General features: G+C 35.6%; 105 protein-coding genes (1 of these 105 running past the window's edge). 87 read left to right on the forward strand and 18 right to left on the reverse strand.

Translation table 11 applies throughout. The annotated features are described in order from the left end of the window. Nucleotides 1–677 precede the first annotated feature (677 nt). Entirely contained in the window at nt 678–1151 is a 474-nt protein-coding gene (locus IV36_RS01065; RefSeq protein ID WP_056990328.1) for a GNAT family N-acetyltransferase, read from the reverse strand. A 472-nt stretch (nt 1152–1623) separates the two neighbouring features. Then, a complete protein-coding gene (gene pnuC, locus IV36_RS01070; RefSeq protein WP_056990329.1) occupies nt 1624–2433 on the reverse strand; it encodes a nicotinamide riboside transporter PnuC in 810 nt (269 codons plus the stop codon). Nucleotides 2434–2631: 198 nt separating this feature from the next. Here pnuC and IV36_RS01075 point away from each other — a divergent pair, with 198 nt between their 5' ends. Then, nucleotides 2632–2898, forward strand: coding sequence for a SemiSWEET family transporter (locus IV36_RS01075; protein WP_056990330.1), 267 nt, complete (start codon nt 2632–2634; stop codon nt 2896–2898). Between the two features lie 435 nt (nt 2899–3333). Here IV36_RS01075 and IV36_RS01080 read toward each other — a convergent pair whose 3' ends face one another. From IV36_RS01080 to IV36_RS01095, 4 genes are all read right to left on the reverse strand, one after another. Continuing rightward, a complete protein-coding gene (locus IV36_RS01080) occupies nt 3334–3762 on the reverse strand; it encodes a hypothetical protein (RefSeq protein ID WP_056990331.1) in 429 nt (142 codons plus the stop codon). Between the two features lie 156 nt (nt 3763–3918). Next, nucleotides 3919–4500, reverse strand: a complete 582-nt coding sequence (locus IV36_RS01085; RefSeq protein ID WP_056990332.1) for a YiiX/YebB-like N1pC/P60 family cysteine hydrolase — start codon at nt 4498–4500, stop codon at nt 3919–3921. A 24-nt stretch (nt 4501–4524) separates the two neighbouring features. Beyond that, nucleotides 4525–5202 carry a GIY-YIG nuclease family protein gene (locus IV36_RS01090; protein WP_056990535.1) on the reverse strand — a complete coding sequence of 226 codons (678 nt, stop codon included), beginning with the start codon at nt 5200–5202 and terminating at the stop codon, nt 4525–4527. Nucleotides 5203–5259: 57 nt separating this feature from the next. Continuing rightward, nucleotides 5260–5670 (reverse strand): 8-oxo-dGTP diphosphatase, encoded by a 411-nt coding sequence (locus tag IV36_RS01095; RefSeq protein WP_056990536.1) that lies wholly within the window; start codon nt 5668–5670, stop codon nt 5260–5262. Nucleotides 5671–5827: 157 nt separating this feature from the next. Here IV36_RS01095 and IV36_RS01100 point away from each other — a divergent pair, with 157 nt between their 5' ends. Further along, nucleotides 5828–6625: a GNAT family N-acetyltransferase gene (locus IV36_RS01100; protein ID WP_056990333.1), complete on the forward strand. Its 798-nt coding sequence runs from the start codon at nt 5828–5830 to the stop codon at nt 6623–6625. A 72-nt stretch (nt 6626–6697) separates the two neighbouring features. On the opposite strand, the gene IV36_RS01105 is transcribed toward IV36_RS01100, so the two are convergent. The 3 genes from IV36_RS01105 to IV36_RS01115 are packed head-to-tail and all read right to left on the reverse strand — an operon-like array spanning nt 6698 to nt 9790. Beyond that, the gene (locus IV36_RS01105; protein ID WP_056990334.1) at nt 6698–7840 is read right to left on the reverse strand and encodes a trans-sulfuration enzyme family protein; all 1143 of its coding nucleotides are present in this window, start codon (nt 7838–7840) and stop codon (nt 6698–6700) included. 14 nt (nt 7841–7854) lie between these two features. Further along, the gene (locus IV36_RS01110) at nt 7855–8982 is read right to left on the reverse strand and encodes a trans-sulfuration enzyme family protein (RefSeq protein ID WP_056990537.1); all 1128 of its coding nucleotides are present in this window, start codon (nt 8980–8982) and stop codon (nt 7855–7857) included. Continuing rightward, entirely contained in the window at nt 8978–9790 is an 813-nt protein-coding gene (locus IV36_RS01115) for a homoserine O-acetyltransferase/O-succinyltransferase family protein (RefSeq protein WP_056990335.1), read from the reverse strand. The genes IV36_RS01110 and IV36_RS01115 overlap by 5 nt, the downstream gene beginning before the upstream one ends. Nucleotides 9791–10620: 830 nt before the next feature. On the opposite strand from IV36_RS01115, the gene lspA reads away from it, so the two are divergent. The 28 genes from lspA to pflA all read left to right on the forward strand — a co-directional run bounded on the left by lspA (nt 10621) and on the right by pflA (nt 40952). Then, nucleotides 10621–11067: a signal peptidase II gene (gene lspA, locus IV36_RS01120; RefSeq protein ID WP_056990336.1), complete on the forward strand. Its 447-nt coding sequence runs from the start codon at nt 10621–10623 to the stop codon at nt 11065–11067. Further along, the gene (locus IV36_RS01125; protein WP_396442947.1) at nt 11051–11965 is read left to right on the forward strand and encodes an RluA family pseudouridine synthase; all 915 of its coding nucleotides are present in this window, start codon (nt 11051–11053) and stop codon (nt 11963–11965) included. The genes lspA and IV36_RS01125 overlap by 17 nt, the downstream gene beginning before the upstream one ends. Nucleotides 11966–12122: 157 nt before the next feature. Continuing rightward, on the forward strand, nt 12123–12659 hold the full coding sequence (gene pyrR, locus IV36_RS01130; RefSeq protein ID WP_056990338.1) for a bifunctional pyr operon transcriptional regulator/uracil phosphoribosyltransferase PyrR: 537 nt from the start codon (nt 12123–12125) through the stop codon (nt 12657–12659). A 148-nt stretch (nt 12660–12807) separates the two neighbouring features. Next, entirely contained in the window at nt 12808–14094 is a 1287-nt protein-coding gene (locus IV36_RS01135; RefSeq protein WP_056990339.1) for a solute carrier family 23 protein, read from the forward strand. 10 nt (nt 14095–14104) lie between these two features. Further along, nucleotides 14105–15052 carry an aspartate carbamoyltransferase catalytic subunit gene (locus IV36_RS01140; protein ID WP_056990340.1) on the forward strand — a complete coding sequence of 316 codons (948 nt, stop codon included), beginning with the start codon at nt 14105–14107 and terminating at the stop codon, nt 15050–15052. A 3-nt stretch (nt 15053–15055) separates the two neighbouring features. Further along, nucleotides 15056–16339, forward strand: coding sequence for a dihydroorotase (locus tag IV36_RS01145; RefSeq protein WP_056990341.1), 1284 nt, complete (start codon nt 15056–15058; stop codon nt 16337–16339). Between the two features lie 2 nt (nt 16340–16341). Then, the gene (locus IV36_RS01150; protein WP_056990342.1) at nt 16342–17427 is read left to right on the forward strand and encodes a carbamoyl phosphate synthase small subunit; all 1086 of its coding nucleotides are present in this window, start codon (nt 16342–16344) and stop codon (nt 17425–17427) included. Next, on the forward strand, nt 17420–20608 hold the full coding sequence (gene carB / locus IV36_RS01155) for a carbamoyl-phosphate synthase large subunit (RefSeq protein ID WP_056990343.1): 3189 nt from the start codon (nt 17420–17422) through the stop codon (nt 20606–20608). Before IV36_RS01150 ends, carB begins: the two co-directional genes overlap by 8 nt. A 34-nt stretch (nt 20609–20642) precedes the next feature. Continuing rightward, on the forward strand, nt 20643–21575 hold the full coding sequence (locus tag IV36_RS01160) for a dihydroorotate dehydrogenase (protein WP_003688014.1): 933 nt from the start codon (nt 20643–20645) through the stop codon (nt 21573–21575). After that, nucleotides 21575–22291, forward strand: coding sequence for an orotidine-5'-phosphate decarboxylase (gene pyrF, locus IV36_RS01165; RefSeq protein WP_056990344.1), 717 nt, complete (start codon nt 21575–21577; stop codon nt 22289–22291). Before IV36_RS01160 ends, pyrF begins: the two co-directional genes overlap by 1 nt. Next, on the forward strand, nt 22291–22911 hold the full coding sequence (gene pyrE, locus IV36_RS01170) for an orotate phosphoribosyltransferase (protein ID WP_056990345.1): 621 nt from the start codon (nt 22291–22293) through the stop codon (nt 22909–22911). The genes pyrF and pyrE overlap by 1 nt, the downstream gene beginning before the upstream one ends. A gap of 159 nt (nt 22912–23070) precedes the next feature. Then, nucleotides 23071–24057, forward strand: coding sequence for a glycosyltransferase (locus IV36_RS01175; protein ID WP_003688010.1), 987 nt, complete (start codon nt 23071–23073; stop codon nt 24055–24057). Between the two features lie 85 nt (nt 24058–24142). Then, nucleotides 24143–24775: a GH25 family lysozyme gene (locus IV36_RS01180; RefSeq protein WP_056990346.1), complete on the forward strand. Its 633-nt coding sequence runs from the start codon at nt 24143–24145 to the stop codon at nt 24773–24775. Next, complete coding sequence (locus IV36_RS12575; RefSeq protein ID WP_081484417.1) at nt 24730–24843, forward strand: hypothetical protein; 114 nt, start codon at nt 24730–24732, stop codon at nt 24841–24843. Before IV36_RS01180 ends, IV36_RS12575 begins: the two co-directional genes overlap by 46 nt. A gap of 809 nt (nt 24844–25652) precedes the next feature. Beyond that, entirely contained in the window at nt 25653–27068 is a 1416-nt protein-coding gene (locus IV36_RS01185) for an oligosaccharide flippase family protein (protein ID WP_056990347.1), read from the forward strand. 35 nt (nt 27069–27103) lie between these two features. Then, nucleotides 27104–28102 (forward strand): glycosyltransferase, encoded by a 999-nt coding sequence (locus IV36_RS01190; protein WP_056990348.1) that lies wholly within the window; start codon nt 27104–27106, stop codon nt 28100–28102. Nucleotides 28103–28118: 16 nt separating this feature from the next. Further along, complete coding sequence (rfbA, locus tag IV36_RS01195; protein ID WP_003689636.1) at nt 28119–28988, forward strand: glucose-1-phosphate thymidylyltransferase RfbA; 870 nt, start codon at nt 28119–28121, stop codon at nt 28986–28988. Between the two features lie 2 nt (nt 28989–28990). Continuing rightward, nucleotides 28991–29572, forward strand: a complete 582-nt coding sequence (gene rfbC, locus IV36_RS01200; protein WP_056990349.1) for a dTDP-4-dehydrorhamnose 3,5-epimerase — start codon at nt 28991–28993, stop codon at nt 29570–29572. 11 nt (nt 29573–29583) lie between these two features. Then, a complete protein-coding gene (gene rfbB / locus IV36_RS01205; RefSeq protein ID WP_056990350.1) occupies nt 29584–30612 on the forward strand; it encodes a dTDP-glucose 4,6-dehydratase in 1029 nt (342 codons plus the stop codon). A 24-nt stretch (nt 30613–30636) separates the two neighbouring features. Next, nucleotides 30637–31473 carry a dTDP-4-dehydrorhamnose reductase gene (rfbD, locus tag IV36_RS01210; RefSeq protein ID WP_056990351.1) on the forward strand — a complete coding sequence of 279 codons (837 nt, stop codon included), beginning with the start codon at nt 30637–30639 and terminating at the stop codon, nt 31471–31473. A 35-nt stretch (nt 31474–31508) separates the two neighbouring features. Continuing rightward, complete coding sequence (locus IV36_RS01215; RefSeq protein ID WP_056990352.1) at nt 31509–32405, forward strand: glycosyltransferase; 897 nt, start codon at nt 31509–31511, stop codon at nt 32403–32405. A gap of 111 nt (nt 32406–32516) precedes the next feature. Next, nucleotides 32517–33710 carry an MFS transporter gene (locus tag IV36_RS01220; protein WP_056990353.1) on the forward strand — a complete coding sequence of 398 codons (1194 nt, stop codon included), beginning with the start codon at nt 32517–32519 and terminating at the stop codon, nt 33708–33710. 340 nt (nt 33711–34050) lie between these two features. Continuing rightward, nucleotides 34051–34884, forward strand: a complete 834-nt coding sequence (locus IV36_RS01225) for a transporter substrate-binding domain-containing protein (RefSeq protein ID WP_056990354.1) — start codon at nt 34051–34053, stop codon at nt 34882–34884. Between the two features lie 48 nt (nt 34885–34932). Continuing rightward, on the forward strand, nt 34933–35901 hold the full coding sequence (locus IV36_RS01230) for an SIS domain-containing protein (RefSeq protein ID WP_056990355.1): 969 nt from the start codon (nt 34933–34935) through the stop codon (nt 35899–35901). 17 nt (nt 35902–35918) lie between these two features. Further along, complete coding sequence (locus IV36_RS01235) at nt 35919–36737, forward strand: PfkB family carbohydrate kinase (protein ID WP_056990356.1); 819 nt, start codon at nt 35919–35921, stop codon at nt 36735–36737. 25 nt (nt 36738–36762) lie between these two features. Continuing rightward, nucleotides 36763–37476 (forward strand): GntR family transcriptional regulator, encoded by a 714-nt coding sequence (locus IV36_RS01240; RefSeq protein ID WP_056990357.1) that lies wholly within the window; start codon nt 36763–36765, stop codon nt 37474–37476. Nucleotides 37477–37776: 300 nt separating this feature from the next. Further along, the gene (pflB, locus tag IV36_RS01245; RefSeq protein WP_056990538.1) at nt 37777–40035 is read left to right on the forward strand and encodes a formate C-acetyltransferase; all 2259 of its coding nucleotides are present in this window, start codon (nt 37777–37779) and stop codon (nt 40033–40035) included. A gap of 119 nt (nt 40036–40154) precedes the next feature. Further along, nucleotides 40155–40952, forward strand: a complete 798-nt coding sequence (gene pflA, locus IV36_RS01250; protein ID WP_056990358.1) for a pyruvate formate-lyase-activating protein — start codon at nt 40155–40157, stop codon at nt 40950–40952. A gap of 107 nt (nt 40953–41059) precedes the next feature. On the opposite strand, the gene IV36_RS01255 is transcribed toward pflA, so the two are convergent. Then, nucleotides 41060–41644 carry a DJ-1/PfpI family protein gene (locus tag IV36_RS01255; protein WP_056990359.1) on the reverse strand — a complete coding sequence of 195 codons (585 nt, stop codon included), beginning with the start codon at nt 41642–41644 and terminating at the stop codon, nt 41060–41062. 480 nt (nt 41645–42124) lie between these two features. Here IV36_RS01255 and agaB point away from each other — a divergent pair, with 480 nt between their 5' ends. From agaB to IV36_RS01315, 12 genes are all read left to right on the forward strand, one after another. Next, nucleotides 42125–42607: a PTS galactosamine transporter subunit IIB gene (agaB, locus tag IV36_RS01260; protein WP_056990360.1), complete on the forward strand. Its 483-nt coding sequence runs from the start codon at nt 42125–42127 to the stop codon at nt 42605–42607. Continuing rightward, nucleotides 42608–43417 (forward strand): PTS galactosamine transporter subunit IIC, encoded by an 810-nt coding sequence (gene agaC, locus IV36_RS01265; RefSeq protein WP_056990361.1) that lies wholly within the window; start codon nt 42608–42610, stop codon nt 43415–43417. Continuing rightward, nucleotides 43407–44216: a PTS galactosamine transporter subunit IID gene (agaD, locus tag IV36_RS01270; RefSeq protein WP_056990362.1), complete on the forward strand. Its 810-nt coding sequence runs from the start codon at nt 43407–43409 to the stop codon at nt 44214–44216. The genes agaC and agaD overlap by 11 nt, the downstream gene beginning before the upstream one ends. 2 nt (nt 44217–44218) lie before the next feature. Continuing rightward, entirely contained in the window at nt 44219–44644 is a 426-nt protein-coding gene (locus IV36_RS01275) for a PTS sugar transporter subunit IIA (protein WP_056990363.1), read from the forward strand. 454 nt (nt 44645–45098) lie between these two features. Next, nucleotides 45099–45674: a beta/alpha barrel domain-containing protein gene (locus tag IV36_RS01280; RefSeq protein ID WP_056990539.1), complete on the forward strand. Its 576-nt coding sequence runs from the start codon at nt 45099–45101 to the stop codon at nt 45672–45674. Nucleotides 45675–45861: 187 nt separating this feature from the next. Then, nucleotides 45862–46830, forward strand: coding sequence for a LysR family transcriptional regulator (locus IV36_RS01285; RefSeq protein WP_056990364.1), 969 nt, complete (start codon nt 45862–45864; stop codon nt 46828–46830). A gap of 43 nt (nt 46831–46873) precedes the next feature. Next, nucleotides 46874–47794 carry a manganese-dependent inorganic pyrophosphatase gene (locus IV36_RS01290; protein WP_003687382.1) on the forward strand — a complete coding sequence of 307 codons (921 nt, stop codon included), beginning with the start codon at nt 46874–46876 and terminating at the stop codon, nt 47792–47794. A gap of 109 nt (nt 47795–47903) precedes the next feature. After that, nucleotides 47904–48770, forward strand: a complete 867-nt coding sequence (locus IV36_RS01295) for an AraC family transcriptional regulator (protein WP_056990365.1) — start codon at nt 47904–47906, stop codon at nt 48768–48770. Between the two features lie 81 nt (nt 48771–48851). Beyond that, nucleotides 48852–49742 (forward strand): alpha/beta hydrolase, encoded by an 891-nt coding sequence (locus tag IV36_RS01300; RefSeq protein WP_056990366.1) that lies wholly within the window; start codon nt 48852–48854, stop codon nt 49740–49742. A gap of 22 nt (nt 49743–49764) precedes the next feature. Continuing rightward, nucleotides 49765–50958 carry an MFS transporter gene (locus IV36_RS01305; RefSeq protein ID WP_056990367.1) on the forward strand — a complete coding sequence of 398 codons (1194 nt, stop codon included), beginning with the start codon at nt 49765–49767 and terminating at the stop codon, nt 50956–50958. Between the two features lie 268 nt (nt 50959–51226). Further along, a complete protein-coding gene (locus IV36_RS01310) occupies nt 51227–52135 on the forward strand; it encodes an ROK family protein (protein ID WP_003687388.1) in 909 nt (302 codons plus the stop codon). 140 nt (nt 52136–52275) lie between these two features. Further along, entirely contained in the window at nt 52276–53727 is a 1452-nt protein-coding gene (locus IV36_RS01315; protein ID WP_056990368.1) for a glycoside hydrolase family 1 protein, read from the forward strand. A gap of 154 nt (nt 53728–53881) precedes the next feature. On the opposite strand, the gene IV36_RS01320 is transcribed toward IV36_RS01315, so the two are convergent. Next, the gene (locus IV36_RS01320; protein WP_003687391.1) at nt 53882–54727 is read right to left on the reverse strand and encodes an AraC family transcriptional regulator; all 846 of its coding nucleotides are present in this window, start codon (nt 54725–54727) and stop codon (nt 53882–53884) included. 148 nt (nt 54728–54875) lie between these two features. On the opposite strand from IV36_RS01320, the gene IV36_RS01325 reads away from it, so the two are divergent. From IV36_RS01325 to IV36_RS01345, 5 genes are all read left to right on the forward strand, one after another. Next, nucleotides 54876–56141, forward strand: a complete 1266-nt coding sequence (locus IV36_RS01325) for a PTS sugar transporter subunit IIC (protein WP_003687393.1) — start codon at nt 54876–54878, stop codon at nt 56139–56141. A 43-nt stretch (nt 56142–56184) separates the two neighbouring features. After that, entirely contained in the window at nt 56185–58407 is a 2223-nt protein-coding gene (gene bglX / locus IV36_RS01330; protein WP_056990370.1) for a beta-glucosidase BglX, read from the forward strand. 182 nt (nt 58408–58589) lie between these two features. After that, nucleotides 58590–59351: a DeoR/GlpR family DNA-binding transcription regulator gene (locus IV36_RS01335; RefSeq protein WP_003687398.1), complete on the forward strand. Its 762-nt coding sequence runs from the start codon at nt 58590–58592 to the stop codon at nt 59349–59351. A gap of 189 nt (nt 59352–59540) precedes the next feature. Next, nucleotides 59541–59870 (forward strand): ASCH domain-containing protein, encoded by a 330-nt coding sequence (locus IV36_RS01340; protein ID WP_056990371.1) that lies wholly within the window; start codon nt 59541–59543, stop codon nt 59868–59870. A 225-nt stretch (nt 59871–60095) separates the two neighbouring features. Next, entirely contained in the window at nt 60096–60326 is a 231-nt protein-coding gene (locus IV36_RS01345) for an endoglucanase (protein WP_235810214.1), read from the forward strand. A 191-nt stretch (nt 60327–60517) separates the two neighbouring features. On the opposite strand, the gene IV36_RS01350 is transcribed toward IV36_RS01345, so the two are convergent. Beyond that, nucleotides 60518–61093 carry a TetR/AcrR family transcriptional regulator gene (locus tag IV36_RS01350; protein WP_056990375.1) on the reverse strand — a complete coding sequence of 192 codons (576 nt, stop codon included), beginning with the start codon at nt 61091–61093 and terminating at the stop codon, nt 60518–60520. 108 nt (nt 61094–61201) lie between these two features. Between IV36_RS01350 and IV36_RS01355 the strand changes: the two genes are divergently transcribed. After that, nucleotides 61202–63049 (forward strand): zinc-binding metallopeptidase family protein, encoded by a 1848-nt coding sequence (locus IV36_RS01355; RefSeq protein WP_235810215.1) that lies wholly within the window; start codon nt 61202–61204, stop codon nt 63047–63049. A gap of 123 nt (nt 63050–63172) precedes the next feature. Further along, nucleotides 63173–64222, forward strand: a complete 1050-nt coding sequence (locus tag IV36_RS01360) for a tagatose 1,6-diphosphate aldolase (protein ID WP_056990378.1) — start codon at nt 63173–63175, stop codon at nt 64220–64222. Nucleotides 64223–64471: 249 nt separating this feature from the next. Here the strand turns inward: IV36_RS01360 and IV36_RS01365 are convergent, their stop codons facing one another. Then, nucleotides 64472–65839, reverse strand: a complete 1368-nt coding sequence (locus IV36_RS01365) for an FAD-binding oxidoreductase (RefSeq protein ID WP_056990380.1) — start codon at nt 65837–65839, stop codon at nt 64472–64474. Nucleotides 65840–66134: 295 nt separating this feature from the next. Between IV36_RS01365 and IV36_RS01370 the strand changes: the two genes are divergently transcribed. Further along, a complete protein-coding gene (locus IV36_RS01370) occupies nt 66135–68330 on the forward strand; it encodes a dynamin family protein (protein ID WP_056990382.1) in 2196 nt (731 codons plus the stop codon). Nucleotides 68331–68653: 323 nt separating this feature from the next. On the opposite strand, the gene IV36_RS01375 is transcribed toward IV36_RS01370, so the two are convergent. The 3 genes from IV36_RS01375 to IV36_RS01385 are packed head-to-tail and all read right to left on the reverse strand — an operon-like array spanning nt 68654 to nt 71223. After that, nucleotides 68654–69949: an FAD-binding oxidoreductase gene (locus tag IV36_RS01375; RefSeq protein WP_056990385.1), complete on the reverse strand. Its 1296-nt coding sequence runs from the start codon at nt 69947–69949 to the stop codon at nt 68654–68656. Further along, entirely contained in the window at nt 69927–70727 is an 801-nt protein-coding gene (locus IV36_RS01380; protein WP_235810216.1) for an FAD:protein FMN transferase, read from the reverse strand. The genes IV36_RS01375 and IV36_RS01380 overlap by 23 nt, the downstream gene beginning before the upstream one ends. 28 nt (nt 70728–70755) lie before the next feature. Next, nucleotides 70756–71223 carry an FMN-binding protein gene (locus IV36_RS01385; protein WP_003687420.1) on the reverse strand — a complete coding sequence of 156 codons (468 nt, stop codon included), beginning with the start codon at nt 71221–71223 and terminating at the stop codon, nt 70756–70758. Between the two features lie 227 nt (nt 71224–71450). On the opposite strand from IV36_RS01385, the gene IV36_RS01390 reads away from it, so the two are divergent. The 13 genes from IV36_RS01390 (at nt 71451) to murI (ending at nt 88410) form a co-directional block, all read left to right on the forward strand. Next, nucleotides 71451–72140 carry a response regulator transcription factor gene (locus IV36_RS01390; protein WP_003687422.1) on the forward strand — a complete coding sequence of 230 codons (690 nt, stop codon included), beginning with the start codon at nt 71451–71453 and terminating at the stop codon, nt 72138–72140. A 16-nt stretch (nt 72141–72156) separates the two neighbouring features. Continuing rightward, nucleotides 72157–73524, forward strand: coding sequence for a HAMP domain-containing sensor histidine kinase (locus IV36_RS01395; RefSeq protein ID WP_056990386.1), 1368 nt, complete (start codon nt 72157–72159; stop codon nt 73522–73524). A gap of 301 nt (nt 73525–73825) precedes the next feature. Then, entirely contained in the window at nt 73826–74311 is a 486-nt protein-coding gene (locus IV36_RS01400) for a hypothetical protein (RefSeq protein ID WP_003687426.1), read from the forward strand. Between the two features lie 28 nt (nt 74312–74339). Then, complete coding sequence (locus tag IV36_RS01405; protein WP_003687427.1) at nt 74340–75281, forward strand: glycosyltransferase family 2 protein; 942 nt, start codon at nt 74340–74342, stop codon at nt 75279–75281. Between the two features lie 58 nt (nt 75282–75339). After that, a complete protein-coding gene (locus tag IV36_RS01410; RefSeq protein WP_003687430.1) occupies nt 75340–76002 on the forward strand; it encodes a VTT domain-containing protein in 663 nt (220 codons plus the stop codon). Further along, complete coding sequence (locus IV36_RS01415; RefSeq protein WP_010077697.1) at nt 75989–76630, forward strand: phosphatase PAP2 family protein; 642 nt, start codon at nt 75989–75991, stop codon at nt 76628–76630. Before IV36_RS01410 ends, IV36_RS01415 begins: the two co-directional genes overlap by 14 nt. An 81-nt stretch (nt 76631–76711) precedes the next feature. Then, on the forward strand, nt 76712–78691 hold the full coding sequence (locus tag IV36_RS01420) for a hypothetical protein (RefSeq protein WP_056990387.1): 1980 nt from the start codon (nt 76712–76714) through the stop codon (nt 78689–78691). A 106-nt stretch (nt 78692–78797) separates the two neighbouring features. Further along, nucleotides 78798–80609: a heavy metal translocating P-type ATPase gene (locus tag IV36_RS01425; protein ID WP_003687446.1), complete on the forward strand. Its 1812-nt coding sequence runs from the start codon at nt 78798–78800 to the stop codon at nt 80607–80609. Nucleotides 80610–80633: 24 nt separating this feature from the next. Next, nucleotides 80634–81038 carry an arsenate reductase (thioredoxin) gene (arsC, locus tag IV36_RS01430; protein WP_003687448.1) on the forward strand — a complete coding sequence of 135 codons (405 nt, stop codon included), beginning with the start codon at nt 80634–80636 and terminating at the stop codon, nt 81036–81038. 322 nt (nt 81039–81360) lie between these two features. Next, a complete protein-coding gene (locus tag IV36_RS01435) occupies nt 81361–81900 on the forward strand; it encodes a biotin transporter BioY (RefSeq protein WP_056990388.1) in 540 nt (179 codons plus the stop codon). A gap of 93 nt (nt 81901–81993) precedes the next feature. Beyond that, on the forward strand, nt 81994–83160 hold the full coding sequence (locus tag IV36_RS01440) for a pyridoxal phosphate-dependent aminotransferase (RefSeq protein ID WP_056990389.1): 1167 nt from the start codon (nt 81994–81996) through the stop codon (nt 83158–83160). Nucleotides 83161–83530: 370 nt separating this feature from the next. Beyond that, entirely contained in the window at nt 83531–87406 is a 3876-nt protein-coding gene (locus IV36_RS01445; protein WP_056990391.1) for a lectin-like domain-containing protein, read from the forward strand. Nucleotides 87407–87633: 227 nt separating this feature from the next. Then, nucleotides 87634–88410 carry a glutamate racemase gene (gene murI / locus IV36_RS01450; RefSeq protein WP_056990393.1) on the forward strand — a complete coding sequence of 259 codons (777 nt, stop codon included), beginning with the start codon at nt 87634–87636 and terminating at the stop codon, nt 88408–88410. Nucleotides 88411–88534: 124 nt separating this feature from the next. On the opposite strand, the gene IV36_RS01455 is transcribed toward murI, so the two are convergent. Continuing rightward, on the reverse strand, nt 88535–89089 hold the full coding sequence (locus tag IV36_RS01455; RefSeq protein WP_056990394.1) for a sigma-70 family RNA polymerase sigma factor: 555 nt from the start codon (nt 89087–89089) through the stop codon (nt 88535–88537). Nucleotides 89090–89295: 206 nt separating this feature from the next. On the opposite strand from IV36_RS01455, the gene IV36_RS01460 reads away from it, so the two are divergent. The 20 genes from IV36_RS01460 to IV36_RS01555 all read left to right on the forward strand — a co-directional run bounded on the left by IV36_RS01460 (nt 89296) and on the right by IV36_RS01555 (nt 107658). Continuing rightward, a complete protein-coding gene (locus tag IV36_RS01460) occupies nt 89296–90048 on the forward strand; it encodes a hypothetical protein (protein WP_056990396.1) in 753 nt (250 codons plus the stop codon). A 252-nt stretch (nt 90049–90300) separates the two neighbouring features. Then, nucleotides 90301–90978, forward strand: a complete 678-nt coding sequence (locus tag IV36_RS01465) for a sugar transferase (RefSeq protein ID WP_056990398.1) — start codon at nt 90301–90303, stop codon at nt 90976–90978. A 22-nt stretch (nt 90979–91000) separates the two neighbouring features. Continuing rightward, nucleotides 91001–91450, forward strand: coding sequence for a PssD/Cps14F family polysaccharide biosynthesis glycosyltransferase (gene pssD, locus IV36_RS01470; RefSeq protein WP_056990541.1), 450 nt, complete (start codon nt 91001–91003; stop codon nt 91448–91450). 112 nt (nt 91451–91562) lie between these two features. Next, on the forward strand, nt 91563–91964 hold the full coding sequence (locus IV36_RS01475) for a glycosyltransferase (protein ID WP_338086405.1): 402 nt from the start codon (nt 91563–91565) through the stop codon (nt 91962–91964). Between the two features lie 21 nt (nt 91965–91985). Next, nucleotides 91986–92699 (forward strand): glycosyltransferase family 32 protein, encoded by a 714-nt coding sequence (locus IV36_RS01480; protein WP_056990400.1) that lies wholly within the window; start codon nt 91986–91988, stop codon nt 92697–92699. Beyond that, nucleotides 92692–93606, forward strand: a complete 915-nt coding sequence (locus IV36_RS01485) for a glycosyltransferase family A protein (RefSeq protein WP_056990403.1) — start codon at nt 92692–92694, stop codon at nt 93604–93606. Before IV36_RS01480 ends, IV36_RS01485 begins: the two co-directional genes overlap by 8 nt. Nucleotides 93607–93620: 14 nt before the next feature. After that, nucleotides 93621–94649, forward strand: coding sequence for a glycosyltransferase family 2 protein (locus IV36_RS01490; protein WP_056990404.1), 1029 nt, complete (start codon nt 93621–93623; stop codon nt 94647–94649). A gap of 26 nt (nt 94650–94675) precedes the next feature. Beyond that, entirely contained in the window at nt 94676–95779 is a 1104-nt protein-coding gene (locus IV36_RS01495) for a glycosyltransferase family 4 protein (RefSeq protein ID WP_056990406.1), read from the forward strand. Further along, a complete protein-coding gene (locus tag IV36_RS01500; RefSeq protein ID WP_056990408.1) occupies nt 95757–96767 on the forward strand; it encodes a glycosyltransferase family 2 protein in 1011 nt (336 codons plus the stop codon). Before IV36_RS01495 ends, IV36_RS01500 begins: the two co-directional genes overlap by 23 nt. An 8-nt stretch (nt 96768–96775) precedes the next feature. Next, nucleotides 96776–97993: an O-antigen ligase family protein gene (locus tag IV36_RS01505; RefSeq protein ID WP_082623684.1), complete on the forward strand. Its 1218-nt coding sequence runs from the start codon at nt 96776–96778 to the stop codon at nt 97991–97993. Between the two features lies 1 nt (nt 97994). Further along, on the forward strand, nt 97995–98861 hold the full coding sequence (locus tag IV36_RS01510; protein WP_056990411.1) for a polysaccharide pyruvyl transferase family protein: 867 nt from the start codon (nt 97995–97997) through the stop codon (nt 98859–98861). Further along, complete coding sequence (locus IV36_RS01515) at nt 98848–100320, forward strand: lipopolysaccharide biosynthesis protein (protein WP_056990412.1); 1473 nt, start codon at nt 98848–98850, stop codon at nt 100318–100320. The genes IV36_RS01510 and IV36_RS01515 overlap by 14 nt, the downstream gene beginning before the upstream one ends. A gap of 85 nt (nt 100321–100405) precedes the next feature. Further along, the gene (locus tag IV36_RS01520) at nt 100406–101356 is read left to right on the forward strand and encodes an LCP family glycopolymer transferase (RefSeq protein WP_056990414.1); all 951 of its coding nucleotides are present in this window, start codon (nt 100406–100408) and stop codon (nt 101354–101356) included. 15 nt (nt 101357–101371) lie between these two features. Further along, on the forward strand, nt 101372–102145 hold the full coding sequence (locus IV36_RS01525; protein WP_010077715.1) for a YveK family protein: 774 nt from the start codon (nt 101372–101374) through the stop codon (nt 102143–102145). Nucleotides 102146–102162: 17 nt separating this feature from the next. After that, complete coding sequence (locus IV36_RS01530; RefSeq protein WP_056990416.1) at nt 102163–102930, forward strand: CpsD/CapB family tyrosine-protein kinase; 768 nt, start codon at nt 102163–102165, stop codon at nt 102928–102930. Further along, nucleotides 102872–103684, forward strand: coding sequence for a tyrosine-protein phosphatase (locus IV36_RS01535; protein WP_056990418.1), 813 nt, complete (start codon nt 102872–102874; stop codon nt 103682–103684). Before IV36_RS01530 ends, IV36_RS01535 begins: the two co-directional genes overlap by 59 nt. Nucleotides 103685–104036: 352 nt before the next feature. After that, nucleotides 104037–105317: a Firmicu-CTERM sorting domain-containing protein gene (locus tag IV36_RS01540; protein ID WP_056990420.1), complete on the forward strand. Its 1281-nt coding sequence runs from the start codon at nt 104037–104039 to the stop codon at nt 105315–105317. Continuing rightward, nucleotides 105314–105934, forward strand: a complete 621-nt coding sequence (gene xrtG, locus IV36_RS01545) for an exosortase family protein XrtG (RefSeq protein ID WP_010077719.1) — start codon at nt 105314–105316, stop codon at nt 105932–105934. Before IV36_RS01540 ends, xrtG begins: the two co-directional genes overlap by 4 nt. After that, nucleotides 105927–107276 (forward strand): TIGR03111 family XrtG-associated glycosyltransferase, encoded by a 1350-nt coding sequence (locus IV36_RS01550; protein WP_056990422.1) that lies wholly within the window; start codon nt 105927–105929, stop codon nt 107274–107276. The genes xrtG and IV36_RS01550 overlap by 8 nt, the downstream gene beginning before the upstream one ends. Next, a complete protein-coding gene (locus tag IV36_RS01555; protein ID WP_056990423.1) occupies nt 107269–107658 on the forward strand; it encodes a 6-carboxytetrahydropterin synthase in 390 nt (129 codons plus the stop codon). Before IV36_RS01550 ends, IV36_RS01555 begins: the two co-directional genes overlap by 8 nt. 120 nt (nt 107659–107778) lie before the next feature. Here the strand turns inward: IV36_RS01555 and IV36_RS01560 are convergent, their stop codons facing one another. Beyond that, nucleotides 107779–109326, reverse strand: a complete 1548-nt coding sequence (locus IV36_RS01560) for a TIGR03766 family XrtG-associated glycosyltransferase (RefSeq protein WP_056990424.1) — start codon at nt 109324–109326, stop codon at nt 107779–107781. Between the two features lie 232 nt (nt 109327–109558). On the opposite strand from IV36_RS01560, the gene IV36_RS01565 reads away from it, so the two are divergent. From IV36_RS01565 to IV36_RS01580, 4 genes are all read left to right on the forward strand, one after another. Continuing rightward, nucleotides 109559–110671, forward strand: a complete 1113-nt coding sequence (locus IV36_RS01565; protein WP_056990425.1) for a GGDEF domain-containing protein — start codon at nt 109559–109561, stop codon at nt 110669–110671. A gap of 132 nt (nt 110672–110803) precedes the next feature. Continuing rightward, entirely contained in the window at nt 110804–113110 is a 2307-nt protein-coding gene (locus tag IV36_RS01570) for a carboxypeptidase-like regulatory domain-containing protein (protein ID WP_056990427.1), read from the forward strand. 265 nt (nt 113111–113375) lie between these two features. Further along, nucleotides 113376–114494, forward strand: a complete 1119-nt coding sequence (locus IV36_RS01575) for a GGDEF domain-containing protein (RefSeq protein WP_056990429.1) — start codon at nt 113376–113378, stop codon at nt 114492–114494. A 99-nt stretch (nt 114495–114593) separates the two neighbouring features. Next, nucleotides 114594–115343, forward strand: partial view of a sulfite exporter TauE/SafE family protein gene (locus IV36_RS01580; RefSeq protein WP_010077727.1) — the 5' portion only. 24 nt of this gene lie beyond the right edge of the window; the window shows 750 of its 774 coding nt (coding positions 1–750); the start codon lies at nt 114594–114596; its stop codon lies beyond the right edge, outside the window.

Raw genomic sequence — 115343 nt, forward strand, 5'->3', positions numbered from 1 at the left:
GGATTCCCTTTTCAATAGGATTTTTATTCATTTACACAAACTATTTTATACTCTCATGAATATTAACGATTTTTCTGAAAATATTGATGGAACAACATATTTTCATCTTCCGCGAAAAAAATATCAGGCCTTGTTATTAACTAAAGTAGAATGAAATTCTTTTAATTGAAGAAAATAATCAGCATTAATAAGTGACTAGACCAAAATGAATTTTTGGTTCAGTCACTTTCTTCTTGTACGTTAAATAAACTGCAAGCTTTACTTGTGGGAGGCAAAGGACCTTAGCGAGAAAAACTTTCTTTCGATATAATAGGTTTCGGCTACCAATCGAAACATTTACGAAAGGAAGTTTTTGCATTGTCAAAAGACAAAAATAGCTTAGAATATACGAGAGGAGATTGTAAATATCACATAGTATTTATACCTGAGTACCCAAAAAAGTTATATGTGATAAAAGAAGTACAAATAATAGACCTCATTACATCCTAATAAAACTTGGTTCTACCACGGCCGCTTAACAAATGCCAGCAGCAAGACAAGAACATCAACAAACCAACCCAATACTTTAAGAATAGCGATACAAATTTTCTTGAGCAAATTAATCAATTCCTTTTACCAAAAGATTACTCTCACTTTTAATATTTGTATAGTAAATTTAAGATATTTTTAAAAGAATACTAATTAATTATTTTGAAATATTTGTAATTATCAACGTACTTATCATTTATAAAAAATCTGTTGCGCTCTGTAACAAAACGTGTGAATCCCAAATTTTCATAGAATTTTATGGCTGTAGGATTGGTTGAGAGTACGTCGAGATTTATTTGCTTAATATTGTGTGTCTGGGCTTTATTGATCATTTGTATAATTAATTTTTGACCAATCCCTAATCTTTGATATCTTTTTGAGATAAAAACTTCAAATTCGATCACATCTTTTGAGTTATACGAAGGGTAATAAATTAATGCCCCAACAACCAGATTTTTCAAGGTTGCAACTATAGCTGTACCGTGACTGACTTTTTCGACAAATTTATCATAGTCTGTGCTGGAGTAAGGATAAGGGTCTTCAGTTAATGTCATTACTTCACGGCTGATTTGCCAAACGGCTCGAATATTTTGGCTAGTTAACTTCTGAAAAAGTAGCTTCATTTTAAATACCTCCTACATAACATAACCTTTTTTTATAGTATAACTTATAAATTCTTAAACTCTTGTTGATATCATGAAGAAAAATGAGGGTGATAATATGGAACTTTTTAGAGCTGTCAAAAATGCTTTTTTACCATCTGCATTATTTTGGATGGGCGTGTACTTGGTAATAAAAATATTAGTAGTATTAATAAAGTAACTAGAGTGTCAAAAATTAAGTGGTAGGGATTATTGTCTGCTTTTTAGTTGTAAGAAGTTCTATTAGAAATAATGAGTTTGAGTTAGGGATAGAAATATCATCATTTACGCTATAAAATCATTAAAAAATGAATTGGCCCCCAAAATCAGCTTTTTTAGTTTGCTGAGTTTGGAGGCCAATTCAATAATAGCCGTATGCATTATATTAGTGAGTAATTATATGATAGTACTGCTTTAATTCACGGTTGTTTTTGTGCTGATCAGAATAGATGAGCTAACTGACTTTTTTCTGTTGACCGTAGTACCAGAGGTAGAGTCCGTATAACGAATTTATAAACATAATGACTTGAAGAACGAACATTGATGTGGATGCAGGGCTAACAATTTTCAATTGATTGTACCAAATAATTATATTGACTATATCCAATGTGATCCATGCGATCCATTGTGAGCGGTAGCCATGCGTCATTAGTACTTGTCCTACAATGCCAAGAGGCAAGAGGGTGGCATCTAAGTAAACTTGAGTTCCATTTAGTCTCTTGCTGAAAAAGAGTACCACAAAATAGATGACGAAGGTCACAATCAACCAGAATAATCCGTTCAACCAAGTGAAACTGCGGGAAGTTAATTCATCTTTACTGGACTGTTTATTGATTTGATTATGCCAAACGTACAAACCGACAAATTGCATTACCAAATAGAATGATTGTGATGCAATGTCGCCAATCAGACGATTGTTAATTGCAATTATCAGCCAAACAACACAACCGAGTACCCCCCAGCTATAGTTAGTCAAGCGTCCTTGATCAACGAGAATCAAGTTTAGTACAACTGCAATTCCCGTTACCAAGCCAATCCAACCGGAAAAAGTATAATCATTGCCGAAAGCAAAAGAAGCAACCGTTGCAATTAGCATTACACTCATCATAATTTTTGTAGTTCTGCGCAAAGTTTTTATTTCTGAAATATTTCTTTGAAGATTAAAAACCTGTGTAAGTGCTGCAAAGAAGTTAGTGATAAATTGTGAAAAAGTTGGCAATGATTCTTTAGTGGGTTCTTTATAAGTCTTTGAAATATTTTTCATACTGAAGATCTCCTTAGTTGTTTTTAGACAGCCGTGGTCGGACGCAACGCTGTTAATCATATAAACTCTTAATGAATTCTACCCCTGTCTTGACACCTAGTCAATCACTTTCTCGTTTGTATGATTTTATTTAATAGTCTACAATAGACTTTGAACTTATTGTACATAGGCAATGTAGTTCACTTGAGGAGGGTTTTTTTGAAAGAAGAAACAAGATTTATCCAAATTTTAGGACGTATCGCAACTGTTCTTTCAGTTTTAATGTATGTTTCTTATGTTCCACAGATTATCAGTAATTTGAATGGTCAGTATGGTAATCCGATTCAACCACTGGTTGCGGCAATTAATTGCCTGTTTTGGTGTGTTTATGCCTATTTCAAGATGAATCGCGATTGGCCGGTCTTTTTAGCAAATCTGCCAGGTATTTTCTTAGGAATCATTACTTTTGCTACATCGTTACATTAGAAAGTACGCAATAGCGATGCAAAGCTTGTGAATTTTTTCATTTTACACAACTTTTTTTATTTAATAAATAAGATAAAATGAATATATAAAGCAGATTGGTAAATTGTCGTTACAGATTAATTTGTTCACAACTAATTTGCTTTTTAAATAGGCCTATAACATTCCCTATAGGTCTATTTTTTGGGAGCTGACTCGAAAGTTGAATTTTGGGCCGGCTCCTATATTTATTTCTTATAAAAAGACAAATTTTTTTTTAAGTTTTACAAACCATAGCGAAGTACTCTCCATGTTCATAGTTTCGTGTCAGCACTTAAATTTTATCAACTTTTGTCATACTCCTTATTCTTGTAAAAAAAGAACCTGCCAAAATGCAGGTCCTAATTTACACTTATCTTTAAATATGATATACACTCTCACACCAAAAAATTCCCCATTTTATTTTGAGTCCTTGAGCTTGTAACTTACGATCAAAAGGTCCTTTTGTTTTTTTGGATGATTAACTTTACCTGTTTTACGCTGTGCTTTGTGAAAACCTAGAGGTGACACTGAATTACGAGCGTTCGTATTGCTTAGCATATTTACTTTTGGCGGTTTATTAGTAGTTTTTTGAGAAGTACTGTTCTTTTTTTTGAGTTTCACTGTCTGTAAAGTTTCTAGTTGACGAATTTCCTTTTTAGTATGGTGCTGAGCATCAATAGAAGATAAGTTGGAAGTCAGTGGAACACTTAAAATGACAAAGGGGAGAGCAATGATACAAACAACTAGTGGACCCCACGAAGTCTTTTTTAAATAGGCAGTGACTAAGAAAATGACGATACAAATAGAAATCGTAACGGCAAATGTAAGTAATAATAGAGATAACATATTATCCTCCTGTTGAAATAGTTCTTTGATTCAAAGATAACGATATTGCGTAAGTATGGCTAACCTATGAAGAAGATGCCTCGATAAAAGTCATAACTTTTACAATACACCCTAATCTTACGACAAAATATAATTAAGTTACAGGGCAAATCGTAACTATTTTTTTGATAAAGTTGTAATAAAGTCAGTTATACCTTGATTAAGTAATGAATTTGGACTTGAACCTGGTAATCCATTAGGGATGGGCAGGTTTATTTTTTTATAATAGGAATGCCATTCAGGTAATATTGAACCGTTAGGCCCAAATGACATGGGTGTTTGGGCAAAGATATCCTTGTACAAGGCACAGACAAATTCAGAGCAATAATAACCCGGCTGTTCAGCTATAAAACTACTATTATATGGCTCCCCCAGTAATGTTTTACCATGCTGGATTGCAGATTCGTGATCAATATTACTATTTTTAAGTCGATATACATCAATGCTTTGCTGGTTATTTAAAAAGTCGGTCAGTGACTCTCTAATGCATCCCTTTGTCGGTGTTGCATGTAAGACAAATAGTCCTTCCAAACCATGTTCTAACACACCCACGTGGGTATAATTTTTACGAGGCTGAGGGCGTGTTACAGCCTTGACGACTGTACTTTTGGCAATTATTTGCGATAATTTTTCATTTGTATCTGGGACAAAAAGTAAATCACCGCTTTTTAGCGATGCAAATGGTTGTTGCAATTTCATTTTATGTAATTCCTTAATAAAGTATTATTCTAGTTCTTGATTTACCATTGGCTTGATGTCGGAGACAAGAATTCCATTATACTTGAACCAGTCAAAGCCATTACGGTCTTTACCTTTTTCTTCATTCGGTAATGCATGATAGAAATCATAACAGCATATTGCTGCTCTCGAAAGAGTGTGTGCTTTTCCACAGCAACACAAAACATGATTTTTTTCATCGATTACAGTAACGACTAGCTTAGGATTTTCTTTAAAAGTCAGTCTTGCTCCAGTAGGGATACTGAGATATTTAAAATTACGATTTGGGCGTGTCCCTATTCGTCTTTGCACTACCTTAAACGTTTTTCCAGTTATTTTTGCATTATATTCTTCTGGCCTAATCCATAAAGCGTTTGTATCATTGAAAGTCAGTAATTCAAAGATGTTTTTTACCTGATTGTAAGTAGCTTTGAAAAATTCCTTTGAGGAGCTCTCACGTTTGTCAGCAAGTGCCTTATGTAAGATACGTTCGGCTTTTTTATAGTTTTCAAGGTATACCGCAAAGAGCAATAACGTAGGTTTACCTTCTGGGATTCCAGTATCATTGAATTGTGCCAATCTATGTTCAAGATTTTTTGTTTGACCAATTTTGATATATCCAGGAAATGCCTTATTTTCTAAGGCGTAGACAAATCCATGATTTTCACGTTCATCACTATTCATTTTATCACAATCCCTTGAATCAAATTTATCAATTTGGTGTAATATCATTTCGCAATTTTATTTAATCTCTGTATGCCAGTCCCCATTATCTTCAAAATAGTATAATTCACTGTTTTGACTCGTGAAAACCTCATACAGTTCTTCAAATCCGGCAGCTAGATTGGCTGAGAGAAGATTTTTCTGGTTAACCCAGAGAATTTCGCCTTCGGAAGAAGATTTGATTTGTCCTGTAAACTTAGAAGCCTTGTAAAGAAGTACAATGTAGCGTCCATCTTCATCAGTTGTAAATTGCTTTATCCCGCAAAGTATTGGGTCTTGAATTGTCAGTCCCGTTTCTTCGTATACTTCACGGATAACTGAATCGACGAAAGATTCCTTGGGTTCAACATGTCCTCCCGGGAAAGTGACTCCCGACCAATTTTTGTTTTTGCGCTTTTCAATAAGAACCTTGTCTTGATGGGTAAGCATACAAAGGTTTGTTAGAGTTGCTTTTTCTGCTCGCAAATTGTTTCACCTCATTTTTTGCAATTATAACACAGTAAATTGGAGTGAGATTAAACTTGTGTAATGTTTATGCTAGAATATTGCTATGAGTTGACATTTACTGAGAGGCAGATAAAAACAGATGGAATATGCAAAATCTAAAAATCTTACTGACAGGCAAAGATTAGAAGTAAAACAATTAGTTGGCTTTGCAATGCTTTATGCAGATGGGGACACTACTGAATCCGTTGATGTATTTATGATAGTTGCACCACAAAGCAGACGCCAAAAGATAGGGACGAAGCTTTGGCAGAATGCATACCGCGTTTTACGAGAGTTCGGTTATCAGAAGTGGGAATTCATTTCTGAGAAGAGTTTCTTGGATAGAAATCCAGATTTTTTGAGTAACCTCAGTTTGGAAGCAGATGCCGACCCAGAATATCAGATGAGGCTTAGTAAAAATGAGCAAGAATTCATGGTTACAAGAGCAGACTTAGAAATCCGCTTGCTTGAGTCAAAAGACATTCCTACGCTCGTACCAATTTATAAAGAATCTTTCCCCGAGTCATCAACAAAAGAGGCAGCCACATATTTAACAAAAGGGTTAGCGGATGCTGCTAACAAAAACTTTGTCTTGGTATATGACAAAAAGATTGTCGGATATTGTTCTGTTGACGTTAGTACTGAGGTTGAATACTATCTGTATGGTGTTTTTGTTGCCAAAAAATATCGTAATCAAGGATTTGCACGCAATCTTATTGTTAAAGTAATCAACTGGTTTCCAGCAAATAACTTGCAAAGAAGAGATTGTGTGCTTGCAGTTGACGGCTCAAATCCGATAGCACTGCATTTATACAAGAGTATCGGTTTTAAGGCAGAAGCCGAGGTTTATTATTTATATGGGGAAACAATAAACTGGCCGAGTTTTATAGAATTTTGAACAGCATAAGATGGTGAAAAATGAAAACCGTTAAGTGGACAACACAGCTTTTCACTAATAAATAAAATTAGCTTAATGTGCTACAGCTAATGCCTGTTCTAGGTCTGCAATCAAATCATCTGCATCTTCAATGCCAATAGCTAGACGAACAAGATTTGGTGAAATACCGCAAGCAAGAAGTTCTTTGTCTGATAATTCTGCATGGGACATCTTGGATGGCAATTCAGCAAGACTCTCAACAGCGCCCAAACTTACTGCTAATTGAAATAATTTCAAACTATTAACAAATTTGACAACATCAATGTTTTGAACTTCAAATGATAGGACTGCTCCGAAATCCTTACATTCTTTTTTGGCAATCTCGTGTTCAGCAGTTCCTTCAATTCCCGGATAATTAATTTTTTTAATATCGGTTCTTTTTTGAAGAAAAGCGACAATTTTTTGCGTATTTAATAATTGTCTATCTAAACGCACACTGAGAGTTTGAATTCCTCTACGAATCAAATTAGAATCTTCAGGGGAGAGAACGCCTCCAATGGCATTCTGAGAGAAATACAACCTATCTGATAATTCTTTACTTTTAGTGACCACGATTCCGGCGATTACGTCTGAATGGCCACCAAGATATTTGGTGGCGGAATGAATAACTATGTCTGCACCCAAATTCAGTGGCTGCTGAAGGTAAGGGGTCAAAAAAGTATTATCCACGATAACTAACAAGTCATTTTCTTGCGCAATTTCTGCAATACTGCGCACACTTGTGACATGAAGAAGCGGATTTGTGAAGGGCTCGAAGTAAATAGCTTTGGTATTAGGCTTGATTGCGGCTTTTACCGCAGCGGAATCTCTCGTATCAACAGCTGTAAATTCGATATTCCAGCGCTTGAAGAACTGATTAAATAGGCGAAATGTTCCACCATAGATTTGGTCTCCAATAATTAAATGATCCCCAGGTGAGAAGATTGAAAGTACTGCGTGAATGGCTGCCATCCCAGATGAAAATGCAAAGCCTCTATCCCCATTTTCAAGTTGTGCAACCAGTTTTTCTAAAAATTCGCGCGTTGGATTTCCAGAACGAGCGTAGTCCCAGCGTACTTTAGATTCTGAATCGGGATAGGCATATGTAGTTGAATTATAAATAGGTGGATTAACTGCTCCGGTCTTATTTTCGTTACAGGGTAATCCGTGGACAAGGTTAGTATTGAATTTACTCATTTAAAAAAGCTCCTTTATTCTAATGCATTTTTTAGTTCGGCAATCAAATCCTTACTACTTTCGAGACCGACTGAAAGACGCAGTAAGTTATCAGTGATGCCTAATTTTTCTCTCTGTTCAACTGGCATATCATGGTGCGTCTGCTTTGCAGGCAAGGTAACTAATGACTCAATTCCGCCAAGACTTTCTGCAAATGAAATTATTTTTAATCTGTCAAAGAAAGCAGCCAATTTAGTCTTATCTTTCAGATAAAAACTAATCATTCCACCTTTGCCAGGATAAAGGACTTTTGAAACAGCGGACGAATTTGATAAAAACTTAACGATATTCTGTGCATTTTCTGTATGTTGATGCATTCTGAGTGGAAGTGTTTTGAGACTCCGTAAAAGCAGCCATGAATCAAAAGGATCGAGGACTGCGCCTGTGGTATTAAAATTAAAAGTCAAACTGTCGGCTGTTTTTGTATCCTTGCAAATAACTGCACCACCAAGGAGATCATTGTGACCAGAGAGATATTTAGTGGCGCTGTGAACTACGATGTCGGCTCCAAGGTCAAGTGGCTTCTGATAAATAGGAGTATAGAACGTATTGTCCACAATGACTTTTATATTAGAATTGATTCCATGAACTAGTGCGGCTATTTCTGCAATATCAGTTTTTTTCATAGTGGGATTTGAAGGTGTCTCAATCCATAGGGCAACAGTTTTAGAAGTGACTCTTTTAATAAGTTCGTCATTGTTTGTTCCGTCCCACTGTGTAAATTTAAGGCCATAATGTTCGCTGAGATGATCAAAGTAGCGAAATGTTCCACCATATAGATCATCTGTTGAGATGATTTCGTCACCACTTTTAAAGAGGGAGAAAACCAATTCGATTGCAGCCATTCCGGAACTTAATGCGAATCCTTTTGTTCCTTCTTCCAGTAACGTGAGAGTTTGCTCTAATGTTTTTCTTGTTGGATTAGCCATCCTTGAATAGGCATACTGTTTTTCGTAGTCAAAATGATCTACATCAGATAGTTTGCCATGACGAAAGGTTGATGAGAGATAGATAGGTGTTGCAACTGTTCCGTATGGATCTTCTTGACTGTGATTTCCGGCTTGGGCTAAAAGTGTTTCAATTTCATATTTTTTCAAGTTAATTATTCCTTCCAAGAGCAATTGATTTTTTTATTTCAGTAATATCATCTAACCACTGGCGATAGAAGCTACTAGCAGTCGCTGACCAGGTATCAGTGGGCTTGTTGTTTTCATCAAAGTAATTACTTGGTTTATGCGGTGCAAGCCCCGCAAGTGAATCACGCTTATATTCTTGTGCCAGAGTATCGATTTGATATTCTAGATGACCTGTCAAGTAGGTTGAGTGTAGTCGTTTGTTTTGAATTAAGACGGCTCCAATCTCACGACTTCCAGCCACAATTGTTCCATCAATAGAATTCTGTAATGGGATTGTGAAGTAGCGTGAATGCGGGATGGTCAATTCATTGGTCGTATAGACCCCTGAAATTTTCTTAGTAAGCTGATGACCTTTGAAAATTCCTTCGATTTCTCCAGCGGCATACGCACTCCAGCAAACAAAAAGGCTCTGTTGCGTATGAGTTTTACGCCATTCTACTATCTCTGAAAATTCATCCCAATAATCAACTGCAGCAAAATCCAAACGATCTAACGGTGCTCCGGTAACAATCAGGGCATCATAGTAGTTTGAACTAATTTCATCGAAAGTTGCATATTTTTCTAATGATTCACGTGCATTGTTTTTCAAAGTATGGGTTTTGGGCAAGCAAAAGGTTAATGTGATATCTCTTCTTGAGTTTTTCAACAAAGAGACAAACTGGTGCTCGGTTTCCGCACGGTTAGGCATGAGATTTAACAGCAGTACTTTTAATGTTTCTGGATGTTCAATATTTGTATTTTGAGTAAATCCATTAGTAATGTAAATTACAGCCATTTTAATGCGCCTCCTTTAGATATTTGTCACTTTTATAACTGGATTCTGTTTCTATAACTACAGACAAGCCAGTATTAATGGCGACGTGATTTGTTTCTGAATAAAAAAAGCCCGCAGTCTAAAAATAGACTGCGGGACGACTCATCGTGGTACCACCCGGTTTTCAGCTTAAAAAGCCCTCATACGCACAAACTGGATTCTATGCGCGAACACTGTAACGGGTGTACCCGTGTAAGATTTACTTTAGCTACTATGTTTAGCTACTAAGCTCACCTTGCCTAAACTCCAAGACCATCTTCATACCTTCACGATAACCGAATCTCAGCATAATCGGCTTTCTGTAATATCGCTCCAAATACTACTTATCTTTTCAACGTTAATTATTACTAATTAGATTAAGACTAATTTAAAAAAAGGTCAAGCATTTTCATGGCTAAGAGCTGAAAATAATTTTTTTTTGCTTATCAAACTTTTTTGACATAATTAGCGTATATTAAAAAGGTGAGAAGTGGTAATAGGAAGTAAGCTAGAAAATGTGTAAAATGTGAATTTTGAACCAATTTCTTTGTTGGCTCGGTACAAAGGTTTTTCATAAGTCAAAATTTTCTGTTTAACTTCGAATTATTCATAACATAGAGCACGACATACTTTCAATTTTGTATTTGTGCCGGTTTTTACGTCTCATGGAATACTCTCCATCATGGTGGGGAGCTTTTTTGAAAATACAAGGGTTTAAGATTTTCTTAAAATGCAGTATAATGTAAGCTTGAATTACATACGTTGTTCCTGTAAAAGAACAGAAACATACCCGAAAGCGAGGATACGTCATTATGGCGCTATATATCTTTTTGATTTTTGCAGTTATCTTGCTAGATCAAATAGTAAAATTATTAGTAGTAAACAGCATTCCATTGGACAGTAGTGTTCAATTTATTCCATCTGTTTTATCGGTAGCTCATATTCGTAATTATGGAGCAGCATGGAATATCTTCACTGGACAGAAATGGTTTTTATTTTTAATAACCATTATTGCTCTAGGTGTATTAGTCTATCTTTTTTTGAAGCTATGGAAAAATTGGGTGTATGCACTGGGAATTAGTTTGATGATAGGTGGGACCTTAGGTAACTTTATTGATCGGATCAGAATAGGATATGTAGTTGATATGCTGCAACTTGATTTTATTAATTTTCCTATTTTCAATGTTGCTGATTCAGCTCTATCAATTGGTGTAGTGGTTATTATAATTGCCATGTTGCGGGATGATAAAAATGACTGAAAAAAAGATGATTAATGAACAAAGAGGGCGACTGGACAAGGTTTTGACTGAACTTTTCCCCCAATATTCTAGATCACAGTTAAAACAATGGTTGGTTGAAAGAGCTATCTTAGTAAATGCACAGCCAGCAAAGCCTAACTACAAAGTAAAAGAAAATGATCAAATTGAGCTAACAGTTCCACCGGTCAAAGAAACTAGTCTTCAACCTGAAAATATTCCATTGGATATTGTGTATGAGGACGAAGATGTCCTAGTCGTTAATAAGCCTCAGGGTATGGTGGTTCATCCTTCACCAGGTCATCCAGACAAGACGCTTGTTAATGCTCTGCTTGCCCACAGTCCATTATCAACGATTAATGGTGAATTCCGTCCTGGAATCGTTCATCGTATAGACAAAGATACTTCAGGCTTGTTGATGGTTGCAAAGAATGATCAAGCACACCGCAGTCTTGCGGCACAATTGAAAGCCAAAACAAATATTAGAGAGTATATTGCTTTGGTCCATGGAGTTATCAAGGAAGATAACGGGAAAATTGATGCACCCCTAGGACGCTCACCAAAGGATCGAAAGAAACAGGCTGTTGTTTCAGGCGGGCGAAATGCAGTGACACGCTTTTCAGTCATCAAACGTTATCAAAATTATACATTGATCAAGTGTATTTTGGAGACGGGGCGTACTCATCAGATTAGAGTACATCTAAAGTATATTGGACATCCACTTGTTGGTGATCCTTTGTATGGACCAGCTAAAACAATTAAAGGCAATGGACAGTTTTTACATGCTGGCAAGCTTGGATTTAAACATCCAAGGACCGGTAAAGAGTTGGTTTTTGATGTGCCCTTACCAGAAATTTTCAGAAAAACGTTGGATTATCTTGACAAACAAGATAATCTCTAGTAACTTAATACGTAATCAAGGTCCTTTAAACATAGTCCTGTGAGGCTAAGAAGGCAGTGTCTTAATTGAACTCGGAATAAAGACAGAAGTCTACCACTTAGCCTGCATTTGGCTAGGTGGCTTTTTTATGGACAAATGACAAAAAGGAGAGAAAAAAATGGCTAAAGAAGTTGTTGATTCAATGGCAATGAAACGTGCTCTAACTCGTATGACTTATGAGATTATCGAAAAAAATAAGGGCATCGAGGATTTGGTAATTGTTGGAATTAAAACTCGAGGCATTTATCTGGCAAAGAGAATTGCACAACGTTTACAGCAGCTTGAAGGGGCAAACGTACCTGTTGGCGAACTTGATATTTCATTATATCGTGATGATCGCCATGATGCCGCAAATAAAAACGAACCAATTGTTAATTCGGCAAAACTTGATTTTGATATTACCGAGAAACAAGTTATTTTAGTTGATGATGTATTGTTCACAGGTCGTACAATCCGTGCAGCCCTTGATGCATTGATGGATCAAGGACGTCCCAAGAAGATTAATTTAGCAGTATTGGTTGATCGTGGACATCGTGAGTTACCGATTCGAGCAGATTTTGTTGGCAAGAATATTCCTACATCACTTGACGAACAAATTGTGGTTGAAGTTGAAGAAATTGATGAAAAAGATTCAATCATGATAGAAAAAATTTAATAGCTGCGACCATTTAATTGACTCCAGAGAGAGCAAAAAGGTTGAAGAACCAGTTTCTTATTAAAGTGGGAATCTGGTCTGACCTTATGCCGACCTGGATCAATCAAGATTCAGGTTTTTTTGTATATAGCATAGAAGGAGAATAAAGATGAATTCAAGTGAACAAAAGGAATTTAGAAATGATGAGGCCTTATTAGACATTAAAGATCGACCAAGCTTTGGCCATTGGTTGGTTTTATCGATTCAACATTTATTTACGATGTTCGGAGCAACTGTTCTCGTACCGCTCCTAGTGGGAATCAATCCAAGTATTGCGTTATTTAGTTCTGGAGTTGGAACCCTAGTTTACATAGCATGTACTAAGGCAAAGATTCCAGCATATCTTGGTTCGAGTTTTGCGTTTATTGCGACGATGCAGACTTTAATGAAGGTAGATGGTTATCCGGCTGTTGCACAAGGTGCTATCTCTGCGGGTTTGGTTTACCTAGTCGTTTCTTTGATAGTTAGCCGTTTTGGTAGCAAATGGGTCGATAAGATTTTACCTCCAGTTGTTGTTGGACCGATTATCATTGTGATTGGACTTTCAATTGCTTCAACAGCTGCCACAGATGCAATGATGAACGGAACTCATTATGATTTGAAATACTTTGCAGTAGCAATTTTTACCTTAATAATTACCATTATTTTTAATATGTATCTCAAAGGTTTCCCAAGTATGATACCAGTATTGCTAGGAATTGCATGTGGTTATCTGGCTGCACTGGCAGTTGGAATCGTAGATTTGACACCTGTTGCACAAGCAAAATGGTTCTCATTGCCAGCATTTGATACGATGTTTGTCAACTATCACTTTAAGTGGTACCCAGCAGCGATCATCGGGATGGCTCCAATTGCATTCGTAACAATGACCGAACACATGGGACACGTAATGGTACTAAATAAGTTAACAAAGAGAAACTTCTTTAAAGATCCAGGCTTGCATCGTACATTATTCGGTGATGGTCTATCCTCGATCATTGCGGGTTTTGTTGGTGGACCACCAACAACTTCTTATGGTGAAAATATCGGAGTGCTTGCAATGACTAGAGTTCATAGTTTGTGGGTACTTGGTGGAGCAGCATTTTTTGCAATCTTATTCAGTTTCGTTGGTAAAATCAGTGCATTAATTCATTCGATTCCAAGTCCTGTAATTGGTGGAATCAGTTTCTTATTATTTGGAATGATTGCATCGAATGGCTTAAGAATCTTGGTAGACAACAAAGTAAACTATGAATTAAAGAGAAATTTGATTATCACATCAGTTATCTTGGTTATCGGGATTGGCGGAACTTACTTGCAATTAGGAAGTTTTCAATTAACAAGTATCGCATTAGCAACAGTCTTTGGCATAATTTTGAATTTGGTTCTTCCTGAGAAAGCAATAAGCGAAAGGTAGGAGATAAGGAATGTTAAAGGTAGGAAGTCACGTTAAGTTACAGCACTTTGTAACTGTCAAGGATCTACATGATGATCAAGTTATGGCATTGATTGAACGCGCAATTTATTTTAAAAATGGTGGTGCAGTTCCACATTTTGAACAGCCAATTTATGCCGTTAATATGTTTTTTGAGAACAGTACACGAACACATTGTAGTTTCGAGATGGCTGAACGCAAATTAGGGTTACGGGTAATTCCATTCGATCCTGCTACTAGTTCAGTAAAAAAAGGCGAGACTCTCTATGACACATTGCTTTCTTTGAATGCAATTGGAGTTAATCTAGCAATTATGCGTCATCAGGAAAATGAATATTATAAGGAACTAATTGAACTCGAACCGACGCAAAAGCTTGATATCGGTATTGTGAATGCGGGAGATGGCAGTGGACAGCATCCATCTCAATCACTGCTTGATATGATGACGATTTATGAGCAATTTGGAACATTTAAGAACTTAAAGGTCGCAATTATTGGTGATCTGAGTAATTCAAGGGTAGCACGAAGCAATATGCAATTATTAAAGAAGCTCGGGGCACAAGTCTTTTTTGCAGGACCAAGTTACTGGTATTCAAAAGAATTTGAAGAGTATGGTGAGCATCTTGAAGTCGATGATTTAGTTTCACAGGTGGATGTGTTGATGCTACTGCGTGTTCAGCATGAGCGCCACACTGATGAGACTGGTTTCTCTGCCGCTCAATATCACGAACAGTACGGTTTAACACTGGAACGTTACAAGAAGATGAAGAAGGATGCCATAATAATGCATCCTGGTCCAATAAATCGTGGTGTTGAGATTGCTTCTGAATTAGTCGAAGCACCTAGGTCAAGATTTGTAAAGCAAATGCAAAATGGTGTGTACATGCGCATGGCAATGCTCGAAGCAGTTATCGCTGGCAGACATCTGGGAGGACTTTAAAATATGGACTTTTTACTTGAAAATGGGGTTGTATATCAAGCTGGTAAATTACAAAAAATGGATCTGCTTGTGCAAAATGGTGTAATTACTGCTTTTGGACAAAATCTTGGGCAATTGCTTGAAGATACCAAGAAAATTGATGTTTCAAATAAATTAGTTTCTCCCGGACTTGTTGATGTACACGTTCACTACAGAGAACCTGGATTTACTTATAAGGAAACTATCAAAACAGGTAGTCAGGCAGCAGCACATGGTGGATTTACAACAGTCTGTGCAATGCCAAACCTAAATCCAGTTCCGGATACGGCAGAACGACTAGCAAATGTGATAGCTAAAAATGAATCTGATGGTGTTGTTCATATTAAACAGTATGCGGCAATTACAGCGGGTTTAAAAAGTGAGCAAATTAATGATTTGGCTGCTCTAAAAGATGCTGGGGCATTTGCCTTTAGTAATGACGGAAGTGGAATTCAGACCGCTGGGGTCATGTATCAAGCAATGAAGCAGGCGGCTGACCTAGAAATGCCACTTGTTGAACATATTGAGGATAATTCATTACTATATGGAGGAGTAATGAATGAAGGCAGGCGCGCGCATGAGTTGGGTCTTCCTGGGATGCTTGGTTTGAGTGAATCATCTCAACTAGCACGAGACTTAATTCTTGCACAAAAAACAGGAGTACATTATCATGCATGTCACTTATCGACAAAAGAGAGCGTTGAATTAATGCGTCTGGCTAAGTCGAAGGGAGTTAATGTCACTTGTGAAGTTGCACCACATCATCTTTTATTGAGCGACGAGGATATCCCAGCAGATGACGCATATTTCAAGATGAATCCGCCATTGCGTGACGAGAAGGATAAAGCGGCCTTGTTGGCGGGCCTGTTAGATGGCACGATTGATATGATTGCCACTGATCATGCTCCACACAGCCATGAAGAAAAAACTGGTGGAATGTGTCAGGCATCCTTTGGAATTACCGGAAGTGAGACAGCTTTCACATTGTTGTATACACATTTTGTGAAGAGTGGCAAGCTAACACTGGAAAAGTTGTTGGACAAGATGAGTAGTGAACCGGCAAAAGCATTTCGCATGAAGAGTGCCGGAGAATTGTTGATCGGCAGACCTGCAGATATTGCTGTGTTTGATTTAGATACAGAATATGAATTGAAAGAAGAAGAGTATTTTTCAAAAGGTACAAACACACCTTTTACAGGTGAAAAAGTGTACGGTAAGACAATTATGACATTTGTTGCTGGAGAACTTGTTTATCAAAAGGAGGACTGAACTTGAAACGTTATTTGATTTTAGAGGATGGCAGCATCTTCAAAGGGGAAGGTTTTGGAGCAAATATCACAACTACTGGGGAGGTCGTCTTTACGACAGGAATGACAGGATATCAAGAAGCTGTCACCGATCAGTCTTTTGCAAATCAAATATTAGTATTCACTAACCCTTTAATTGGTAATTACGGAGTGAACCTTGATGATTATGAATCAATTGAACCAAGATGTAAGGGTGTTATCTGTCACGAATTAGCCCGTACCTCAAGCAATTGGCGGCAACAAAGCAGCTTTGCAGATTTCTTAGTACAGATGAATATCCCTGGAATTAAAGGAATCGATACACGTGCACTGACTAAAAAACTGCGCTCTGCTGGAACGATGAAGGGAAGAATAATTGATTCTACTGATGATCTTGAACATGCCTTCTCACAATTAAATGCAACGGTTGTTAATAAGAATCTTGTGGCTCAAGTATCAACAAGTAAACCTTATCCGAACCCCGGAAGCAAGCGCAATGTCGTGGTAATTGATTTCGGATTGAAGCATAGTATCTTACGAGAATTAGCTAAACGCGACTGCAACACAATCGTATTACCATATAATGCTACGGCAGAAGATATCTTCAAGCTGAAGCCAGATGGTGTTTTGTTAACTAATGGACCTGGTGATCCTAAGTCGCTCCCCGCGGCTATCGAAATGATTCAAAAGGTTGAACAGAAATTACCTCTCTTCGGAATTTGTCTTGGTCATCAACTGTTTGCACTTGCTAATGGTGCTGATACGTTCAAGATGAAGTTTGGTCATCGTGGTTTCAATCATCCAGTTAGAGAAATTGCGAGCGGGAGAATCTGTTTTACTTCACAGAATCACGGCTATGCGGTTGCTCCGGATTCCGTTGATAATGATGTAATGAATATTACTTACCGTGAAATCAATGATGGCACTGTAGAAGGGTTGCGCCACAAAAATTATCCAGCTTTCAGTGTGCAGTTCCATCCGGATGCAGCACCTGGTCCGCATGATGCAGTAGATATATTTGATGACTTTATGCATATGATTGATACGAGAAAGGATGAACGTAATGCCTAAGAGAACTGACATTCATAAAATTATGGTGATTGGCTCCGGCCCAATTATTATTGGACAGGCAGCTGAATTTGATTATTCTGGAACACAGGCTTGCATGGCACTGCGTGAAGAGGGATATGAGGTTGTTTTGGTCAACTCGAATCCAGCAACAATTATGACTGATACGGAAATTGCTGACAGAGTATACATCGAACCACTTACAACTGACTCTGTTTCTCGTATCATACGTCAAGAATATCCTGATGCAATTTTGCCAACACTTGGTGGACAAGTGGGATTAAACATGGCAATGTCACTATCTGAAGCAGGAATATTGGATGAACTTGGGATCGAATTGCTTGGAACCAAACTGACGGCCATTAATCAGGCTGAAGATCGTGAGCTGTTCAAGGAATTGATGAATGATTTAAATGAACCTATTCCGCCATCAAAGACTGTTAATACAACACAAGAAGCACTTGATTTTGCTGATGAAATCGGCTATCCAGTAATCGTTCGCCCAGCCTTTACAATGGGCGGTACTGGTGGCGGACTTTGTGATAATAAAGATCAATTAGCACAGATCGCTGCTAATGGTCTGGATTTGTCACCCGTTACACAATGTTTAATTGAAAAAAGTATTACGGGGTATAAGGAAATTGAGTTTGAAGTTATGCGTGATCATAAAGATAATACGATGGTCGTTTGCAGCATGGAAAACTTCGATCCAGTTGGAATCCACACGGGAGATTCAATTGTTTTTGCACCAACGCAGACATTGGCTGATCGTGAATATCAAATACTGCGTGATGTTTCATTGCGCTTGATTAGTGCATTGAAAATCGAAGGGGGCTGCAATGTCCAACTTGCTCTTGATCCTAATAGCTTTAATTACAATGTCATTGAAGTCAATCCACGTGTTAGCCGCTCATCAGCACTTGCTTCTAAGGCAACTGGTTATCCCATCGCTAAGATGGCGGCGAAGATTGCAGTTGGACTGACCTTGGATGAAATTAAGAATCCTGTCACCGGAACGACATTTGCAGAGTTTGAGCCAGCACTTGACTATGTTGTGGCCAAGATTCCACGCTGGCCGTTTGATAAATTTGCTCGTGCAAACCGTAAGTTAGGGACACAGATGAAAGCCACTGGAGAGGTAATGGCTATTGGTAGAACTGCAGAGGAAGCACTCCAAAAGGCAGTTCGTTCTCTTGAAATCGATGAAAAAGATCTGTTTTCTGATGAGGCACAGGCAGCTACTGATCAAAAGCTTGAAGAAAAAATCATGCATCCGCAAGATGACCGCATCTTCTACTTGACTGAGGCATTCAGGAGAGGCTATACGATCGAAGAACTACATGAATTAACGAAAATCAATGCATATTTTCTTGATTTATTGAAACACATTACGGAACTGGAAGTTGAAATCTGTAAGAATCCAAATAACTTAGAATCACTTGAAAAGGCCAAAAAATACGGTTTTAGTGATATGACAGTTGCGAAACTCTGGAATTCAAAGGAAAGTAAGATACGTGCATTACGTAAATCAAACAAGTTGATCCCTGTGTACAAAATGGTTGATACTTGTGCAGCTGAATTTGAGTCACAGACCCCTTACTTTTACAGCACTTATGATATGGAGAATGAAAGTGTTCCTTCAGACAGAAAGTCAATTCTTGTAGTTGGTTCTGGCCCAATTAGAATCGGGCAAGGAGTAGAGTTTGATTATGCAACTGTTCACAGTGTTAAAGCAATTCAAAAACTAGGGTATGAAGCAATTGTAATGAATAGTAATCCAGAAACAGTTTCAACTGATTTTTCTGTTTCGGATAAGTTATACTTTGAGCCATTGACGCTTGAAGATGTTCTGAATGTTATTGAATTGGAAAAGCCGCTTGGAGTAATTGTACAATTTGGCGGACAGACTGCAATTAATTTGGCTGCAGGTCTGGTTGAAAATGGTGTTAAGATTCTGGGAACAACGGTTGAGGATCTAGATCGAGCAGAAGATCGAGAGTTGTTTGATCAGGTAATTAATAATTTGGGACTCAAGCAGCCAATTGGAAAGACTGCAACAACACAGGAAGGCGTTGTAAAAATAGCCGCTGAGATTGGCTATCCAGTCTTAGTAAGGCCCAGCTATGTTCTAGGTGGACGTGCGATGGAAATTGTCAACGACGAAATTGAGTTAAATGATTACCTTGAACATAATGCAAAGGCGGCAATCGACCATCCAATTCTTGTTGATGCATATCTTGAAGGAATGGAATGTGAAGTTGATGCAATTTGTGATGGGAAAGATGTTTTATTGCCAGGAATTATGGAGCACATCGAGCATGCAGGTGTCCATTCAGGTGATTCCATGGCAGTATACCCGCCACAATCATTTAGTGAAGATATTAAGCAGCAAATTGTTGATGCAACTAAAAAGTTGGCCGTGGCATTAAAGTGTGTTGGAATTATGAATATTCAGTTTATTATCCATGACAATGAAGCATATGTGTTGGAAGTCAACCCTCGTGCAAGCCGAACAGTCCCATTCTTAAGTAAGATTACGGGGATTGAGATGGCACAAGTTGCTACTAAGGTAATTTTGGGACAATCACTTAAAGAACTAGGATTTAAATCTGGTTTGTATCCAGAAAGCAAGACAATTCATGTTAAGGCACCCGTATTTTCATTCAGTAAGTTGGAAGATGTCGATAGTTATTTAGGACCTGAGATGAAGTCAACTGGTGAAGTAATGGGAAGCGATCATACTTTTGAGAAGGCACTGCTTAAGGCTTTTGCTGGAGCTAAGATGGAACTTCCAATGAGTGGAAATGTCTTATTAACAATTGATAGCAATGATAAAGAAGCTGTTTTACCAGTTGCCCAAAGATTCAGTCGTGTGGGATACCGCTTGTTTGCAACAAATGGAACAGCAGCCTTCTTGAAGGAACACGGATTGCATGTAATGAAAGTGAATAAAATCGGTGAAGACGGCAAGTCTGATTTAGATATTTTGAAAATTATCAAGGATGGTCAGATACAGTTGGTCATCAACACAATGAGTCACGATCAAGAAGTAACCTCTGATGGCTTCACAATTCGGCAAACAGCAATTGAGCATAATGTTCCGTTGCTAACATCATTGAATACAGCGGATGCTTTAGGACGAGCAATGGAAAATCGTACTTTTGCGACTGACGTTATAAAATAGTTTTGACAATCGTTATAAAAAGGTGGGGTTGTTTATGAAAAATTCTCGTTTAGCAGTTTCATTACCAGGCTTGGAACTTAAAAATCCAGTGATGCCGTCCAGCGGATGCTTTGGCTTTGGAGATAACAAGTTTGCACAAATGTACGATTTAAATAAGTTGGGTTCAATTATTTTGAAGTCAGCAACTTTGAATGAAAGAAAAGGTAATCCCGAGCCAAGAATAGCAGTAGTAGAAGATGGAGCGTTAAATGCAGTAGGACTAAAGAATCCTGGGCTATCAGTGATTTTGTCACAGAAAATACCTGAACTACGAGCGAAAGTTCCAGACTTGCCACTGATTGCAAGCGTTGCTGGGTCAACAAAATCAGAGTATGTAGAAGTTGCTAAGGCATTGAGTGCGTCAGGGTTGGTTAATGCACTAGAATTGAATATCTCATGCCCAAATGTTCATGAAGGTGGGATGCTGTTTGGAACCAGTCCCAAAATTGCGGCTGAACTAACAAGAGCAGTTAAAGAAGTTACAGATATTCCGGTTTTCGTAAAATTAACTCCTAATGTTACAGATATTGTTGAAATAGCAAAGGCTGTTGCCGCTGCTGGTGCGGATGGACTTAGCATGATTAATACGTCCTTAGGAATGAAAATTGATATCAAGACTAGGAAGCCTGTTTTAGGTAATGGAACTGGTGGACTATCTGGAAGAGCCATCAAACCGCTAGCCGTCAGAATGATTTATCAAGTAAGTCATGCTATTGATCTGCCGATTATTGCCTCAGGCGGAATTGAAAATGTTGATGATGTAATCGAAATGTACCTTGCAGGTGCGCACGCTGTCTCAATAGGGACTGCGCATTTTAAGAATCCGACTGCCTGCCTTGATTTAATTGAAGAATTACCTGCCAAGCTGGATGAACTTGGAATAACAAGCTTGAAATCTTTGATCGAAGAAGTTAGGAGTAATCGATAATGCGAATTGAACGACCAATTATTGCGCTAGACTTTCCCGGCCGCAATGAAACAATGCAATTCTTGTCTGAATTTCCAAAGGATGAATCTTTATTTGTCAAAATAGGAATGGAACTCTACTATAGTGAAGGAACTGATATGGTCAGAGAAATAAAATCATTGGGTCATGATGTTTTTCTTGATTTAAAGTGCCATGATATTCCACATACAGTTGAGAATGCCATGAGAGTTCTTGGAAAGATTGGTGTTGACTTAACAACTTTGCATGCCAGTGGCGGTAGTGAGATGATGGAAGCTGCAAAGACTGGGATACTAGATGGAAGCGGCGGAAAGCAAACTGCAAGATTATTGTCGATCACTCAGTTGACTTCAACAAACCAGCAAATGGTTGAAGAAGAACAATTGATTTCTGTGCCGTTAAAAGAGAGTGTTTTGAATTATGCAAGATTGGCTCAGAAGTCGGGGATGGACGGAGTGGTTTGTTCTGCTCAAGAAGCGAAAAGCATCGCTGAAGAAACTGACGAGGACTTCTTGCGTGTAACTCCTGGGATTAGGTTAGCAGGAGGAGCACTTGGTGACCAAAAACGGGTGATGACACCAGATGAAGCTGCTAGAAATCAAAGCAGTGCAATCGTTGTAGGAAGAGCAATCACACAGGCAAAAGACCGAGTTGGTGCATATCAAACAGTTAAGAAGTTATGGGAGGATGCGAAATAATGAAGCAGGTAGCAAAAGATTTACTAGAAATTAATGCGGTAGCTTTATCACCTAATAGACCATTTACTTGGGCTAGTGGAATTAAAAGCCCGATTTACTGTGATAATCGATTGACGATCAGCTATCCTAAAATTCGCAAGGAGATCGCGAAAGGAATCGCTAACTTAATTCGTGATCTTTTTCCAGAGGCACAGGTAATCGCGGGAACTGCAACTGCGGGAATTCCACATGCTGCATGGATTGCCGATGAATTGAACTTGCCAATGATTTATGTACGTTCCAAACCCAAGGATCATGGTCAAGGTCGTCAAATCGAAGGTGTTGTTGAAAAAGGACAGAAAACAATTCTGATTGATGATCTCATCTCAACAGGCGGGAGTGTCTTAAAAGCTGTCGAGGCTGCTCAAAATGAAGGTGCGGATGTAATCGGTGTTTGCGGAATCTTTAGCTATCAATTAGCAACAGCAAAGGAGAATTTTGCCGAGGTTAATATCCCTTTTGTAACGCTAACCAACTATAGCGAATTGATTGAAGTCGCTGTTGAAGAAAATCAGATTACGGCAGAAGATCGCAAATTGCTGCATAAGTGGCGTGAAAATCCGAAAGGCTGGTTAGAATAAAGTAATACAAAAAAGCTGTAACCTAGGTTACGGTTTTTTTTATATTACTTAGCTACTGAAATGTACAATTTAATTCTTACTTGCATGTTCTAAAATTATTTACTAGAATTACAAGTGGTATAGCTTTAGAAAAATAATATTAATTATAGGAGTAATTAGATGATATCTGTTGTTGTAGCAACGTATAATGGAGAAAAATTCATTACCGAGCAGCTTAATTCGATAAAGAATCAAAATTGTCAACCTGATGAGGTTATTATAAGAGATGATAGGTCTAGTGATGCGACTGCGGAAATTGTTAGGAAATATATCAAAGAGAATAATCTAATTAACTGGGACTTTGAAATTAATTCTGAAAATAAGGGATACAAAAAAAATTTTTATGATTTATTGAAACTCGCTAAGGGTGATTTAATTTTTCTTTCCGATCAAGATGATGTGTGGATGAATAACAAACTTGCTGTTATGAAAAATATAATGGAGCAAAATAAGAAAATAGAAACACTTAATTCTGGAATACAATTGGTGGACCAGAACTTAAAGCGGATTGAATTAGGATTAAGAAAAAATTTCTATAATGCAAATTTTATATATTCAGATCATAAGTTAGAAGAGTTAAATTATTTTAAATTGGAAGATATGATTGAAAGAAATATCTCACCTGGGTGTTCAATGTGTATTACTAAGGAATTAAGAAACCAATTTATTACTACCTATAATTTTGTATTGCCTCATGATTGGTACATGAATTTGTTGGCATCTTTGAATGGAAATTGTTGTTTCGTAAATATAAAGTTAATAAACTATAGAATACATCAAAAAAATACGATTGGTTTATCAACTAAGTGGGATATTAGGACTAAATTACACTCGTATGAGGAGGATCGAAAAAAAAGAATAAAAAAATTTGCTGAATTATCCGAATCTTTTCAAAATATTGTTGATAATTATGAATTGGAAGAAGGGGAGAAGGTTCGTTTACAAGGGTACCTGAAAGCAAGGCTTGATTTTTTGATTACACCAAACTTATATAATCTCAATAAGTTACGCAAATTTCCGGAGTATCTGCGGTCAACTACATTACGTGGAAAAATTTGGAATTTAATATTGTCATTACATTTAGATAGATTTATACTAAATAAATAATATAATTTTGATTAAAAAGTTAATTATTAATGATTTGGTTGCATGAAGTCTGACCAAATATTATTACATAATTAGGATATTAGATATGCTAGGTAGAGAAAGAAGGAGTAAAGCCTTAGTATTAATTCTGAGTGCGGCTTTTTTTGTTTGTTTCAGTGTTTATTCTGTAAAAGCTACTGAAATAGATAGTTGGTATATTGGTGATAGTACACGACCTGTTGTATCTGCTGTTGATGTCTCCTCTCATCAAAGTGGACTGACCGAGACAAATTATCAAAATCTCAAGTTACTCGGTGTAAAAACGATTATCGTAAAAGCAATGGAAGGATCATCATATACAAATTCATACGCTCTTACACAAATGAAATACGCTGCAAATGCTGGTCTAAATGTAGCATTATATCAGTACGCAAAATATACTACTGCAACCGAGGCAGAAACTGAGGCCAATTATTTACTGACATGGTTGAAAGAAAATAATGTTAATACGGATATTTTAATTTTTTCTGATATTGAGGCGGAAGCAAGTGAAGTTTCATCAGTTTGGAGTAACTTGTCCGCATTTCAAAGTGTTTTGTCTAGTGGAGGTTATACTAACCAGGGGTTTTATGCATCAAAAAGTTCAACATACTTATCTAGATACTTATCTAGCTTGGTAGCAGTTGGCAGACAATTGATGGTAAAAAGTACTACTTTTATAAAGACGGTAAATTATTAAGAGAAAGTCAAATTATTGATGGCGTTAAATATTACTTTAATGCATACACGGGTGTTTTAGAAAGTTAAAAGGGTACAATTTTATTTTTAGATTATAGATTCTCCTGGACAGAGTGCTTAGGATAAATTGGTTTTGTCTGTTATGAAAAAATAAAATTCGAAATATTATTTATAAAAAATTAAATTCAATAAACAGATAAACAGAGACTTGCTTTTTTAGTAGCAATTACTCTGTTTTTTGTGAGCATAATAATCTGCTGGTGCATCGAAGAAGTATAATTTTATGATAAGAAGCAAAATTGTTTTGAAATAATTATTAAATATACGATAAAAAATATAATTTTAAAAATTAAATTCTATTTATTAAGGAACTGTTAAATTAATATATATCTTTAGGTGCTGATCATTTTTATATTTATGATAGTATAAGTACATATGTAATTTACTGAGGTAGTAGCATTACCCAGAGATGGCAATTTAAATTTTTATCAGTTTTTCAAGAATTACATGATATGTTGCCACTCTCAGCAAATTTAAGTATTTTCATATTTTTTAGAGTACAACATAATATGTATATTTGTTAAAGGGTAATCAAGAGTTATTGATTTTGATAGATGAATATAATGCTTAAAGTTTCTTAACGTTGGGAGATTATCCACTATCTGTTAAAAAATGGGCTAACATTTTAATATATTGATTAAATGTGAAATCGTTGCAACTTCTGGTCATTAAGCCATAAAGGTGTCGTTTTTCTAACGTTAATTGAGATTTACCGCTGTATCGTCTATAATTACACTTGGTTTAGTTTTTAATAAAGAAAACTTTTAATTTATGACAATTAATAGTTGTCAAATATGTGGATTATAAAGGAGCAAGATATGAATGTTGTTCGCAACTACTTGTATAATGCTGGATACCAGTTATTACTTGTAATGTTACCATTGGTCTCAATAACATACGTTAGTCGAGTTTTGACAAATACGGGAGTTGGGATAAATGCTTATACAAACTCGATTATTACATACTTCGTTTTATTTGGAAGTTTAGGAATTAATCTGTATGGTAATAGGCAGATAGCGTATTTAAGAGAAGACCAATATAAAATGTCAAAAACTTTTTGGGAAATTGTAATTTTAAGAGCTGTAACTGTTATTGCAGCTTTTCTCGCATTCTTCATATATCTGCCATTTAGTAAACATTCTCTATTGATGTTGTTTCAGTCACTAAATTTATTAGCAGTTATGTTTGACATTTCATGGTTTTATATGGGAATTGAGGATTTCAAAAAAACGGTAACCAGAAATACTCTGGTAAAACTAATTTCATTGGCTGCTATTTTTATTTTTGTAAAAGATAAAAGTGATATTGGAATATATATTATTATACTTGGTCTGGGTTCATTATTGGGGAACTTCACACTATGGCCATTTATTAGGCATCTTATTATTAAAGTACCACTAAAGGATCTACAACCCTTTAGGCACATTAGGCCATCTATTGTATTATTTATTCCGCAAGTTGCTATTAGTGTCTATGCTGTTCTAAATAAAACGATGTTAGGTCAGTTAACTAGTACCGTTAATTCAGGATACTACAATAATGCCGACACTCTGATAAAAACCGTTCTAGCAGTCGCTACAGCAACTGGGACAGTCATGCTACCACATGTAGCAAATGCGTTCGCCAATGGAGAGAAAAATAAAGTAAACCAAATGTTGTATGACTCATTTGATTTTATTTCTTTTTTAACGATGGCAATGATGTTTGGATTAGCTGGACTATCAATTCATCTAGGACCGTATTTCTTTGGAAAGGGATTTGAAGCAGTCGGAGGGGCAATATTACTTGAATCACCTGTTATTTTACTAATAGGATGGAGTAATGCAATCGGGACCCAATTCTTATTGCCGACAAATCGTACAAAAGAATATACAAATTCCGTACTTGTAGGAGCAATTGTTAATATTATTTTGAATTTACCACTAATTTATTTTGGAGGATTAGCAGGAGCTGTTTTGGCGACTGTAATTTCAGAAATATGTGTGACAGGCTACCAGCTTTGGGCGATCCGGAAGGAAGTCGAGTATCGAAAGCTATTTCAAAATGTTAGTAAGTATTTTGTAGCAGGAATTGTTATGTTTGTTCCTGTCTTCAAAATCAATAATTCAGTGAGGACAAGTGTGCTTTCACTTTTTCTAGAAGTTCTGCTTGGAATTATTATTTATTTTGGTATGATCTTAATTTTAAAACCAACAATTGTGGATAAAGCTAAGCAAATGTTGAAAAAAAAGTAGAGCAGCAATTCTAAACTTAAGGAGAGTTCTTTCTAATGGCAAATTATGTTGTTACTTCTGGGGAGCCTGGTAAAATGGGTGGAAGCAAAGCGAAAGAAGATATAATCAACTTTTTAGCAAGGGATAACTATATTTCTTTTATGATAAATCCATACCAGACCAACAAATTTTCAAGAATCTGGTACACACATTTTCGTTTAAAAAAATTTTTTTCAAATGATGAAATAAATAATGTAATATTGCAACACCCAATTCCTTCACCATATATCGTTGACAATTTTGTCAAACGACTAGAGAAAAAAGAAAAAACTAAATTAATTATTTGGATTCATGATGTACAAAGTTTACAACGTAATGGTGATGGGAAAAAGCAGGAATGGGAGATTAAACTTTTTAATAAAGCAGATGTATTGATAGTTCATAATAAAAGAATGCAAACTTGGCTTAGAGAAAAAAAGGTATTAACACCAATGATTGTTTTGGGAATTTTTGACTACGATAATCCTGTACCAATCCAAGAGAACGTACCTTATGAAAAGACTATTTGTTTTGCGGGGGCATTGTTTAAATCGACTTTTTTGTCTAAACTTAAGATGAAACATCAACTTTACACATTTGGTCCAGATATGCCCCAAGTGCATTCGAGCAATATAATTTATTCAGGCCAGTTTACGCCTGAGGAATTGCCTAGCCATTTGACACAGAATTTTGGCTTGATTTGGGATGGACCTGAGATTCAAACTTGCGCAGGAACATTTGGACATTATCAGCTCTTTAACAATCCGCACAAAGCCTCACTTTATATAAGTACAGGAATTCCAGTTATCATTTGGAGCAAAGCAGCACTTGCGGATTTCGTGTTAGAGAATAAAATAGGAGTAGTTATTGATAGCCTTGAGGAGTTGGATGATTTGTTAGATAATCTGTCAGAAGAGGATTATCTAGTTCTAAAGGATAATGTTGTTAAATTGGCAGAAAAACTGCGTTCAGGCTATTTTACGAAAAATGTTATTAAGCAGTTAGCCGAAATTTAATTTTTGGAGGACAGATATGAAAGGAATAATTTTAGCTGGTGGTTCAGGTACACGTTTGTATCCATTGACACGTGCGACATCAAAACAATTGATGCCAATTTATGACAAGCCAATGATCTACTATCCAATGTCTACATTGATGTTGGCAGGAATCAAGGATATTTTGATCATTTCAACGCCACAAGATGAGTCGAGATTTGAAGAATTATTTGGGGATGGACATGAACTTGGTCTACATATTGAATATAAGGTCCAACCTAAGCCGGAAGGATTAGCACAGGCCTTTATTTTAGGGGCCGACTTTATTGGCAATGATAGTGTTTGTCTTGTCTTAGGAGATAATATCTACTATGGTGGCGGCCTTTCTAAGATGTTGCAGCATGCAGCTGAAAAAGAACATGGAGCAACTGTTTTTGGATATCACGTAAACGATCCAGAGCGTTTTGGCGTAGTTGATTTTGATAAAGACATGAATGCTTTGTCAATTGAAGAAAAACCAGAGCATCCAAAGTCACATTATGCGGTCACAGGTCTTTATTTCTACGATAATGATGTTGTGGAAATCGCGAAAAATATCAAGCCTTCACCACGTGGCGAATTGGAAATTACGGATGTTAATAAGGAATACCTTTCACGCGGGACTTTGTCAGTTGAACTGATGGGTCGTGGTTTTGCATGGTTGGATACGGGTACCCACGAGTCATTGCTGGAAGCGTCATCGTTTATTGCAACGATTGAAAAAAGGCAAAATCAAAAAGTTGCTTGCTTAGAAGAGATCGCATATCGGATGGGTTACATCAGTAGAGAACAGTTAGCTGTGTTAGCACAACCTTTGAAGAAGAATCAGTATGGTCAATATTTACTAAGATTAGCGAGTGAGGGTTAAAGATGGGAAAGCTTAAGATTACAGAAACGAAGTTACAAGATGTCAAAATAATTGAACCGGCGGTTTTTGGTGACAACCGGGGATTCTTTACTGAAAGTTATTCAGATAAAGACTTTAAAGCTGCAGGGATCGATTTCGACTTTATTCAAGATAATCATTCGTTGTCAAGTCAAGCCGGTGTTTTGCGTGGCTTGCATTTTCAACGAGGAAAAGCGGCACAGACAAAATTAATTCGCGTAGTTACAGGTGCTGTGCTTGATGTGATTGTTGATGTTCGTAAGGGAAGCCCAACTTATGGTGAATGGGAGGGTTACATTCTTTCAGAAAGTAACCATCGTCAATTACTTGTTCCACGTGGTTTTGCGCATGGTTTTGTGACTTTAACGGATAATGTCAACTTTCTATATAAGTGCGATAATTACTACAACGCGCAAGCAGATGGTGGAATTGCCTTTGATGACCCAACACTGGCAATTAACTGGCCAATTGATATTGAGAATGCAATTCTTTCAGAAAAGGATAAGAAGCATCCAACATTCAAGGAATTTGAAGCAGATAATCCATTTGTCTATGGCGAGATATAGGGGGATTGGTCATGAAAAATATTATTGTGACAGGCGGAGCAGGTTTTATTGGCTCTAACTTTGTACATTATGTAGTCAATAACCATCCAGAGATCCATGTGACTGTTTTGGATAAGTTGACATATGCTGGCAATAAAGAAAATCTTGCAGGCTTACCAGCTGACCGTGTTGAATTAGTTGTTGGGGACATCGTAGATGCACCATTGGTTGATTCATTGATCCAAAAAGCGGATGCAGTCGTGCATTATGCGGCCGAATCGCATAATGATAATTCGTTGAAGGATCCAACGCCTTTTATTCAGACGAACTTGATTGGTACGTATACATTGATTGAAGCTTGTCGTAAATATAATGTACGTTACCATCATGTTTCAACAGATGAGGTGTATGGTGATCTTCCTTTACGTGAAGACTTGCCAGGTCATGGTGAGGGCGTGGGTGAGAAATTCACACCGGAAATGCCGTATCGACCATCAAGTCCATACTCATCAACAAAGGCTGGTTCCGATCTACTGGTTCGAGCTTGGGTCAGATCATTTGGTCTACAGGCAACAATTTCAAATTGTTCAAATAACTACGGACCATATCAGTACATTGAGAAGTTCATTCCGCGCCAGATTACAAATATCTTGAGTGGAATCAAGCCAAAGTTATATGGATCAGGCAAGAATGTACGTGATTGGATTCATACGAATGATCATTCATCAGCTGTTTGGACAATTCTGACAAAAGGAAAAATCGGTGAGACTTATCTGATTGGTGCAGATGGAGAGCAAGATAATAAGACAGTAATGGAAATGATTCTTGAATTGATGGGTCACCCAAGCGATGAATATGAGCACGTAGCTGATCGTCCCGGACATGATCTACGTTACGCGATCGATTCAACAAAGCTGCGCACAGAATTAGGATGGAAGCCACAATTCACAGATTTTCGTGAAGGATTAGCAGAGACAATCAAGTGGTACACGGAAAATGAAGATTGGTGGAAATCAGAGAAAGCAAAAGTTGAAGCAAACTACGCAAAGAATGGTCAATAAGATGCTGATTGAGAAGGTGACAAAGTGATATTAGTTACAGGTGGAAGCGGACAACTTGGTTCGGAATTACGATACTTGCTTGATGAAAAAAAGATCGAATATGTTGCACCAAGTTCAAAAGAATTGAATATTACTGATGAAAAGAGTGTTATGCAATATGTTGAGAAACTTAGACCTTCAGTAATTTATCATTGCGCAGCTTATACAGCAGTCGATGCCGCTGAGGATGATGGCAAAGAGCTAAATTATCTGGTTAATAATGTAGGTACTGTCAATATGGCGAAAGCAGCTGCAAAAGTCGATGCAACTATTGTATATATTAGTACCGACTATGTCTTTGATGGTAATTTGACTGATGGAGAATACACAGTCGAGGCACAAACTAACCCACTGAATGAGTACGGTAAAGCCAAGCTTGCAGGTGAGAAGGCAATCCAAAATTTTGCAAGTAAATACTATATTATCAGGACGTCATGGGTATTTGGTCAATATGGCAAGAATTTTGTTTTTACAATGCAACGCCTTGCGAAGCAGCATCCAAAGGTAACCGTTGTCGCGGATCAGTTTGGGAGACCAACTTGGACGAGAACACTTGCAGAATTTATGACTTATGCAGTTGAAAATCACGTTGATTACGGAATCTATCATCTTTCAAATGACAACACATGTACATGGTATGACTTTGCAAGTGAGATCTTAAAGGATGAAGATGTTGTTGTAGAGCCGCTAACAAGTGAGCAATTTCCACAAAAAGCAACAAGACCAGCACATTCAATCATGGATTTAAGTAAGGTAAAGTCTACAGGATTTAAAATTCCAACATGGCAAGACGCACTAAATGAAATGTTAAACCGAATGTAATACAGGTGTATACGAGTTATGAAAGGATTTAGAAAATGAATAAGTATGGGATTGTTGTACTAAATTATCTGAACTATGAAGATACTATCGAATGTTTAGATACAATTAGGGATCAAACATTTAAAGATATACCAATAGTAGTGGTCGATAATGGTTCCCAGAATGGGTCTGTTCCTGCAATAGAAAAGGCAATAACGAAGTATAAGAACATTTTTTTTATTAAGTCATCAACAAACCTTGGCTTTGCAAAGGGGAATAACTTGGGAATTAATTATTTACGTGAGCAGTTAGATGTAGATAATATATTCTTGTGCAACAATGATTTAGTTTTTTCTGATTCTAATTACTTGGAACAACTTGTCAGTTTAAAGATTCCAGATGATGTAGGTGCAATTGGAACAGCAATTATTGGTAAACAAGGATTTGATCAAAATCCTTTAAGTGAAAAAACATCAGAAAAAGATCTTACGGAATTGGTAAACAATTATGAACATCCTGATTTAAAAGAAAAAATCAAACAAATGTTATACAAAAATTTTGGTGATCAGATTAGCAAAATTAAGCATATGAAGAAATCCAAGGTAATAAAAAATGAAGAAACTGTTGTGTTATCTGGGAAAGACTATCTTCATGGTTCAGCGATTTTGTTGACGAAAAATTATTTTCAGAAGTTCCCAGGTTTGTATCCGAAGACTTTTCTATATGGTGAAGAAATTATTCTAAAAGTTTTGTTTGAAAAAGCTGGCTTAAAAATGCTTTATGTTCCAGAGTTGGTCATAAATCACAAAGAAGATAAGTCATCTGCGTTAAGCTTTGTAAATAGGGCTAATATTGTCAATAAGTATAGGTATGAAGGGAATAAGATTGTCCTTCAGGTGTATGGAAAGTCCCTCAGTGATATTCAGGCTGATTTTTCAGAAGTAGGTGAATAGATTTGCATGAATGGTTAGCAAAGAAAAAGTATATCACATATGTAGCAGCACTCTAATGAATATAAAAAATGGGAGATTTTTGTAATCTTCTAAATCATTGGAGTGTAAAAATTGAAAATTAAATATCATAAGAATATTAAATACAGTTACTATTACAGCTTTTTTTCTTTCTTTGGAGTGACAGGACTTTGGGTGATGTATCTGCAGCATGCTGGTTTGACACTGTTTGAAGTCGGTCTATGTGAAAGTATTTTTCATATTGCAAGTTTTTTGTTTGAAGTTCCAAGCGGATTACTGGCTGATCGTTTTTCATATAGAAAAGTATTGGTTGCAGGTAGGGTCGTGTCAATTTTATCGGCTGTGATAATGCTCTTTGCACATTCTTTTTGGCTTTTTGCTTTTAGTTTTATACTAAGTGCATTCTCATATAATCTTCAATCTGGAACGATTGATGCATTAATGTATGACTCACTGATTGAGAATCAGCAGACTTCTGATTTTCCAAAGATCATCAGTAAAACTGAAATTATTTTTGAGGTTGCAGACACATTGGGTGTTGTTGTAGCGGGCTTTTTTGTTCATTGGCATTTTGAACTAACTTATGTAATTGCGATTTTAGTTGGAATGTTGGCACTTGTTTCAGTGTTGTTTTTGAAAGAGCCGCTCAAGAATAATCAAGTTCAAACTGACACTGTTGACGCTGTCAAAGAAGCGGAGTTAACGATTGTAGAGTTAATTAAATCTTCTTGGTCCATTTTGAAGAAAGAAAAATTTTTGCGTAACTTGATGATATATCAGGCTGTGATTGATTTGATTTGTACTAGTTATTATTATTACTATCAATCTATCATGAAAAGTAATGGTTTTTCTGGATTTATGATCTCTGGGATTATTATTGTTTCTTCGGTTATGGCCGTCCTTTCCATTAGCGTAACTCCTAGGATTACAAGATGTTTTAGCCAACTAACTATCCTGCGATTTCTAGTAGTTCCAATACTAGGATTAATCTCCTTAATGTTTTTTAGAAATGGGATAATTATGCTGCTGTTGTTCATGATTCTCAGGGTATTAAGCGCTGTGGTTGGACCATTGTTCAGTAACTATTACAATGATCTAATTGAATCAAAACAAAGAGCAACGCTGCTGAGCGTCGCGAGTGTGATTTTTTCAGCTTTTATGATTGTGCTGTTTCCGGTGATCGGATGGTTGATTGATCAGATTGGTTTTGCAATTACGTTTGGAGTTATAGGAATTGCGACATGTGCGATAACCTGCGTAAAAAAGTTTTTGATAATAACTAAATAAAATAGTCAAAGTGAGAAGTTATAGATGTGTCAGCATTCTATGGCTTCTTATTTTTGTATTATGTTTTGAAAGATAATTACTATTTTTTCATTGACAAATAAGAATATTTTATTAAAACTTTATTAAATACAAAAAAATTAAACTTATTATTGTCTTTTTAGAATATTAAGAATATAATTAAAAATGTTTTTAACATTATATAATACGACTTAATACATATTATTATATGTACTTATAAAGTTATAAGTTATTGGATACTCAAATAAATATAACTTTGATACATCTTTTAGTGCAAGAACTAATAGGGAGAAATGAGTGCCAGAAAAAGGAGAGATTAGAAATGAAAAAAATATACAAGAAATTGATTTTAACTATTTTACTTTTGGGTTTAATAGTATCAGCGGCCGGTTGTTCCAGCAGTAATTCTAATAATAAAGACAATAGCGTAAAAAAAATTCAGGATAAAGGTACATTAGTTGTAGGAACCTCTGCAGATTTTGCACCATTTGAGTTTCCCATAGTAAAGAATGGGAAAAAGCAGATTGTTGGGTATGATATGATGATTGCAAAAAAGATAGCTAAAGAATTGCATGTTAAGTTAAAAATTCAAAATGAAGAATTTTCCTCGTTGATCACTGATTTACGTGGAAATAAAATTGATTTGATTATAGCCGGACTTTCGGTAACTAAACAACGCGAGAAATATATTAGCTTCTCAAAACCGTACTATAAGGCAAGTGATGTTTTATTGGTAAGGAAGGGTAATTCCCAAAAATATAACTCTGTCAAATCCTTGACAAGTAAAAATATTGGAGTTCAGCAGAGCAGCAGTCAGGAGAGAGAGGCAAAAAAGATTTTTAAAAAGAGTACTTTGATTGTGGAAAGTGCAGTTACGGGCTTAGTAACAGAGTTATCCCAAGATAAATTAGATGGGGTAGTTCTTGGTCAAGCGATTGCAACCGAATATGTTTCTAAGTTTCCTGATAAATATGCAATTGCAAAAGTGAATGTTCCTGTTAAAAAAGATGCACAAACAAATAATATTGGAGTTCGAAAGGGTGATAAAGAATTAAGGAAAAGAGTTAACAAGGTCATTACGCAGATTCAAAAAAATGGCGAAGATACAAAAATGTTCAACGAGGCAAAACAATTACAAGACAAATACGGTAAATAATTAACGATAGTTTAGTAAACATAAATGAAAGATACGAGGGGAATTTTAATGGACATAGCAACAATTGCAGAAAATATAATACAAAAGAGTGATAAAAAGCTAAAAGAAATTTATTTTGTAGCTTGTGGTGGATCATTGGTTGATATGTATGTGTCCAACTATTTAATAATGCACGAATCAATGTCCTTGGTTAGCGGTTGGGTTACTGGTAACGAATTTGCAAAAGCTACACCTAAAAGATTGGGCAAACAATCTCTAGTTATTTTGTGTTCTCATAGTGGGAATACACCAGAAACCGTAGATGCAGGAATAATAGCAAAAAAGGCCGGTGCACAAACTGTCGGTTTTACTTTCAATGAGAACGCCGATTTGTTGAAAATAACAGATTATAGCTATGTATATGATTGGGGCAACGAGCGTGAAGTTGATAATAATCCTATGGCGTTGATTATGAATCTAACTGTTGAGGTTTTAAGAAAAATTGAGGGTTTTGAGAATTATAGTAAATTTAAAGATGGATTAAAAAAAATCAATTCAATAGTTGCAAATGCAGAAGATTTTGTTCAACAAAGAGCAAAAAATTTTGCGGTTGCAAGAGCAGATGAAAAATTATTTAATGTAATTGGAAGTGGCGCTACATTTGGTCAAATATATGGTTTTGCAATTTGTTCATTAATGGAGATGCAATGGATAAATGCAATTGCGATAAATTCTGGTGAGTTTTTTCATGGTCCATTTGAAGTTACGGATAAAGAATTACCATTTATATTGACATTGAGTGTTGGTAAAACTAGATATCTAGATGAAAGAGTAAAGTCTTTTTTGAATTCCTATGCTAAAAAAATAGAAATAATTGATGCGAAAGAACTTGGGCTGGATCTAATTGATGAAGAAGTCGCTGAGTATTTTAATCCGATTTTATTTTACAGCGTGCTAGCACAGTACCGAAAAGCTTTAGGTAATGTACGTAATCATCCGTTAGATATCAGAAGATATATGGGTAAAGTTGAATATTAAGTTAAGGTGGTTTTTAAATGAATGTTCTAGGTTTAGGAGATGCAGTGGTCGATAAATATATTAATAAACATATAATGTATCCAGGTGGAAATGCATTGAACTTTGCGGCTTTTGCTAAAAAGCTAGGACAACAAGCGAGTTTCCTAGGTGTTTTTGGTTCTGATAAAGAGGGATCATATTTAAAAGAAGTTATTGATAGTTTAAAAATTGATAGGAGCCATAGTAGAACAAGAAACGGGGAAAATGGTTATTCAGAAGTTAAAGTTCTAGATAGTGATCGAGTTTTTGTTGGTAGCAATAAGGGAGGAATTTCGTCGGGAAAATTATTGAAATTAAATAAAGAAGATTATGATTATTTAAGAGACTTTGATTTGATTCACATTGGACTTTATGGTCAGGTCGATCATTTACTAGATAAGTTACAAGCAATGAATGTTTTATTGTCATATGATTTTTCTGATAACTTCACTACTGAGAAAGTTGATGGTATAATTAGCAAAATAAATTATGGCTTCTTCTCACTAAGTGGTAAAGACAGCAATTACGTTAAGAGTTTTTTGAAAAGAAATTATACTAGCAATAATAAAGTTTTATTGGCCACTCGTGGTTCCAAGTCTGCTATAGCATTTGACGGTAAGAATTTCTTTGAGAAAAAACCAAATAATATTGTTCCAGTTGATACTATGGCGGCAGGTGATGCGTTTATAACATCATTCTTGTTGGCATATCTGTCGTCAGGTAAGGATAGTGTTGAAGAAGCGATGGCTAAAGCCAATATTTTTGCTGCCAAATCTTGTCAAGTAGCTGGATCATTTGGTTTTGGAGCGAAATATTAATTTTATACAGAATGGGAAGGTTTTAATGAAATATAGCAATTCAATGAGGCCGCTTTATCTTCAAATTCAAGACGATATTAAAAATAGTATAAATTCAGGCAAATTTAAACATGGACAGAAAATACCCACTGAGTCACAATTGCAAAAAATGTTTAATGTTAGTCGAGTGACCGTTAGAAAAGCAATGAATGGCTTAGTTGATAATGGTGACTTAATCAGACAGCAGGGAATTGGGACCTTTGTCAATCATAGAAAAGTGAGTAGAAAGATAGAATATGTTCGTGGATTTACAGACAGCTGTACAGAAAACGGTCTAGTGCCTAAGACCCTCTTATTAGATAAGAAGGTAATGAATCCAACAGGTGAATTGAAAAAGCAGCTGGATCTTGAGGAAGACGAAAAAGTTATTTTAATTAAGCGAAAAAGATTGGCAAATGGTAGACCAATAATGTTTGAAAATAATTATTTCCCACAAAAAAGATTTGAATTCTTGTTAGATGAAGATTTAAATGGTTCTCTATATCATTTGTTAGATAAAAAATATAATATTTATCCTGATAATCCAGGAAAAACAACTTTAGAGCTGTGTGTTGCAGATATTAGGATTGCTGAAATAATGGAAGTAGATATTGGAGTTCCTTTTTTCTATATGGAAACTGAAATTTCAGATCAAAATAACATGCCAATTCATGTAGGCCATCAATATTATTTGGGTGAATATTATAAATTTGATATTTGAAACAAAATAAATAAAGCGAAGCCGGGTCGAATATTAAAATTTGACCTGGTTCTTTTATTTATACCATATAAATATGCCCCGTAAATACAAATATTGTGTTAAAATTACTTGGTAATGCTCAAAATAACACAGTAAAAAAAATATATTTTGTGCTATATAACAGGCATTATAGCTCACTAATTAAAATGTTTTTTGTAATTTGTGAAATCTATTGCTTATAAAGAGAAAAAGTGCTATTATTCAATTGTGGAAAGCGCTTGCATAAAAACCAGATTTGACTTCATAAGGAGGCATTTAATGATGAAACAACTTGAGAAGAGAGTGGAATCAAAGGCATGGGAAGGATTCAGTGGTGGAAATTGGCAGTCGGAGGTCGATATTCGTGACTTTATCCAACAGAACTTTAAACAGTATAACGGCGATGAATCATTTCTTGAAGATGCTACACCAGCAACAAAGGCGCTTAATGACCGTCTGGTTGCTTTAAAGCTTGAAGAACGTGCTGCTGGTGGTGTGCTTGATGCTGATACAAAGGTCGTTTCGACGATTACTTCCCACGGCCCAGGATATCTTGACAAAACACTTGAGAAAATTGTGGGACTTCAAACAGATAAACCTTTAAAGAAGGCTTTGATGCCTTATGGTGGAATCCGTATGGCAAAAGATGCACTTGAATCTTATGGATTAAAGCTTGATCCAGAAATGGAATATTTTTTTAATGATCTGTCAAAGACACATAATCAAGGTGTTTTTGATGCGTATACCCCGGATGTTAAGAGAGCACGGCATTATAAGATTGTAACTGGTCTTCCTGATGCATACGGACGTGGTAGGATCGTTGGTGATTTTCCAAGAATTGCACTTTATGGAATTGATTACTTAGTTGCGTCTAAGTTGGATGATTTGGACAACTATGGTGATGGCGAGATGACAGACAGTGTAATCCAAATGAGAGAAGAAATCTCAGAGCAGATTCGTGCACTTAACCAGATCAAGGACATGGCTGCGTCATATGGTTATGACATTTCTCAACCCGCTACAACGGCGCAAGAGGCAATTCAATGGCTCTACTTTGGTTATTTGGCAGCTATCAAACAACAAAATGGTGCTGCGATGTCAATTGGTAGAGTTGACACTTTCATTGATATTTTTGTTGAACGTGATATTGAACGTGGAATTTTGAATGAAAAAGAAGCTCAGGAGTTAATTGATCAGTTTACAATGAAGCTTCGTATGGTTTCCTTCATCCGTACACCTGAATATAATTCATTATTCTCAGGTAATCCGATTTGGGCAACATTGTCATTAGCAGGAATGGGAATTGATGGTGAACATCATGTTACAAAGACAGCCTTTAGATTCCTGAACACATTGAAGAATATGGGTGCCGCTCCTGAACCTAATATTACGTTGTTATGGTCACAAAAGCTGCCAGATACTTTCAAGCGTTATGCAGCAGCAGTTTCAGTTGAAAGTTCAACTATTCAATATGAGAATGATGATTTAATGCGCAAACAATGGGGAACTGACTATTATGCGATTGCTTGTTGTGTATCAGCGCAACCAGTAGCCAATGGGATTCAATATTTTGGTGCACGAGCAAATCTTGCTAAAACAGTTCTTTATGCAATCAATGGTGGTAAAGATGAGATTGGAAAGGCTCAGGTTGGTCCGGCTTACGAACCAATTTCATCTGAATACATTGACTATGATGAATTTATGCAAAAATTTGATGCAATGATTGATTGGCTTGCTGACGTTTATGTCAATGCATTAAATACGATTCATTATATGCATGATAAATATTATTATGAATCAGCACAGCTTGCACTTAAAGATACAAGGCTGGATCGAACATTTGCAACTGGTATTTCAGGACTATCTGTTGCGGCAGACTCAATCTCAGCAATCAAGTATGGACATGTTAAAGTTATTCGTGATGAAGATGGCATTGCAGTTGATTTTAAAGCGGACAATGATTTCCCACGTTATGGTAACAATGATGAACGTGCTGATGAGATTGCAGTATGGTTGGTTAAATCCCTTTATACTAAAATGAACAAGCATCATCTATATCGTGGTTCTAAATTGTCGACTTCTGTTCTGACGATCACATCAAATGTTGTTTATGGCAAGAATACAGGGACAACGCCTAATGGACGTCAAAAGGGCGAACCATTTGCTCCAGGGGCTAACCCAGCATATGGGGCAGAAGAAAGTGGCGCGCTGGCTTCATTGCTGTCAGTGGCAAAGCTTCCTTACAAGTACGCAACGGACGGTATTTCGAATACTTTTGCTGTGACACCGACAACGTTAGGACATGATGAAGATTTGCAAAAAGACACCTTGGTCAACATGATTAACGGTTATATGAAGAATAATGGGCATCATTTAAATATCAATGTCTTCAACCGTGAGACACTGCTTGATGCTCAGGTTCATCCTGAAAAGTATCCAACGTTGACAATTCGTGTTTCTGGTTACTGTGTATACTTTGCAGATTTAACCAAGGAACAACAAGATGATGTAATTTCGAGAACGTTCCATCAAACTATGTAATGCAGCTAAAAAATTTTAAATAGAGAATTCAGCACTTGAATGTGATGATATAAAAGGTGATTGTGGCAAGTGTGGGGGCCACAATCCCTTTTATTTTAGGTAGTGAGGAGGGAAGACTGATGTTACAAAGACAAATGCATGAACGCAAAGTTCCAACGCGCGATGGTAAAATAATTGGGTATGTACATTCAACTGAAAGCTTTGGCGCGGTTGATGGCCCAGGTATTCGCTTTGTCGTCTTTATGCAGGGCTGCAATATGCGCTGCCAATTCTGCCATAATCCTGATACATGGCGTAAAAATGTCGGTACAGAGATGACAACAGACGAAATTCTTCAGATGGCGTTACCATATCGGCAATTCTGGGGCGAAAAGGGTGGTATCACACTCAGTGGTGGCGAGATAATGCTTCAAACAGAATTTGCTTTGGAGCTCTTTACAAAATGTAAGAAGTTGGGTATTAATACTTGCTTAGATACTTGTGGACAGCCATTTACTAGGCGTCAGCCTTGGTTCGATAACTTCAAGAAGTTAATGAAAGTTACGGATATTTTGTTGGTAGATATCAAGCACATTAATTCTGATGAACACCGTAAACTTACTGGATTTAGAAATGAGAACATTCTAGATATGTGCGAGTTTTTGTCAGATATTAATAAGCCTGTGTGGATACGTCATGTGTTGATTCCGGAGAGAACCGATTTTGACAATTATTTAATTCAGTTAGGTGATTATATCAAAACACTGCATAACGTTGAAAAGGTAGAAGTCCTTCCATATCATACAATGGGGGTGCATAAATACCGTGAGATGGGTATTAAGTATAAACTTGATGGTATTGAACCTCCAACTCCAGAGCGTGTGAGAAATGCAGAGAAACTATTGCACGTTGCAGATTATCGAGGATACTTGGAGTAAAGGTATAAAATTCAATAGATTATGTTTCTTAGAAGAAGGGTTGGGTCAGAGATTAACTTTTGATCCAGTCCTTTTTAGTATCTAGAATTCACAGTTTTAAATATCTTCTAAGAAAATGGATCATTATTATTATCCTTAACGCGGATATATTCGATGTCATGAGCAATGTTATCAGCAAATTCCTCATTAACGGTATCTGCCAAAAATGCCAATGACATATCAATTCCGGCGGATACCCCAGAAGAAGAATAAAGACGATCATCAACTATCCAACGTGCTTCTTTGACCCAATTAACCTGAGTGTTGCTACCCGTTACCCAGTCAAATGCTAACTTATTTGAAGTCGCTCTTTTGCCATCCATGAAATGTGTGGCAGCTAGTAATGCGGAACCTGTACAAACTGTCAGACAGTAGGTAGCTTTTGATGCCAGCAATGCAAGTTTTTTAAGAAAAGCAGTATCGGATATTAAAGTTCTTGTAGCTGCACCGCCTGGGATTAGTAAGACTCCTTCTTTATTGATATCAGATACGGATTTTGCATCCAGACTGATCTGATCGTAGCTCTTGATGCTGGAGGCCTTATCAAGTGTAAATAAATTTACCCGAAAGCCATCTGCATGTAAGAACACTTCCATAGGTCCAAAAACATCAAGTGGTTCGAAATCGTTGAAAAGAAGAATATTGATATCCATTATGAGTACCTCCAAAGCAGGATGCGATTAAAGTGACAAGACTAATTCAAAAAAACAATCTGGAAAAGCAAATTGAAAGCATGGATAGTGCTGCCGGCGTGTTTCAAATACTGTATAAAAATAATTTTTAAACATAACTTTAAACATAACTTATTTAAAATCTAATATAGCATAATAGTAAATCAATAAGGTGGATCCAAAAGAAATAAAGATAGCTAATTTACATTGAGAGTATTTATAAAAGAAAGATTTGCAGATGGTCATGTGAATAAAGGAAGATTTAACGCAGTAGAATAGTTGTTATTCAATCAATTGGTCTATTCCATTTTATTTTATTTCCAGAGATGTTATAATTCTTTACATCTAGTATAAATAGTAAAGCTATGCATTTAAGTGAATATTTACTATAATGAGACGAGGTACCATTAAGCAAGACTGCATAGATATTATGTTAATCAAATAAAAGGGGGATTTTTTATAATGGGTACACCAAATATCGTTTTAACTAGAATTGATAATCGTTTAGTACATGGACAGGTCGGTGTTGTTTGGACCTCTTCAATTGGTGCTAATCTTTTGCTAGTAGCAAATGACGATGCTGCGAAGAGCGAGTTGCAGCAAGAATTGATGTCAGCAACAGCAGAAACTTCAGGTGTAGGTATTCGTTTTTGGTCATTGGAGAAAACGATCACTACAATTGGGAAGGCTAGTCAAAGACAAAAGATATTTTTAATTGTCAAAACACCGCAAGATGTACTGAACTTGGTACAAGGAGGTGTTCCAATTACTGAACTGAATGTTGGCAATATGCATTATAGCGAAGATAAGGTTCAGATTACAAAGAAGGTCTATGTCGATCAGGCGGACAAAGATGCGTTTAACAAGTTGGTCGAATTGGGGATTGATGTTTATATTCAAGATGTTCCAGAGGAGAGAAAAATAGCAATTAAGGATGTGATTTAAATGGCAGTTACGTTGACCCAGGGTATTCTAATAGCAATCTTCGCTATTATCGCCGGGATTGATTTTTGGTTAGAAGGTTTTTACATATTTAGACCCATGATTGTATGTACCGTTACAGGTTTCTTACTGGGTGACTTGAAATTAGGAATAATTGCAGGAGGTTTAACTGAGCTTGCATTTGCAGGGTTGACTCCTGTTGGAGGTACTCAGCCGCCTAATCCGATTATGGCAGGAATAATGACTGTTGTTATCGCACATACCACAGGACATAGTCCAGCAACGGCAATTGGTTTATCATTGCCCTTTAGTATTTTAATGCAATATATAATTTTATTTTGTTATTCAATTTTTTCTGTATTTACAAAGAAAGCTGATGAGTATGTTGCAAAAGGAGAATTTCGTAAATTTGGAATGATTGTACTTCTGCCAACTGTACTCGTAGCCTTATTGTATAGTGCTTTTTCGTTCTTGAGTGTGTATGGAGCACAAAATTTAATGAAGACATTGGTTAACTCAATGCCAACATGGTTAAGTCATGGCTTTACGATTGCAGGAGGAATCTTACCCGCTGTAGGTTTTGGTTTACTGCTCAAGAGTATGTTGAAAGTCAAGTATGTTCCATATTTATTATTAGGTTTTACTGCGGCATGTTTCATAAAATTCGGAAACTTAATGCCTGTTGCAATTATTGGTGCCTCTCTTGCTTGGATTGAATATGGTAGGGAAAAGAAGGAGCAAGAGGTAAACAAGAAGTTCAAGAACATGGAGAAGTCGCTTGAAAATGTCGGAGGTGAAGAAGATGGAATCTGAGAAAAAAGCAAGAAACAAGCTGAGTAGAAGAGATATTACTAAGCTAGGACTCCTATCTTTATTTAACCAATCAGGGATGAATTATCAACGAATGCAAGCTGATGGTTGGACTTTTGCGATGATTCCATCATTGAAGAAAGTATATGGTGATGATAAAAAGGGACTCATTGAAGCAGTAAAATCTAATTTGCAATTTATAAATACTAATAATTATGCGGCTCCGCTACTGATGGGTCTTGAGGCTTCACTAGAAGAAAATGGTGAAGAGCGTTCAACAATCGATGGCTTGCGTGTAGCTCTGTTTGGTCCAATAGCTGGAATTGGTGATGCAATTACTTGGTACACGATTTTACCAATTGTTGCTGGTGTAACAGCCTCTTTTGCAAAACAAGGAAGTATTCTTGGGCCATTAGTATTCTTCATAGTGTATCTTGCAATGTTCTTGGCAAGGATTCCAATAGCTCATTTAGGATATTCAGCTGGTACAAAGGCTATCTCGAAGATACATGAGAACTCGGCGATTGTTGCACATGCGGCCAGTGTTCTTGGATGCACGGTCATTGGGGGATTAATTGCAACTTATGTCCAAATTGATGTGGTCACTAAAATACAGGTGACATCTTCTCACACGATTTCAATACAGAAAGAATTCTTTGATAATATCTTTCCTAATATTCTTCCACTGGGGTATACATTTCTATTATATTGGTTACTGAAAAAGAAGAATGTTAATCCTGTGACTTTGATAATTCTAACATTCTTACTATCAATTTTATTTTCGTGGATGGGAGTTCTTTAAAGATGCAGATTATTGTAACGGGTCATGGCAATTTTGGAACTGGGATTAAATCAACAGTCAAGTTGCTTGCAGGGTCAATTCCAAATGTTAATTATGTCGACTTTTCTGCCAATATGAATGAAGAAGATCTGGCTGATGAGTTTGAAAGTCTTTTAAAAGAAGAGGCTAAAGCGGTTTTTTTCTGTGATTTAATCGGTGGAACACCGTACAAGCAAGCGGTGTATAAGAAAGAAAAATATGATGTTGCAGTTATCGCCGGCTGTAACGTAGGTTCATTGTTGGAAGTTGGTTTGCAGACTAACTTAAGTGAAGCCAGTGATGTACATTTAGTTGCACAGAATCTGGTTGAGGCTGCAAAAAACGGGATTCAGGAATTTGGTGTCAGAAAGACTCAAATTTTAGATGAGGCAGAGGAAGACGGTATTTAGAAGCGGACGAAGGTGCTGCTGTATATGAAATGTGTAACAGGTAGAGAAGCCATGTCAAAATTTAAAATTTGACATGGCTTTTTTGGCTGTGCATGTTTATAAACACGCTTTGGAGTTTAAGTTTATTGTTAGATTTTAATCTAGTAATCAAATTTATTAATATGTCATAAAGCAAATATATTTTTTTCAATTCAGATATAAAATATTGAATACAGAATTGTACTATATTTATTTCACATTTATTTCACAATTTTTCTCACGAAATTTTTAGTTGCCAAAAGTTATGAATGTGTTATTTTAATTATTGCTGATATTTTACAAGTAAATATTTTGCGATTATTATCTATGAGGGGTGAGTCCAATAAATTCATTCAAATATAATGTTTCAACTAATCTGAGAAAACAAATAGTTCCAGTTCCTTCTAGTATTGGAGAAGCAAGTGGAATTTCATTTATGGGAAGAAACGTCAAATCTATAATTTTCACGACAGATATAGCAATCGTCAGGAATACAAATGCGGATGCAATCTGGGCAGTATATCCATTCACGCCAGATCCTGCGATTATGCAGGCTATACATGTCGCCTCCGATAAACCTGTTTTCTCGGGAGTAGGTGGTGGATTAACAAGTGGCAAACGTTCAGCAGACATGAGCCTTTTTGCTGAGAGTTGGGGGAGCCTAGGTGTAATAGTGAATGCCCCCACATCTGTAGATACAATTAAATTGATAAATGATGTCGTTGATATTCCTATTATTATGACTGTGATTTCGGCAGATATTGATTTTGATGAGAAATTTGCGGCTGGGATCGATGTCATTAATGTAAGTGGTGGTCGGAATACTGCTAAAATAGTTAAGGAAATTAGGATGAAGTATCCAGAAGTCCCCTTGATTGCAACAGGTGGTCATTCGGATGAATCTATTTGTTCGGCAATCGCTGCTGGAGCAAATGCAATTATTTATACACCGCCGACAACAAGCAGTTTGTTTTCTCGAAAAATGAAGGAATATCGTGAGTTTGGATTCTGATCACTCAAGTATAAATAATCACGATGAAAATAATTCTCCATAAAAATATTTAATTTAAATTTGGTTTTTTATTGTAAGTGGTCTTGATTTTGTTATATTATTAACTTGTGAATTAAATATGAAATGTACAGATTAGCAATGTACGGCGAATAATATTTAATGATTAGTAATGGAGGAGAATCGATGTATGAAGACAAAACAAGAGAATATTTTTTCTTCGAAAACGCTTAGTTACTTCTTGCAATTGGCTGAAACAATGAGTTATACGCAAGCAGCGCAGATCCTAGGAATTACACAACCAGCATTGACGCAGCAAATAAAGAAGCTGGAGAGAACAGTTGGAGCACCATTATTCTATTCTGTTGGTAAAAAGCTGCACTTATCGGATGCGGGGTATACAATGTTAGATGCAACTCATCAAATTTACGAAACATTGAACCGTGCAACAGATGAGATTCAGCAATCAACTAGTGCTGTTCAAGGAGATATCAGTGTTGGGATTCTAGCTTCAGTAGAAGATCATGTCTTTACTCAATTCGCGATTGAATACTACAAGCAGCATAGTGATGTCAAGATCATTTATCATATGCTGACTCGCAAAGAAATTTGGGAACTTCTCGAAAGCAATAGTATTGATCTAGCTGTAATGTATTTACCAGATGATAGTATCAAGAATTGGAAACCATATGAATCTAAGAAAATCATTGAGGAAAACTTGATTTTCTTACATAGTGAAGATGAGTTTTCGAAGAAACGTCGTATCAAATTGCGTGATACCTTGAACCGTGATTGGGTAACTTATCCTCCTAAATATTATTTGAATAGTACATTGCTTGAAACTTACAAGAATTCCTTAGTTGATAAACCGCATAGTGTTGCGCATTTTGCCACTCCGGAACAACTTTTTGATTTTGCACAGGCAACAGGTGTCAATACTGCTTTACCGACATCATTTGTGGTTTCACACCAAAATGAAAATGAGAAGAAACTCAGCGAGGCACATTTTGACCCAGAGATCACTTTTGATTTGTCCTTTGTTTTTCGCAAGGATAAAGATCAAATCCCACGAATTGCAAGTTTCTTGGCAAGTTTCGATGACTTTCTAAGTGAAAAAAATTATATTTCGCGCTTGACAGAAATAAGCAATCAAGGTTAAATCAAATTAGAGAACTAAATAAGTAAGAATGGAGATTTTTTCGATGAAAGAACTTGTTTTTGGTCACAAAAATCCAGATACAGATGCGATCGTTGCTGCTAAAGCTTTTGCATATTTACAGAACCAGCTTGGCGCTGATGCAGAAGCTGTTGCATTGGGTACACCTAATGAGGAAACAAAGTTTGTTCTAGAACATTTTGCTGAGAAGGCACCACGCGTGGTGACAGAAGTGAGCAAAGAAGTTGATGCTGTAATGCTTGTAGATCACAACGAGGCTCAACAAAGTGTTGATGATATTAAAGATGTTACAGTCACACATGTTGTTGACCATCATCGTATTGCTAATTTTGAAACAGCTGCTCCACTGTATTACTATGCTGAACCTGTTGGTTGTACAAGTACAATCATTTTGAAGCTGTTCAAGCAAAATAATGTGGAAGTACCTGCTAAACTGGCTGGTTTGATGTTGTCTGCAATTATTTCTGATACTCTATTATTCAAGTCACCTACAACTACGCCTGCTGATGAAGAAGCAGTTAAGGAATTAGCTAAGATTGCTGATGTTGACTATGAGACATATGGTCTAGAAATGCTCAAGGCAGGAACGAACCTTGGCAGCAAATCGGAAAAAGAATTAATTGATTCAGATGCAAAGTCATTCAAGCTTGGTGGCAAGACTGTTAGAATCAATCAAGTAAACACTGTTGATCTCGCTGAAGTTTTTGCACGTGAGGCTAAGTTGCGTAGTGCAATTGAAGAAGAAAGTGCTGAAAAGGGATATGACCTGTTCCTGTTGATGGTTACAAACATTCTTGATAGCAATACACGCCTACTAGTTGTCGGCGAACCAAAAGATGTTGTTGAGAAGGCTTTTGATGTTAAATTGACAGATGACAAGGTTGATCTTCCAGGCGTTGTTTCACGTAAGAAACAAGTTGTACCTCCACTGGAAAAGGCATTTTAGTTAAACATTAAATTTAAATAAAGCAAGCACAAAGGTAATTGTAAAGATTATTTTTGTGTTTTTTTTATGTTACTATATAAGAAAATTGATTGTGGAGGGGTCTTATTAGATGGCAGATTCTTCATTTATTCATGAGATTATTAAACCAACCAATCCATTATCTGTCTGGATGTATTTGCATGATAAAAAAAACGTGACTTATGTTGCTCCACATTGGCATCAAGCCATTGAGTTATCGTATACCGTTTTTGGAACAATAGACGATTTCGTCATAAACCAAACACATTTTAAAACAAATTGCGGTAAAGTATTGGTTATTAATTCGCAAGAGGTACACAGTGTTTATGCAAGAAACAGCAGAAGTCAAGCAATTTCAATTATTTTTCCTTATCCGTTAGTTAGTAGATTATATCCGCGAATTGAGGATCAGTTCATTGATATCAATAATACAGAAAAGTTTGACGCAATCAAAAAAGAAGCATATATCAAATTACAAACAAATTTATTCAAATTGTACCAAATAATGAAAAGCGATGATGATTACAAAAATTTAAAATTGGAAGCAACCAGTATTGAAATTTTACAGTTGCTTATTGAATACTTCACTGAATCAAAGAGTGAGTACAATAAAATATACGGAACAAAGGAATTTGTTGTGAACAGAATTCAAATGATCACAAAATTTGTTAATGAAAATTACTATCGAAAAATAAGTCTGGATGATATTGCTACTGAGGTAAATGTCTCAAAAGAATACTTAACAAAGTTTTTCAAGAAGTATATGGATTTGACAGTAGGACAATATATTACAAATGTTAGAGCCCAAAAAGCTTATTACGATATTCTTGGAAAAGCAGGAAATTTAACACAGATTGCAAACAAAAATGGTTTCTCAACGACCAGGGCAATGAATAAGGCATTTGTAGGAATATATGGAAAAAATGCAAATGTGATTTATAAAGAAGATAATAATTGACAAGTCTTAAGATTATATAGAGCTTTTTTGAATAAAGTTCATAGTTTAAAATGAAAGCGTAAACAAAAAGGAGGAAACGCTATGCCAGAACAAAGTGTATTAGATCAAATAAGGCAGATCCGGGTAGATTGGAAAAAAGGAGATGATGAGCGGGATTCTGGATTACCTAGAGAAGTTGCTGGGGTAAAAAGGATAAATGATATTGCTTATGGACCTGATCCAAAGTGGAATTTGTTGGATATCTATATACCACAAAATGTTGATGGGAAAATACCAGTTATCATTAGTATTCATGGTGGTGGTTGGTGCTATGGGACAAAAGAAACCTATCAGTTCTATGGGCTTGGAATTGCTCAGAGAGGTTTTGCCTTTGTAAATCCTAATTATCGCTTAGCTCCTGATGTCGTTTTCCCAGAAGAATTGGATGATGTAAACCGCTATATTCACTGGGTTGATAAACACGCAGATGAATATGGACTAGATAGAAATAATGTTTTCTTGGTAGGAGATAGCGCCGGTGGTCAAATGGCCGAGCAATACTCTGCAATTATAAAGAATAAAGATTATCGAGAAAAATTTGGATATAAGTTGACTGATTTAAAATTCAGAGCGGTTGCCTTGAACAGTGCTGCTACTTTTGTATTAGATCCAGGAGTGATAAGTGGAGCACCAGAAGCATACTTTACAGACAAAGTAGTTAAAGAAAGATTAGATATGTTAGATACGGAAAAATATATCGACTCTTCTTTTTTGCCAACATATATTTCGACAGCAAATGAGGATTTCCTCAGAGAGTTATCGATCAAGTTCGATAGTTTCTTGACAGAACTTGGAGTGGAACATGTTTTTAAAGAGTATGGGGATAAAAATGATCCACGATCACATGTCTTTTTGATCAATCAAAAAGATGAAATCGCCAATTTGGCTAATGATGATGAGATTAATTTCTTTAAGAAGTTTATTGTTGAGTGACTATTGAATAGGAGGTAACAACATGGATAATATCAAGGACAAGTTAAGTTTCAAAGCCTCACTGTTATCTATTTCTTTGTTTCTAATGATGGCCCCGCAAATTTCATCAGCACTACCATTGATGTATCATGCTTTTCCAGGAGTTAGTTCGGCGGGGGTTGATACTTTAGCAACTATTCCTAATTTTGGGATAGTGATTGGCTTGCTGATTAGTCCCTTTATAGTGCGTTTTATGAGTGCTAAACCAACAATTATAGTAGGACTGGTAATCACTTTAATTGCAGGAACATTTCCAATGTATTCAACAGTATACACGGCAATTTTAATTTCGAGATTATTATTAGGTTTCGGAATTGGTCTCTTTAATTCTTTAGCAGTTAGTCTTATTCCTGAGTTTTACAAAAATGATGAGGAAGAATTGGCTGCAATGATTGGTTATCAAAATGTAATGGGAAGTGTCGGTGCAGCACTTGCATCATTCCTACTCAGTTATTTAGTTACTATCAGTTGGCATGCGGCCTTTGCAATTTACTTTTTAGTAGTACCGGCATTGATATTGTTCACTTTATTCGTACCACTTTCAAAAAATAAGGATAATACGGCTAAGTCAAAGAAAATTGTTGCAGAGAAACAAAGTATAAATGGAACTGTGATTCTGATTTCAATATTAATGTTTTTGATCTTTATGTTTTACATGCCAATATCTTTTGCTTTACCAAGCTTCATTGTTAATGAAAAGATTGGAACATCTAGCACAGCGGCCGTGATTGCAGGGGTGTCGACATTGGTTGGGATTCCTATTGGTGCGAGTTTTGGTTTCTTCTTTAAAAAACTACATGATAAGGTTTTTCCATTAGGTTTTGCACTTGTTGCACTTGGTTTTGCATTAGTAGCAATGTCTCAAAGTCTAGTCCTACTAGTTATAGCTGTACTCATATTAGGTTTTGGTTTTGGCATAGGAGTACCATATATGTACAATTGGTTAGACTGGGCAGCACCACAAAACTCAATCAATTTAGGTACAACAATCGTATTGGTTTTGGTAAATATTGGTTGTTTCATATCTCCAACGGTTATTAGTGGTATTGAAAGTTTGTTTGGAATGGATTCAGCAAGAGATATCATGATTTTAAGTTCAGGTGCCTTTGTACTGATCTTTATCTTCGCGTTGACTCATTACATTAAGGTTCATAATCAGCAAGTGAAGACCAATTAAGTCCTTTTGTTTTTTTCGAATTGAGCAGCTATATTGATCTAATTTGTGAAAATCTAAAATGTGACTAGGATGAATAGATTAATTCGAAGTTACAAGGAGGTGCGCCAAGTTCGTTGGCTTATTACACTTCCTTATTTGTCTGTAAAACATCTGATTGCTAAACAGCTCAGGATTCCATTTTAACGGTAGTAGTTTTTCTAAGATTCATTGGATCTAAATTGTGATAAAAAGTAAGAAATAATAATATTTGAGAAAGAGAGGGAATTTTATGCGTAACTATCTTAGCATTGATATTGGTGGAACCGCGATAAAATACGGATTACTTGATCATTCTGGGAATATTAGTGAGAAAGATACAGTGGATACTCCACAAAATCTGGAAGAGTTCAAACAAACCATTAAAAATATTATTTCCAGATATAAAGGCAGAGTATATGGAATTGCATTTAGTGTTCCTGGTAAAGTCGATTCAAAGCAGGGAATTGTATATTTTGGAGGCGCATTACCTTTTTTAAATGAGTTTAACTTTGAAAAATTCGTCCGCGAAGAGTTTGGCGCAATACCAGTTGGTGTGGAGAATGATGGTAAATCTGCAGCACTTGCAGAAATGTGGTTAGGAAATCTCAGAGATGTAGACAATGGGGCGGCAATAATATTAGGTACGGGTGTTGGTGGAGGAATAATTATTAACGGAGACCTTCTACCAGGTAGCCATTTCCAGGCTGGTGAACTTAGTTTTATGATAGGCAACTTTAATAATGTAGATTATAAAGAGTTTGTAGGTACGAGTTTGTCAGCTGTCAAGATGATAGAAAAAATTGCATTGAAAGAAAAATTGGAAAATAAGAAAGACGGGCGAGCAGCATTTGCGTTGATAAATAAAGAAAATGCTGAGGCTATTGAGATTTTCAGAGAATACTGTAAAAAAATTGCATTATTGATCATAAACGTTCAAACAGTTGTTGATGTGACAGATTTTGTAATTGGCGGTGGAATAAGTGGTCAACCGGTACTCATAAAAACTATTAACGAAGAGTATGACAAAGTACTAAATAAATTGACTTTACTAAAGGACACTTTAACTAGACCACGAATAAAAAAAGCAAAGTTTGAAAATAGTGCCAATCTTTATGGCGCACTATATGGATTATTACAGAAGATTGATAATAATTCATAGTATTTAACAAAAAATATGGTAAATGATAAGTAAAGCATCATGATGCAATAGTAGGGAATGGAAGTAGCTCTACTTGTTGCCATCCATTTCAGAAAGTTGATACTGATTTAGAAATATGGAAATATGAAGGAGAAAAATTAATGTTTGATATTAAGAAAAAGTTTCCAGATGGCTTCCTTTGGGGAGGCGCTACAGCTGCCAACCAACTTGAAGGAGCTTGGGACAAAGGCGGTAAGGGACCATCAATTGCTGATACATTGCCAGGTGGAAAAGAGCGTTTTGCGATTGCAAACAGTCAGAAATTTGACTGGAAATTAGATAGCAAGGAATACACGTACCCTAATCATAGAGGAATAGATCATTATTATCGATTTAAGGAAGACATTAAGTTGTTCGCAGAAATGGGATTTAAGTGCTATCGCTTCTCAATTGCCTGGTCGAGGATCTTTCCCCAAGGTGATGAAGAGATTCCCAACGAAGCAGGATTGAGATTCTACGATCGACTGATTGATGAATGCCTGAAATATGATATTGAACCTGTAATCACTATCTCTCATTATGAATTGCCACTGAATCTTGCGAAGAGCTACGGTGGATGGAAGAATCGTGATTTAATCAAGTTCTACGAGCGGTTTGCTCACGTAGTTTTGGAACGTTATCATTCTAAAGTACGCTATTGGATGACATTTAATGAAATCAATTCAGCATTTCACTTCCCAGTAATGAGCCAAGGGCTTGTTCCAAGTAGTGGAGCAAATGATTTCACAAATATTGTTCAATCTTGGCATAATCAATTCGTAGCAAGTGCGTTGGCAGTGAAGATAGGGCATGAACTTGATGAACATCTGCAGATAGGATGTATGATTTTATATGCAACAAGCTATGCATATGATGCTAATCCAATAAACCAATATGCTAATTTGAAACAGATGCAAGACTTCAACTTCTTTTGTGCAGATGTCCAAGTAAGAGGTAAGTATCCACAAACAACAGCACGAATGCTGAAAGAACATGATGTTGATCCAACCGCATTGGAGATTACAGATAAGGACCTAGAATTGATTGCACAAAATACCGTTGATTACATTGGATTCAGCTACTATATGTCTAGGGTAACTGATGTAACTAGTGAGCATGGTGAAGGCGTTTCTGGTAACCTGATAGGTGGGGTAGCTAATCCATTCTTGAAGAGTAGTGATTGGGGCTGGCAGATTGATCCGAAAGGGTTACAGATTGCACTTAACGAATTATATGATCGCTATCAAAAACCGCTATTCATCGTTGAGAATGGTCTAGGTGCTAAGGATGTTGTTGAAAAAGATGGTGCGATCCATGATGACTATCGAATTGGTTATCTGAAACAACATATTGAGGCAATGCGAGGAGCAATTGCCGATGGAGTCAATTTGATGGGATATACGCCATGGGGCTGTATTGATCTGGTCAGTGCATCAACTGGTGAGATGAGCAAGCGTTATGGTTTCATTTATGTAGATTTAGATGATGAAGGAAAAGGAACACTTGATAGGTCGCGCAAAGATTCGTTTTATTGGTACAAAAAAGTTATTGAAAGCAATGGTGAAGAATTGTAAAAGATGTAGCGAAAGTGAATAGTAGTCATTGCTAGACAAAAAATCTGATTTTTGGAACACGTTTATCCGGAATAAATAGAAGAGCTAGGTTAAAAGTTAACTTTTGACCCAGCCTTTTTTATCGCTTTTTATTATTGGAAACCAGTAAAATCAACTATATGTTGTTAATGATAGTCTGTCTATAATTTGTAGGGGACACATTGTATAAGGCATGGAATGCATTATATAAATTTCGATAATCGCTAAAGCCACATTTTTCAGCAATTTCTGACATTGTCATTTTTGAATTTGACATTAAATTAATTGACTGATTTACTCTAACTGAGTTCAAAAAAGACTTGAAGGTAATTCCTAGACTATTCCTAATTAGTTTTGAGCAATAAGTATCTGAGTATGAAAAATGGAGGGCAACATCATGCAGAGTTATTTTTTCTGAGTAGTGTTGATTGATGAACTGAATAAACAAGTTAATGAATTTCAAATCTTCATTTGAGTTACTATTTTCGGGCACTTGCTTATAATTGTTAAATAAGAAGTTTATTGTATTTAATAATAAAGAAAAAATTTGGATGTTTTTTGAAATATAATTATCTTTTGAATTCTCTATTTTTGTGAGTAATTGTAATTTGGATTGCAGTTCTGCAGAGTTTGATGATCGATCTTTTACAGTATTTAGATTAAACAGAAATTTCTCTGAATATTCGCCAAAGGTTAGCGATTTTAAGAATTTTAGGGGAAGCTGAATACATAAGATCCAATTACGTTCGGTACTTTTAGTCTCATGGACAACATTAGGATTTATGACAATTACATCATTTTTTGAGAGGATATACTCTTTATTTATGAATTTAACATTAAGAGAACCTTCAAGACAAAAGAGTAACTCAGTACTTTGGTGCCAATGAAATGGAAAGCTCCTTGTCAGATCAAATGCATGGAAGTCAAATAATTTAAAAGGATAGTCATTTTGTGTAAGGATTAGTTCATGGGTAATTTGCATTATTATCACCTCTCAGAAATTTGATACAAGTTAAGAATAACAAAATTATTGGAAATGACAAATAATTACATACTTTCCATTAACAAGTTTCATTGCTGAATTATTGTAAGCGCTATATTATGTAAATGAAAAGAAAGGAATGATAAGAATGAAGGACAAAATTACAAAGTTTTTTAATAAAGTTTCACCTGGATTGAATAAACTCGGAAATAATATTTATTTACAGACGATCATGGGAGCAATGATGACGCTTCTTGGTCCAATAATTCTGGGATCATTTGCAGTTTTGGGAGCAGTTTATGCTGCAAAATATAATTTGACAGCTATTGCTAATTTATTAGGGGTTGTCAATACTTTAACAATTGGTTCCATGGCCCTTTATTTGGCATTCTTAATGGCTAAATTTTTAGCCAACAGTATGTTGAACGATGATGATGGGACTGCGGCAGGAATTATATCATTAATGAGTTTCTTGATTATGACACCGCTTGGAAAAATAGTGTCAAAATCCGGATCCGTTGAAGCTATTCCAACAACTTGGTTATCATCTCAGGGTGTTTTCTCAGCTATTATTATTGGATTGTTAGTTGGTCGCGGATATGTATATATTAAAAGACATGGGTGGACAATAAAAATGCCAGAAGGTGTTCCACCAATGGTTTCTCAAGCATTCGCAAGTCTTATTCCTTCAATTGTGATTGGAGTAATAGCAGCAATTATTTCATTCATATTTACATTGACAAGTTGGAATAGTTTCCATCAGATGATTTTTAATCTTATTCAAACACCACTCAGCAATATTGGTGGATCTGTCTGGGCTATGATAGCTGTGACGTTGTTAATGCAAATATTATGGTTTTTTGGAATACATGGGACAAATGTCATCTTACCGCTAGTTACTCCCATTTGGTTATCGCTTGATATGCAGAATCTTGCCGCTTTTAAAGCGGGAAAAGAAGTTCCAAACATGTTTGGACTTGCATTCTTCAATGTTGTTACTTGGGGTGGAACAGCATTAGGGCTTGTATTGCTGATGTTATTTGTTTCTAAGAGTAAAAGATATAAAGAAATGGGACGATTAGCAATAATTCCCTCACTTTTTGGAATAACTGAACCTGTCATCTTTGGAACACCTCTAGTTTTGAATTTTGATTTTCTGGTTCCTTTTGTAACTAATAATACGATTGCCATAATTATAGCGATGATTAGTACAAAACTAGGTATAGTAGCTCCTTTTTCGGGGGCACAAGCTGTATTCGGATTACCGCTGGGGCTGCATGCTCTTGTTGGTGGACATATTTCAATTGTTTTCTTGCAGCTATTTATTCAATTGGTACTATCGCCATTACTATGGTTTCCTTGGTTCAAGAGAGCAGATAGAAAGGCATTTATTGAAGAAAACCAAACAAAATAATGCTAATTAAATGTAACTATGTACAATGGAGGCAGGTAGTCGTATGAAGGAAAACGAATTGAGAAGTTTATTGAATGATTTGTCCTTAGAAGAGAAGATAGGACAACTGGTACAATTATCAGGTGAATTTTTTAAAGCAGATGATATTTCGATTGGACCTCAACAAAAGTTAGGTATTACCCAACGAACTGTTGATTTGACGGGTTCTATTCTAAACGTTGCTGGGGCAAAAGTCACAATGGATATTCAGAAAAGACAGATGGAAAAGCAACCGCATCATATTCCAGTGCTGTTCATGTCAGACGTAATATATGGATACAAAACAATTTATCCTATTCCATTGGGTTTGGGTGCTACATGGAACCCAGAATTAATAAAGAAAGCTTTTAATACCGCTGCGAATGAAGCCGCAGCGGCAGGAAATCATGTTACTTTTGCACCAATGGTAGATGTAGCACACGATGCTCGTTGGGGCAGAGTGTTGGAGTCACCTGGCGAAGATCCATTCCTCAATGCTTCCTTTGCTAAAAATATGGTTGAGGGTTTGCAGGAGGATCTAGTAACTGGAGAAGGGCAGATTGCCTGTGTAAAACACTTTGCGGCCTATGGTGCCGTTGAGGCAGGAAGGGAATATAATACTGTTGATATGTCGCAAAGTAACCTATTTCAGAATTATCTACCACCTTATAAAGCGGCTCTAGACGCTGGAGCAAAAATAGTTATGACGGCATTAAACTCATTAAATGGAGTTCCAGTAACCGCAAATAAAGAAATACTAGTGGATTTGTTAAGAAAAAAATGGGGCTTTGATGGAGTAGTTATTTCAGATTATGCATCAATATATGAACTAATAAAACATGGTTTTGCGAGTGATGAGTTGGATGCTAGCCAAAAAGCATTTGCGGCGACTGTTGATATTGATATGAAGTCTTCTTGTTATGCTAATAATTTAGAGCCATTGCTAAAAAGTGGGAGAATAAGTGAAGAAAAAATCAATAAAGCGACATGGAGAGTTCTCAGTATAAAAAATGAACTTGGGCTGTTTGAGGATCCCTTTAGGGGGATTAGTGTTGAGAAGGAAAAGAAGAGAATTCTCTCTAGGGGTGAACGACTATTAGCTAGGAGGGTTTCTGAAGAGTCAATTGTTATGCTAAAAAACAAAGATAATATTTTGCCATTGAATAGTTCTCTGAAAATAGCATTGATTGGGCCATATAGTGATAGTCAAGAGTTGCTGGGAATGTGGGCCGTTCATGGAAATTCGAAGGATACTGTTAGCATAAAACAAGGATTTGAACAATATGTTGAAAAAGAAAATCTACTTGTCGCAAAAGGTACTGATCTTATCGATGACAGTAAAATATTACGTGAAATGAATTTTCTAAGCGAAGAACAAATAGAGAAGATTGTTTCTTCAGAAAATGTCAGAAAGAGCAATGAGAAGAAAGCTATAGATGTAGCAACAAAATCTGATATTGTAGTGATGGTTTTAGGTGAGCATACTTTAGAATCAGGTGAAGCGGGATCAAAAACCAATTTACATTTATCTAAGAATCAAAGGCTGTTGCTAAAAAAAATTAGCAAGCTTGGTAAAAAAATTGTTTTGGTAGTAATTAGTGGGAGACCACTCGTACTCACAGATGTTGAACCTGAAGTAGATGCAATATTGGAAGCATGGTTTCCTGGTACGGAAGGGGGGAACGCAATTGCTAATATAGTTTTTGGTAAAGCTAATCCATCTGGAAGATTGTCAATGAGCTTTCCTTATGATGAAGGGCAAGAACCACTATACTACAATCAGTTAGTTACGGGCAGACCAATAAATAAATCACAACATGTTGGAAGATATGTTTCAAAGTATATTGATAATCCCAATGCGCCTCTTTATCCCTTTGGATATGGACTTTCATATAGTCAAATTGAATATGGTGAAATAGTCCTAGAAAAAAATAAAATTAAGTTAGGAGAAGATTTGAGAGTACAAATTGAGCTTTTCAACAATAGTGTTTATGATTCTTTGGAAACTGTTCAAGTTTACCTGAATGATAAGGTTGCAAGTGTAGTCCAGCCAGAAAAAAAATTAATTGATTTTAAGAAAGTTCATGTTAATGCGAAGTCAAGGGTAACTGTTGATTTTACAATTAAACCAAATAGTTTATCGTTTTTTAATAATAATGGAGAAAGGTTAATAGAGAAGGGAGCATTTACACTGCTTGTCGGCCGTAATTCAGTCGATTTAGCAGAAAAGAATTTTGAAGTTTTCTAGGTAACATAATTCTTTGTGGTGAGTAATAATAATTTCTAAATTTTTGTCATAGTTATTCATAATTTACATTTTGAGCAGAGTATTCTTATATCAACCATTTTCTGTAAGTCTTTGTCTTTATATCCTTAATATAGTATAATTAATTTTAGATTTTTAAAAGTTGATAGATTTGAGGAATATTGATGAGTCAAGAAAAAAGAATTGAATTAATTAAGAGATTACTGGATGAGAAGCAGGAACTAACCACAAAGGACATAATGGCTGAATTTGGTGTATCGCAAGATACCGCACGACGTGACATAGTGCTTTTGTCTGAACGAGGTGAAGTAAAGCGGACGCATGGTGGAATTTTACCACTTGATTTTGGAAATAAAGTACCTAACTTTCAAAGCCGTCTTTCAAGATTTACCGAGCAAAAGACCAAGATTGCATTAGAAGCATTGAATTACTTTCATGCACATCGTGTTTATTTTGTTGATGCATCTACAATTTTGTTGAAAACATGTCAGAATTTGAATTTACCGATGACAATCATTACACATTCATTAGATAATTGTATGGCGCTTGCCGAGGAAGGCAAGGTCAATGTTAAAGTTCTAAGCGGAACTTTAGACCACCAAAACCGTTTCTTCCATTCAAGTGCAGCAATTACTGAATTAGAGAATGTTGCGTTGGATACAGCTTTTATTGCTGCATCTGGGATTGATGAACATGGTATCTACTTACTTAATCAAGAAGACGCAGAAATTGTCGGAAAGGCTGTTGAGCGAGCACGCAAGGTCATCTTAGTGGCGGAACATCAGAAATTCATCAATAATTCTTATTATCGGATCTGCTCTCCAGATAAGATTTCAATGTTTATTACTGATCGTGAATTGACTGTCGCAGAACGTGCAATCTTCCCTGAGTCGACAAGAATACAGCTTGCTGGTGAGGTTGATTAGGGCAGCATTAAACGTATCCTGTGCAATAGCTTAGATACAGGACTTGCAAAAATTATGAAAATATAATAGTATTTTAATTATATAGTTAGTATATTTTTAATTCTACTAGCTGAGTAACACTTTGTTTTGCAGAATAATAGTTTTTGTAACTTGTTTCAAGTAGCTAGTGTTTGCAGGAGGTTGATTATAGTGGATATCAGTTTAGGCGATGAATTATTCGATAAGATTTCAAGCGGTACTAAAACGGTTGAAGTTTTTCTCAATGACGAGCAAATGAAACATTTTGGTGTAGGTGACACACTTGCCATCCATCGAAAAAGCGACGACGAAGATGTGATATTGACGAGTGCGTGGAGCATTAAAAAATGTCGAACAATGGTAGAGCTCTACCAACGGTACACCCCAGAAGCAGTAGGAATGGCTCCCAAAGAATTATCTGGGATATACGATTCCGATACCGTAAAAAAGCAAGGATTGCTAGCAGTTAAGATGAAAGTTTTAAGGCCAAATTATGAATAGATAAGAATGAATTTGAATAAGTATGAATATGAACGTTTCGCTTTTAGCGATGCGTTTTTTTTATTTATTATTTAGGTACCTCTAAAAATGAAAGCTTTATGACAAATTTGGTCTGGCAAGTACAACCGCTACTATTATTATAATGCATGTAGATTACCTTATAATTTAGCACAGAGTAAAGATACCAAAAGTAGGAAAGTTTTAAATAAAATGATGAAGTTCTTTATGACAAAGGAGTATATTGCAGGTGGATATACACTTAGTGGGCGACAACTGTCAAATTATCAGTCCGCTAGCTTTGGTGCACCTATCTTCTATGCTGCTAAGGATTCGCAGAAATATAACAAATTAATTCAAATGGAAAAATATATTTTTATGCAAAAACTCGAAGCAGATAATTACTATCAGTCTGCATTAATAACTTTAGCTAGTGAGAAGTTCTTAAAGAATCAATAATTTGAATTCTTAAAATGAAAAAGACTGTATTCTAAGATATCTTGGAATGCAGTTTTTTTTGAAATTATCTATTCTGGGAAATATCAGATTTCAGCCTTAAAAATATGTAGTTTACATGCAAAACAATAAGATATCCTATCATCTCTTATTTTAATTCCCGTTGATGCTGCTTAATTTACTGGAAGATAGAGTTACCAAAAGGTGCTATATAGTTTAGTGAAGATATTTGTCATCTCTAGGCAAGATTCTTTTGTTCCATTTGCAATCCAAAGTGTAAAGACATTAAAAAGAGCTCCAGATTGAAGATATACCTGATATTTTTCAAGCTTTGTTGCGGCATGACTATATTTCAGCATCAAGTCATTTAATTGTTTCAGAATTTGATGACTAAGACCTGCATTAATAAGAGTTGCATACAACGTACGATGATTGAAAACTATTTCAAACAGATTAAAGATAAATTGCTTAGGATTATTGGTTTTACCTGAAACCGGGTCAACATAGGGTTTCAGTCCTGAGTTGACTTCTTCTATAAAGTTATCAATTAAATCATTCAGGATCTCAACTTTGGAATTATAGTTATTGTAATATGCAGTCCGAGAGACACCAGCTAATTTAACAATTGAACTGATCGTTATTTTTTCAAAATCTTGTTTTCTCAATAATTCAACCAGTGCTGTGGCAATGGCCTCGCGTGTCAATCGATTTACTTCAGAGTTTGATTTGTTTTTCATTTTTATTTGAATCTCTGAGAACAAGTTGGACATTACAAAATCTCCTTTTTTGTACAAGTTATGGTATAAGTAGCTTTTTTTAATTGTTGCAGTTTTTTCAATACTTTATACTACAAGTTAACATATGATATTACATTTGTAATGTCTAAAGATATTGGGGGAGAATTTATGAACTTGTTTATTAGTTTAATATTATTAGTATTATCTGTCATGACTTGCTTACTCACGGGTTATCCCATTGCAACAGCTGCTATTTCGCTGTTTGCAAGTTTAATGTTGTGCATGTATATAATGATGTCAAAGAAGATAAGAAAAAAATTAATAGTATCGTTGTTTTTAGTTTCTGCGTTGTTAGATTTTATTTATATTATTACCTCTTGGGTACCAATGATTTGGGTACAAGTCGTTGTGTATCTCATTATGAGTTTATATTTTATTTTAAAGATACAAATAGCATCTTCTGTAGGTAAATATCTCACAAAGGGATTATTAATGTTATCAGTTTGTCTGATCAGTGGATTATTACTTATTGATATTTCTAGTAATTCAATTGCCACCACTGTGAACAGCAGCGAGAAACTACCTTCTGTACGAATAAAAAAACAAAAATTAGAAAATCAGAAATCATTGCTGGCCGATATGAATACTATGAATAATTTTGGCAGTCGCTTGACAGGTTCTACGGGACAAAACCAGTTTATTGGTTGGCTTGAAAACCAAGCTAAAAAAATGAATTTAGCTGTTCACGAAAATAAGTATAGTTTTTTGAATTGGACAGAAAAAGATAGTTCACTTTATGTTAATAAACAAAAAATCTCAATATCATCTGCGTATCCTTATTCCGGAAAAACAGATAGTAGAGGAATCAGCAAAGAATTAGTTTACACAGACAATAATAATCTTGATAGAGCTAAAGGAAAAATAGCCGTTATACAAGTGGATAATACAAAAACGATACCTAAGCAGTTAATCATGAATCAACAGAGTTCTTTTCCTAAGGGCACACATATTACTTCCAACGATGGAGATATTACTTTATCGGCTGCTCTAAGAGCCACTAATCTAAAAAAAGCGAGAAAAGCGGGCGTAAAAGGGGTTATTTTAGTTTGGAAAGGTGCATCTGATTCAAAAGTAAAGGAACAATATCAACCTTTTACAACTGATTATGCTGGTGTTCCGGCACTTTGGGTGAATGAAAGCGAAGGTAAAAAGGTAATTAAGGCTGCAAAGGCACATCAAAAGGGGAAAATTACATTAATAGCGACACGTAAAAGGGTAAAAACAAAATCATTTTATGTTACTATACCGGGAAAAAATAAAAAGGAATCCATTATTATTAATACGCATACCGACGGTGTCAATGCAATTGAAGAAAACGGGGCAATCGCATTGCTTGCAATGATGCGCTATCTAAAAGATCAAAAACCTAATAAAACACTTGTTTTTGCATTTGTAACGGGCCATTTTCGCTTACCTGTTTTTAAAGGGACCTCACAAGCAACTTCGACCTGGCTTAAAGATAACCCTCAGGTTTGGGATGGCAAGGGGAAACACCTCAAAGCTGTGGCTGCAATAACCGCAGAACATCTGGGTAGTATGGAGTGGAAAGACAATAAAAATGGAAAGTTCAGCCCAACTGGGAAAATACAAACTGAATATACCTATGTGGGCAATCAAACAATGAACGAAATATGGATGAAAGCAGTAAAAAATAGAAAATTAACTAGAACTGTTACATTAAGAGGACATAATGGTTTTGAATTCGGTGAAAGTCAGCCGCTTTTTAATGAAAAAATACCAGTAATTGGGTTGATTACTATGCCGGATTACTTAACTACAAGCAGCAAGAGTTTGGAAATGGATAAGTTTAATGTTAATTTGATGCACCAACAAATCAGTTCTTTATTAAAGGCAACACTAACTATTGATCAATTAAGTTCAAAGCAACTAGGCAAAGGGCAAAGCTACTCATATTTTATCGGCAGATAATCTTTATTGAAACTTATACATGATACAGTATCAAAGTATTGATACCCCTCTTTACAATAGATAAACAAAAGCGTACCATTTAAAGTGTAATCATTACTGTTTAACCGAAAGGGAGGAATCATAATGGTAAAAAAAAGAATTTCACGCGGCAAGTTCGACAAATTACAAAAATTGTCTAATGATCACGGAATTATCGCTGCACTCGCGATCGATCAACGCGGTTCAATGAAGAGAATGATGGAAGCTGCTGCTCAACAAGCAGGAAAGAATTATAATATTGAAATGGTTTACGAGTTTAAGGAACTTGTTTCGCAAGTTTTAACTAACCATGTTTCGGGTATTTTATTGGATGAAGAGCTAGGATTTAAAGGAATTAAGTCTAAGGCAAAACAAACTGGCTTGATCTTATCCTATGAAAAAACGGGCTATGATGTTAAAACAGTTGGGCGCTTTCCTGAGTTATTACCAAATGAAAGTCTGCACCGTTTATTAAGCAAGGGAGCAGATGCTGCTAAAGTTCTAGTCTACTATAATCCTAATGATAAAGCAGAAATAAATGATGTTAAGCATGCCTTTTTGGAACGTTTGGGTACTGAAGGTCTAGCAGCTGATATTCCACTTTTTGTGGAGATTGTGACTTATGATGACGCAATTCCAGATACAAAAAGTGTTTCTTTTGCTAAAGAAAAGCCGCAATTGGTCATTGATTCAATGCGGGAATTTTCTAAGGGAAAGTACCACATCGATGTTATTAAGACCGAAGTTCCAGTCAACTTTGATTATGTAGAAGGTTATACTGCAGACGGTGTTGCCCCACTCTACACTAAAGAAGAAGCAGCCAAATATTTTGCTTCAGCCAACAAGGCCGTTGATCGACCTTTCATCTATTTGTCTGCGGGCGTCAGTGCTGAGACTTTTCGTAATGAATTGACTTTTGCAGGAGAAGCCCATACAAAATATAACGGTATCTTAGGAGGCCGTGCAACTTGGCTCCAAGGAGTTCAAGTTTATGCACAAAAGGGTAGAGCCGGATTGATTGAATGGCTCAACACACAAGGCAAGCAAAATATTTCCGAATTGAATGATATTCTGAATGAAGGTGCTACTCCTTGGTATGACTGGTATGGTGGATTAGATAACATTGAAGTCTTCGATAGAGATATTATGGATTAGTCAATGCAGGTAGTGTAGGCCCTTTCTCAGATCAAGTGTGTGACCAATGGCTTTGGACAAATTATCTGTTGGTTAGAGAACTTGATATGGACTAAGAATTTAAAATTAGAATGATACTTATCGCGGCAATAATAACCGAAACTTCAATTAGTGTAAAAAAGTAGATAATTAATCACCACTCGTTCTTGAGAAGTAATTAATTATCTAAACCAAAGCTGTTGTTAATTGTTGAACTATTCTAAAAGCATATTAAATATTTCGATCCTGATTAAATAATTTATCGGGGTCTTCTTTGTCTGCTATAGCCTTAAGCTTAGAGGCTATATATTCGGGCCAAACACGAGCATTTTCTTCACTGCTAAGATCACTTGAGTAAGCACCATACACACCGATGCCTAATTTTAATAGCGGTTCAAAATTTTTATTTGCTTGTGCGGCGTCATCCTTAGCAGACCAAAGTGCAATAAAGCCCACGGCATTTCGGCAAGTCCATGCGGTTGTCATGGCATTTACAGTATTTAAAGCTCCTCCAATGTAGCGTAATTCTATTCCCAATGAATTAAAATTATTTAAAATATTGGTTATTTCCTTAGCAATCTGAGGAGTAAATGCTCGTACTAACGTGTTTTTCACATACACAGCTTGTTGACCAGTGTGTGGAGTATGTGGTGCTACTACCATATCTGCATAATTCATAACCTTTTCCTGATGTTTGACCACCCCAGCAAGTTTAGAAGCTTGATTAAACCAAATATGTTCATTTTCATCCTTGATCCCTGCCCATATGTTGGTGGCCTGTACACTGAAGTTAACCACGTGGTGATTTGAATTGGTAATCATTAGTAGACTAGTTAAGTTTTTAGGAGCACTACTGATCCATTCTTGCCAATCATGAATGAAGTCGCTGAGATTGTTTACTGAGTAAGTGACGGTTTGTAAACAAATTGGAGTCTTAATGCTCTTTGTTTTATCGATTAACTTGTCTGCTTTAAATAAGAATTCGGTCACGATCCCTATTTGTGAACCACCGCCACGAATTGCCCAGAATAGTTCAGGATAATGGGTCTTATCAGCCACGATGATTTTTCCAATTGCGGTTACTATCCTAGCACCAATTAAGTGATCAATTGTTAGACCAAAGCGACGCACAAGTAATCCAATTCCGCCATAAACTGTTAGTCCGCCAACACCAGTATCTCCGAAATCTCCACTGGAAATAACTAGGTTGTACGGAGACAATTTTTGTGCCACATCTCCCCAAACAGCACCAGCTTGTATTTTTGCAATTCCCTTATTAGCATCAATTATTTCAACTTTGTTCAGGCTGCTAATGTCTAGTATAATTCCACCGTCATTGACCGAGGTCATTGTGATACCATGTCCACCACTTCTCACAGAAAATGTAATTTTCCAATTTTTCTGTCTTCTAACCTCGCTAACATATTTTATTGTGTCCACTATATTTGTTTCTGTTTTTGCCATAATAATAAGCAAAGGAGTTCCGACACGAAAGTAATTGGAACGGACTTGCTTATAGGTAGGATCACTTGGAAAAATGGCAAGATTTTTTAATGAGTTAGGCAGTTCTGGCCAATTATTATTTTGTTTAATTTCCATATTTTTCTCCTTAATAGATAAAAAAGTGTAAATCCCTAATTGATTAAGATAATCTATCATTTTTTGAGATAGTGATTCATATTTTAGCCATTCATGTGTAGCTTTGCTGCTCCATTTGGTCTTTTATAACCCAAAAGGTTTTTAAATATGATTTTTGAACGTATGTATTATTTAGAATCGGATGAATCGTTCTTGCTCACTACTTTAATTCTAGTACTGCTAAGCCGATGTATCTTATAACAGAATCGCATTAATGTAGTTTTTTGATTCATATTAATACTTGGGGGATTAAGTTATGAATGGGGAATTTGATTTAAACTACTTTAGAGAAAAAATCTTAAAAATGAATAAACAGGATTTTGCCGACCTGATGGAAATCGATGTGATAACACTTGAGATGTGGGAGGGAGATCCTGATAATCTTACAATGAGAATATATAAGGAGATAGCTGAAAAAACTGATTATACATTGGAACAACTATTTAATTTTAAGGAGCATGTGCCCCTGCCTTGGAAACTAGATAATAAAATCACTGAGAAAAGAGAAAAAGTGTTAAAAAAAGTTCTCGAAAATGAACAATCTTTTGAAGAAGCACTGCTTGAGATTGAACAAAAAGAACTAGAAGAAGGGTTTGAAATCAATGTAGCGGAGGTAAAAGGATATTTTGAAGAATTAAAAAAGATTGGTCCACTATGCCGTAATAGGCTGCAAAAACCGCTAGTAGCTTTTGTAGGTGCATCTGATGCAGGGAAGAGTTCGCTGATAAATGTCATATTGGGAACGGATTTATTACCGACGGCTTTTCAACCAATGACCGCAGCAATTAATTACGTATATCATGAATTAGATAAACCGGAAAATATTGGCGCTGAAAATAATACGGTTGTGGTCAGGACTAACCATGAGCAGGTGGTAGACATCTCAAATTTGGGGAACATTATTGAGAATGGGGAACACATTATTGCAATAGGAAAGACAAATCTAATTCGAGAATATGGTCTCAATAAATACAATGAAAAAACAAATGAAGTAAATAATCAGGGACTTACTTATATTTTTACTTTTATAGATGCACCAATATTAAACGGACTTGCGTTCATTGATACTCCAGGAATTAGTGCAAATGAAAAAGACAATCAGACAGCACTCAAGGCCTATCAGTATGCAGATGTTACGATCTATCTATCACAAATGTCCAGTTTTTTACGGGAAGAAGACATGATATTCATTAAACAAATTATTGATTCTTCCTCCAGAGAATTTGACCAAGATGGACGTGTGCCATTTAATAATTTATTATTTGTGGGAAGTCATGCAAATTCTATTGGAAATAATGATATAGGCAAGATCTTTGATCGAGCGGTTGCAAGGTTTTTAAATGTTCAGACAAGAAACTATTTGGCTAAATTTGGCTCAACTTACGATCAAAATGCATTCCGTAGTCGTTTTTATGCATCTGATATTAAGAATTCACATCTCTCACAGCCTTTCAAGCAAGCATTCATTGAAATTATGGAGAATATTTTGAATGTCAAAATAATGCAAACCAGATCGTTACAAAAAAAAGCGATAGAAGAAATGATTAAGACAGGAAAGAAAATTGAAGAGCATCTAACAGCACGCATTAATTTTCCAGCAACGAAGGAAAGCCTTAAAAAGTACAAATTTCAACAAATAGAAGAAGAATTACTGAGGTTATCTAATACGAAAAAGGAAGTTTCTATTAGAGATTTTCACAATGCCTATGCGAAGATATTCGCTATAAATTCTATCGAGGAATTAATCAAGAAGAAAGAATTCAAGAATAATCAAGAAGATAAGAAACAGCTTTTGATATTATTACAAAATATGGTAGATGAAAAACTTCAAAGAATATTAAAGGAAAACTCGGCTGATTTTTCCAGCAAAATGGATGGTTCAATAAAAAAGTTCAATGATTTTTTTAATTCTGAGAACTTTGACTTTACTAACTTCTTCATCAAATCTTCTACGGATGTGGCAACCAGCCTTGGAATTTATGGGGCATTCTCCATATTATTTGGCAGCTTGGGAAATCTTGGAGGATATCTTATCCTCATGCAGACAGCTGGTTTTTTGAGCTCAGTTGGTTTATATGGCGGGACATTGTCTGGAGCAGCGACTGCGATTTCTGCCATGGGGGGGCCGCTAACATTGGGACTGGCGTTGATTGTATTTTCTAGTCTTGTGGCTTTCAATATTTTCGGCGATGGTTGGATGAGAAAGTATGCTAGGCAGCTGATCAAACAGTTTGAAAAGCTAGGTGTTGAACAAAAATATAGCACGGAGATTATAAGATACTGGGATGATACTGCGAAAATTACGGCTGAGGCAATAAAAAAAGTTGAGGAGGAATATGCACAGCACCAAAAGGAGACTGCACAAATAATTCAAGCAGAAATACCTTTTTTAAGAGACTTGGTTCAACTAGTGGAGTCTGTTAAAGTAGCTGAAGATGAAAAGATTTTGTGATTTGAATTGCATAGATATTCTAAATGGGACTGGAGCGCAAGTGATATTTTGACTCAGTCTCGTTTATTTTGTCTATTTTTATGAAAAAATACGGATGTTTATTTCCAGAAGCATAAAAAAAGACTAGATCAAAAGTTGAATTTTGACCCAGTTCTTTCATTGATTCCAGATAGATGTGTTCCGTATAACATGCTATGTTTGTAATTTCTTGTTAATACTCAAATTTTACCGATTTATATCCTACCTTCAATTATAATTAAAAATAAGTTATTTGCTTTAAGTTGGACATAAGGCAGCTTCTTACAACATAGGCTATTTGAATATTACCAATTGAATTCTTCTTTAAAAATATTTTTACTACTAACTTTAGTTTTTCCTAGCAATTTCTCCCAGTGATGAATTAGTGGAATAGGACCACTGAGTAAAAACAATGTGTGATTCTGCCAATCATTCGGTAAATGGTTTAAAACAAAGTCATCGGAAAAACGTCCCTGTTGCCAGAAACCAGTGAAGTTAGTATGCTGATTCCACTGGTTTAACTGGTGTTGGTACAACAAATCAGTTTGGTGATGAGCTGAGTAAAACAAATAAATTTTATGAGATAAATTATTGGGAATTAGTGAGAATAAAGGTGTTACTCCAATTCCACCCGTTATTATGACCAAGTTTGAAGTACAATCATGTTCTGCAATAAATGCTTGGTATCGGCCAAAGCCACCAGTGACTTTGGCGGTTACCCCAGCTTTGAGAGTCTTCAGTCTATCGGTAAAATCTCCGTCGGCTCTAATTGTCAGTTTGAATTTTCCATTTTTGTCAGGGAGACTGACCAGAGAAAAAGGATGTGGTTCGCGTAATTTTGATATATGTGGAAAAGATAGGAAAACAAAATCTCCTGCCTGTAAGTTAAGCTGCTGACTTTGACGCCCCCCAAAAGTCAGTTCACGTACACGCGCAGATAAACTGTGATTTTGAATTAATTTAAGTTCCGCTTGTCCCTTGCAGCCGTGCCAGTTAATTTTTGCTTTCAAATAACTAAGAGCTGTTAATAAACTTAAGCCGTCAAACCAGATCATGAAGGATGTAATGGATCTGATATAGTCAATTAATTGGACGTGAATAAAAACTAATATGACGGCTGCCAAAAGTAATTTATGAAGCAGCATGGTAATTTCGTGTTTAAAAACCTTTTCAAGAATTTTTTTGAATTTCGATAGCAAAGAAAAGCGACTGATTAGCCAGCCAGCCAAAAACAGCAGTGAGTAACCAATTAATCCGGTTAAGATAATTAGGGCCAGATCGCCTGTTTGTTTGATTAATCCAGCTGAATGGGTTCCAAGCTTATGAAGCCAGGCCAATCCTAAGGCCGCAATTGCAATTATTCCGTGAAGTTGATATATACTGGGTAGACCTACTAGGCGATCCAGCCAGCGCGGTTTCGTGCTCAAATAAACTGCCGCAAGCATCCATGCATATGCAATGACTCCACTGTAAATAGCGAGCATTTCATTAGCCGCCATTCCTTGCAGTCCTGCAGAAATAGTTTGTATAAAGGGTAAAGGTACAACAAAAAAGAAACTTAACCAAAAAAGAACTAATTTATATTGTATTTTTCTCAGCATCTGCAAGCCGCCCTTCTGAAAATGGAATAATAGTCTTTGATGTAATCATTAATCCGGTTAACTTATGTTCAGTTAATAGATTAATGAATTTTTGCTGGCCAGCAGCTAAGGCAGTTGTTGCCCAGATATCTGCCCAGGTCAGACCCTCAGAAATTATAGTAGCTTGAAGGAGAGAATGATCTGTCAAATTAGCAATATGTTGGCCACGCTTGCTAAAACCAGAAGTAGCAGCAGCCCCATTTTTTAATTTGTAAACGGCACTCAAACTATGGAGTTGTTTAGGATTTTCGATTCCAATTTCCCAGTCAAAAGAAGATTCTGGTTGAGTAGCAAATTGCAAATCTCCACCACCATTCAGTGAAATTCCAGTCACTTGAGGATGACTTGTAAGAAAAGGGGACAACAGATTATTAAAAATTTTTTCAATTGCCCAGCCTTTAACCAAACCTGTCGGATTAAATTCAGATGCATAGTAAGGATCAAAGAAACCGGTAGTAGTTTTAGCCGCCTTTTTGGCTAGATCAAAGACGGTATGAAAGCTTGCATTTTGCATAATCTGTAAATCACCCGCTTGATATTTTTTTAATAATGAACCCTGCTTAAAAGGAGAAAAAATGTGATCAATGACTTGCAATTCTTGCTGCACCTGCGCCATTAGGTAATCAATCCAGTGGTTTGCAGCTGATATCCGTTCTTCACAAACCAATGTTAAAGTGAATGGAATATTCATCATATTAATTACACGATCGTAAAATTGATAATCTTTTTTTGATCTCAAGTTAATTACCTCCTATTAATTGTAGTGATTAAGCTTGTCGAGCTTCAACTAAGGCACTTTGCAAAGAGCCAGTAAAGCCCTTCCAGGTTTCGGTTGCTCCTGAAACTTGTTGAATATTTGCTGATTGACTTTTAACTGCTTCTTGTCGGTAAATTGGCAAGACTCGCTGATTAATTTCAACTGAATGTGAATGTGTATTCGGATATTTAAGAACGGTAATTTGAGTAAGTCGATTGTCTGTAATTTTAATTTTCAATTGAACATTTCCCCAGGCGGTTGTGATGCTTTTCCCAACATATTCACCATCTTTATAGTTCTGTTGGTTGCTGGTACTGCTTGATGCAGTCGAGCTAGTCGAGCTTGAGTTACCGTCGGCTGTTGCACTCCGACTTGTTACACTGTTGCTTAGGGGTTTATATAAGACAAAATAGCTGTCTAATATAATAGATATTGCAATTGCCAATGATAGGGAAATAGCTATTATTTTATGATACATATTTACACCTCTACTTCTAAGAAGTTGATCAATTCTTTCTTTAGATAATATGCCAAATTATGATATAAAACTATCTTTAATTCATGAAGATAATCTGAGAAATTCTCAGAAAAGAATGAGCAACAGCTGATATAATAGAATTAGGTAGAAAGATAGAAAATATTTTTATCAAAAATATGATTGATGCAGATTCTGTTAATATCAGAATTTGCTTTGGGGGAAATATAGTGAGTAAAACAATTTTATTAGTAGAAGATGAACTCGGACTGGTTGCTTCTTTAAAAAAAGAATTAGAATTTGAAAATTATCAAGTTTTGACTGCTTCTGATGGCCTAACGGCTTTAACTGTTTTTGATAAGAAACAAAAATCAATCGATTTAATAATCTTAGATTGGATGTTGCCCAAGTTAGATGGGCTAGGTGTGCTTAGACGAATTAGACGCGCTTATGATATCCCAATTATCATGCTAACAGCTCGTGATTATACTGGAGATAAAGTAGCCGGGCTAACAGGCGGAGCAGATGATTATATTACTAAGCCATTCGATATTGAAGAATTGCTTGCTAGGATAACAGCTGTTTTGCGGCGGCCAAGGCAAATAATTGACAAACATCAAGTTTATCAGCTTGATGATCTAATACTTGATACTGGGAAACGCCGCATTACAAGAGACAATCACAGTATTCAGCTAACACAACGAGAGTATCAATTATTAATGGAAATGTTCAAGGATGTTGGTAAAGTCTTTACGCGTAATGAATTGTTGGACTTGGTTTGGGGTAGTGATTTTGAGGGAGAGCCTAATATTGTGGATGTTTATATTCGTTATTTACGGAATAAAATTGATGAATTTCCAAATTCAAAAAAACTAATTCATACCGTTAGAGGTGTTGGCTATTCACTAACAGATAATTAATGGGAAGTGACCCTAGATGAAAGCAAAGATTAAAAAAGAGCAAAAAAGCGATTCAATTATGCTGCGCAGCTTTCTATTGCTGATAACGGCAATAATTGTCAGTTTTAGTATTATTACAGTGGTTGCAGTCGGACATCAGTTGTTGGAAACTAGCCGCATGACTTCAAACAATATTATTAAGAGTCTGGAACGAACAGTGATTGATGGCGATCGTGATTGGAAACAGTGGCGGTTCAACAGTACTTTGAATACCAGTACGAGTTACGTGCATGTTAGAAATAGTCGACAAGATGCCAAGACAAAAAATTATTATTCTCCTGATGCTAAGAGCCTGTTGAAAATCAAGCCCCAGAAATTTTTTTTAATCCATGGGCTCTATTATCGCCCTAAAATCGGTTTTCTGCTTTATAATACGGGGCATGCCAAAGGAATTCATTATAGTTTATGGATAAAATTAGATTCGCAATTGAAGATTTTGGAAAGAGTCATCATTATTACTGCAATTGTTTTGGTTTTAACACTCCTGACGCTGCCGTTATACATCAGGCTGATTGCTCAACGGTTGACAGGTCCACTAAGTCAGTTAACTAAAAGTGCTGAAGTGATTTCTGTTAAAAAGACTCAGACGACAGACAAATTGCCCATTCCAGCAACACCAACAGAGGTCAAGCAGCTGGCTGCCAGTTTTAATCGTCTGCTGACAAATTTATATGATAAAACGGAAAAAGAAAAAATTTTTGTTTCGAATGCTGCCCATGAATTACGGACGCCGATTGCAACTATCCAAAGTCACGTTCAATTAATTCAAAGACATGGGCATGACCATCCGGAAATTGTTCAGGATTCCTTGGATTATATATATCAAGAAGCTGAACAAACGACAAAACTAATTGAAGAATTATTGACCCTTTCGCGAGCAGACAAAATGACGCTGACACTGCAAAAATATGATATCAGTCAGTCCTTACAGAAGCTTGCCGAGGAGATGAATTTACTTTTTCCACAGCAAATAATTACTGATATTCCAACTAAGATAGTTATCACAGGGCATCAAAAAAGCATTGAACAGATCCTGATTATCTTGTTGAATAATGCTAGTAAATATTCACCACAGGATTCAGTAATTGAATTGACTCTTGAAAGAAATTCTAACGGATTAATTATTAAGGTTGCTGATCAAGGAAGAGGAATCACTGAGCAAGACAAAAAGCATATTTTTGAAAGATTTTATCGTGCAGATGACATTCGTGGTTCAATTACTGGCACAGGGTTGGGGTTGGCAATTGCCCAACAGCTTGCTCTTTTAAATCACGTCACTTTAAAAGTTGCGAATAATCAAACACGAGGCACTGTTTTTTCTTTAGAATTTAGAATTAATTTCTGAAATAATTTAATTTTGGCCCTTAGCGCTGCTAGTCATTCGGCTAAGGGCTTTTTTGTTTCTAAAGAAATCTCATAATCCTCTCAGCAAGCGTTACTTTTAGCGATAAATAAAAGTTGCTAAACTTGAAAATGTTCAAGTGAGGGGAGTTAAGAGGGGAGAGATAAGCGCTGTTTTTAATAAAAAAAATTTTGGTTGGTTAATAACTGGGGTTATCTCTTTAATTTTATATGTTATTTTACTGCTACTGGTCTATTTAAAAGCAACATATTTCAAGTCTTTAGACACTAGTTTGCAACAATTTATGCTGACTATGAGATCAAGTGGGCAAAATCAGTTTTATCCCATCGTTTCATTTTTCAGCAACTTTGCAAGCACTTCTGTGTTAATAATTATCATTGCATTTGCTATCTGGCAGTATTTTCAACGAATAGTAAATGCCGTCTGGGTAATATTTGTCCATTTTAGCAGCATGCTGCTGGCACTATTAATTAATTGGATTTCACAAGAACTGCATCTTAATGGATATCCTGCGCTGGTATTAATTAACGAACATGTTCTGGCAACGGTCATCATTATTCTGATTGTCCTAACAATTATTCTCCCAACACTTGTCGATCAAGAAGTTCAGTTATTAACAATCTTGCTAGCTTTTTTGTGGCTGGGAGTGGTGATTACCGCACAGCTGTACGAGGGGAAAAGTTCTTTTACCGGAATGCTGGCAAGCTTGCTAGTAGCGCTCGTTTGGTGGGAAATCATGCGGATAATTTATTTTATCCGTAACTTCTAAATTTGTACATTGAAGAAGGAAATTAAATATGAAGAAATTAACAATTGTTGTACCGGCACTTAATGAAGAAGAAGTACTGAATAATACATTGCAAAGGCTATTAAAGATTGAAAGCAAACTAATTCAAGCTCAAATTCTTGACCATTCGTCTGATATTTTAGTTGTCGATGATGGCTCGGTTGATCAAACATGGAAAATTATCAAGCATTATCATGAAAAAAATAAAGGTATTAAAGGAATTAAATTAAGCAGAAACTTTGGTCACCAGAATGCATTAATTGCCGGGCTTCAAGCAACCGTCATTTCAGCTGATTTGGTAGTAACCATTGATGCGGATTTACAGGATGATCCAGAAACAATTAATGAAATGATTAATTGTTTTGCTGGTGGAGCTGAAATTGTCTATGGCGTCAGAAATGATCGAACCACGGATACTTGGTTCAAGCGTAATTCTGCAGGTCTGTTTTATAAATTATTAAATTTACTTGGAATTAAGTTGATTCCTAATCATGCAGATTTTAGATTGATGTCGCAGCGGGCGGTTAAAACCTTTTTGCAATATAAAGAACGTAATTTGTTTATCCGTGGAATAATTCCATTGCTAGGTTTTAGCACAGCTAAAGTCTACTACAAGAGGACTCCGCGGTTAGCAGGAAAATCAAAATACCCACTCAAGAAAATGTTGGCTTTTGCTTGGAACGGAATTACGTCATTTTCAATCATCCCTGTGAGATTCATCTTGGCACTAGGCATTTTCACTAGTTCCCTGGGAGCCGTAATGTTCTTTTATTCGATTATAACTAAATGGCTGGGGTTAACGGTTCATGGGTGGTCTTCTTTAATGGTTTCCATCTGGATTTTGGGTGGCCTGCAAATGATTAGTCTGGGAATAATTGGTGAATATATTGGGAAGATAATGACCGAAGTAAAGCAGCGTCCACGATATACCATTCAAAGTTATCTAAAATAAGGCAGTTCGATCAAGTAGGCAATGTTTTTAAATAGCAAATAAAGGGGTTTCGTTGTTAATGATAAATTTAAATAGCTTTATAGTCGGCATTGCTGGTCAAGGAAATTGGATAATATATGTCGTATTATTTTTAATAATTTTTTGCGAGACAGGATTGGTAATTATGCCATTCTTGCCCGGTGATTCTTTATTATTTTTGTGCGGGTCAATGGCAGCTTTATCCAATTCATTTTTTAACATCCAAGCGTTGATAATTTTATTATCGGTGGCGGCCATTTTAGGTGACAGTTTGAACTTTGAGGTTGGAAAGTATTTTGGAAGGTCTTTTACGCAACCCAAATGGGCAAAATGGATTAATGCTGCTTATCTGAAAAAAGCAAACAGTTTCTTTAAAAATTATGGTGCCAGTGCAGTTTTTCTAGGTCGCTTCGCTCCCATAATCAGAACCTTGATTCCGTTTACTGCTGGAATTGGTAAAATGCCATATCATAAATTTGCTTTTTTTAATATGTGCGGTGGCATTGTATGGGTTAGTTTTGTTCTTCTAAGTGGCTACTTCTTCGGGAATATTCCACTAGTAAAAAATCATTTTGAGCTATTAATGATAGTAATTATCTTAATTTCGCTATTTCCAATTGTTTTATTTAAATTCAAGAAAAGTCAGCATTCTACTACTCACAGTATGGACTTGAAAAGAAGTGATTTGGATGAGAAAAAATAAATTTTTAACAATAGTTGGTGGAGTAACGGCATTATTGTTTATTTCCCTGACGATTAGTATTAAAACTTCGGCGATTTGGCTGCAGACACTTGATACAGCAGTTCAAAATCTGATAGCACCTGCTGTAAATCCCGTCGCTACGAAGTATATCAGCTTAATTGCCATTCTAGGTAGCCCATTTATTGATATCTGCTGGACAATACTAATTGCTTTTTTATTGTGGCGGAAGGAACGCAACTTGATTAATGCGGGGTGGTTGCTGATTACCCAGTTCAGTGGCTGTGCAGTTGCTTTAATGATAAAGGAACTGGTTCACCGCTCTAGGCCAGCAAACCAAGTTATCAAGAATGGCGGTTTTAGCTTTCCAAGTGGCCATACTTTTGCAACAGCGATTGTTGTTTTAACAGTTCTTTATTTCATTGTTCCTTGGCTGCAAGATCAAGAACTGCAATTCGTTATTTCTTTATTATCAATTGGTTGGGTGATTCTAGTTGGATTTACACGATTATATTTAAGAGCACATTTTTTTAGCGATGTTTGCGGTAGTCTGCTGCTAGCCATTACTTGGTGGGAAGTCATGAAGCTATTTTATTTTAGATTTTGGGAAAAGATGCTTTCAAATGAATAGAGAAAATTGATAAAAGGCAAAAATTTTTTCGAACATAGGAAATGACATACTTTACTCAATTAATTAAGGCAGGAAACGCATATGAAGTATTTTAAACAATTTTTTATAATTTCTTTGGGAATATCCTTGATGATTGGAATTATTTCAAATTTATTTTATCCACAGAATCTCAGCGAAACATTAATTGTCATCGCATTATCGCTAGGGATTGGCTTTTGTTTACCAAAATTTGCTTGCTGGGCGAACTCACTCTCAAAAAGCAGGGTTTCGCTAATAATTTATCTGGTAATGGGTCTGATTTTAGTCATACAATTGCTGATTCTAATCTTTTTTCCAGCAACCGTTTACCATGATCCGTTTCGTGTGCTTCATGAGGCGGAATTACTGAGTCACAATCATCCTGATTGGGATAACTCAACATATTTTTGGCGCTACTCCAATAATGTTCCCTTGGCTTATTTCTTGTCATTGTGGCTAAAGCTGACTAATGTATTTCAGATATCGACTAATGCTGCATTACACATACTATCCTTGCTTTTTTTGGATGGGTTCATTATTTTAAGCTTAAGAACCTGTCTGAATTTTGTTAAAAGTCATACACAGGTATTAGCATTAGCTCTTTTTTTCCTATTAGGTCCGTTCGCCTATACGTATTACCTGCAAGTTTTCTATTCTGATTTGCCAATTTTGTTGATACTGTTATTGACCTTTAACTTGTTAGCACGCTGGCCTAAGAGTAAAAAAGCTCAATTAGTTAGTGCAATTTTTTTATTTCTGATAATTGTTTGTGGTCAGTTAATTAAAGCTAATCTGATTATTCTTTCAGTTGCAATTCTGATTTTAATTATTGATTTATTTATGTATAAAAAACAGATTTTGAGAAAAATGATTGTCCCGCTCGCCGTGATCTTATTTGCTTTTGCGGCAACATTTCCAGCTAGTCAGGCAGTTAGTGCCGCTGCAAGTTTCAAATCCAACAGCCGTTATCAATTTCCGTTGACCCATTGGATCTGGATGAGCTACAATCCTGTCAGCCATGGTACATATGATGGTAGTGATGTGGGGAAAATGATTAGCTTGCCATCTAAGGCTTCCCGACAATCATATATTGCCAAGGCTTTGCCAGAGCGTTTAAGCCGCTTAGGAATTAATGGAATATTACGACAGTGGGTTGCACGCATTGGAATTTTGTTAAGTGTTAATGACATTCAGAGTGCTTATACTGGGGGCTTTATTCAAGTACCGCGAGTTTATGTCAATTGGCAGTCAAAAGTACACGTTTTAAGTCAGGCAATTATGCGTAGTGGCTTCATCTGGATCTATTTGATTACTTTAAGCAAATGTTTAGAATTGCTTAAACGGCAGACAGCACTTGATTCTATTCGTGAGCTGGCTATCATTACAGCAGTCGGCTACGTGTTTTTTCACATGCTGTTGTGGGAGTCAGAAAGTCGCTATGGGCAGGCTCTTTTACCATTATTATTAGTTATCAATACTTTGCCCATACAAGAAGCAAAGATCCAAAAGGTCCAAGAAATACAGGGTAGATTGGGTAGTTCTCTGCGCACTAAGCTAGGCCCGCTTGTTGTTTGCCTGATTGTGGTTTTGAGCAATCTTGTTAATTGGCATGGATCTGCAGGGCAGATTATCGCTGCACAAAGAAGCCAGCTTTCCTTGCAGTATCACGCGAAGGAGACTTGGATAGAGCCTGGGAAGGTTGTTTCTCAACAAATGGTCATCAAACACGAAGCTACGCTATTTTCAGTGGCAGTTCCGCAAGGTTCAAAATTATCCGGAGAATTGATAAATTACCGGACGAAGCGCCATTATCTGCTAAAACATGGATTAAAAGCAGGCAGTTCATCGTTAAGTTACCATGGTAAAATCGCAGCGGGTTCTTATCAAATATTTTTAGTAAACAAGGATAGTCAGATGCAGCCCATCGAAATTGTTCAGACTGTCAATTATCAACTCGCACCATATCCAGTCAAGATGAATGCACAGACGGTCAGATTTGCATCGTTAGTCTATAAGGCGACTTACAGCAATAGGAAAGTTTGAATTGCTTTATTTCTTGGACTTGATGAACTAGAATTAGAATGAATTAGTTGACTAATAAACAAACGAAAATAATGATTTTAAATGTTAACAAATAGAGGCAGATTTTATGAAGCAGTATAATAAACTGGGAATAATTTTAGGAATCGGGATAGTTACGGTAATTATTCAATTTGTTTTAAGACAGCAACTTCTTGCACAAAGTATCATAACTCTAACAGGGATTGTTTTTGCACTGATGATGTTAAAAGAAATGATTAAAGCGCTTCACTCCGGCGATTATGGCGTTGACTTATTAGCAATTACAGCTATTATTGCTACATTAGCAGTCGGTGAATATTGGGCAGCGATGATTATTTTGATAATGCTGATTGGTGGCGATTCATTAGAAGAGTATGCTGCCAAAAAGGCAGGTTCAGAATTAAAATCATTGGTAGATAATTCACCTCAGATTGCGCACCGGATTGTGAAGCAACAACAAGATGATGTCAAAGTTGCTGCTGTTTTAATTGATGACCATTTAGTTGTCAAGCCGGGTGAGGTAATCCCAGTTGATGGTCATGTGATTCAAGGACAAGGGAATGTTGATGAGTCCTCTTTAACAGGTGAATCACGACCTGTAAGTAAGCGGGTAGACGATAAATTGCTGTCAGGAGCAATCAATGGTGATACGGTTTTAGTTATGCAGGTTGATAAATTAGCTAAGGATAGCCAATATCAGCAACTGGTAAAGTTAGTCAAGATTGCTGGCAATTCTCCGTCGCATTTTGTGCGCTTAGCCGACCGCTATGCAGTTCCTTTTACTTTGGTAACTTACCTAATTGCTGGAGTTGCTTGGTTTTTGGCTAAGGACCCAGTTAGATTTGCTGAAGTTTTAGTGGTTGCTTCCCCTTGTCCTTTGATCTTGGCTGCTCCAGTTGCGATGGTTTCGGGAATGAGTCGTTCGTCAAGAAATGGGATTGTTGTAAAAACGGGAGATGTAATTGAAAAATTGGCAACAGCCCAAACAGCAATTTTTGATAAAACAGGTACAATTACTAAGGGATACTTAACGGTTGCTCAAATCAAATCTCTAAGTGAACTTACACCAACCGAATTGTTGAGTCTAGCAGTTAGCTTAGAACAAAACTCTAATCATATTTTGGCACGTTCATTAGTTAAGTATGGACAAGAGAACCATGTTGAGTTGCAAAGTTTTACTGATGTTTCCGAGATCGTTGGTCAAGGTCTTGTGGCTAAGCAAAACGAAAAATTGATTAAGGTGGGAAAGTTAAGCTTTGTGACCTCAGCTAATCCAAAATTGGATATCCAACAAACCGCTGTTTATCTTTCGGTTGATCACAAGCTTTGCGGCTATGTGACTTTTACAGATGAAATTCGGCCAGAAGCTGAGCTGACAATGCGACAATTGAAGCAATATGGTGTAAAGCATTTGATGATGCTAACTGGCGATCAGATTACAACAGCTCAAAGTGTAGCTCAAAAAGTGGGTATTATTGATGTGCAGGCCAACTTGTTGCCCCAAGACAAAATTACAGCTATTAAAAGCCTGACTGAGGCAATGCGACCAGCAATTATGGTTGGTGATGGAGTCAATGATGCACCTTCTCTGGCGATGGCGGATGTGGGAATTGCTATGGGAGCACATGGATCCAGTGCCGCAAGCGAATCAGCAGATGTTGTTATTTTGAAGGATGATTTAAGACGAGTCGCGAAAGCAGTCGAAATTTCCCAAAATACAATGAAAGTGGCTAAACAAGCAGTTTTGATTGGAATATTTATTTGTGTATTATTAATGTTAATCGCAACAACTGGTATTTTACCAGCATTAGTTGGAGCGATGATGCAAGAAATCATTGATACGGTTTCAATTTTATGGGCCTTGCGGGCAAGAGAAGGTCAGCGTCATAGAACTTTATAATAAAAATTAGTTGAGGTGTTTTTGATGAAAAAAATATACTTTTTGTGCACTGGAAATTCATGCCGCAGTCAAATGGCAGAAGGATACGCTAAGGCATTTTTGCCACAAAATAAATTTGAAATTAGAAGTGCTGGAGTCGAAGTCCATGGTTTAAATCCTGATGCAGTTAAGGTGATGCTTGAAGATGGAATTGATATTTCGCAGCAATATTCAAAGAAAATTGATCTTGGCTACTTTAAATCTTCTGACTTAATTATTACGCTTTGTGGGGATGCAAAAGACAAGTGCCCTGTCATTTCTGCTGAAACGCAGCATCTTCATTATCCGTTGGCAGACCCAGGGAATGCAGTTGGAAGCTATGAAGAGCGGCTCGATGTTTTTCGAAATATTCGTGATAAAATTAAAAAAATAGTACTTAGTTTAGAATAAATATGAGGGTGCGACATAGGTTGGTAAAATTTGAGTAGTAACGAGAAATTACGAGCATAACGTGTTCCTTGCTATGAATAATTCGAAGTTAGACGGAGAATTTTGACTTACGGAACACGTTTATCCGGAATAAATAAAGAAGACAGGTCAAACCTTAATTTTTGCCCCAGTCTTGTTCCAACGATATGCTGAGAAATTTTGAATTACGTGTGTTTGGCATGCTCGCCATCTTCTTTTATTGTTAACTAATTAAAATTAATAGTTGACAGTTAACTTTTGAATACTTACAATGATTGTTATCAAAGTGAGAAGAGGTTAACTTATGAATAATCAAAGACTCCATCTTTTAGTATTATCAGGAATTTTATTAGCAACAATGATTGTTTGTTCACAGATTACGATTCCATTGCCAATCGTACCACTTACAATGCAGACTTTTGCAATTGGTTTGGTTGCAAGTCTGCTGCCAGTTATAGACAGTTTTACTGTTTTATGCATCTATCTAATAATGGGTGCTGTCGGGTTACCTGTTTTTGCAGGGTTTTCTGGCGGACTAGCAGTCTTTACGGGACCAACTGCAGGGTATCTCTATTCATTCCCAATAATGTGCATAGTGATTGGTGCAATTTTGAAGTATTGGGGCAAGAATTATCTGTCACTGCTTACTGCAAATATAATTGGAATGTTTGTAGGTCTAATAATGGGTTCCTTGTGGATGATACCAAATCTGCATCTTAGCCTGAAGGCGGCACTGATGACAGGAACGATCCCATTTATTATTCCAGGAATTATCAAGGTACTATTAGTCGTAGTGATTGCACAACGTTTGCAAGGTGTAGTTCAAAAGCAGTTGGCAAAGTAGTGTAGACGACTAAAATATATAAAGCAAAATATTTTTAGAATGTGATATAATGTTCTTTAAATTCAAGATTTATTGATTGTAAGGAGCATTCTAATGGGAAATAGTAAATTTAATGAGAAAATTGAACAAATTGGTATTTCAGATATTCGACAATTTGATACTGATACAAGTGATATTCCAGGAATCATTAAGCTGACACTTGGTGAACCTGATTTTAATACACCAGAACACATTAAGAAAGCCGCTATTAAGGCAATTGAAGATAATCAGTCGCATTATTCTCCTAATGCAGGGATTCCGGCGTTGCGTGGAGCAGTAGCATCTTATTACAACGAGAAATTTGACTTGAACTACACTGCAGAACAGGTTGTCACAACGGTAGGTGCAACGGAAGCAATTGCGGCTAGCCTGCAGACGGTTATAAATCCAGGAGACACTGTAATTGTTCCGACTCCAATCTTTCCAATTTACATACCAATCACAAAGGTTAATGGTGGTAGCGTCATTTTGGTTGATACAAGTGATGACGCTTTTGTCTTAACGGCTAAGAAGTTGGAACAGGTCATCGATGAACATCCACTGGCCCATGTTAAAGCTGTTATCTTGAATTATCCAAGCAATCCTACTGGAGTAACTTATTCACGCAAGCAGATAGAGGAACTGGCAGAGGTTATTCGCGAGCGTGATCTTTGGGTGGTCAGTGATGAAATCTATGCTGAATTGACATATACTAAGAAACATTTTTCTATTGCGCGTGCCATTCCAGAGAGAACGATCTTGATCACAGGTCTGTCAAAGTCACACGCCATGACTGGTTGGCGAATAGGATATATCTTAGGACCGCAAGATTTCGTTGATCAGGTTGTGAAGTCACACCAGAACTTTGTCACAGCATCTACGACCATTTCACAATTTGCAGCACTTGAAGCAATGACTAATGGTAAGGATGATAGTAAGACGATGTTAAAAGAATATGGAAAACGGCGTGACTTCATGATTAAGGAACTAGCAGAAGTCGGCTTCAAGGCAGCAAGTCCAGATGGTGCATTTTATATTTTCGCTAAGATCCCAGCTAACTGTTCGCAAGATTCTTGGACCTTTGTGCGCAGCTTAGCTAACGAGGCTCATGTTGCAATTATTCCCGGTGTGGCATTTGGACCAGGTGGGGACGGTTATGTACGTATCAGTTATGCGTCAAGTCTTGAAAAATTACAGGAAGCCGCAAAACGTATTAAAGAATATGTGAAGAATAGAAAGTAAATAAAAAGGGAGTGTGACATAAGTCGGTAAAATTTGAGTACTAACAAGAAATTACGAACATAGTGAGTAACTTGCTATGGATAATTCGAGGTTAGACGGAAAATTTTGACTTAAGGAACACGTTTATCCGGAATAAATAGAAGAGCTAGGTTAAAATTTCACTTTTGGCCAGCTCTTTTTTTGTGTCGAAAATTAATAATAATTTCATAATGGTATTTTATGGAATTATGTTGAAATCATTGCTTTATAAAGTCTTTTTTATTCTCCGTTTTTTTAAAAAAATAAAAAATAAAAAACAAATAATGTTTATTTGCAATTTATAATCGAACTAATTTAGTAGTTTTTTTAAAAAAATCAGGAGGGGTTAAAAATGGATTCGAAAAAGATACACTACAAGATGTATAAGGCTGGTAAACGCTGGCTATTTGCAGGGATCATTGTAGTTAGTTTTGGTTTAGGGAGTAGTGTTGCGGTTACGAAGGTAAATGCCGATAGTACTTCTACAACGGGTGCAACAGCTAGCGATAATACATCAGTCGCAGGTACAAGCCAAGCATCAACAAGTACAAGTGGAGCATCAAGTAGTAGTGAAACAGCGAAGTCAACCGAGACCTCCGAAAGTTCAAACAGTGATACGACAAACGCGACAGAAACATCTGAAAATACAAGTAGTGTGGCAACAAGTGCTACAGAAACGTCTGAAAGTACAAACAGTTCATCAACGAGCACGGCAAAAACTTCAGAAAGCACAAGCAGCGCTGCCACTACCTCTGAAGATGCAAGTAACTCCGCAACAAACACAAGTGATAGTAGCTCCACGACAAGCAGTTCACAAAGTTCAACTACCGAAAGTACGGTGGACAGTAATACTGCAACAACTGCAAGCAGTACAAGTTCAAGCAGTACAAGTTCAAGCAGTACAAATTCAAGTTCAAATAGTAGTGCGGCTGTGAGTTCATCAACTGAAAGTACAGCAGATACAACGACGGCTGGTAACGCTGCGGCAACTACAAGCAGTGATTCCAATAGTGTCCAAGTTTCTTACACGACATTGCTTGATCAGTTAAAGGCTAACACAGTTCTTGCAAGCGAAAATGATAGCTTTGTAGAAGTTACTAAAGATAACTTTCTTGATTATTTTACGCTCAATGGTTCAGCAACATATGATGCAACAACGGGTATTGTGACATTAACACCAGATGAAAATAATCAAGTAGGGAATTTTTCTCTTAATAGTGAAATAAATATGAATACCAGTTTTACCTTGACTGGAAGTGTGAACCTCGGTTCTGATCCTAATGGGGCAGATGGAATCGGTTTTGCATTCCACACGGGAAACACTAATGATATTGGTAATGCGGGTGGTAACCTTGGAATTGGTGGCCTGCAAAATGCAATTGGGTTCAAATTAGATACATGGAATAATGGTTATCAAGCACCTAATAAGGACGTAGATGGTGCACAGGTTTCTTCCACTGATTCTAATGGTTTTGGTTGGAATGGTGATTCGATGAGTGCTCCTTATGGGACATTTGTTACTACAAGTGATCAAGAGATCAAAACAGCAGATGGTACTGAAGTTCAAAGATGGTGGGCAGAAGATCAAACTGGGACTGCTAAATCATTAAGTAAAGCTGATATTAATGGGCAATTCCATAACTTTGTGGTAGCATACGATGGAGCTACAAGAGTTTTAACCATCAGCTATACTCAAACAAGTGGGAAAGTTTTGACTTGGAGTACTACTGTAGATTCTTCATATGAAGCAATGGCAATGGTTGTCAGTGCATCAACAGGTGGGGCAAAGAACTTACAGCAGTTCAAAATAGATAGTTTTGATTTTCAGCAAGCAGCGACAGTTAATGTGACATATGTTGATCAAAATGGTAATGTGTTAGCCACTGGGGAAGTAGATTATCCGGATGGACCATATGTAGATGGAACATATACTACAGAACAAAAAGACATTGCAAATTATAAATTCATTGGGATGGCCGATGGTACAAATACAACCACAGGCTTAAGTAGTATTGATGCAAATGGGACCTTAAATGAAAACGGTAATAATGGGACTGTCGTTTACGTCTATGCGCCTGACTATCAAGCAACTTCGAAAACAGTTAATGAAACTATTAACTACGTTGATCAAAATGGAAAAACAGTAGCGGAATCATCCAAGTCAGCCGTAACTTTTGTTACAGTAACAAATCCAGTAGACGGCAGTGTAACTTACTACTACAAGAGTGGAGCCGTTGATACACCAACAATTGGTAATGATGGAATACCAGAGGGCGAAGGTTGGACACAGACAGATAGTGGCAATTTTGCTGAAGTAGCAAATCCAACCGTTGCTGGTTACAAGGTGATCAGTAATGATGCTCCAGCCAGTGATTTAAGCAAAGTCGCAGCACAACAGGTCACGAATGATAGCTCAGACTTGAACTACACAGTAGTTTATGCGCCAGCCTATGCAGCAACAACAAAAACAGTTAACGAAACAATCAACTATGTTGACCAAAATGGCAAGACAGTTGCGGATGCCTACAAAGCAACGCCAATAACCTTTGTGACGGTGACAAATCCAGTAGATAATAGTAAAACCTACTATTACAAGAGTGGAGCCGTTGATACACCAACAATCGGTAATGATGGAGTACCTGAAGGAGAGGGCTGGACTAAAGCAGACAGCACTGGCTTCTCAGCAGTAGCAAATCCAACTGTTGCTGGTTACAAGGTAATCAGTAATGATGCACCAGCTAGTGATTTAAGCAAGGTCGCAACACAATCGGTTACAGCTGATAGCTCAGACTTGAACTATACAGTAGTTTATGCGCCGGCATATCAAGCAACAACAAAAACAGTTAACGAGACAATCAACTATGTTGACCAAAGTGGCAAGGCAGTTGCGGATACCTACAAAGCAACACCGATAACTTTTGTGACAGTAACAAATCCAGTAGATGGTAGTGTAACTTACTATTATAAGAGTGGGGCCATTGATACACCAACAATTGGTAATGATGGAGTACCTGAAGGAGAAGGCTGGACTAAAGCAGACAGCGCTGATTTCTCAGAGGTAGCAAATCCAAATATTGCCAATTATGAAGTGATCAGTAATGATGCCCCAGCTAGTGATTTGACGAAGGTCGCAGCACAACAGGTCACAACTGATAGCTCAGATTTGAATTACACAGTTGTTTATAAGTTAAAGGAAGAAAAAGCGACGGTTAAATATATTGATGATACAACTAATACGACTTTAACCAGCAAGGATCTTTCTGGAGCGTTTGGTTCAACTGATGACTATAGAACAGCAGATACAATTAAGTATTATGAGAATAAAGGGTATGTTCTTGTTAGTGATAACTACCCAAGTGATGGTGTGGTTTATGATCAGGATGGGGTTATAAAGAGTTATGAGGTACACCTTGTTCATGGAACAACTCCAATCAACCCAGATAATCCGCAAGAACCTGGTGAGCCAATCAATCCTAATGATCCAGATAGCCCTAAATGGCCTGATGGAACAGATAAAGATTCATTGACAAAAACAGTTACTGAAACTGTTCATTATAAGTATGAAGATGGGACTCAGGCAGCACCAGACAAGACTGATTCAGTAACCTTTGAACATGAGTTCGTGATTGACAATGTAACTGGTGAAATTATCAAAGATAATGGTTGGAAGGCAGTGAATGACGACACAACATTCGATACTAAGGTCTCGCCTATAATTGATGGGTATACAGCCGATAAGAAACAAATTGATGAAATTACCGGATTAACCCAGAACAGCGCAGACGTTGTTGAGACGGTCATTTACACAAAGAATGCTGAACCCGTTATCCCTGACAAACCAGTAACACCGGATAAACCTGTTGTTCCTGACAAACCAGTAACACCAGATAAACCTGTTGTTCCTGACAAACCAGTAACACCAGATCAACCAGTAACTCCTGCAAAGCCAATGACACCAAGTAATAATAACGGCAGCACAAATAGTAATACGCCAACTAATAGTAATGGTGGTGATTCAGTGACAACAACCCCATTAAGTAATGTTACTACGAAGCCTGCCTCATCAAAGAAAACGGTAGCTAAGGTGACAGCTGCAAAAGCAAGCTTGCCGCAGACTGGTGATGAACAAAGTAGTAAGGTGTCCGTCATAGGTGCAATCTTAATTGCTCTGGCAAGTATTGGTACACTGTTTGGTTTAGGTAAGAGAAATAAAAAAGAATCAAAGTAAATAAATAGCCTGTGCAAGAAAGTATTAGTGCAGTCTATGCAATAGACAAGAAACCAGAATGAAATATTTCTGGTTTTTTTGTGTACAATGATTGTAAGAAAATATCCAGCAAAACTGTTGAGTAAGAATAATTTTAGAAGATATTGAAATCATAATTTTACTTTAGTGTTATGTTCTAATTTAAATAGTATAATAATGGTAATATCGATATAAAGGAAGTATGGCTAATGTATGAATTAAAGAGAGATTGCCCTATCGGTGTCTTCGATTCTGGAGTAGGTGGTATTAGTGTTCTTCGTGACTTGTACCGTCTTATGCCACAAGAAGACTATCATTTTTTCGGAGACTCAGATAATGCACCGTATGGAATTAAAACGACTGATGAAGTTAAAAAATTGAGTTTTGATATTGTTAACCATTTTATTGAACAGAATGTTAAGGCGATTGTGATTGCCTGCAACACTGCCACAAGTGCCGCTGTTAAGGATATTCGGCAAGCTCATCCAGATCTTTCAATAATTGGACTTGAACCTGCCATTAAGCCGGCCGTACTGCGAAAACCTAATTCACAGATCTTAGTGATGGCGACACCATTGACACTAAGAGAACAGAAATTCCAAGAATTATTGGCACAATATAAGAACCTCGCAGATCTGGTATTAGTTCCAGCACCAGACCTTGTAGAATATGTGGAGAAGGGTGATTTGGATTCTCCTGCTGTAATGAATTATCTGGAAGAGTTATTATCACCTTATAAGGAAACGGCAGACTCCGTGGTATTGGGCTGCACACATTTTCCATTTGTGAAACCTGCAATTCAGAAAGTAATGGGAGGCAAACAATTCATTATTGATGGTGGTCCAGGAGCATCAAGAGAATTGCAAAGAATCCTGCGGGACAAAGAATTATTACAGCCATTGAGTCATCAAGGAAGTGTTACCTTCGCTAACAGTGAGGTAGGTACAGGCAAGATTGAATTGAGTAAGAGATTGTTTGAAGCTTAAATATATATAATGTTAATGTAAAAAAGGAAACTAGTTCAAAATTAAACTTTTAACTGGTTTCCTTTTTGTTTAACCTAAATTACATAGACATAATAAGAGTTACGAAGTTTTGATTTAACTAAACTCATCTCTCAAGAATCTTTTTAGCTTTCCTAATAACTCCGTCGCGCCATTTGTAGATTGCCTGTCTAGACACACCTACCATTTTTGACATCTTAGTGATACTGATACCGGCCACACGGTTCGCAAGATACGCTTGCTCTTGCAGTGTGCATTTGTCCCAAAGTTCTTGGAAGAACGCGCTGGAAAGAATCTCTCCTTCGAAATTACTGGCTAATGGATCGGGATAGCTGGTGTCTTCATCAGCTTCATCAGAATGAATCGTAATCAAAGGCTTGCAGTGTTCCTGATGATTTGCCTCCTTACGAACACGATCTAACAGACGCCACTTGATTCGCCTGAAGGCATAGGGACCAAACAGCTCAAGGTCTTCAGATGAATGTGTTGCAAAGAAATCCTCATAGGCTTCCACATATAATAGACAGCCTTCCTGATATAAGTCTTGATAATCGCTTCTTGACGGTGAGATACCAAGGTTTTTCAGTACTCCATGAATCAACTTGGTATTATTATCTTTCAATAGGTGTTTGAATGCAAAAGTAGATATCTTGTTACTCATTTTTGAATCACTCCAATTATTTTGAATTGATTCAAGGCCTTAAATCATATTCAGAGTACACAAAAATATTATTTAGAGAAACCTAGAGGAAAGTGCTAAAAAGATAGTTCAAAATTAATATAGTAATTTATTAGGGAAAACTTTATAATGGGAACAAGATATAAAAGGGGTTGCAAAAAATGTATGTAGGGTAGAGGGGGAGATAAATGCATCATGAAAAGATTTTATTTCATGGATTCGATCTTGATGAAATTATTTTCAATTCAGAAGTAGATACGAATGCAATGATTAATGCGCAAAGTACGTTATTTATCTTTAATTGTCTTAATTATAAGAAACTAGGCTGTAAATCAATCTTAGTTGACAAGTACAGGGGAATCATCAGAACTAACAAGGAGACTAAGAAGTTAATTAATCAATTTGTTGACAAGCAGGCAATTACCTTTTTGGGAACAAGGATGATGGCACAAAAACAAGGCGGACTACCATATGTTTATGGGAAGCAAGTCATAATTCCATTGGGCGGAGCCACTCAGCATTCGACTGACTGGTTGTTAATGAATAATATTGCTGGAATTATGTTTACAGAAAATAAAAGGAATATGACGGTGTTATTCAAAGAATTCCTAGGTGCCCCGCTAGAGATGGACTTTGAAGTTGATAAGACGATAGTTAGAAGACAGCTGCGGATAGCTGGTAATATTTTGCTGCGACAGTGCAAGCTAGTAGCTGAACTCAATGATGCATTTCATGATATTAAGCAATCATCTGTTTATAATATTTGTATACCATGTTCAGATCAGGATACTGATCATAGTTCGCTAAAGAGTGAACTAGATGGGGGAATATACTATGTTACTGAGATGGCACTCAAAGGCATTATGGGTAAAGATGTGTCTGAACAATTAATTGAGGATACTATGAAGGACATTAGGAGGAAAAGTAGAGGAATCATCTAAGTATTAAGATAAAGTTGTCTATGATGAATTTGAAAAAAAACAAGGAAAAAATATTGTATTACATTAGTATAAGATAGCGCATACATGAATAATATAGTATTACAATTATTCTCTTTTTAGGTTTGATGTGAAAAAAGAAGATTTTGTGAATTCTGTATGTCTTTTTTGTATTTTAATTTACTTAAAAATGTGTATAATTAAAACGTAACTGATTTTCCATTAATAAATTTATTTGAAGGGGGAGTCACAGGCGTGATTGATGATTCACGAGGGAATGGTTTCAGCAATAAGCGAATACTCGATCAAGAAAAACTCAGGAGTCGTCATCTATACCATTTCTGCAAAAGATTGATAGATATGGTGCTAGGTGTCTGTGGTTTGGTGGCATTATCTCCAGTATTACTAGTAATTGCTGGGGCTATTAAGAATGAGGAAAAAGGCGGAACAATTATTTATAGGCAGCAGCGTGTTGGTAAGAATGGAAAGCTATTCTCAATCTATAAGTTTCGTTCTATGTGCATGGATGCTGATAAGAAGCTTGAAGAATTGAAACAGTTGAATGAAGTTGAGGGAGCAATGTTTAAGCTTCATAATGATCCTCGTGTTACCAAGGTTGGCAAGTTACTTAGAAGAACGAGTCTTGATGAATTGCCGCAATTATACAATGTTCTGAGGGGCGACATGAGCCTTGTAGGACCACGTCCCCCGTTGCCCGAAGAGGTTGAACAATATTCCGATTATGACAAACAACGCTTACTGGTCACACCAGGATGTACAGGCTTGTGGCAGGTAAGCGCCAGGAATGAAGTTGGATTCCATGAAATGGTCGAATTGGATTTACAATATATCCAAAAAAGCGGATTACTATATGATTTAGCAATAATATTAAAAACAATAAAAATAATGATAGTTCCGAATGGAGCATATTAAGAGAAGGTAGAATATGAAAAAAATGAAAGTTTGTCTTGTGGGTTCTAGTGGTGGTCATTTGACACATTTATACTTACTTAGACCATTTTGGGAGAAGTATGATAGATTTTGGGTTACTTTTGACAAGGAAGATGCTAGAAGTTTATTGAAGGATGAGCAAGTATATAATTGTTCATTTCCAACAAATAGAAATTTGAAAAATTTAATTAAAAATACTTTTTTGGCTTGGAAAGTTTTGAAAAAAGAGAGACCGGATGTAATAATTTCTTCGGGGGCAGCTGTTGCAGTTCCATTTTTTTACATAGGAAAGTTATTTAGATCAAAAACTGTGTATATAGAAGTTTTTGACAGAATAGATAAACCTACTTTGACTGGAAAGTTGGTTTATCCAGTTACAGATAGATTTATTGTACAATGGCCAGAAATGAAGAAAGTTTATCATAAGTCTATAAATTTAGGCAGTATTTTTTAAGGAGATAATTATGATTTTTGTAACGGTTGGTACACATGAGCAGCCATTTGATAGACTGGTAAAAAAAATTGATTTTTAAAAAAAAGATGGTCTAATTAAAGAGGATGTCTTTATACAATATGGCTTTAGTAATTATATTCCAACTTATTGTGAGAGAAGCAAATTTGTTGAGTATAAAAAAATGATTGAATTAATAAAAAATGCTCACATCGTAATAACGCATGGTGGTCCAGCCAGTTTTATAATGGCTATTAATGAACACAAAGTACCCATAGTTGTTCCAAGAATGTTTAGTTTTGGTGAACACATTAATAATCATCAAGTTGATTTTGTTAAAAAAGTGGCAGGAAATAAAAAAAATATAATACCAGTTTATAATATTGATAACATAGAAGATATTATAGAAAATTATGATAAGAAAATGGATAGTTTTGAATCAAATATAAATTTTAAAAATAATCAAAAAAAATTTATTGAAGGATTTGAAAAAGTTATTGCCGATTTAATAAAGTAATTTAGAAAAAGAGGTCTAAAAATGATTCCTAAGATAATAAATTATTGTTGGTTTGGTGGGTCAGAATTACCTTTAGAGGTCAGAAATAATATAGACAATTGGAAGAAAATTTGTCCTTCTTTCCAAATAAAAAGATGGGATGAAAGTAATTATAATGTAAAAAAAAATAGTTATATAGAGAAAATGTATGAGGATGGGAACTACGCATTTTTAACTGATTATGTGAGATTAGATATCATATACAACTATGGTGGAGTATATTTAGATACAGATGTAAAACTAATAAAGTCCTTAGATGAAATTGTTTCAAAGGGTGATTTCATGGCTTTTGAAGAAACTGGAAGAGTTAATACTGGGATAGGCTTTGGAGCTGAACCAGGAAATGAAATTATTAAGAAGAATATGGACTATTATGAACAGGATGATCTGAATGGACAGGTTAAGGTTGAAATATGTGTTAAGGTTACAACAAGTCTTCTTATTTCTTATGGATTGGACTATGAAAAAAATGTTCAACAAAGGCTTAGCAAAATTATAGTATATCCTTCAGACTATTTTTCACCGATAAAAATGGGTACTTCAAAAATAAATATCACAGATAATACAATTGGTATTCACGAATTCGCAGCAAGTTGGTATAAGGGGAATAAGTTGATTAAAATGATCAAATATAGACTTATACCTTTAAAAAAGTTTATAAAGGTTGATATTTTGAAAAAAAAATTATTTGAGTGATGGTGATTTTTTGGATCTATTTGGCATAGTAACAACCGTTTACAATAGGAGAGAAAAATTAAAATTATTATATAAAAGTCTTATTCAACAGAGTAGGAAAGATTTTCACTGGATTATTGTTGATGATGGTTCAACTGAAAATGTTGAAAAAATGGTTAAGTCGTGGATTAAAGAAAATAAAATAAAAATTATATTTACCAGACAAAAAAATATGGGGAAAATGAATGCTTTGAATAATGCCTTGAAGAATTTGGTTGACTTTAAGTGGTTCTTGGTTGTTGATAACGATGATATTTTAGGTAAAAATGCAATTGAGATTGTGATTAATGATATAGAAGAAATAGAAAAAAAGGACAGAAATTTTGCAGGAGTAATATATCCTAGGTATTCAGAAAATTATGATAAAAAAGAATTAAAAAAATGGGATAAAGTAGATAGTGAAATAAATATTATGGATTTAAAATATGTATACAATATAAAGGAATCAGCAATAATTTTAAACGTTAAATTTGTTGCACAGGAGTTGCCAAAATTACTATCTAATAGTGAAAAGTTTTTAAGTGAAGAAATCTTATATAATAATTTGGCAAAATACGGTAAGTTTATAGTAAAAAATAAGTTGTTTTATTATTTCAATTATCTAAATGATGGTCTTACCAATAATTTAGTTAAAAATTGGAAAAAAAATTTCAGAAATTCTGTTTTATTATTTCAATCAAGGTACTATTCTGTGGCCGATATCTCATTTCAAAAGCGAGTCATTGAAAGAATTAAAACAATAATGAATTTAAATGCTTTATGTATTTCAACAAAAAACAATTTTTTTAAACCATCACCAAATAAAGTGTTGAGTTTATTACTTTTAATTCCATCTTTTTTGTATTATCTGGTTAAATTTCGAAACTGAAAGGAAAATTGACTATGAGCTATCCTCTAGTGTCTTTAGTAGTACCTATTTATAACGGTGAGTCTTACATCCGCAATTTAGTTAGATGTACAATGAATCAAACCTATGATAATTGGGAACTAATACTGGTTGACGATAATTCAACGGATAAAACTTTGAAAATAATAAAGGATTTTTCTTGTGAAAAAATTAAAGTTTTTACGAGTCCTGGTTCTGGTGTCTCATTTGCAAGAAATGAGGGTATAAAAAGATCATCTGGAGAATATTTTATGTTTATTGACGTAGATGATTCGTTTGTGCCTGAATATATAGAGAAAATGATAGATGCAATTTTAAAAGAAAATACAGAAGTTGTTCTTTGTGGATATTACGAAGTTTATTCCAAAAATAAAATGGAAAACTCTCTTCCATGGAGTGGTTACTACGATAATGATTCTATTTTGCACGAGATATTACCGAATATTTTATACCCGATACATAGAGAAAAGAAAGTTTGGTTTCCAGTCTGGAGAACTATTTTATCAAGGGAAAGTATTGAAAAAATTAATTTTGATATAAATGTTTCTACTGCTGAGGATTTTCTATTTATGTTAGAAGTTTTTTTGAAATCAAAAAGTGTTTTCTTTTTAGATGAAAATTTATATTTTTATAATAGAAATGCTGGTTCAAGTTTGAACAGTTATATTTCTAAAAATATGGATAAACAAAGACATAGCCATGAGGCAATGTTGAAGTTACTTAAAAAATATAATGTGTTTGAAACTCTTCGAGAAAGATACTTGCTAAACCGAGAATCTATGTATACAACAGCAATTTCAAATGCTGTAAGAAATAAAAATAAAAGAGAAATTGATAAAGAACTAAAAAAAATATACAAGGAATTTAAGAATGATAAGCTTTTAAAAAATAAAGTAAGAGTATTTCAAAATGAATTTAAAGTAAGTTGCCCTCTGTTGTTACTACAAATGGGATGTTTGAGGCTACTAAAACTAATTTTTATTTTTAAAGAGTTCTTAAGATTACGTAAATTTAAAGATGCTTAAGAATCAGGTTCTCTTTGGAGGGAAAAATGAATATATCTTTTTTGGTTAATAATTTCAATAATAAAGGTGGTACCGAAAGAGTTCTGTCTATAATTGCGAATGGTCTGATTAACAGAAACAAAATTGAGGAAGTATCAATATTGTCTATCTGTGATGGAAAAAGTCCCCACTATACAGTCGACAAGCGAATAAGGGTAGTCTCTTTTGATTGTGAGAACAAAAACAGAATTTATAAAAGAATCATTATTCCAAACTTAATTCATAAGTATATAAAAAATCACAAAATTGACTTTTTTATATGTGTCGATATAGGTATGTATAGTTATATGCCTAAGTTTAAAGATATTGGAACTTGCAAAGTAATAATTTGGGAGCACTTTAATTTTTTTAATGGAAAAACATTGAAAGAAAAAATAAAAAAAAGGTATGCTGCTGGGCATGCGGACGCAACTGTTGTTTTAGGAGATAAAGACTTTGATAACTATAAGAAAAACTTAAAGAGGATTAAACTGCTGAAAAGAATATATAATCCAGTCCCCCTTAATTTTAACCAGAAAAGTAATTTGAAAAATAAGAGAATAATTGCTGTTGGAAGATTGGTAGATCAAAAAGGATTCGATATTTTAGTTAATGTCTGGTCTATCATAAAAAAGGATAAAATTTCAGAAGGTTGGACACTTGATATTTTTGGAGAAGGTCCTTTAAGAGAAAAACTAATTAATCAAATAGATGAACTAAATTTAAGTGATATTAAAATTAATAATTTTACAAATGAAATAAAAAAAGAGTATTTGAAATCTTCAATTTTTGTCTTGTCATCTCGTTTTGAAGGTTTTGTACTTGTTTTGATGGAAGCACAGTCCGCTGGACTTCCTGTTGTTAGTTTTGATATTAAAGAGGGTCCAAGTGAGATAATAGTTCAGGGCGAAAATGGCTTTTTAATTAAGCCCTTTGATAAAAACGAAATGGCAAGAAAAATACTATTTCTTATGGAAAATGAAAATAAAAGAATTCAATTTTCTAATAATTCTGATAAAATAATAAGAAAATTTGATACTAAATTAATTATTAATGACTGGGAAGAATTATTTGAGGAGTTAAGAAAAAATGAACAAATTCCAGAAAATTAGTATAATAATACCAACGCATAATAGCTTAGAAACAGTAGGCGGTTGTTTAAACAGTTTTTTAAGACAAGGTTATCCAAATGTGGAATTAATATGTATTGATGATCATTCTAATGATGGAACTTTTGAATTTTGCAAAAAGTATAGTAATAAATGTAAGATGGTTTTTTCGTACTGTTTAGAAAATAAGTTGGGAGTTTCTGCTGCCAGAAATTTGGGTATAGAAAAATCCACAGGTTCAATTATTGGTTTTGCAGATGCAGATGATTATGCAAGCAAAAATTCGCTATTTATTGTAAATAATGATTTTAATGATGTTAGGATTGATATTGTCTCATACGGGTATAATGTGGTATACAGGGGCAAGAATGGTAAAAAAGTTACTAAAATAAATGTTTTGAAAAATAAAAGGGTACACAATTATGAATTTCAGTTTTATTCTTTGACTAGTAAAAGGGTTCAAGGTTTCGTGTGGAATAAATTCATGAGAAAAAAAGTATTGAATGGTATATTATTTTCTGAAGATTTAACTTTGGCGGAAGATTTAAACTTTGTCTTGAAATTATCGAATAACATTAAAGGTGTTAATTTCTTAATTTCGAATAAAATAGTTTATAACTATGTGTATAATGTGAAAAGTGTCAGTCATGGGTCTGTTGATTATCAGTTCGATAAGTTTAACAATTTGAATTATGTTAATTCTCTCATGAATTTCAAAAATGATAATTTAAAAAAAAATGATAAAATAATAAATTTATTAGGATACAAAATATATCAATGTGCGCAAGCTGTAGTAAGAATGGAAGAAGTAGATGGAGAAAGAAAAAGGAAAGCTAAGTTTTTGATGAATGAAGTAAAAGAGGATTATATTAGATGTTATTATATAAACTGGTTTTCGAATACTCTAAATAGCATTAAGCATTGTTTAGGGAAAATTGGTTTTTTGAAAAGAATTTATAGATATTATAAAAACAAAACAAATTTGAGGTGATTTACAATTTGTCATTAAAAATTAGAATAAGTAAAATACAGGTTATTTCTGCTATCGTATTTCTATGTAGCATAGACATCGGGTATATAGATGACTTGGTACATGTTTTACCAAAAATAGTATTTTTGATTCGATTATTTTTAATAATGATATTTTTTATGGGACTATGCGTAAAATCATATAAAAAAAATTTTCAATTCTCGACTTATTTTTTATTGTTGACAATTGTATTCTTTTTTATTTCAATTGTTACCATAGAAAATGGAGGTAGCTTTTTTGAATTTTCAAAACAATTTTCAATGATTTATTTAATAGCAATATTCATTGAAACGTATAGAAAAGATGATGCGATTTTTTCTATTCTAGAGATTTGGAAAAGTTTACTTTTTATATTAATATTACTTGATTGGGTTTCGATGCTACTTTTTCCAAGTGGACTTTATACAACAATTTACACTGATAATTGGTTTTTGGGTTATAAAACAGAGAGATTTGTTTTTTATCTACCTTTTGCAATTATTTCAGGCTTTTTGTCATTGAAAAAGCACAATAGAATTGGTATAAATACCTATTTTACTATGATACTATGTATGTTAGCTCTTTTGTATTGCAAAGGAACTTCGATTTTTTTTGGAATGTTGATTGTTTTTCTTCTGTTTATTTTACTGGATATAGGTATTTTTAATAAAAAGATTAATTTTATTTTAAATAAATCTTTGAGTGTTCCTTTTGTTTTGAGTATATACACGGTTGTTAATATTTCTTTATTAAATGCTATAAGTTCTAAATTTTTAGATTATCTTTTGGTTAATGTTTTTCATAAAGATTTGACTCTTGATACTCGAACTTTGATTTGGCAAAGTTGTTTTCAATTAATAAAAACTAATAAATTTTTTGGAAAGGGATTTCTAACATATCAAAATTACCAGTACTATACTAGCAATTTGTATGCAACTTCTGCACATAATATGTTATTGACATTACTAGTTACAGGAGGATTTTTTCTACTGTTGTGTTATGCTGTAATAATTTTTCTAACTGTATCGCGGCATGTGTATATGAATAATAAATATAGTAATTTTTCTAAAGTGCTTGCCATTGGAGTAGTTAGTATGTTAGTAGTAGGTGTCACTTCTTCAGAGTTTGTTTTTTCTGAATTTGGCTTTATTTTTTTCTCGTTAGGAACAATAGACTTAAAGATCTTATATGAAATGGGAGATGAATGAAATGTTCGGAATAAAAACAAAGATAATTAGAAATCGAATAAATATTAATGGAAATAGAGTAAGGAAAGGAATAATTAATCTTGAGTGGTGGAGTGAAAAAGAGAATTTAGGGGATTACTTATCTGTAGTTATATGTGAGTGGATGTTAGGGAAAGAGTTCTTAGCTTTAAATTCACCAAGCTCAATAAAAAAAAAGAGACAGTATATTCATTTAATGGGTGTAGGTTCCATAATTGGAATGGGAGATTTCGATGCGACAGTATGGGGAAGTGGAGTGCATACAAAATCAACTATCAATAGTGTATACTTACAAAGAAAAAATAGAAGATATGATATTAGAATTGTGCGCGGGCCATTAACAAAGTATGTGTTAGAATTAGCCAATTATAAGTGTCCTAATTTGTTTGGTGATCCTGTTGTTTTGATGCCATATATTTATGATAATAATTTAAAAAAGATACATGATTTTAGCATTATCAAGCATGTAACAAAATCTCCTCGTATGAAACTTGATAAGTACAATTATATAGATATGCAAACTCATGATTATCAAATGGTGGTTGATGAAATAAAATCTTCAAAAAAAATTATTTCATCATCATTACATGGAATTATACTTGCTGAGTCCTATGGAATACCGGCTATATTTTTAAGTACAGGCGTAGAAGATGAAATGTTAAAATATTTTGACTGGTATTTTTCAACAGGAAGAACTGAAGTTAGATATGCTAGAACTCTTGATGAGGCTTTAAGATTAAAGCCAATGGATTTACCAGATCTTACTAAGATGCGTGAGGCTTTATTGTCTTCATTTCCGTATGATTTATGGAGTAGGCGAGTTATGGGGTGTAGTAATGAAAAAGAGTAAGTTAAAAGAAAAAGTTTTTAATGGAATGTTCTGGAGATTTGGAGAACAGATAAGTTCACAGTTGGTTACTTTTATAATATCAGTTATTCTGGCAAGAATATTATCTCCAAGAGAATATGGTTTAGTTGCAATTGTGACGATATTTATTGCAATTGCAAATGTTTTTGTCACTGAGGGATTTGGAACGGCGTTAATTCAAAAAAAAGATGCGGACATAAAAGATTTTTCATCAGTGTTTTATTTTAATTTGATATTTTCTTGGTTAGTTTATTTAATAATTTTCTTATTGTCAAATTATATTGCAATTTTTTTTAAAGAACCAGAATTGAAACCTGTAATGAGAATTTTGGCTATTGTAATTCCTATTACAGGGCTGAATTCAATTCAACAGGCATATGTATCAAAAAAAATGATTTTTAAGCGTTTTTTTTGGTCGACTTTGATTGGAACTACTATCTCAGGATTGTTAGGAATTTTTTTTGCGTATAGAGGTTATGGTATCTGGTCATTGGTCATACAACAAATTATGAATATTGCTATCAACACAATTGTTTTGTGGTTTACTGTAAAATGGAGGCCAATTCTATATTTTAGTTTAAAAAGGATTCGCACTCTTTTGTCGTATGGTTGGAAGATTCTGGTTACTAATTTAATTAATTCAATTTATGATAACTCTATTAATATTTTAATAGGCAGAATGTATTCAAGTAGTGCTTTAGCGTTCTATAATAGGGGAATTAATTATCCCAATTTAATCATATCCAATGTTACTACGTCTATTAGTTCAGTGATATTTCCTGCACTATCAGAAATACAAAATGATCGAGAAAAAATGAAGAGAGCAATACGTATTTCAATTTCTGTGGGAACTTTCTTAATTTTTCCCTTGATGGGAGGCCTGTTTGCAATCTCTAATAATTTAGTTCTTTGGATGTTAACAAAAAAGTGGTTGCCTGCGGTACCCTTTATGAAAATTGCATGTATTTTTTTGGCTTTATATCCAATAAATATAACAAATTTACAAGCAATTATGGCTGTTGGGAGAAGTGATGTATATCTACGACTCAATATAATAAAAAAAGGTATTGGATTGACTTTGATTGCTTGTAGTGTACCTTTTGGATTGTACGGTATGGCATCAAGTCAAATTATTGTGGGTTTAGTAGCTATTTTTACAAATATATCAGCTAATAAACGACTATTCAATTATTCATTTGAAGAACTGTTCTATGATTGTTTTAAAAATATAGTAAGTTCTGTGTTTATGACAGTAATCGTTATGTTCATTGGTAGTACTATCTCTGATAGCACAAATATATATATAGCTTTTATTTTATTGATACAAATCTTGATTGGTATATTATTGTACATTGTTTTTTCTATTTTTCTGAAATCAAAGGAACTTTATTATATTTTGAGTATTTTAAAAGGATATTTTCTGAAAAAAAAAATTAATTAAAAGTATAGTTTTATATTCGTTATTGTTATAATGGAGTTCGTTAATTAGTGTAACATTTTATTTTTATTTGGAGATGAAATATATTATGAGCAATGTAAATGGACGTAGGCATCGTAAATCCAGCAAAAACAAAAAAATACTGAAAATAGTTGTTTTCCTTTTAATTGTTTTTTTTGCTATTGATGGGGTAATAATTGCCAAAGTGTATAACGATGCTAAGAACGCAGTTGATACTACATATCACAAAGTTAAACATGATAGTGAGCGTAATGCGGCAAGAACTATTAATAATGGAAAGCCATTTTCTATCTTACTTTTGGGGACTGATACAGGGGACTATGGTCGTACATATAAAGGACGAACTGATACCATGATGGTAGCGGTTGTGAATCCTAATACGAAGAAAACAACACTTGTAAGTATTCCGCGTGATACAAAGGTTGCTATCCCTGGTCACGGCTTTGAGAACAAAATTAATTCTGCTTATACATATGGTGGTACTAGTATGGCGATGAATATTGTGCAGAGTTATTTAAATGTTCCGATTGATCACTATATTGAGATGAACATGGGTGGCCTGGTACAGTTATCTGCGGCGCTTGGTCCAATCAAGGTAAACAATGATTTGGATTTTACTAACTTAGGTTATCACTTCAAAAAAGGTAAGGTTACTATTAACAAAAGTAATATTCTTGCATACACTCGTATGAGGTATCAAGACTCTCGTGGGGATTATGGTCGTCAATTACGTCAAAGACTTGTGTTGGAAGGACTTGTTAAGAAGATTGCTACTGTTCAAGGTATTACCAAGTATCAGAGTATCTTGTCAGCACTCTCTAGCAATATGAAGACGGATATTACGTTTAGCGAGATCAAAACGATTGCTACTAAGTATCGTTCTGCTGACAACGTTAAACAGACTCAGCTTCAAGGATATGGTAAAATGATTGATGGTATCTCGTTCCAAGTCGTTCCACAAAAGAACGTCAATGCTGTAACTAAGGAATTGAGAACTGCATTGGAATTAAATAAATAGTATAGGAGCAAATTGATGAGTGAAGAAGTAAATAATGAAACAGTGATTGATCTCAGACGATTGTTCGTCTTACTCAAGAAGAATTATCTTGGAATCATCTTGTGGGGGATAATAGGAGCAATAGTGGCTTTTATTGTTTCCTTTATCTTCATGACCCCACAATATAGTGCATCGATTGATCTTTTGGTTAACCAAAAAGCTGATAACGAAAGCCTGCAATACAATGTGCAGCAGGCTGACTTGCAGGCAATCAATACCTATGAAGATGTCATCAAGAAACCCGTTATCCTAGAACCTGTTGTGAAAGAGTTGCGTCAGAAGGATAACTATTCTGGTTCTGTTGCATCTCTTGAGAAGTTGGTGTCAATTTCTAATGCTACGAACTCTCAAGTGTTGACAGTTACGGTTACCGATACAAATGCATATACTGCTGCTGATCTTGCCAACAGCATTGGTAAAGTCTTTAGTCAGAAGATTAAGAAGATGATGAAGGTTGACAATGTGACTATTGTTACCAAGGCAACTGCGAATACGACGCCTGTATCTCCCAACAAAAAGCTCAACTTATTAATTGGGGTCATCGTTGGTTTGTTGATAGGAGTTGCAATTGTTGTCATCAAGGACTTGCTTGATACAACTGTTCGTGATGAGAAGTTCTTGACTGAAGAACTTGGACTTACGAGTTTGGGTGCAATCAGTCATATTCAAGGCAGAAAGTATCGGCGTGTTGTAAATGTAACCATTGGTGGTAACGTGGATAGCGAGAAGCTTTCAAGGCGAAGAGTATAGGAGGGAGGTCAAGAATAATGTTTGAATTTAAAAGTAAGAAGAAGAAAAAGAATGAATTGTCCATGGATTCAATGCAGAATGGTGTTGAAATGATTTCTGCAGCCGATCCAAGTTCTGTAATTTCTGAGCAATTCAAAACAGTTCGTACCAATATCCAGTTTTCTAATGCCGATAAGCGCTATCGCAACATCCTTTTGACCTCTTCAATGGCTTCAGAAGGAAAATCGACGATTGCTGCAAACTTAGCAGTAACCTTCGCCAACCAAGGCTTAAAGACTTTGTTAGTTGATGCTGATATGCGTAGACCAACTATTAATGCAACATTCAGTATTGCTAATCCTAAGGGTTTGACTAATTACTTGACTGACCGTGACTTCGACGTTAATCAAGCAATCTATGAGACATCAGTCGACAACCTCTTTGTTATGCCAAGTGGGCCAGTACCACCTAATCCTGCTGAATTATTGAATTCGAAGCGGATGGATCTCTTGATTAAAGCACTTTCGGAACAGCTTGACCTAGTTATCTACGATGCTCCACCATTGTTATCGGTTACTGATGCGCAGGTTCTCTCTACCAAGGTCGAAGGTACGATCCTTGTGACTCGTCAGAATACTACTGAAAAGGAAGCTGTAAGGCACGCTGTTGACCTGTTGAAACATGTAAATGCCAACATCATTGGTTCAATTTATAACGATGTTCGTTCGGAAGGTGGGAGTGGATACTATGGCTATTATGGATACGGATATTACGGAAAATCTGACAAAGAGCAAAAAAATAGTTGATTTGCATTGTCATCTGATTCCAGGGATTGATGATGGTTCACCTGATTTAGAACATTCATTAGAGCTTGCACGACAAGCTGTTGCTGAGGGGATAACACATATTTTGGCAACACCACATCATTTGGATGGAGATTATGTCAATCATCGTGCTGATGTAATCAAGCATGTTACTGATTTTCAAAATGAATTAGATAATCATGGAATTCCGCTTGTTATCTTCCCCGGGCAAGAAGTTCATATCAACGGTGACTTAACCGAAAGGTATGACGACTTGTTAGGAATTGATGAAGATAAGAAGTATATGCTGATTGAGTTTCCTCATGGCTCCGTTCCCAAGTATGCCAAGCGTTTGTTTTTTGAACTGCGTAAGATGGGGACAACACCTGTGATCGTTCATCCAGAACGCAATCATGAGATTCAGGGAGACTTGAATCTTTTGTATGACTTTATTGCTGATGGTGCTTTAGCTCAGCTGACGGCCACCAGCTATATTGGTGGTTTTGGTGAGAAAGTCCAGGATATCTCCGAACAGCTGGTTGAACATAATCTTGTACAGATCTTTGCATCTGATGCCCATGCATTGAAGGGGCGCAACTTTGCTTTGCGAGAAGCATTCATCAAGCTCCGTACCGAATTAGGGCAGGCTAAGGTTGATGAATTCGAAGGCAATGCGGAGAATCTGCTCAATGGATTACCAGTTTTTGCAAGAGACTATTCAAGAATAGCTAAAAAGAAGAAATTCTGGTTTTTTTAGAAAATTTATATTATTGTAGGGTAAGTGTTTGTTTCTTAAGTGAAATAGATACTTATTTTTTATTTATATAAATTTAATTGTTATTGAAAGAAATTCATTTGACTATAAATATACAAATTAATATTATAAAAAAATAAAACAAATAAACAGTATAGATAATTATAGAACTCTAAAAAAATAATTACCTTATTTAGGGATAATATATTACTTTATTTATAAGTGGATTTTTTGCAAGAAATTTCTTTTGCTTAGTAGTTTTAGGTAATCAAATATGATATGATGAAAAAAGCGAATTGTGAATTTTATATCAAATAAATTTATCTTTATCTATAATATTAACTAGGGGAGTATTATGAAAAAATTTTTGTTGATGCTGTTCTCTATTTTTGTACTATTTTTTATCAGCAATACAAATGTAAATGCAGCTAGTACAACTGCAGCCAGTATTAAAATCGATGGCAACTTTGATGATTGGACTAATATAACTAAAACAAAAGTTGGTTCTGGTTCTTCTTATTATAATGAAGCCGCTGTTGTTGATGGAGACACACTTTATGTTTACGTGGATAATAAGAACAATTCATGGGGATATATTCCGACATGGGGAGGATATACTATTTCTGTAGGCGGTAAATCTTATTATGCAAATTTCACTGGAAGTATTTCGAGTCTTACAACCACTGGCTCTTCGAATAGTGCTAGTTACGGTAATGTTGGAACCGGTGTTGAGGTTCAAGAAAATTATGGGCAAACAAGCATGTTCGAGTTTTCATATTCTCTTTCCAAAGTAGGTGTTTCAAGTTTAAGTAATCAGAGTGTTACCGTGAGCAATTCCTCGTTGGGGTCGCAAGTAGTCAATGCTGAAAAAATTGAGACCTCGTCCTCATCAGATAGCTCAACTAGCAGTTCTTCAACCAGCAGTTCGTCTTCGAGTTCTAGCAGTTCAGGTTCGTCCAGCAGTTCGAGTTCATCAGATAGTGAAAATAGTTCTGGTGAATACACAGTCGGCCAGTACAACATTGTGATTGATGGTAGTTTCTCAGATTGGGATGACATTAGTAAGACTGATCTGACTGAACCTGGTGATGACGGAAATGTAAAGCGTGCGGCAATGGTTTCAGATGGCACCAATCTTTATATTTACGTGCAGATGGATTATACAAATAATTATGGGTATAATCACCTGCAGACAGATGGTTATTATTTGACAGTTGGCGGGATACAGTATTATTTCACTGTTAGGAGCCCAAATGGCAGTAATTCGCTTAGTAACAATCTCAAAAATTTGGGTGATAAGACAGCACTGAAAATCGGTCTTGGAAGTAATTATAATGGTAACTATTATGCTGAACCAAGCAACATTGAAGCTGAAGCTGCACGAATCGCAAATAATGCCGGTTCTCCAACTGATACAATGGAGATCAAAATTCCATTGTCAGACTTTACTCTCTCCAGCCAATCTGGGCAGATAATAACTTTGAAAAACAGTAACTTGGGGTCTCAAACTGTTACAGTTTCCGGTGGTAGCACAGGTCCAATTATTTTAGCAGTTATCGGTCTAGTGATTGCATTATTAGGTTTATGGAAATTTAAAGGCTTTAGGAAAAGAAAAAAGGGTTGGGTGAATAGATGAACCCGTTAATTATAATAGGAACAGTCATCTGGCTATATGTCTTGACAGTTCTTAAGCGAACGCAACTGATGGCCTACTTTTTTATATTCGGAAGCGTGGGCCTCTTCTTTATATTGATTGCTCTCAGTGACCCTTATTGGGTCTGGTTCTTCACACATATGGTCATTCAAGGGGTGAAGGGGTTTGGTATTCTCACTGGAATGTGTACTGTGATGTCTAAATATGGCACCGTCCATATTATAAGTGGTAATATGTCAAGTCTATTAATGACGATTGACTATGAATGTTCAGGTATCATCGAAACATCAGCCTTTGCAGCACTTGTAATCTTTTTTCCGGCATATTCGAAGAAAGAACGGCTCTTTTATGTCATATTAGGAACGCTCTGGATATATCTCGCTAATGTAATTCGCCTCGTAATTGTGGTCGTGATTGTCCATTATTTTGGATACACAGCTTTCTTTTTGGCACATACCATCATAGGAAGACTGGTTTTCTATGGTTTGGTGATAGCACTTTACTACAATGTATTTACGTATTCGCAGTTATCACAGGGTTTATATAATAGGTTTAAGTCTGCTTTCTTGATTAGGAAAGGGAGTGCAGGTAATGATTAGTTACTGGATGGATTTAACTCTCCTTAAGATGGGATTCTGGATTACGTGGACAATAATCCCGGTTGTGGTGGAGATTATTCCTGCATTTGTGTCCAGTATTCATTTGTTATTCAGCTATTACAATAGACCGAAACTCATAATACCTAAGAAACTGCCGATGATAACTGTGATTGTGCCAGTCTATAACTCTGCAGATACACTATTCGAGTGTATTGAGTCGATTGCTAGGTCGACATATCCTACCAACCTGACACAAGTAATTATTGCTGACAACCAGAGTACTGATGATAGTTTTGCTGTTTTCAATGATGCTCAAAATACTTTCAGTAATCTGAATATGCAAATAATTCATACTGACAAGGGAAAGGCACAGGCACTGAATTCGGCAATCTATGGTGCTATTGGCAAATATATCATAAATATTGATAGTGATGGGATTTTAGACGAAAAAGCCTTGATGAACATGACTCTTCGTTTTGAGAACAACGAGAAAGTTGCAGCGATGACAGGTACGATCTTATCCAATCGGCGACTTATTAAAAAGATAAGTGGTTGTTGGCACAAGATAATAGCTGAGAATGAATATTATGAATATGCGCAGGCTTTCTTGTCTGGGCGAACAATTGAATCATTCAAGAATGAATTATTTACCATGTCTGGTGCCTTCTCAGCATTCAGAAGAGATGTACTGCTCAGAACATTCATGTATAACACTTCGACAGTGGGCGAAGATACCGATATGACTTTTCAGCTAAGACAGCGTCTAGGAGAGCAAGTTGTACTGTGTCCAGATGCTATCTTCTACATTGAACCGATATCTGGGATAGGGGAGTTGTACACGCAAAGACAACGATGGCAACGAGGTCAGTTAGAGACCTCTAAGAATTTTGCAGAAAAGAAGACAGTTGGTCTAATGTCTTTCTTTAAGAATTTCGTTGTCCGCCGTTTAATTATTGATCACACATTTATGTTTCCAAAAATGATTTGGTTTTTTGCCACGTTTGTATTACTCTTTTTCCGTTACTCACCAGTGATACTGCTTGTTTCATATCTATTGATTTATATTTTATATGTTTTAGTTTGTACCTTGAATTATATCTGTGTTCGAATCTTATTGCAGCCGTTTCCGGATGAAAAGATTTATTATAAGAAGCTTTGGTGGGTCGTTTTCACATTTCCATGGTATAACTTAATCTGTTCGATCATCAGATTCATTGGAGCAATTAATACGATAACAAGACCGACTAATTGGAATTCTGAGAAATTTTCTGTTGAAGCTAAGCGCTTAGTCACACGTATAAAAGACGATATTAAAAATCTGAGAGATGATAAAAATGAGTAAATTATATAAGACCTATAGAATCCGTTCATACGTTAATGCCAGCCATGCCATGAAGTGGAAAGATGGGGTTGGTGAGAAGCACACTCACACATGGGAGTTAATTTGTGAGATCGGCAGTAATGATGGAGAAATGATTATCTTTAATGATATTGACAAGGCAATTAATAGGGTTACAACGTATTTTTCGGGGGAATTTCTAAATGATTTGCCTGAATTTGCTAAGAAAAATCCTTCACTGGAGAATTTAACAGAAATTCTTTTTAATTTATTAGAAAATTCACTGCATGAAATAAATGCAAGTTTAATGAGGCTTGAAGTTGGTGAATCACCAACACATTTTTATGCACTTACAAGTTCGTTATTTTTTGGAAGAGATGAATGATTCTTTTCTATGAAATAAGATTGACAGTCACGTGAGACAACGAAAGCCAGGGACTGCCGCAAAATAATTGTTTTTGTTACAGTCTCTGGCCTTTTCTTTTATAATTTAATTTTTGAAGAATCAATCTTTTCTTGCCCAAGCAATGATTTTTTTAGTTCTTGCAATTGCAGGTGTAAATGATATTGTTGCTAGCAGTAATATAATCGGCAAGTATTGGATGATATAGCGGCTTCTTCCTCCTTCAAAAAGCAGGAGAAACAAAAATCCGCCTACAAGAGAGAGTTTTAGAAAATCTCTGAATTTCCATTTCTCGTAACCTAAGGCAATAATACTGAGTGTAAAGATCCACCATGTTTGCGCCATAAAGCGAAAATCAGCAATATTTCTTCCATACAGGAAGATAAAGTTTTTTAATTTACCACTGATTGTTTTCGTTGTCGGTTTTTGGTTTTCTCGAAAGAAGTGGCCTTCCTGTAACCAACCAAATGTACCATCAGCAGTATTATTACCTTGTTTTTTAATAATGAACTTTAAATATCCAAAAGCACCAAGTTGTTTTAGGCGCTTGAATAACATTTTCTTTGAATATTCGGTTTTTTGTTTTTTTGTCTGTAATACGGCCATTTCAAGAGCTTGTTTTGCATTATATCCACCAGTACCATATACTCCCATCGACATGAAGTGGATGGCAGGAATTGAACGCCAAGATTGAATTTTTATATATTTCTGTTCTTTAATGGCATCACTTGTTATCTTATAAGTTGTGAGAGACACACCACCAATGACAGTTAGTAATAGAATTATTTGGATTAAGTGGATGTTAAAAAAGTTGATTTTTCGAATCATCAGACTTAAGATTTCAATTATTACGATTGCGATAACAGGAATTATTGCTGAGGGTTTTATGAAATATGCCAAAATAATAGCAAGGCCAAATAAAACGGCAGCAATTACCTTAAAAGTAAAATGGATACTTTTCTTTGCCATGATACAGTAACAGAGAATATAAAGGGAAACAAAGGGTAAAACCCATGCATCAGTGTATGGCATGATGATGCTCAGGAAAAACAAGAGCCATGCACAATGCACGTAAATGGCAATTCCAAGTGATTTGCGTTTTACAATTGCGATGCTCAGAATATTAAGTATCGCTGATATATCAACTAATACTAAGGTAGTGTAATCAAAAAACATCCAGGAAGAGTGACCAGTTTGAACTATTATCCAACGCATTAATAAAGTAATCGGTAAATTATTTTGGTTCAAGCTGTAGTAAGCTGCAACATTGGGTTCAAGAACATGTTTGTGATTAACAGCTGCGTAGTGCAACATGCCGGCATCAAATCCACTAACCGGATGTACATAGTATACAAATAGTATTTGCAAAATAATAATTATGATAAAAAGTAAAGGGGCAGTTATGTATTGATTCTTAATGAAGATAAAGTAAAAGAAGTTCTTAACTTTTTGGAACAATACAAGCGAAGTGACTAGTATGATTGCAGCTATGATTGCGTAGGTAGTTAACCACGTTGTACTTGTTCCAAAAGTTGAATTGTCCCCGAGAATAATATTTGGTGATGTCCAAGCAAAATAAAGGGTAAGGGCAAATAGAATTCTCCAAAAAATGTTAATAGTTTTGTATCCTAGATCATATATGATTTTCAAAGAAGTACCTCCAGAATAAGATTTATAATCCAAATTAGTGATTTTAAATTCTTGTTTAACTGTAGTGCCAAAACAAGATTAGTGAAGATAAATTTTAAGTTTCCATCAAACTGCTGTAATTAATGTAAGCGAAAAGGAAAATTGATTAATAATTATGGTGACTTTTATTAGAATTTTTTGTTGAATAAGATTAGTTAATGCGTTTAAGAATTTTTGGGTGGTTATATATAAAATGTTAGAAATGTTTATTTTAGGACTCATGACTCCAATTATCACAATCTGTTTTTTATTTTGCAAGTACTATTTTTTTAGAATATATGTGGTTTCCTTAGAGCGTAAGCTTTGGGCCAATATTATCTTCTATTTTTTCCTAAGTACTTTCTATTTTGTAGTAGGAAGCTTCAATTATTTTTACCTTGAAATTGTTTGTTTTCAATATGTCGTTGGAATTACCGCTTTCTTTCTTGATGGCAGAATCAGAGGTTATATAGCATTTGCATTGATGCCTCCAGTATTAACAGTTGTAGAACTAGTGAATGGTGTATATTCTGCAGCAACGATTCGTTATATTTTCTTAATAATGCTCGGCTCCATTGCATTTTGCGAACTAATTAATTTCTTGACTGATATTGATCTATTTTCAAAATACGCTGCTTCTCTGGTTGTAATAAGCATTGCTTCACCAGTTCTGATAGGAGCTCAGTGGAAGAATGTGCCTCAAACATGCGAACAAGTCTATATACCTATTTTGATCGGATCTATCATTATTGTGGGCTTTGTTTATGGTTATTCAGCGGCTTTGCAACGAAAAGAAGTACAAATACTAGAGCTTAGGTATGAAGCAACATATGATGGGTTGACAGACTTACAGAATTACGATTCTTTTTCTAATTATGTAACTGAAAATGATACTGAAAAACCGCAAGTGCATGTTGTAGTTATGCTTGATATTGACAATTTTAAACAGATTAACGACACCTTCGGACATTTAGAGGGTAATAATGTTATTAAATTCTTTGCAGCTAGCTTAAAGATCTTTTTCAATAAGAATTGTCCGAAAAATGTTGAGATCTATCGTTTTGGAGGCGAAGAATTTTGTATCCTATTTAAAGATCAAAACATTGGGGACTGTTTTGATCTGATGCTGCGGTTTCAAGAAGAATTAGCTTCAAAAACCTTTTTGACAGATAAAAGACAGGCAGTTGATATAACATTCTCAGGTGGTGTGGCCGAAGCAAATGAATTTGATGAAATTGATAAAGCTGTCAAAGCTGCAGATATGGCGCTGTACCTAGCTAAGAAGACGGGACGAGCTAAGATAGTCTGTCCTGATTGCGAAATCTGATGAAAACTTTAATTGGTGAGGAATTTATGAAGTATTAGATTAAATTTAATCTTAAATTTAGCTTGTACTATGAGTACTACTCCAATTATAATGTAAAAAGGGGATGAGAGCTTAATTAAAGGGGATTAACGATTGAAAAAATGGGGTTTAGGGATAATAGTTATTTTGTTCGGTTCATTGTACGCACTATTGGCGGCTAACCAACATAATAATCAAATAACTAATAAACAGACTAATAATTCAGAAATTGTGACCGAAAAAGGTTTGGGAAGCCAAGGTGCATCCCTTAAAAGTAGTAATAAGTTTGCAGCGCGATTGCAAAATAAAGGTGCAAGTACGGCCACTGTGGCCAATGTTACATTATCAAAATCGGCTAAACTCGCAAATAGTGTGATAAGTGACAAAAGTGATAGAGTAACGGTTGCTGGTGTTTTATCACAAAAAAGCGGAGTGGCTCTGTGTAATCAAGTAATATATGCTAAAAGCTCAGTTGAGGATATCAAGCTTTCTACGGATGGAGAAGGCGATTTTTTTGTACATTTATTAGGTGATCAAAAATATACTTTGACTACTTCGGATGGATTACAGCTTGGCAGTATTACAACTGGTGATATGAGTAGAAGCACTAATGATGATGGCATAATTGAATTAGGGAGAACATTTAGAAGCCAATCTTCTTCAGGGTACATTCAGCTTAATTCAAATACTATCTACTTTCCAAAATCAGAAGTGATTTCGGCAGGTAATAATGAAATTATTATTAATGGGACGCAAGATGTGTATGTTGGTGATGTGGTGCTTGCGGATGGAGGATTGAACCATGCAGATGCAGCAACTGTTAAGATAACTAGTGTACAACATGAGAATAATAAAACAATTTTAAATGGCACAAGCGTAACCATGACATCACTCTTTCAAGAGATTCATTCAGGGAGTCATGGATCTTTTAGTACAGTGAAGATTTTACCGAATACACAAGTTGCAAGTCTTAATCAAAGCGGGAATAGCCTAACAGTCGACGACGGGCAAGGTAGTACTTTGAATGTAGAAGTAGCTACAACACCATCTCTTGATATTGATTATTCAAGCACCCGTGGTATGAAACAAATAGTGGCATCTTTTAAGACTACTGCTAAAATACAGGGGCATATTAGGGCAGAAGGGACAAAGGTGACAAGTTATAACATTGGCAATGCGATAATCTCGACTGATATTCCTTTTCTATCTGTTGATGTACCGTTAACCCTAAATGAATCTTTGCAAGCTGAAAAGGGCAGTACTGTGGATGTAACAGGTGAATATACTTCAAATATCAACTTACAAATTAATAATAATGAACTAATGAAAACTGCAAGTCATGAGGTAACTACTGATTTGTCTGGCAGCACAAATGCGCTGCATTTAAACTTAGGTGTGGGTGTTGCACCCAACATCTCAATTGCGGGTAACAAGTTGCTTAGTATGAGTAACTACTTGGGTTTTAGTGATAATGTGGATGCTGATTTAAATGAGACTCAAGATAGTCATTATAGTGCTGAAGTCGAGAGTCCTTTCTTGGGAAGGCCATATAGTTTCGAAGAAGATACACCTCTTTTTAGAACTGCTAATATGCAGGTGAATACTGATACCTCAGGAGCAGTGACAAATATGACACTAATTCCAGGTGAGACAAAGATACTATATTTACCGGAGTATCGTGGCAGTAACGCTGATTTGACTTCTAATACTGATGGTCCAATCTCAATCACTAAACTATCAAATGGTGTGTATGAATTGACAGCGGATGAAGATGCTGTTACTGGGGGGAGTGCCAGCCTGACATTTTTAGATACCTCTTTAAATGGGCATCTTATTAGTAGTAAGGCAGATCTTACAGTGAACATTGTCCAATCAGATAAGTCTAATATCAGTGGGGACATAGTGGATGACTCAAATAAGGTTGGAATAAAAAATGCGCAAGTAACTTTAGTGAACGAAGCAACAGGCGAAACTTACAGTACCATTACTGACGAGAGTGGCAAATATACAATGGAGCTGCCACGTGGTAATTATCAAAGTACAGTTACTGCAAGTGGATACAATTCTGGGAGTGAAAGATTAAATGTCAATACCGATAAATCAGTGTATGACACTGAGTTATCTTTGACCGAATCCGGTTTGCACGGAGTTATCAAGAATTCAGTGACTGGTGCGAACATTGACGGAGTATCGTTATCTTTTAGATCCGGTAGTGATAATACAACAGGTGAATTGGTTGGAACCACAATCACTGATGGAAGCGGTGCTTATAGTCTCAATCTTCCTACAGGTAATTATACAGTCGAGATAGTGAAAGATGGATTTGTGACAAGCTATAAAAATATTACTGTTAATGAAGATACAGAAGGAACTGGGATGGATGTACCGTTACTTCCAAGTGAGAGTGTAGCTGGCTCCTAAGTTAAAGTATGCGTTAGGGTACTTGACTGCTTAAAATAGATAAGGTTAGAACTAGTATAAAATTGGGTGGACAATACTGGTTATTTTGTTGTCTTGTATTACTGCTAAGAGAGCGTACCGTGAGAAAATAAAGTAAAGAAAATTAGTTGTTAATTTACATAAATTTATTATCTTTAGTTTATGTAAATTAATAAAAGGTGTATAATTTATTAAAAAAGTTAGGCTATGGTTCTAAAAACAGCATATTAAGGTTGTGATATTGGATATGTTTAATGCACTATTTGTTCTGGTGTTAATTCCTACGCTTATCGTTGGATTTATATATGAATTTTATGTGTTAAGTGAAAGCGAAGACATGAAGAAAATAAATTCACTCTTCAAGTATCTTGCATTGTTATTTTTGTTTGTTGTACAAGAATACTTTATCGCTTACATAACGTATAATACAGTCGGTTTCATTTGTTTTCAATATGCTATAAGTATTGCAACCTTTATGATTTCTCGCAAATTTGCAATAATGACAAGTTTGTTCACACCAGTTGTTATCAGTTTGTTTTTGTACAACATTGGTGAGTTTTCAATAATACTTTGTGTATTGAGTTTATTAGCTGTTTTGATTATTTTTTTGTTGACGAATACTTTTTTGCAAAAGTCGTTTACCGTTCAATTCTACCGGTACAGCTGTACTTTAATTTTCATCAGTTTATTAACAATGAATCCGGCTACTGGGCATTTCAATCCTGATTTTTATACAATAGCAAATTTTTTGAAGGTTTTAACAGGATGTCTGATGATTATTTGGTTTTCATCTATCTTCTTTAGAGAGATTAACCAGAAGAAGAACAGGATAAGTGAGTTAGAATATATGAAGTCTCATGATAAACTAACTGGTCTTTATAACTATCGAGAATTCACGAAGAATTTAAACATCATAAGCCAAGGTTCTGATAAAAAATATGTAACTGTAATGTTAGATATTGATGATTTCAAGAATTTCAATGATGAGTTTGGTCATAATGAAGGAAATGGAATTCTGCAAAGCTTCTCGAAAAGGCTGTTAGATTATATGGTAAGCAATAATGAGATAAATTCAACACTCTATCGTTTTGGCGGAGAAGAATTCTGTATTTTAATTGAGGATACACCTATTGAGTTTGCATACACAAAATTAAATAATTTTATTAACTGTCTAGAAGCTGATAAGTATAGAACTGAGTCGGGAAAGGAAATACGTGTTTCATGTTCTGCAGGTATCTCGGATAATCAAGACTATGCGACGATATATGAGACTGTTAGAGCAGCGGATGATGCGCTTTATCGGGCTAAGAAAGAGGGAAAGGGTCGTGTTATTGTCAATACAGGTGATGCCTTTACTACAAATTAGGTAAAGTTGATTCTGTTCAATAGTGATTATTCAAGGTATAATAATTCCACAGCTTGAGAATTTTATTTGTAAGAGAGAAGAAAAGGGTGCAAATTTAATATGCTTTGGATTATTATATTTTTGGTAATTGCTGGTTTTTTTGCTGGACTACTGCAATCAGTTGCAGGGTTGGCATCATTAGTATCTTATCCAGCATTATTGCTGGTTGGTGTTCCACCAGTAATCGCCAATGTTACCAATACGACAGCATTGATTTTTTCAGGAATCGGTTCGTTAATTTCTTCATTTAAGGAATTGAAAAATCATTGGAAAAAATTATTATTTTTTGTAGTTTTATCGCTTGTTGGTAGTGTGTTTGGTAGCTGTTTGTTGCTGTACTTGCCGTCTGCGTCTTTTGAGAAAATTGTGCCATTCTTTATTTTTGGTGCAGGTGTACTTCTATTGATGTCTAGTCGTAAGAAGAAAGTGGCCGGTGGCAGTGAACTAAATGGACAGAATAAAGCGCAAAGTATGTCAAAACTAGTTATCAGTTCGATTTGTATAATTTTAGTTGGTGGATATACTGGTTATTTTGGTGCAGCGGGTGGTGTGTTGTTTCTTGCAATTCTCTCGGCAATTACAGACGAAGAATTTCATATCGTTAATGCAATGAAGAATGTAATAACATTTGCCGGGAACTTAACTGCGACATTCATCTTTATTTTTAAATCGCATATTGCATGGCATTATGTGATCCCAATGGGTGTAGGATTGTTGGCAGGTGGATATGTTGGACCAATCATTGTTCGTCATGTCAATATACATTTATTGCGGATCTTAATTGCATTTGCAGCATTTGGACTTGCTATT

The organism is Liquorilactobacillus mali (assembly GCF_001437155.1).
Lineage (GTDB): Bacteria > Bacillota > Bacilli > Lactobacillales > Lactobacillaceae > Liquorilactobacillus > Liquorilactobacillus mali_A.

Excerpts from the sequence above, each read along its gene's own strand:
- IV36_RS01065 (WP_056990328.1), bottom strand. The coding sequence starts at position 1,151 with ATGAAGCTACTTTTTCAGAAGTTAACTAGCCAAAATATTCGAGCCGTT.
- pnuC (WP_056990329.1), bottom strand. The coding sequence starts at position 2,433 with ATGAAAAATATTTCAAAGACTTATAAAGAACCCACTAAAGAATCATTG.
- IV36_RS01080 (WP_056990331.1), bottom strand. The coding sequence starts at position 3,762 with ATGTTATCTCTATTATTACTTACATTTGCCGTTACGATTTCTATTTGT.
- IV36_RS01085 (WP_056990332.1), bottom strand. The coding sequence starts at position 4,500 with ATGAAATTGCAACAACCATTTGCATCGCTAAAAAGCGGTGATTTACTT.
- IV36_RS01090 (WP_056990535.1), bottom strand. The coding sequence starts at position 5,202 with ATGAATAGTGATGAACGTGAAAATCATGGATTTGTCTACGCCTTAGAA.
- IV36_RS01095 (WP_056990536.1), bottom strand. The coding sequence starts at position 5,670 with ATGCTTACCCATCAAGACAAGGTTCTTATTGAAAAGCGCAAAAACAAA.
- IV36_RS01100 (WP_056990333.1), top strand. The coding sequence starts at position 5,828 with ATGGAATATGCAAAATCTAAAAATCTTACTGACAGGCAAAGATTAGAA.
- IV36_RS01105 (WP_056990334.1), bottom strand. The coding sequence starts at position 7,840 with ATGAGTAAATTCAATACTAACCTTGTCCACGGATTACCCTGTAACGAA.
- IV36_RS01115 (WP_056990335.1), bottom strand. The coding sequence starts at position 9,790 with ATGGCTGTAATTTACATTACTAATGGATTTACTCAAAATACAAATATT.
- lspA (WP_056990336.1), top strand. The coding sequence starts at position 10,621 with ATGGCGCTATATATCTTTTTGATTTTTGCAGTTATCTTGCTAGATCAA.
- IV36_RS01125 (WP_396442947.1), top strand. The coding sequence starts at position 11,051 with ATGATAAAAATGACTGAAAAAAAGATGATTAATGAACAAAGAGGGCGA.
- pyrR (WP_056990338.1), top strand. The coding sequence starts at position 12,123 with ATGGCTAAAGAAGTTGTTGATTCAATGGCAATGAAACGTGCTCTAACT.
- IV36_RS01135 (WP_056990339.1), top strand. The coding sequence starts at position 12,808 with ATGAATTCAAGTGAACAAAAGGAATTTAGAAATGATGAGGCCTTATTA.
- IV36_RS01140 (WP_056990340.1), top strand. The coding sequence starts at position 14,105 with ATGTTAAAGGTAGGAAGTCACGTTAAGTTACAGCACTTTGTAACTGTC.
- IV36_RS01145 (WP_056990341.1), top strand. The coding sequence starts at position 15,056 with ATGGACTTTTTACTTGAAAATGGGGTTGTATATCAAGCTGGTAAATTA.
- carB (WP_056990343.1), top strand. The coding sequence starts at position 17,420 with ATGCCTAAGAGAACTGACATTCATAAAATTATGGTGATTGGCTCCGGC.
- IV36_RS01160 (WP_003688014.1), top strand. The coding sequence starts at position 20,643 with ATGAAAAATTCTCGTTTAGCAGTTTCATTACCAGGCTTGGAACTTAAA.
- pyrF (WP_056990344.1), top strand. The coding sequence starts at position 21,575 with ATGCGAATTGAACGACCAATTATTGCGCTAGACTTTCCCGGCCGCAAT.
- pyrE (WP_056990345.1), top strand. The coding sequence starts at position 22,291 with ATGAAGCAGGTAGCAAAAGATTTACTAGAAATTAATGCGGTAGCTTTA.
- IV36_RS01175 (WP_003688010.1), top strand. The coding sequence starts at position 23,071 with ATGATATCTGTTGTTGTAGCAACGTATAATGGAGAAAAATTCATTACC.
- IV36_RS01180 (WP_056990346.1), top strand. The coding sequence starts at position 24,143 with ATGCTAGGTAGAGAAAGAAGGAGTAAAGCCTTAGTATTAATTCTGAGT.
- IV36_RS01185 (WP_056990347.1), top strand. The coding sequence starts at position 25,653 with ATGAATGTTGTTCGCAACTACTTGTATAATGCTGGATACCAGTTATTA.
- IV36_RS01190 (WP_056990348.1), top strand. The coding sequence starts at position 27,104 with ATGGCAAATTATGTTGTTACTTCTGGGGAGCCTGGTAAAATGGGTGGA.
- rfbA (WP_003689636.1), top strand. The coding sequence starts at position 28,119 with ATGAAAGGAATAATTTTAGCTGGTGGTTCAGGTACACGTTTGTATCCA.
- rfbC (WP_056990349.1), top strand. The coding sequence starts at position 28,991 with ATGGGAAAGCTTAAGATTACAGAAACGAAGTTACAAGATGTCAAAATA.
- rfbB (WP_056990350.1), top strand. The coding sequence starts at position 29,584 with ATGAAAAATATTATTGTGACAGGCGGAGCAGGTTTTATTGGCTCTAAC.
- IV36_RS01215 (WP_056990352.1), top strand. The coding sequence starts at position 31,509 with ATGAATAAGTATGGGATTGTTGTACTAAATTATCTGAACTATGAAGAT.
- IV36_RS01225 (WP_056990354.1), top strand. The coding sequence starts at position 34,051 with ATGAAAAAAATATACAAGAAATTGATTTTAACTATTTTACTTTTGGGT.
- IV36_RS01230 (WP_056990355.1), top strand. The coding sequence starts at position 34,933 with ATGGACATAGCAACAATTGCAGAAAATATAATACAAAAGAGTGATAAA.
- IV36_RS01235 (WP_056990356.1), top strand. The coding sequence starts at position 35,919 with ATGAATGTTCTAGGTTTAGGAGATGCAGTGGTCGATAAATATATTAAT.
- IV36_RS01240 (WP_056990357.1), top strand. The coding sequence starts at position 36,763 with ATGAAATATAGCAATTCAATGAGGCCGCTTTATCTTCAAATTCAAGAC.
- pflB (WP_056990538.1), top strand. The coding sequence starts at position 37,777 with ATGAAACAACTTGAGAAGAGAGTGGAATCAAAGGCATGGGAAGGATTC.
- pflA (WP_056990358.1), top strand. The coding sequence starts at position 40,155 with ATGTTACAAAGACAAATGCATGAACGCAAAGTTCCAACGCGCGATGGT.
- IV36_RS01255 (WP_056990359.1), bottom strand. The coding sequence starts at position 41,644 with ATGGATATCAATATTCTTCTTTTCAACGATTTCGAACCACTTGATGTT.
- agaB (WP_056990360.1), top strand. The coding sequence starts at position 42,125 with ATGGGTACACCAAATATCGTTTTAACTAGAATTGATAATCGTTTAGTA.
- agaC (WP_056990361.1), top strand. The coding sequence starts at position 42,608 with ATGGCAGTTACGTTGACCCAGGGTATTCTAATAGCAATCTTCGCTATT.
- agaD (WP_056990362.1), top strand. The coding sequence starts at position 43,407 with ATGGAATCTGAGAAAAAAGCAAGAAACAAGCTGAGTAGAAGAGATATT.
- IV36_RS01275 (WP_056990363.1), top strand. The coding sequence starts at position 44,219 with ATGCAGATTATTGTAACGGGTCATGGCAATTTTGGAACTGGGATTAAA.
- IV36_RS01280 (WP_056990539.1), top strand. The coding sequence starts at position 45,099 with ATGGGAAGAAACGTCAAATCTATAATTTTCACGACAGATATAGCAATC.
- IV36_RS01285 (WP_056990364.1), top strand. The coding sequence starts at position 45,862 with ATGAAGACAAAACAAGAGAATATTTTTTCTTCGAAAACGCTTAGTTAC.
- IV36_RS01290 (WP_003687382.1), top strand. The coding sequence starts at position 46,874 with ATGAAAGAACTTGTTTTTGGTCACAAAAATCCAGATACAGATGCGATC.
- IV36_RS01295 (WP_056990365.1), top strand. The coding sequence starts at position 47,904 with ATGGCAGATTCTTCATTTATTCATGAGATTATTAAACCAACCAATCCA.
- IV36_RS01300 (WP_056990366.1), top strand. The coding sequence starts at position 48,852 with ATGCCAGAACAAAGTGTATTAGATCAAATAAGGCAGATCCGGGTAGAT.
- IV36_RS01305 (WP_056990367.1), top strand. The coding sequence starts at position 49,765 with ATGGATAATATCAAGGACAAGTTAAGTTTCAAAGCCTCACTGTTATCT.
- IV36_RS01310 (WP_003687388.1), top strand. The coding sequence starts at position 51,227 with ATGCGTAACTATCTTAGCATTGATATTGGTGGAACCGCGATAAAATAC.
- IV36_RS01315 (WP_056990368.1), top strand. The coding sequence starts at position 52,276 with ATGTTTGATATTAAGAAAAAGTTTCCAGATGGCTTCCTTTGGGGAGGC.
- IV36_RS01320 (WP_003687391.1), bottom strand. The coding sequence starts at position 54,727 with ATGCAAATTACCCATGAACTAATCCTTACACAAAATGACTATCCTTTT.
- IV36_RS01325 (WP_003687393.1), top strand. The coding sequence starts at position 54,876 with ATGAAGGACAAAATTACAAAGTTTTTTAATAAAGTTTCACCTGGATTG.
- bglX (WP_056990370.1), top strand. The coding sequence starts at position 56,185 with ATGAAGGAAAACGAATTGAGAAGTTTATTGAATGATTTGTCCTTAGAA.
- IV36_RS01335 (WP_003687398.1), top strand. The coding sequence starts at position 58,590 with ATGAGTCAAGAAAAAAGAATTGAATTAATTAAGAGATTACTGGATGAG.
- IV36_RS01345 (WP_235810214.1), top strand. The coding sequence starts at position 60,096 with ATGACAAAGGAGTATATTGCAGGTGGATATACACTTAGTGGGCGACAA.
- IV36_RS01350 (WP_056990375.1), bottom strand. The coding sequence starts at position 61,093 with ATGTCCAACTTGTTCTCAGAGATTCAAATAAAAATGAAAAACAAATCA.
- IV36_RS01355 (WP_235810215.1), top strand. The coding sequence starts at position 61,202 with ATGTCTAAAGATATTGGGGGAGAATTTATGAACTTGTTTATTAGTTTA.
- IV36_RS01360 (WP_056990378.1), top strand. The coding sequence starts at position 63,173 with ATGGTAAAAAAAAGAATTTCACGCGGCAAGTTCGACAAATTACAAAAA.
- IV36_RS01365 (WP_056990380.1), bottom strand. The coding sequence starts at position 65,839 with ATGGAAATTAAACAAAATAATAATTGGCCAGAACTGCCTAACTCATTA.
- IV36_RS01370 (WP_056990382.1), top strand. The coding sequence starts at position 66,135 with ATGAATGGGGAATTTGATTTAAACTACTTTAGAGAAAAAATCTTAAAA.
- IV36_RS01375 (WP_056990385.1), bottom strand. The coding sequence starts at position 69,949 with ATGCTGAGAAAAATACAATATAAATTAGTTCTTTTTTGGTTAAGTTTC.
- IV36_RS01385 (WP_003687420.1), bottom strand. The coding sequence starts at position 71,223 with ATGTATCATAAAATAATAGCTATTTCCCTATCATTGGCAATTGCAATA.
- IV36_RS01395 (WP_056990386.1), top strand. The coding sequence starts at position 72,157 with ATGAAAGCAAAGATTAAAAAAGAGCAAAAAAGCGATTCAATTATGCTG.
- IV36_RS01400 (WP_003687426.1), top strand. The coding sequence starts at position 73,826 with ATGCTGACTATGAGATCAAGTGGGCAAAATCAGTTTTATCCCATCGTT.
- IV36_RS01405 (WP_003687427.1), top strand. The coding sequence starts at position 74,340 with ATGAAGAAATTAACAATTGTTGTACCGGCACTTAATGAAGAAGAAGTA.
- IV36_RS01410 (WP_003687430.1), top strand. The coding sequence starts at position 75,340 with ATGATAAATTTAAATAGCTTTATAGTCGGCATTGCTGGTCAAGGAAAT.
- IV36_RS01415 (WP_010077697.1), top strand. The coding sequence starts at position 75,989 with ATGAGAAAAAATAAATTTTTAACAATAGTTGGTGGAGTAACGGCATTA.
- IV36_RS01420 (WP_056990387.1), top strand. The coding sequence starts at position 76,712 with ATGAAGTATTTTAAACAATTTTTTATAATTTCTTTGGGAATATCCTTG.
- IV36_RS01425 (WP_003687446.1), top strand. The coding sequence starts at position 78,798 with ATGAAGCAGTATAATAAACTGGGAATAATTTTAGGAATCGGGATAGTT.
- arsC (WP_003687448.1), top strand. The coding sequence starts at position 80,634 with ATGAAAAAAATATACTTTTTGTGCACTGGAAATTCATGCCGCAGTCAA.
- IV36_RS01435 (WP_056990388.1), top strand. The coding sequence starts at position 81,361 with ATGAATAATCAAAGACTCCATCTTTTAGTATTATCAGGAATTTTATTA.
- IV36_RS01440 (WP_056990389.1), top strand. The coding sequence starts at position 81,994 with ATGGGAAATAGTAAATTTAATGAGAAAATTGAACAAATTGGTATTTCA.
- IV36_RS01445 (WP_056990391.1), top strand. The coding sequence starts at position 83,531 with ATGGATTCGAAAAAGATACACTACAAGATGTATAAGGCTGGTAAACGC.
- murI (WP_056990393.1), top strand. The coding sequence starts at position 87,634 with ATGTATGAATTAAAGAGAGATTGCCCTATCGGTGTCTTCGATTCTGGA.
- IV36_RS01455 (WP_056990394.1), bottom strand. The coding sequence starts at position 89,089 with ATGAGTAACAAGATATCTACTTTTGCATTCAAACACCTATTGAAAGAT.
- IV36_RS01460 (WP_056990396.1), top strand. The coding sequence starts at position 89,296 with ATGCATCATGAAAAGATTTTATTTCATGGATTCGATCTTGATGAAATT.
- pssD (WP_056990541.1), top strand. The coding sequence starts at position 91,001 with ATGAAAGTTTGTCTTGTGGGTTCTAGTGGTGGTCATTTGACACATTTA.
- IV36_RS01480 (WP_056990400.1), top strand. The coding sequence starts at position 91,986 with ATGATTCCTAAGATAATAAATTATTGTTGGTTTGGTGGGTCAGAATTA.
- IV36_RS01490 (WP_056990404.1), top strand. The coding sequence starts at position 93,621 with ATGAGCTATCCTCTAGTGTCTTTAGTAGTACCTATTTATAACGGTGAG.
- IV36_RS01495 (WP_056990406.1), top strand. The coding sequence starts at position 94,676 with ATGAATATATCTTTTTTGGTTAATAATTTCAATAATAAAGGTGGTACC.
- IV36_RS01500 (WP_056990408.1), top strand. The coding sequence starts at position 95,757 with ATGAACAAATTCCAGAAAATTAGTATAATAATACCAACGCATAATAGC.
- IV36_RS01510 (WP_056990411.1), top strand. The coding sequence starts at position 97,995 with ATGTTCGGAATAAAAACAAAGATAATTAGAAATCGAATAAATATTAAT.
- IV36_RS01515 (WP_056990412.1), top strand. The coding sequence starts at position 98,848 with ATGAAAAAGAGTAAGTTAAAAGAAAAAGTTTTTAATGGAATGTTCTGG.
- IV36_RS01520 (WP_056990414.1), top strand. The coding sequence starts at position 100,406 with ATGAGCAATGTAAATGGACGTAGGCATCGTAAATCCAGCAAAAACAAA.
- IV36_RS01525 (WP_010077715.1), top strand. The coding sequence starts at position 101,372 with ATGAGTGAAGAAGTAAATAATGAAACAGTGATTGATCTCAGACGATTG.
- IV36_RS01530 (WP_056990416.1), top strand. The coding sequence starts at position 102,163 with ATGTTTGAATTTAAAAGTAAGAAGAAGAAAAAGAATGAATTGTCCATG.
- IV36_RS01535 (WP_056990418.1), top strand. The coding sequence starts at position 102,872 with ATGGCTATTATGGATACGGATATTACGGAAAATCTGACAAAGAGCAAA.
- IV36_RS01540 (WP_056990420.1), top strand. The coding sequence starts at position 104,037 with ATGAAAAAATTTTTGTTGATGCTGTTCTCTATTTTTGTACTATTTTTT.
- xrtG (WP_010077719.1), top strand. The coding sequence starts at position 105,314 with ATGAACCCGTTAATTATAATAGGAACAGTCATCTGGCTATATGTCTTG.
- IV36_RS01550 (WP_056990422.1), top strand. The coding sequence starts at position 105,927 with ATGATTAGTTACTGGATGGATTTAACTCTCCTTAAGATGGGATTCTGG.
- IV36_RS01555 (WP_056990423.1), top strand. The coding sequence starts at position 107,269 with ATGAGTAAATTATATAAGACCTATAGAATCCGTTCATACGTTAATGCC.
- IV36_RS01565 (WP_056990425.1), top strand. The coding sequence starts at position 109,559 with ATGTTAGAAATGTTTATTTTAGGACTCATGACTCCAATTATCACAATC.
- IV36_RS01575 (WP_056990429.1), top strand. The coding sequence starts at position 113,376 with ATGTTTAATGCACTATTTGTTCTGGTGTTAATTCCTACGCTTATCGTT.